Origin of the sequence: Pseudoxanthomonas sp. PXM02, assembly GCF_014851805.1 — a bacterium.
Taxonomy (GTDB): Bacteria; Pseudomonadota; Gammaproteobacteria; order Xanthomonadales; family Xanthomonadaceae; genus Pseudoxanthomonas_A.
This window is the reverse complement of sequence record NZ_JACVAK010000001.1, coordinates 1,634,302-1,749,644: the sequence shown is the minus strand read 5'-3', so window position 1 is coordinate 1,749,644 and position 115,343 is coordinate 1,634,302. Positions and strand designations below refer to the sequence as shown.

Sequence of the window (115,343 nt, the reverse complement as noted above, 5' to 3'; positions counted from 1 at the left end):
CCGGCAACGGTGAGACGCAGCGATCGCGGTCCGTAGCGCACGCGCTGCATCTCGTCGGGGCGTGGCGCATGGAACGCCCACTGGGTGCCGAACCGGTCCGTCGAGAAGTCGTCCGACAGTGCAGCGCCAGCGATGCTTGCCTTGCCACCGCGTGGAACAGGCAGCGGTCGCGACAGGTCGCTGCCGCGGGCGCGGAACCAGCCGTCGTCCGTCCATTCGATCGGCTCCAGCAGCGCCTGGCGCCCAAGCGTGCGATAGCCGTTCTCGTAGCCGTGATAGACCATCCACCAACCGCCCGCGGGGCCTTCGACCAGCGTCGCGTGCCCGCGCGACCACCAGGGCTCGGCTACATCCTGCGTGCGCACCAGCGGGTTGTGCGGGCAGTGTTCCCACGGGCCATGGATCGAACGCGAGCGCGCGGCGATCACCATGTGCCCCGTCACCGGGCCGGCAGTGCCGCCAACGGCGGTGACCAGATAGAACCAGTCGCCGCGGCGCATCAGCTTCGGGCCTTCGGGCGCGAAGTTCTCGGTGATCCAGTCGTCCGGATAACGCCAGGGTTGATAGGCGGGTTCGAGCGCGCCGTCGGTCGCCAGGCCGTCGTCGGTCAGGCGCACCTTACGGATGCCGTTGACGAACAGGTAGCGCTTGCCGTCTTCGCCCACCGCATGGCCGGGATCGATGCAGCCATCGATGTGCAGGTCGACGGGATCGCTCCACGGTCCGCGGATGTCGTCCGCCCAGATCGCATGGATCTTCCATGCGTCGCCCGGTGCCAGCGCAGGCAGGTAGATGAAGTAGCGGTCACCGTGCTTGCACAGGTCCACCGCCCACACAGTGCCGACGTTCGTGCGCAGCGCAGGTCCGAGCGGCGCCCAGTTGACCAGGTCGGTCGAATGCCAGATCACCAGGCCGGGATAGGCGTCGAACGACGAGAACGTCATGTAGTAGTCGTCGCCGTCCTTGAGGACCGTGGGGTCGGGACGATCGCCGGCGACGATGGGATTGAGGTAGGTGCCGTCGCCTAGATCGGCCTTGCGCTGGCCTTCGATGCCGGTCGCATGCGATGGCCGCTCTGGCGCGCAAGCTGTAGAAGTCGCGGCGCGTGATGACAGTGGCCAAGTGGCCAGACCGGCGAGTCCGGCCTTGAACAGGGCGCGACGCGAGGTATCTGGCATGTCGACTCCCGTCGTCGCGGTCAGCGACGCAGCGCGTAAGGGCCGAAGGTGTTGCCGATGAAGCCGCCTGCCGTCTCCACGCTCAACAGGCTGGCATCCAGTCCGGTGGCAACGGTCTTCCAGTCGCCTGATGCCAGTCGGTAGTCAGCATCCAGGCGCGGGCCGTCCAGACGGAAGCGCAGCGAGACCGGTCCCTGTTCTTCGGGCAAGTGAATGCGTGCGAGGCGATTGCCTTCCTTCGCACCGTCGCGACCACTGCGCCGGTACAGCGACACCGCCAATCCCTGCGCATCGCGTTCGATGCCGAGCACGTAGTGACCGTACTCGTTCTGCAGCAGCGCGAGCCCGGCGAGTTCGCCGACCGTCGGGTCGAAGGTTGCGAGCGTGGTTTCCAGTGTCGCCTTGTGGTGCTGCAGGCGATGGGCCACGTAGGCGGGCTGGCCGGGTGTCGTGCCGAAGGCGCCGAGCGGCATCGCGCCGGGTGTCAGCGTCAATCCTCGCTTACCGGTGGAGTACCACGGCGTCTTCGGCGGATGCAGCGTCATCCACGACAGCGGCAGCGACGTGGCCTCGAAGCGTTCGGTCCAGCTGATCGGGCCACTGGTCGGCACGGGCTGCGGACTGCGCGGCAGGTCGGGTCGCTTCACCGCCATCGGCACACGCTCGCCGCGCGGCAGGATCACGGGCCAGCCGTCCTTCCACGTCACCGGCAGCAGGAAGGTTTCGCGCCCCAGGTTGTACTGGTTGCCGCGGTACGGACGCGTGGCGAGGAACACCGCCCACCACGTCCCGTCCTTGAGTTTCACGAACTGCGCGTGCCCGGTGGACGTCACCGGGTCGGCACGCTTCGGGTCCAGGTCGCGCTGCGTCAGCGACGGGTTGGAGGGCGCGGGCTGGTACGGGCCGGTGAGCGCGCGGCTGCGCCATACCATCTGCGCATGCTGTTCGCCGGTGCCGCCCTCGGCTGCGGTCAGGTAGTACCAGCCATCGTGTTTGAAGATGTGCGGACCTTCGACATGCTCCGGCTTGCTCGCCGGATCGGCGCCGCCATCGACCAGCAGGAGGCGCTGGCCGATGCGTTCGCGCTTGCCGAAGTCGAAGCGCTGCAGCCAGATCGCGCGGTGGCCGTCGTAGCGCAGCGTTCCATCCGGGACATCGTTGTGCACGACCCACGCGCTGCCATCGTCATCGAAGAACAGCGACGGATCGATGCCGGTGACATCGAGCCAGATCGGGTCCGACCACGGCCCGGCCGGATCCTTCGCCGTGACGACGAAGTTGCCATGATCGCAGTAGAAACAGGTGTTGGCGACGTAGAAGGTGCCGTCGTGGTGCGCCAGCGTGGCAGCGAACAGGCCGCGCGTCAGTTCTTCCTTCTCGCCGTAGTTGATCTGTCCGGGGCGATGGATCGCATTGCCGATCTGCGTCCACGAGACCAGATCCGTGCTGTGGAAGACCGGCAGGCCGGGGAAGTAGCCGAACGTCGAGGTGACCAGATAGAAGTCATCGCCGACGCTGATCGCGGACGGATCCGGATAGAAGCCCGCGACGACCGGGTTGCGGTACTGCCCGGCGGAGACGGCCGGGCCGCCATCGTCGCCGGCATAACGCACCTCGCTGAAAACCGCGTCCCCCGCCCAGGCCGGGCCCATCGATAGCGCCATCACCAGCGCCATTGCGCACCGCATCAGCATCGTGTCTTCCTCAGGTCGTGGCGGCGATCGTGCGTCGCGCCCACAGCGCATGCAGGCCACGCGCGGCCAGATCTTCCGGATGGCGCTGCACGCCGACGCCGAGCGTGGTCAGCGCATGCGCGTACGACGCCAGCAACCGGTCGTTGCCGATCAGGTGCACCTGCGCCGGCCGCGGTGCGTGCGAGAACAGGCCTGACGCGCGCAGTTCGTGACCGATCAGCAGGCCGGACAGGTACGAGGGCAGTGCCGGTTCGGCGAACTGCTGGAACAGGCCCGTCGTGCGCACACCAAACAGGTGGTGCAGCAGGCCACCGCCATCGGCGCTGCGCTTCAGGCCGGCATCGAACGCGTAGCCATCGAAGCGCACGTCGCCGGCCGGCATCAGCCGGCCGAGGATGCTGTGCTGGCGCAGCAGCGCATACAGCTCGCCGGTCATCGCGGTGGCGATGCGCTGCACCTGGCCGTCGCGCACCGTGACCCACTTGCTGTGGGTTCCGGGCAGGCAGACCAGATGCGTGCCACCGGTGAGGACGTCGAGCAGCGCCGCCAGTTGCGTCTCCTCGCCGCGCATGACGTCAGGCACGCTGTCCGAATCGTTGTCGCGCAGTCCCGGCACCAGCCAGAGCGCGCGTTCGTCGAAACCCGGTGGCTGGAAGCGCTGCATGCCGAGCGCGAGTGCGTGGTTGCCAGCGGGGCAGGGCAGGTACGGCATCTCGTGCCAGCCACCGCGTCCGCCAACCATGCCGCACAGCAGGATGTCGGTGTCGTCCCAGCCCGCGATCTCGCGCGCCAGCACCTCGCCGAAGCGGCCATCGCAGGCCAGCACGCCCTGGTCGCTGCGACGCCGCTCGCGCACCTGGCCGTCGTCGGCCATGCGGTACAGGCGCAGGCTGCTGGTGCCCCAGTCGATCGCGATCATGGCAGGCGAACCCGGTCTTCGGCGCGCGCGAGCGACCGTTCGTTGCGGTGTGCGAATACGCCGCCCGACAACGGATGCGCGGCCAGTGCGTCGGCATCCAGTCCCACCCGTGCACTGGTGATGTACAGCGTGTCGTCGCGCAGCACGCAGCAGGATGGCTGCGGCGCCGGGATGTGCACGACGCGGTCGATGCGCCCGTCCGGCAGATAGCGCACCACCCGGCCGACGCCCCATTGCGCGTTCCACAGTGCGCCTTCGTTGTCGACGATGGCGCCATCGGGCTCCGCGCCGGGCGTGTCCAGATCGACGAACACCGTGATGTCGGAGACGGTCGCGCTCGCCGCGTCGTAGCGGCACTGCAGGATCTGCGGTGTCACCGAGTCGCAGAAGTACATCCGCGTGCCGTCCGTATCGAAACAGATCGAATTCGGGATGGCGGCGCGTGGCAACGCCAACTCGCGCAGTCCGTGTGCCGCGGTGTACTGATGGAAGCGGCCGATGGGATGCAGGTCGGCATGTTCGCTCTTGGTGCCGAACACGAAGCCGCCGTGACGGTCGGCGCGGCCGTCGTTGATGCGGGTCATCGGTTCGTCCGCGTCCACGTCGGCCAGCTTCGTCATCGCCAGCGTGCGTGTTCCCAACTGGGATTCGACGTCGCTCGCGTACAGGCCCTTGGCCAGGCCGAGCAGCAGACGGCCGTCCTCGCCCAGCGCGAGGCAGCCGAGCGGCGCGGGCAGCGACCACGTGTGCGTGTGGCCGCTCGCGGGATCGTGTCGCCACAGTTCGGCGGCGAGGATATCGGTCCAGTACAGGACGCGCTGGCGACCGCACCACAGGATGCCTTCGCCCAGCGTGCAACGGCTGTCGACGGCCAGGGTCGCCAGCGCCGCGCTCACGCGATCACCACTCGGCCACGCTGCCATCGGCATGCCGCCACAGCGGATTGCGCCAACGCGGCGGCTGCCGGTTCGCGGCGATCAGGCGATCCTCGTCGATCTCCACGCCCAGACCGGGCTTCGGCAACGCGGCGATGCTGCCGGTGTCGTCGCAACGGAAGTCGTCCTTGTTGACGACGTAATCCAGCAGGTCGGCGCCTTCGTTGTAATGGATGCCGATGCTCTGTTCCTGCAGCATCGCGTTGTGCGCGACGAAGTCCACCTGCAGGCAGGCGGCCAGCGCCACCGGGCCGAGCGGGCAGTGCGGCGCCAGCGCCACGTCGTGCGCTTCGGCCATCGCGGCGATCTTCACGCACTCGGTGATGCCGCCTGCATGCGACAGGTCGGGCTGCAGGATCGCCAGTCCACCGGCCGCCAGCACGGGCTTGAACTCCGCGCGCGAGTACATGCGTTCGCCGGCGGCGAGCGGGATCGAAGTCGCGTCGGACAGCGGGCGGTAGTACTCCCACTGTTCCGGCAGCACCGGCTCTTCGACGAACAGCGGCTTGAACGGTGCCAGTTCGCGCAGCAGCACGCGCGCCATCGGTGCGCTGACGCGGCCGTGGAAGTCGATGCCGAAGTCGACACGGTCGCCCATCGCCTCGCGGATCGCCGCGACCTTGGCGACGGCGGCGTCGATCGCGCGCGGGCTGTCGATCAGCTTCAGTTCTTCGGTGCCGTTGAACTTGAACGTGTCGAAGCCCTGCGCGCGGTAGCGCTGCATCTGCGCAACGATGTCGGCAGGACGGTCGCCACCGACCCAGCGATAGGTCTTCATGCGCTCGCGCACGAGTCCGCCCAGCAGCTGGTACACCGGCACGCCGAGCGCCTTGCCCTTGATGTCCCACAGCGCCTGGTCGATGCCGGCGATGGCGCTCATCAGGATTGCGCCACCACGGTAGAAACCGCCGCGATACAGCACCTGCCACAGGTCGTTGATGCGCGCGGGATCCTGGCCGACCAGATAGTCGGCCAGTTCATGCACCGCCGCCTGCACCGCATCGGCGCGCCCTTCGATGACCGGTTCGCCCCAGCCGGTGACGCCCTCGTCGGTTTCCACCTTGAGGAACAGCCAGCGCGGTGCCGCGTGGTAGGTGGTGAGGCGGACGATCTTCATGCGGCGTGGTCCAGGTAGGCCTGGCGGAAGCGCCGCGCGTGGTCGCGCGTGTGCTCGACCGCCTGGCCGGGCTTGTAAAGTTCGCCGCCGATGCCGGCGCCCTGACAGCCGGCTGAGAGGTAGCCGGATAGGGTGTCGGGCGTGACGCCACCGACGGCGAAGAGGGGAACGGGCGGCAGCACGCTGCGCAGGGCGCGCACCATCGCCGGTCCGTAGAGGGAAGCGGGAAACAGCTTGAGCGTCTGCGCGCCGGCGTCGAGCGCGTCGAAGGCCTCGGTCGCGGTAGCGAAACCGGCGGCGACGTGCAGGCCGCGATCGACGGCGTGACGGATCACCGCCGGCCGCGTATTCGGACTCACCATCAGGCGACCGCCGGCGGCGACCAGCGCATCGACGTCCGCGGTCGTCAGCACGGTGCCCGCACCGATCATCGCGCGGGCGCCGAACATGTCCACCGCCACGCGCACGCTGCGCTGCCACTCGGGCGAGTTGGTCGGAATCTCGATCGCGTCGTAGCCCTCTTCCACCAGTGCGTCCACGTGCGCCGGCACGTCGGCCGGCGTGATGCCGCGCAGGATCGCGATCAGCGGCAGGGCGAAGGGAAGGGCGGGCGCGTCCATGCAATCAGTCGTGGTAGACCTGCGAGCGACCGCCATCGATGGTGATGTCGGTGGCGTTGATGAAGCGCGCTTCGTCGCTGGCGAGGAACAGCGCGGTGTACGCGACCTCCTCGGGCGTGCCGATGCGTTGTGGCGGCAGCAGCGCGGTCTGCTTCTCGCGGGTGCCGGGTTCGCGTTCGAACCACGCCTCGATGCGCGGTACCAGGATCAGCCCGGGCGAGATGGAGTTCACCCGGATGCCATGCGCGGCGTACTCGATGCCGAGCGACCGGGTCAGTCCGATCAGCCCATGCTTCGCGACCGGATACGGGAAGCAGCCGGCGATGATCTTGTGCGCGTGCACCGATGCGATGTTGACGATGGAGCCTGCACCCTGCGCCAGCATCGCCGGCAGCACCGCGCGGCAGACATGCCACGCACCCTTGAGGTTCAGTGCAAGGCAGCGTTCCCACTCTTCGTCCGGCAACGACAGCGGATCGGCGAACACATCCGCGCCCGCGTTATTGACCAGCACGTCGATGCGGCCATGGCGTTCGCGAACCTCGCGCACGGCGGCATCGACCGCGGCCGCATCGGTGATGTCGGCGAGGTGGTGGATCACGCCGTCGTCGCCCGCGGTCGCAGGCTGGCGATCAAGGCCGATGACGGTGGCGCCTTCGTGCGCGAACAGGCGCGCGGTCGCCGCGCCGATACCGCTGGCGGCGCCGGTGACGATGGCGATCTTGCCGGAGAGGCGCGTGCTCACGGGCGCGGGTCGCCGGGCGGCGTGGACGCGACGTGGGCGGCGGCACGCGGGGTGCCGTCGAACTGCGGTGTCGCCATGGGACCCTCCTCCCGGCGTGGATCGGATGCGGGGATCTCCCGTGGCGGACCTGTGCCGGCCGTCCCCGGGGCATCCCCTCGCGGTCGGCGGGATGTCGCCGCCGGGCCGCGTTTGAAGCGTGGCATAGCCTCGCGTGGGCATCTATGTACGACAAATGAAATTTTTGTCATAGGCTATTCCGCACACGAATAGGTCACCCACGCGGAGGCTTCCATGGTCCATCCCACCACCGGCTGGTTCGGCGCCACCCGCCTGAAGACCCGCCATCTGACGCTGCTGCTGCACCTGTACGAACAGCGCTCGGTCCTGCGCGCTGCCGAAGCCGCCAACATGACCCAGCCCGCCGCGTCCAAGCTGCTGGCGGAGATGGAGAGCCTGCTCGGCGTGCCGCTGTTCGAGCGCCATGCGCGCGGCGTGGAACCCACGTGGTACGGCCAGGTCCTGATCCGCCGGGCGCGTTCGGCGCTGTCGGAAATCGGCCGCGCCCATGACGAGATCGCCGCGCTGCGCAGTGGACGGATGGGCCAGGCCGCCATCGGCACGGTGGTCAATCCGGGGACCAACCTGGTGCCGCAGGCCATCGCCGCGGTGAAGCGCGACTTCCCGGACATCCTGATCCGTGTGGAGATGGACTACAGCCGGCCGCTGGTCGCCAAGCTGCTGGATGGCCAACTCGACATCGTGGTCGGCCGCATCATGGGTCCGGAAGGTGCGGGCGAACTGGATTTCGAACCGCTGGCCGACGAGCCGCACGCGGTCATCGTGCGCGCCGGCCATCCGCTCACCCGGCGTCCGCGCATCACCCATGCCGATCTGGCCGACTACGGCTGGATCATGCCGCCGGCCGCCAGCGTGCTGCGCTCGCGACTGGATGCGGTGTTCCTGGAGCACGGCCAGCCGCCGCCGCAGAACATCGTGGAAACCGCGTCGCTGCCCGTGATCATCCATCTGCTGCGGCATAGCGACCTGCTGACCGCGCTGCCGGCCGAGTCGGTCGGCCCGTACCTGCAGACCGGGCAGATGTGCGTGCTGCCGATCGAGCTGGGCGTGCGCATGGAGTTCTTCGGCATCATCCGCCGCCGCGACCAGCTGCTGTCGCCGGGGGCCGAGCGCGTGCTGGACGCGCTGCGGGCCACGGCCCGCCGGCTGTATGCCGAGCCCGATCCCTCCCGGGCCGGCGAAGCACCCCTCGTGGGCGAAGGGGCCGGCGACTGACGCTGGCCATGTATGCGCGTTCGATATAGCTGGCGATCAATATTTCATTGGTCCGGCATGTCAGCGCCGCCTATGCTCCCGCCGCAGTCACATAACGGTGGTCCCACGGCCACCGGTTGATCGCCCGGAGCCGGCGCGACATCCGCCACGGAGGCGACCGCAACACCGACGAGCACGGCCGGGGGCCGCCATCGCCGGACGCTTCATCCGGTCACGCGATGCACAGACATCCGCGGGTCGGGACCAAAACTCAATCGCTTGTCATGTGTCCTGGGAGGGAACATCCATGTCAACGCTCCAGCGTCGCCCTACGGCGGCCGTTCGTGCCGGCCGTTCCGAAGGCCGCAAGCTGCAACCCACTGTGCTCGCGCTCGGCATCGCCCTGATGCTGGCGGCGCCCGCGTACGCCCAGGACGCCGCTGCGCCCAAGCAGGATGAAGAGAAGGCGACCGAACTCGATGCCGTCGTCGTCACCGGCATCCGCGGTTCGGTGTACCGGGCGCAGGACATCAAGCGCGACGCCGACACCTTCGTCGATTCGGTCACCGCACTCGACATCGGCGCGCTGCCCGATCGCAGCGTCACCGAGACGCTGTCGCGCATTCCCGGCGTCACCATCGACCGCTTCCTGACCGTCGGTGATCCGGAACACTTCTCCGCCGAAGGCGGTGGCGTGCAGGTGCGCGGCCTGACCCAGGTACGCTCCGAACTCAACGGCCGCGACAGCTTCTCCGCCTCGGGCGGTCGTGCGCTCAGCTTCCAGGACGTGCCTGCCGAGCTGATGGCGGGCGTGGACGTCTACAAGAACCAGAAGGCCGACATGATCGAAGGCGGCCTCGGCGGCAGCGTCGACCTGCGCACCTTCATGCCGTTCGACATCGAGGGCAGCCGGTTCGGCATGTCGTTCAGCGCCAACCGTGGCGACTTCGCCGAGAAGGTGAAGCCCGCGGGCTCGGTGCTCTTCAGCAACCGCTGGGACACCGACGCAGGCGAGTTCGGCATCCTGGTCAACCTCGCCCATTCCGAACTGGCCACGCGTACCGACGGCATGTTCGTGCGGCCGTTCTTCAACACCGCCAACTCCGACCTCAACAACGACGGCACCAACGAGAGTCTTTGGCTGCCGCGTGGTGCCGACTGGCGCACGCTGGAGTACGAACGCGAGCGCCAGGGCGCATATGTCGCGCTGCAGTGGCGCCCGAACGACGACCTCGAGTTGTTCGCCACGGCCTTCCAAAGCCGCTACGACGAGCTCTGGTACGAGGACGCGATCTTTGTCTCCAACGATCCTCTGCAGGTGCGTATCGATGCCAGCGAGCCGTACGAACTGGACGGCAACGTCTTCGTCTCCGGCCGCCTGCGCTCGAACGGCGATATCCCGATGGGCACCGACATCCGTGCCTCGCACCGCAAGTCCGACACCACCGATTACTCGTTCGGCCTGAAGTGGCTGGTCAGCGACCGCACCGAATTCTCGACCGACCTGCAGTACATCAAGGCGAACACCGAGGCACTGGATTCCACCGTGTCGCTGGGCCTCAACGTGCCGTACATCGACATCGACCTGGGCCATGGCGTGCCGCGCATCGGCGTGGACAACCAGTTCACCGCGAACCCCGCGAACTACTACTGGGGGTTCACCATGGACCACCAGGACGACAACACGGCCGACGAGATCGCGTGGCGCGCGGACCTGAAGCACAGCTTCGACAGCAACTTCTTCGATTCCTTCAAGGTCGGCGTGCGCGTCACCGACCGCGATGCCCACAGCATCGACACCGGCTACGACTGGCAGCCCGTGTTCCAGCCGTGGATGCAGTGGTGGGCGTTGCCGGGCGGCGTGCCGCTGCCGGGCCTCGACCTCAACGGCACCGTCAATTCCAGCCTCACCAACCTGATCACGTTCGACAATTTCTACCGCGGCGGCGCGTCGACGCCCGGATCGTTCTACTCGCCCGTGCTTGCGACGGCACTTGGCTTCCCGAACAGCTACCTCGACATCCATGGCGCGGCGGCTCCGTACTACACCTGCTGCTATGGCCAGATCACCCCGCGCAACCTCGCCGATCCGCAGTGGGGCAACGTGCAGAACGAGAAGACCTACGCGGCTTACGCGATGCTGAACTTCGCGATGGACGATGCGCGTATCGACGGCAACGTCGGCGTGCGCGTCGTGCGTACCGAGAACAGCGCCGATGGTTACCTGGTCTATCCGAACAACGCGTTCGCACCCTACCTGGGCAGTGGCCAGTCCGAACCGATCTCGGCGGAGAACTCCTACACCGACGTGCTGCCCAGCGCGAACCTGAAGTGGGAGCCGGCCGAGAACTGGATCGTGCGCTTCGCCGCGTCGAAAGCGGTGGCCCGTCCGGCCTTCAGCGACATGCAGGCCTACCAAGTGCTGAGCGTGGCCGTTCGTGACGGCGTCAATCCGCAACCGGGCGACGAACTGGGGCCGGAAGACCTGGAGCTCACGGGCAGCTCCACCGACAACCCGTACCTGACGCCGATGAAGGCCAACCAGTTCGACCTGTCGCTGGAGTGGTACTTCGCGCCGGACCGCGGCGGCATGGCCTGGGTGAACTTCTTCTACAAGGACATCAAGGACTACTTCCGCCAGCAGACCGAGCTGCTCGCCTATCCCGGCGTCGACGGCAACGAGTACGACTACCGCGTCTCGCGCCTGGTGAACGTCGGCAAGGCGAAGATCCAGGGCGCGGAGATCGGCTGGAACCAGTTCTTCGACTTCCTGCCTGCGCCGTTCGATGGCTTCGGCATGTCGGCCAACTACACCTACATCGACAGCTCGACCCGGATTCCGGCAGCGTCGAACGCGGTGCCGGTAGACACCGATGGCTCGCTGTTCAACGACCTGCCCGCCGACGGCCTGTCGAAGAATTCTTACAACGTCGCGGCGTTCTACGAGAAGGGTCCGTGGCAGGTGCGCCTGGCCTACAACTGGCGCAGCGAGTACCTGCTGTCGATCGGACCGAACGGCTACAACGGCGGCGATGGCGGCATCCCGTGGAAGCTGCCGGTGTACAGCGACAGCTTCGGCCAGCTGGATGGTTCGATCTTCTACCGCTTCTCCGACAACGTGCAGCTCGGCATCGAGATGAACAACCTCAACAACGCCGAGCAGCGCACGCTGATGGACCAGAACGGTGCCGGCAAGCGCATCACGTCGTGGTACGTCAACGACCGTCGCTACGCCGCGACGCTGCGCTTCACGTTCTGACGCTGTACCGAACGGAGCGGCCGGACGTTTCCCGGCCGTTCCGTCGCAGGGGGTGCGCATCCTGCCGGCGCACCGGCTGTTCCTCCCGACAGGAGATACCGTGCTCACGCTTCGCCTGATCCTCGCGCTTTCCGTTTTCCTGCTGGTGCCCGGCGCGGCGGCGAAGGATGACGTCACCGGTTACCAATGGCGCAACGTCGCGGTAGGCGGAGGCGGCTTCGTCAGCGGGCTGGTGTTCCATCCGCACGAGAAGGGCTTGTTGTATGCGCGCACCGATATCGGTGGCGCGTACCGCTGGTCGCCGGCCGAGCGGCGCTGGCAGCCGCTGATGGACTGGATGGGGCACGAGGACAGCGGCCGCTTCGGCGTGGAGAGCCTGGCGCTGGATCCGTCCGATCCCGACCGCCTCTACCTCGCGGTCGGCACCTACCTGCACGAGCGTGGACAGGACGGCGCGATCCTGCGTTCGAGCGACCGCGGTGCGACGTTCCAGCGGACCGCGCTGCCGTTCAAGTTCGGTGGCAACGAACAGGGCCGCGGCAACGGCGAACGCCTCGCCGTCGATCCCAACGATGGCCGCGTGCTGATGTTCGGCACGCGCGCCGACGGTCTATGGCGCAGTGACGACGCCGGTGCGCAGTGGCGCGAAGTGAAGGGTTTCCCTGCTGTCGCGAAATCGCGTTCGGCGTGGGCCGCAGGCTGGCGTGACCTTCGGCCGGTCGGGATCGCCTTCGTGGTGTTCGATCCGGCGAGTGGTGCGCGTGGCGCGCCCTCGAAGACGCTGTACGCCGGTGTGTCCACGAAAGAGACCAGCCTGTTCCGTTCGCGCGATGGCGGCGCGAACTGGGAAGCCGTCCCCGGCCAGCCGGTCGGTCTGCGGCCCAGCCACATGGTGCGGGACGCACGCGGACGCTGGCTGCTCAGCTACGGCGACGAGCCCGGCCCCAACAACATGGCCGATGGCGCGGTGTGGCGCTTCGATCCGGCCGGCGATCGCTGGGAAGACATCACGCCGGTACGGCGCGCGAAGACCGATGCCGGTTTCGGCTGGGGCGCGGTCGCGGTGCAGGCCGACAATCCGGACGTCATCATCGCCAGCACGTTCCGCCGCTATCAGCCGCACGACGATATCTATCGCAGTCTCGATGGCGGCCGCACGTGGACGGCGCTGTTCCCGCGTTCGCAGTTCGATCACTCGTCCGCCCCCTGGACGTCGGATGCCAAGCCGCACTGGATGGCGGACATCGAGATCGATCCGTTCGAACCGGATCGCCTGCTGTTCGTGACCGGCTACGGTGTGTGGGCGTCCACCAATGCGCGCGCCTTCGACGGCGGTGCGGACATGCAATGGCGTTTCGAGCAGGCCGGTTTCGAAGAGACCGTGCCACTGGCGCTGGCCAGCCCGCCGGAAGGCGCGCACCTGGTCAGCGGGCTGGGCGATGTGGACGGCTTCGTGCACGACTCGCTCGACGTGTCGCAGCAGCGCTTCGCCGGTGTGCGCTTCTCCAATACCGAGAGTCTTGCATTCGCCGGTCGCGCGCCGCAGCTGATGGTGCGCACGGGCTACTTCCACAACCGCCCGGAAGGCGCGGTGCGCGGTGCCTGGTCGAACGACGGCGGTCGCACGTGGACCGCGTTTGCGAGCGAGCCGCCGGACGGTGAAGGCGCCGGGCAGATCACGCTCGCCGCCGACGGCAAGCGGGCGATCTGGCGCCCGCGCAATGGCGAACACCACTGGATCACCGCGGACATGGGCGGCCGCTGGCAAGCGGTGAAAGGGTTGCCGAAGACGGCGGTGGTGGAAGCCGACCGTGTCGACGAAGGCATCTACTACGGCTTCGATGCGATCAGTGGCCGGTTGTACGTCAGCGGCAACGGCGGCGTCGCGTTCGAGGAAGTGCGTGCGCCGGTCGGCGAGATCGGCGACTGGTACCGCGCCGAGATCCGTCCGCACCCGCAGCGCGCAGGCGAAGCCTGGATTGCCGCTTCATGGCGTGGACTGCTGCATCTGGCGCCCGGCAAGCTGGAGCGCGTGCCCGGCGTGGACAACGTGATGTCGGTGGGCCTCGGCAAGCCGGCGAAGGACGGCAATGTGCCGGTGCTGTTCGTGTTCGGCGAAGTACGCGGCCAGCGTGGTCTCTACCGGTCCGACGACGGTGGGCGCCGCTGGCTCCGGATCGACCGTGATGCACTGCGGTTTGGCGGCATCATCCGCCATGTGACGGGCGATCCCCGCCTGCATGGTCGCCTCTACTTCGGTACCGAAGGACGCGGCATCTGGTACGGAGATCCGCAGTGAACCGATTCGCAACCGTTCTGATGGCTCTGCTCGCCATTCCCGCCGCGCAGGCGGTCGAACTGCCACGACTCTTTTCCGATGGCATGGTCGTGCAGCGCGACCAGCCCGTGCAGGTCTGGGGAAAGGCCACGCCCGGCGCGCGTGTCGCCGTGGAGTTCGCCGGAGCCGAAGCCGCCATTCGCGCGGACGGCGCGGGCCACTGGTCGCTGTCGCTGCCGGCGCAGACTGCCGGCGGTCCGTACGTGATGCGTATCGACGATGGTGCCGCGCCGCGCGTGTTGCGCGACGTGCTGGTCGGCGATGTGTGGCTGGCCAGCGGGCAGTCGAACATGGAGTGGCCGATCGCACAGTCGGCGGATCCCGATGCCGAGATCGCGCGCGCGACCGATCCACTGATCCGCCACTTCAAGATCCCCAAGTCCTGGGCCGGCGAGCCGCAGGAACAGTTGGCCGGTGGCGAATGGGTGGCGTCGTCACCACAGGTCGCCGGAAAGTTCTCCGCGGTCGCCCACTACTTCGCGCGCGAACTGCGCAAGATCACCGGGGTGCCGATCGGCATCATCGACAGCACCTGGGGTGGAAGCCGTATCGAAGCGTGGATGGATGCGCCGTCGCAGGGGCTCGACGAGCAGGCGCTGGCATCGCAGGCACAGAAGCTGAAGGCCGACGACGAGCGCGCGCTGGCACAGACGCGCGCCAACCTTGCGCGCTGGCCGACGTTGCCCGTCGATGATGCGGGCTGGCAGGCGCCAGGAATCGAGACCTCAGCGTGGACATCGATCCAGGTGCCTTCGTTGTGGGAGGCCGCCGGCTGGAACGGCATGGATGGCATCGCCTGGTACCGCACGACCTTCACCCTGACGGCCGATGAAGCTGCGGCTGGCGTGACCCTCGGCGTGGGACGCATCGACGACTCCGACATCACCTGGGTCAACGGCGTCCAGGTCGGCGAAACGCGCATGCAGTACAACCAGCCGCGTCGTTACGCGGTGCCGGCATCGGCGCTGCGCGAGGGCATCAACCACGTAGCCGTGCGGGTGTCGGACTTCGGCGGCGGCGGCGGCATTCACGGCGAGGCGGCCGAGGTCTTCGTCCAGCCGCAGGGCGGTATGCCGCGTGCGCTGGCGGACTGGGTGTTCCGCCCGAGTAATGTCAGCGTCGCGCTGGTCGACGACAAGAACCAGCATCCCACCCTGCTGTACAACGCGATGATCCATCCGCTGCAGCCGTACGCGCTGCGCGGCGTCATCTGGTACCAGGGCGAATCCAACGCGAACACCGTCGCGGATGCGATGAAGTATCGCGCGCAGTTCCCGGACATGATCCAGCAGTGGCGTCAGCAATGGCGGTCGCCCGACCTGCCGTTCCTGTGGGTGCAGCTGGCCAACTTCTCATCAGGCGTGGATCAGGGCGACCGGAGTCCGTGGGCGGTGCTGCGCGAATCGCAATCGGCGACGCTGTCGCTGCCGGCCACCGCGCAGGTGGTGACCATCGACATCGGCAACCCGGCCGATATCCATCCGCTCAACAAGCAGGACGTCGGCAAGCGCCTCGCGCTGGCCGCACGCCACGTGGCCTACGGCGAATCGCTGGTGTATCGCGGTCCGGTCCACACGCAGGCGCAGTTCTCGGACGGCCGCGCCAACTTGACCTTCGACGACGGCGGCAGCGCCCTCGCGGTACGTGGTGGCGGTGCGCGCGTGCACGGTTTCGCCCTGGCCGGCATCGATCGCGTCTTCCACGCGGCTGATGCCGAACTCGTCGACGGTCGCGTCGTCGTGCGCAGCGCGACGGTGAAGGCACCGGTGGCCGTGCGCTACGGCTGGTCCGACAACCCGGCCGATGCCGACTTGGTCAACACCGCGGGCCTGCCGGCCTCGCCCTTCCGCACCGATGCGTGGTGAACCCCGGATGCCTTCGATGATCCCTCTGCGTTCCTTGATCCTCTCGCTCGCCGCGCTGTGCGCGCTTGCCGCGTGCCAGCCCACCGGAAAGGAAGGCGCACCCGCCACCGCGCAGGGCGGCGCCGCGACGGATGCGGCCGGCACGAAGCCGGTCCCGCAGATCGTCAGCAAGGATGGCCGGCATGCATTGATGGTGGACGGCGCGCCATTCCTGATCCTCGGCGCGCAGGTCAACAACTCCAGCAACTGGCCGCAGGCGCTGGACGATGTCTGGCCGGCGATCGACGTGGTCAAGCCGAACACGGTGATGGTGCCGGTGGCCTGGGAGCAGGTCGAAGCGAAGGAGGGCACGTTCGACTTCTCCTTCGTCGACGTCCTGCTGAAGCAGGCGCGCGAGAAGAACGTGCGGCTGATCCTGCTGTGGTTCGCGACCTGGAAGAACAATGGCCCGAACTACGCACCCGCCTGGGTGAAGCTGGACAACGCGCGCTTCCCGCGCGTGATCACCGCCGACGGCCGCACGCTGAACTCGCTGTCGCCGCACGCGCAGGCCACGCTGGACGCCGACCGCAAGGCCTTCGTTGCCCTGATGACGCACCTGAAGGCCGCCGATCCGCAGCGCACCGTCATCATGGTGCAGCCGCAGAACGAGCCGGGCACCTACGGCAGCGTGCGCGACTTCTCGCCGTTGGCGCAGCAGGTGTTCGACGGGCCGGTGCCCGATGCCCTGCTGAAGAAGCTGGGCAAGTCGCCGGGTACGTGGCGCGCGGTGTTCGGCGCGGACGCGGACGAGTTCTTCCACGCCTGGCATATCGCGCACTACATCGACCAGGTGGCCGAGGCAGGCAAGGCGGTCTATCCGCTGCCGATGCTGGTCAATGCGGCGCTGCGTGGTCCGTTCAATCCCGGCCAGCCGGGGCAATACGCGAGCGGCGGCCCGACCGACAACGTGCTGGACGTGTACAAGGCCGCCGCACCGCACATCGATCTGCTGGCGCCGGACATCTACATGCCGGAGTACACGCACTACACCACCGTGCTGGACCGCTATTCGCGCCCGGACAATCCGCTCTTCGTCGCCGAGACCGGCAACCGCGAGGAGTATCCGCGCTACTTCTTCTCCGTGCTGGGCGAGCAGGCCATCGGCTGGTCGCCGTTCGGCATCGACTACTCGCGCTATTCCAACTGGCCGCTGGGCGCCAAGCACCTGGACGAGAAGGCGCTGGAATCGTTCGCGCTGAACTACGCCATCGTGCGGCCGGCGGCGCGCGTCATCGCGCAGGCCAGCTTCGAGGGCAAGGTGCGCGGCACCGCCGAGCAGCCGGGCCAGGCCGTGCAGACGGTGAAGATCGACGACCGCTGGAACATGGTGGTCACCTACGGCGTGCCGCAGTTCTGGTTCCAGGGCGAACCACCCGGCAACCCGGAACCCATCGGTCGTGCGCTCGTCGTGCAGCTGGGACCGGACGAGTTCCTGGTCGCCGGTGCGCATGCGCGCATCAACATCAACGCCGCCGATCCTGCGGTCGCCGCGCGGCAGATCTACGACTATGTCGATGAAGGCACCTACGTCGACGGCAAGTGGGTCTTCCGTCGCCGCTGGAACGGCGACCAGACCGACTACGGCCTCAACTTCTCCAGCGTCCCGCAATTGCTGCGGGTGAAGCTGGCGACCTACTGAACGATCACTGCAACGGGATGCCCACGCATCCCGCACGAGGAGCAAGCGATGGGTTACTTGAAGACGTTGACCGTGCCGCTGCTGGCGCTGGTCGCCGCGGGCGCCAGCGCCGCAGACAACGGGGCAGTCGAGAAGATCGCGCATGGCGTGATCGTGCGCCCCACCGATGCCGCGGCGGCTGACGTCAAGGTCGAGGCGGTCGCGCCGGGCATCCTGCGGGTAATGGCCGATCCCGATGGCGACTTCACGCGCACGCCCAGCCTGATGCGGGCGAAGACCGGTGCACCGCCCGCGGTGAAGGTCGGCGAAGCGGACGGGCAGGTGTCGGTGTCCACGCAGGGCATCTCGGCGATGGTCGATGCACGCACTGGCCGCGTCAGCTTCTTCGATGCGGCGGGCAAGCCGCTGCTCGCCGAGCACGCGCGCACCTTCACGCCGACGAAGGTCGAGGGCAAGGATTACTACAGCATCCGCCAGCGTTTCGAATCGCCTGCTGACGAAGCCTTCTACGGTACCGGCCTGCACCAGCAGGGCTGGATGAACCTCAAGGGCCGCGACGTCGAACTGCTCCAGCACAACATCGACAAGGCCATTCCCTATCTGGTCTCCACGCGCCACTACGGCATCCTGTGGGACAGCAACGCCATCACCCGCTACGGCGACCCGCGCGGCCTGCAGCCGCTGGGCGCTTCGCTCGACCTGTTCGACGCGCAGGGCAAGCCGGGTGCGCTGACGGCGCGCTACACCGTCAACGGCAAGCAGGTGGTCGAGCGCCGCGAAAGCGAAGTGAACTACCAGTACATCAAGGATCTCGCCAACTTCCCCGCCGCCGGCAAGAACATGGCGCAGGGTGGCCGCAGTGATGTGGTGTGGGAGGGTGCGATCGCCGCGCGCAGCGATGGCCGGCATACGTTCTCGCTGTACAACAGCGAATACGCCAAGCTCTACATCGACGGCAAGCTCGTGCTCGACCGCTGGCGCCAGAACTGGAACCCGTGGCACCACGAGTTCGCGCTCGACATGAAGGCCGGCCAGCGCCACACGGTGAAGCTGGTCTGGGACCGCATCGAGCCGGCTTACATCGCCCTGCTGCACCGCGATCCGTTGCCCGCTGACGAAGCGAAGGACCTGTCGATCTGGTCCGAAGCCGCGCAGGCCATCGACTACTACGTGGTCGCAGGCGACGATGCCGACCAGGTGTTGGCCGGCTATCGCGTGCTGACCGGCAAGGCCGTGCTGCTGCCGAAGTGGTCGTACGGCTTCTGGCAGAGCCGCGAGCGCTACAAGACGCAGGCCGAACTGACCGGCGCGCTGGACGAGTACCGCAAGCGCAAGCTGCCGATCGACGCGATCGTGCTCGACTGGTCGTACTGGCCGGAGAACGCCTGGGGGTCGCACGACTTCGATACGAAGAACTTCCCCGATCCGGACGGCATGGTCGAACACGTCCATGACCAGCACGCGCAGATCATGATCTCGGTGTGGCCCAAGTTCTATCCGACGACGGCCAACTACAAGGAACTCGATGCCGCCGGCCACATGTACCACCGCAACGTCGAGGTGGGCGAGCTGGACTGGATCGGCAAGGGCTATCTGAACTCCTTCTACGACCCGTACTCGAAGGAAGCGCAGGACATCTTCTGGCGCCAAGTCAACGGCAAGCTCAATAACAAGGGCTTCGATGCCTGGTGGCTGGATGCCAGCGAGCCCGACCTGCACAGCAACATCGACATCGGCGAGCGCAAGGCGCGCACCACGCCGACCGCGCTGGGTCCGTCGGTGGAGTTCTTCAACGCCTATCCGCTGGTGCACTCCGAAGGCGTCTACCGCGGCTCGCGCGAGCAGGATCCCGACAAGCGCGTCTTCATCCTGTCGCGCGCGTTCTTCGCGGGCCAGCAGCGTGCCGGTGCGGCGTTCTGGAGCGGTGACATCGTGCCGCGCTGGGACGACCTGCGCGAGCAGATCTCCGGCCTGGTCAACGCCTCGATGGCCGGCGCGCCGAACGTCAGCTTCGACATCGGTGGCTTCTCGCCGGAGAAGCGCTACGAGACCAAGGACCCGGCGCATCTGGCCGAGTGGCGCGAGCTGAGCCTGCGCTGGTTCCAGCACGGTGCGTTCGTGCCGATCTTCCGCCTGCACGGCCAGTTCCCGTACCGCGAGATCTGGGAGATCGCGCCGGAAGGCTCGCCGCACTACGACAGCTTCGTGCACTACCTGAAGCTGCGCTACACGCTGCTGCCGTACATCTACACGCTGGCCGGCGACACCTACCACCAGGACGGCACCCTGCTGCGCACGCTGGCGATGGACTTCCCGGCCGATCCGAAGGTGCGCGACATCGCCGACCAGTACCTGTTCGGCCCGGCCTTCCTGGTCGCTCCGGTCACCACGTTCAAGGCGACCACGCGCCAGGTCTACCTGCCGGCCGGCACGAGCTGGATCGACTTCGAGACCGGCAAGCGCTACGACGGCGGACAGACCATCGATGCCGCCGCACCGCTGCAGCGCATGCCGCTGTTCGTCCGCGCAGGCGCCATCGTGCCGCGCACGGTCGTCCAGCAGTACGTGGACGAGAAGCCCGATGCACCGCTGACGATCGAGGTCTACACCGGTGCCGACGGCACGTTCTCGCTGTACGAGGACAATGGCCGCAGCTACGGCTACGAGCGTGGCGAGTCCAGCCGCATTCCGCTGGCGTGGAACGACAAGGCGGGCGAACTGCGCATCGGTGCGCGCGAAGGCCGCTATCCCGGCATGGTCGCGAACCGCGAGGTGCGCGTGCGCTTCATCGACGGTCCGCGCGCCGATGCCGGCACGCTGGAGCCGGCCGCCGATGTCACCGCGCGGTACGACGGCAAGGCGCTGGTGGTGAAGAAGCGTTGATGGGCCGATGACGCTGAAACGACGCGAACTGCTGAAGGCGACGGCGGCCGGTCTGGCTGCCGTCGCGGCGCCGCATGCGGCCGGGGCGACCGCGAGCAGGTCACCGTCTTCCGCGGCCGATCTGCGGCTCTGGTACCGCCAGCCGGCACGGGTGTGGGTGGAAGCCTTGCCGGTCGGCAACGGTCGGCTGGGTGCGATGGTGTTCGGCGGCGTCGCACTGGAGCGGCTGCAACTCAACGAAGACACGCTGTACGCCGGCGGGCCGTACTTCGCGATCAATCCCCGTGCGAAGGAGAACCTGCCGCGCGTGCGCGAGGCGATCTTCGCGGGCCGCTACGCCGATGCCGAGGCGCTGGCCAATGCCACGCTGATGGCGGAGCCGCTGAAGCAGATGCCGTTCCAGCCGCTGGGCAACCTGTGGCTGCAGTTCGACCGGCTGGATGGCGTTTCCGACTACCTGCGTGAGCTGGATCTCGATGGTGCCGTCGCACGCACGTCGTTCCGCGTGGGGGCGGGCCTGCACCGGCGCGAGGTCTTCGTGTCGCCGGTCGACCAGTGTCTCGTCATGCGCTGCACCGTCGAGGGCGGCGACGCCATGATCGGTCGCATCCGGACCGCCAACGAGCATGCCACCACGACCCGCGTCGTGGATGGCGGATGGCTGGTCGCGGGACGCAACGTCGACAAGTTCGGTATCGAAGGGCGGCTGCGGTTCGCGTTCCGTGTGGAGGTCCGCCACCAGGGCGGCTGGGTCCGTGTCGAGCAGGACCAGATCGTGTTCGACGGCGTGCGCGAGCTGGAGCTCCGGCTGGTGGCCGCCACCAGCTACGTGCGCTACGACGATGTCAGCGGCGACCCGGACGCGATCACGGCGAAGCAGCTGGAGGGTGCGCGCAAGAAGGCGTTCGCCGCCTTGCAGGCCGACCACCTCGCCGAGCACCGCCGCCTGTTCCGTCGCGTGCAGCTGGACCTCGGACGCACCACCACCGCCGACCTGCCAACGGACGAGCGCATCGCGGCGTTCGCGCACGGCGATGACCCCGCACTGGTGTCGCTCTACCACGCCTATGGAAGGTACCTGCTGATCTGCAGTTCGCGCCCGGGCACCCAGCCGGCCAACCTGCAGGGCATCTGGAACGACCTGATGGACCCGCCGTGGGAGAGCAAGTACACCATCAACGTCAACACCGAGATGAACTACTGGCCAGCGGAGGCCAACGCGCTGGCGGAGTGCGTCGAGCCGCTGGCGCGCATGATCGGCGACCTGGCCGAGACCGGCGCGCGCATGGCGCGCGAAATGTATGGCGCGCCGGGCTGGGTGGCGCACCACAACACCGACCTCTGGCGGCAGACCGGCCCGATCGATGGCGCACAGTGGGGCCTGTGGCCGATGGGCGGCGCGTGGTTGCTGCAGCAGCTATGGGATCGCTGGGACTATGGTCGCGATCCTGCCGACCTGCGTCGGTTGTGGCCCTGGCTGCGTGGCGCGGCCGCATTCTTCGCGGCGACGCTGCAGCGCGATCCTGCCACCGGCGCGATGGTCACGGTGCCGTCGATCTCGCCGGAGAACGTGCATCCCTTCGGCGCCACTGTCTGCGCTGGCCCGACGATGGATGCGCAGATCCTGCGCGATCTGTTCGGCCAGTGCATCGAGGCGGCGCGCGTGCTGGACGTGGATGCCGACTTCGCCGCGCAGCTTGCGGCCCTGCGTGACCAGCTGCCGCCCAACCGCATCGGCGGAGCCGGCCAGCTGCAGGAATGGCAGCAGGACTGGGACATGCAGGCGCCGGAGATCCACCACCGCCACATCTCGCACCTGTACGGCCTGCATCCCAGCGCGCAGATCAACCTGCGCGATACGCCCGAGCTCGCGCGCGCCGCACGACGCACGCTCGAAGTCCGCGGCGACGACGCCACCGGCTGGGGCATCGCGTGGCGGCTGAACTTCTGGGCGCGCCTGTGGGACGGCGAGCACAGCCTGAAGATCCTGCGCATGCTGCTGTCGCCGCAGCGCAGCTATCCGAACCTGTTCGATGCGCATCCGCCGTTCCAGATCGACGGCAACTTCGGTGGTGCCGCAGGCATCGTGGAGATGCTGGTGCAGAGCTGGGGCGGGTCGATCTTCCTGCTGCCCGCGCTGCCGGGTGCATGGCACGAGGGTGAACTGGAAGGTGTGCGCGTGCGCAACGCGGCGCGCCTGGACCTCGCGTGGAAAGCGGGTCGGCTTGCGCAGGCGACGCTGCACTCGGACAAGGGCGGCCGCTACCAACTGGTCCATGCGGGCAGCACGCTCGATCTCGACATCGCCGCCGGCGCCTCGGTCACGGTGAGGCTGCGCCAGGGCGCATTGGTGAAGGCATGACAGTGAAGGAGTTCCGATGAGCCTGGTCGCCGGCATCGACGCAGGCACGCAGAGCCTGAAGGTGGTGGTCTACGATCCCGCCACGCGCGCCCTCGTTGCCAACGCGAGCGCGCCGCTCGATCTGATCAGCAACGACGACGGCAGTCGTGAGCAGCATCCCGCCGACTGGGTGGTCGCGATGCAGGCCTGCTTCGGTCGCATCGCGCCGGACGTGCGTGCGCGCATCGTGGCCCTCGCGGTGTCCGGACAACAACATGGCTTCGTGCCCGTGGACGCGGCCGGCGACGTGCTGGCCCCGGCCAAGCTGTGGTGCGATACCAGCACTGCGGCCGAGTGCGGCAAGATCATGGAGGCCGTGGGGGGTGTAGCACGCACCATCGCACTTGCCGGCAATCCGATCCTGGCCGGTTACACCGCGTCGAAGCTGCCGTGGACGAAGGCGCATCGCCCTGACGCCTACGCGAAGCTCGCGACCATCCTGCTGCCGCACGACTATCTCAACTTCGTGCTGACCGGGCAGCGCTTCTGCGAACACGGCGATGCCTCCGGCACCGGCTGGCTCGACGTCCGCACGCGTACCTGGTCGGCCGACCTGCTGCGTGCGACAGATGCGGAGCGCGATCTCGCCGACTGCCTGCCCCCATTCGCCCCACCCGATGCGCTGTTCGATATCGACGCCGCGACGGCTGCATCGCTGGGCCTGCCCGCAACGGTGAAGGTCGCCGTGGGCGGCGGCGACAACATGATGGCGGCCATCGGTACCGGCTGCGTGGAAGAGGGACGCCTGGCGATGAGCCTGGGCACCTCGGGCACGCTCTTCGCGTATTCGGATACGCCGGTGGTCGATCCGGCGGGCGCGTGGGCGGCGTTTTGTTCGTCGACCGGCGGCTGGCTGCCGCTGATCTGCACGATGAACTGCACGGTGGCGACCGAACAGGTGGCGAAGGCGTTCGGCTTCAGCACGCGCGACGGCGATGCCCACCTGCATGCCACGCCGCCCGGTGCGGATGGCCTGGTGATGCTGCCCTTCCTCAACGGCGAGCGCACGCCCGACCTGCCGTTGGGCAAGGGCGTGCTGGCCGGGCTGGATGCGACCAACCTCTCGCCGGCGCATCTCTATCGCGCGGCGATGGAAGGCGCGACCTACAGCCTGAAGTACGGCTTCGATGCCTTCGTCCGCGCCGGCATGCGTTTCGAGCGCATCGTGCTGACCGGCGGCGGCAGCAATAGCGCCGCGTGGCGGCAGCTCGTGGCTGACGTGTTCGGGCTGCCGGTGGATGTGCCCGTGCAGGCCGAAGGCGCGGCCTTCGGCGCCGCACTGCAGGCGCTGTGGGCATGGAACCGCTCACGCGGAGACGACGCCTCCATCGCCGAAGTCGCGCGCACGCATGTCGCCGTCGATGCCGCGCTCTCTGCCACGCCCGATCCCGCCCGCGCGCACGCCTATGCGACGGCTTACCGCCGCTTCCTCCAGTACCTCGATGCCGTCACGCCGCTGCAGCGCGGCTGACGTTCCCCCGCAACACCTCGCACAACCACAGGATCACCGTACCATGAGCACGCAGCCCTTCATCGGCGCCAAGGAATACTTCCCCGGCATCGGCCGCATCCCGTTCGAGGGCCGCGGCTCGGACAATCCGCTGGCGTTCAAGGTCTACGACGCGCGGAAGACGATCGGCGGCAAGACCATGCAGGAACACCTGCGTTACGCCGTCTGCTACTGGCATACCTTCTGCAACGCCGGCCATGACCCGTTCGGCCCGGGCACGCGCCACTTCCCGTGGGAGGCCGGTTCGCCGATGGCGACGGCGGAGGCCAAGGTCGATGCGGCGTTCGAGTTCTTCACCAAGCTCGGCGTGCCGTACTGGTGCTTCCACGATATCGACCTGGCGCCGGACGCCGACGACATCGGCCAGTACCAGAAGAACCTCGCGCACATGGTCGGCCTGGCCAAGGCGCGCCAGGACGCCACCGGCATGAAGCTGCTGTGGGGCACGGCCAACCTGTTCTCGCATCCGCGCTACATGAACGGTGCATCGACCAATCCCGACTTCGCCGTCGTCGCCCGCGCGGCGGTGCAGGTGAAGGCCGCGCTGGACGCCACCGTCGAACTCGGTGGCGAGCACTACGTGTTCTGGGGTGGTCGCGAAGGCTACGCGTCGCTGGTCAACACCGACATGAAGCGCGAGGTCGCGCATTTCGCCCGCTTCCTGACGATGGCGCGCGACTACGGGCGAAGCATCGGACTCAAGGGTAACTTCCTGATCGAGCCCAAACCAATGGAGCCGATGAAGCACCAGTACGACTTCGACAGCGCCACCGTCGCCGGCTTCCTGAAGGAGCACGGGCTGGAAAAGGACTTCAAGCTCAACATCGAGGCCAACCACGCCACGCTGTCCGGCCACACCTTCGAGCACGACCTGCAGGTCGCGTCAGACCACGGCCTGCTCGGCAGCATCGACGCCAACCGCGGCAACGCGCAGAACGGCTGGGATACCGACCAGTTCCCGACCGACCTCTACGACACCGTCGGCGCGATGCTGGTGGTGCTGCGCCAGGGCGGGCTGGAAGGCGGCCTGAACTTCGACGCCAAGGTGCGCCGTGAATCCACCGACCTGGAAGACCTGTTCATCGCTCACATCGGCGGCATGGACGCGTTCGCACGCGGGCTGGAAGTCGCGCACGCGCTGCTGACCGAGTCGCCGTGGGAACAGTGGCGCCGCGAGCGCTATGCCAGCTTCGACAGCGGCCAGGGCAAGGACTTCGAGAACGGCGCGCTGGATCTCGCCAGCCTGGCGTCGCTCGCGACGCAGCTCGGCGAGCCGAAGCAGACCAGCGGCAAGCAGGAACGCTACGAGAACCTGCTCAACCAGTACCTGCTGCGCTGAGCGCGGCAGACGGCAACGACATCATCGGATCGAGGAAGGGGATGGCAATGAACCAGGCAATGACCGGGGGCGAGAACACCCGGCTGATCGTGCTGATCAGCGTGGTGGCGACGATCGGCGGATTCCTGTTCGGCTTCGACAGCGGCGTCATCAACGGCACCGTCGACGGCCTGCAGCAGGCCTTCGGCTCCACCAAGGCGGGGCTCGGCTTCGAGGTCGCCTCGATGCTGCTGGGCTGCGCGGTGGGTGCGTTCAGCGCCGGTCGCCTGGCGGACAGCCTTGGCCGGCGCAACGTGCTGATCATCTCGGCGGTGCTGTTCCTGCTGTCGGCGATCGGCGCCGGCGCGGCGACCTCGTCGGTGGTGTTCGTTATCGCGCGCGTGATCGGCGGCTTCGCAGTCGGCGCGGCCAGCGTGATCTCGCCAGCCTACATCGCCGAAGTGGCCCCGGCGCGCTATCGCGGCCGGCTGGCGACGGTGCAGCAGATCGCCATCATCAGCGGCCTGACCGCCGCCTTCCTGTCCAACTACCTGCTCGCGGCGAAGGCCGGCGCATCCACCGAGGCGCTGTGGGGTGGACATGCGGCATGGCGCTGGATGTTCTGGATGCAGGCGGTGCCGTCGCTGCTGTTCCTCGGCTTGCTGCTGGTCATTCCGGAAAGTCCGCGCTACCTGGTGGTGAAGCGCCGCAAGGATGAAGCGCTGCGCGTGCTGACGCGGCTGTTTGGTGGCGCCGAAGCACAGTCCAAGCTCGCGGAGATCGATGCTTCGTTGTCGCAGGATCACCATCGCCCGCAGCTGTCCGACCTGAAGAACAAGGCGACCGGCAGGATCCGTCCCATCGTCTGGGTGGGCATTGGCCTGGCGACATTCCAGCAGCTGGTCGGCATCAACGTGGTGTTCTACTACGGCGCGGTGCTGTGGCAGGCGGTCGGCTTTTCCGAGAACGACGCGCTGCTGATCAACGTGCTGTCCGGTGCGCTCAGCATCGGCGCCTGCATCGTCACCGTGCTGCTGATCGACCGCATCGGCCGCAAGCCGCTGCTCTGGATCGGTTCGGCCGGCATGGCGGTGTCGCTGGCACTGGTGGTGGCGGCGTTCGCCAGCGGTTCGCTGGTCGACGGCCACCTGCAGCTGCCCGGAGGCATGGGCACGCTGGCGCTGGTGGCGGCCAACGTCTACGTGGTGTTCTTCAACATCTCGTGGGGTCCGGTGATGTGGGTGATGCTGGGCGAAATGTTCCCCAACCAGATCCGCGGATCGGCCCTCGCGGTGGCCGGTGCGGCGCAGTGGACCTCCAATTTCGCCATCACGGTGACCTTCCCGATCCTGCTGGCGGCCATCGGCCTGGCAGCCACCTACAGCATTTACCTGGTTTCGGCGATCATCTCGGTCTTCTTCGTGTTGAAGTACGTGCACGAGACCAAGGGCAAGGAACTGGAGCAGATGGAAGGATGAACGCGATGACGAACCGCAATTCCCCGCGCGCCCGTGCCGGCGTGCTGATGGCCGCCCTGGTGCTGGCCCTGGGTGCCTGCAAGGGCGATGACAAGGCCGCCGCGCCCGCTGCCGCGGCGGATGCGAATCCGTGGCCGCAGGTGGCCTGGCCGCTGGCCGAGGATCCCGCGCTGGAAAAACGCATCACCGACCTGATGGCCACGATGACGGTGGAAGAGAAGGTCGGCCAGCTGGTGCAGGGCGACATCGCCAGCATCACGCCGGACGACATCCGCAAGTACCGCCTCGGCTCGATCCTCGCCGGCGGCAATTCCGATCCCGGTGGCCGCTACGACGCATCGCCGGCCGAATGGCTGGCGCTGGCCGATGCCTTCTACGAGGCCTCGATGGACACCTCGCAGGGCGGCAAGGCGATCCCGATCATCTTCGGCATTGATGCCGTGCACGGCCAGAGCAACATCGTCGGCGCCACGCTGTTCCCGCACAACATCGGCCTGGGCGCGGCGCGCAATCCGGAGCTGCTGCGCCGGATCGGCGAGATCACCGCGCTGGAGACCCGCACCACCGGTATGGAATGGACGTTCGCGCCCACCGTCGCGGTGCCGCAGGACGATCGCTGGGGCCGCACGTACGAAGGCTATTCCGAATCGCCCGATGTGGTGGCCAGCTACTCCGTCGCCATGGTCGAAGGCCTGCAGGGCAAGGTCGGCACGCCGGCCTTCCTCGACGGCCGCCACGTGATCGCCTCGGTCAAGCATTTCCTCGGCGATGGCGGCACCACCAACGGCAAGGACCAGGGCGACACCAAGATCGGCGAAGCCGACCTGGTACGCATCCACGCGGCCGGCTACCCGCCGGCGATCGCGGCAGGCGCGCAGACGGCGATGGCCTCGTTCAACAGCGTCAACGGCGAGAAGATGCACGGCCACAAGCCGTACCTGACCGATGCACTGAAGGGCCGCATGAACTTCGGCGGCTTCGTCGTCGGCGACTGGAACGGTCACGGCCAGGTGAAGGGCTGCACCAATACCGACTGCCCGGCGACGATCAATGCCGGCCTCGACATGGCGATGGCATCGGACAGCTGGAAGGGCTTCTACGAGACCACGCTGGCGGCGGTGAAGGCCGGCACGATCAGCCAGGCACGCCTGGACGATGCCGTGCGCCGCATCCTGCGGGTGAAGTTCCGCCTGGGCCTGTTCGAGGCCGGCAAGCCGTCGTCGCGCGCGGTCGGCGGGCAGTTCGCCCTGCTCGGTTCGCCCGAGCATCGCGCCGTCGCGCGCCAGGCCGTACGCGAATCGCTGGTGCTGCTGAAGAACGCCGGTGGCGTGCTGCCGCTCGCGCCGAAGCAGCGCATCCTGGTCGCCGGTGACGGCGCCAACGACGTCGGCAAGCAGGCCGGCGGCTGGACGCTCAACTGGCAGGGCACCGGCACCACGCGCAAGGACTTCCCCAACGCCGACACGATCTACGAAGGCATCGCGCAGCAGGCGAAGGCCGCCGGCGGTGAAGCGATCCTCGCCGTCGACGGCAAGTACACGCAGAAGCCGGACGTCGCGGTGGTGGTGTTCGGCGAAAACCCGTACGCGGAATTCCAGGGCGACCTGCAGACGCTGCTGTACAAGCCGGGCGATGACGCCGACCTGGCGCTGATCAAGCGGCTGAAGGCCGAGGGCATTCCGGTGGTGGCGGTGTTCCTCAGCGGTCGTCCGCTGTGGATGAACCGCGAGATCAACGCGGCCGACGCATTCGTGGCCGCGTGGCTGCCAGGCTCTGAAGGCGCAGGCATCGCCGACGTCCTGCTGCGCAAGGCCGACGGCAGCGTGCAGCACGATTTCACCGGCAAGCTCAGTTTCAGTTGGCCGCGCACCGCCGTGCAGTACGCCAACAACGTCGGGCAGCAAGGCTACGACCCGCTGTTCGCGTTCGGCTTCGGCCTGACCTACGCCGACAAGGGCGAGCTGGCCGCGCTGCCGGAAGAGTCCGGCGTGACCGGCGACGAAGGCGCGAGCGGAGTGTTCTTCGCGCGCGGCGACGCCGGTTCCGGCATCGCGCTGCGGCTGGAAACCGCCGACGGCCAGGGCGTGACGGTCACCAAGGTGCCCGAGGCGCTGGACGCCGATCTGCTGCGCGTCACCGGTGTGGACCATCAGGCGCAGGAAGACGGGCGCCGCCTTGCCTGGTCGGGCAAGGGCGAAGCGACCGTCGCGTTGCAGTCGCACACCGCGCTCGACCTGCAGCGCGAAAGCAACGGCGACGTGATGCTGCTGACCACGCTGCGCGTGGACGAGGCGCCGGCTGGCGATGCGTGGCTGTCGGTCGGCTGCGGCAGCGGCTGCACGGCGCGCGTGGCGCTGTCGCCGGCGCTGGCCAAGCTGCCGGTCGGCCAATGGACGCGCGTCGGCGTGCCGCTGAAGTGCCTGGCCAAGGCGGGTGCGGACGTCAGCAAGCTCGACCGTCCGTGGTCGATCGGCACGGCGGGCGCGATGACGGTCTCGGTGTCGCGCGTCGCACTGGGCGCGCTGGACCAGGCGGAAGTCGCGGTCGACTGCGCGCGCTGAGCGCAGTGACGTCCCGGGCGCCCCGGCGCCCGGGACCTGCAACGACGCGGATGCATGGTGATAGGGGAAGGGGATGACACTGTCGGGACTGGATATCGGCATCGTGGTGGCCTACCTGGCCGCCATCTTCGTGCTGGCGCAATGGGTCTCGCGCGAGAAGGCGGGACACACCAAGGATGCGAAGGATTACTTCCTCGCCAGCAAGTCGCTGCCGTGGTGGGCCATCGGCGCGTCGCTGATCGCGGCCAACATCTCGGCCGAACAGATCATCGGCATGTCGGGATCCGGCTATGCCATCGGCCTGGCCATTGCCTCGTACGAATGGATGGCGGCGGCCACGCTGCTGATCGTCGGCAAGTGGTTCCTGCCGGTGTTCCTGCGCAACGGCATCTACACGATGCCGCAGTTCCTCGAACAGCGGTACGGCACGCGCATCCGCACGCTGATGGCGGTGTTCTGGCTGGGCCTGTACGTGTTCGTCAACGTCACCTCGATCCTCTGGCTGGGCGCCATCGCCGTGTCGCAGGTCACCGGCATGGAGCAGATGCTGGCGGTGGTGCTGATCGGCGTGTTCGCGCTGCTGTACCAGCTGTATGGCGGCCTGAAGGCGGTCGCGCTGACCGACATCGTGCAGGTCTCGCTGCTGGTGCTGGGCGGGCTGTTGGTCGCCGGCCTGACGCTCAACCAGCTCGGCGAAGGCGCGGGCATCGTCGCCGGCTTCCATCGTCTCTGGGATGCGCAGCCGGGCCACTTCGAGATGATCCTCGACAAGGACAACCCGTTCTACAAGGACCTGCCGGGCCTCAGCGTGCTGATCGGCGGCATGTGGATCATGAACATCAGCTACTGGGGCTTCAACCAGTACATCATCCAGCGCGCCCTCGCCGCGAAGGACATCCGCGAAGCGCAGAAGGGCGTGCTGTTCGCCGCGTTCCTCAAGCTGCTGATGCCGGTGATCGTGGTGCTGCCGGGCATCGCCGCGGTGATGCTGGCGCCGGGCCTGGACAAGCCTGACCAGGCCTATCCGACGATGATGCGGCTGCTGCCCACCGGCATCCTCGGCCTGGTGTTCGCCGCGCTGGTGGCGGCGATCGTCGCGTCGCTGGCATCGAAGATCAATTCGGTGGCGACCATCTTCACCCTCGATTTCTACGCCAAGGGCAAGCGCCAGCACAGCGAGGCGCGGCTGGTGCACGTCGGCCGCATCGCGGCCGTGGTCACCGTGGTGCTGGGCATCCTGGCGGCGAAGCCGCTGCTGGGCAGCTTCGACCAGGCCTTCCAGTACATCCAGGAATACACCGGCTTCTTCACCCCGGGCATCGTGGTGATCTTCGTGCTCGGCCTGTTCTGGAAGCGCGCCAACGAGGCCGGCGCACTGGCGGCGGCAATCGGGTCGTTCGCGCTGTCGATCGTGCTGAAGCTGGCATGGCCGGCGCTACCCTTCATCGACCGCGTCGGCCTGGTGTTCCTGCTGGCGCTCGCCCTGGCGGTCGTGGTGTCGCTGGCCACACCGCACGCGCCGGAAAAGGACATCATCCAGACCCGCGACGTGGATTACCGCACCGGCACCTCGTTCAACATCGGTGCGGTCGCGGTGCTGGCCATCCTGGCCGCGCTGTACACGCTGTTCTGGTGAATCGGGCGCGGCGGTCGGCCCCGCGCCGACCGCTGCACGGGGCGATACGCGTGCGTCATCCCGTCGCACGCGTGCGGCCCGATTGCCAATCGATTCGACGGCCACTTATCATTTCCGCGTCGGACGTCAGCCTGCCGCCGCGTCCCTGGTGACCTGCCCAAGGTCTCGTTCTGGGGAACCACCCGTGTTGCACCCCCTCTCCCACGTTGCCGGTCAGCGCGTGTCCGTGCTGGCTGCGTGTCTGTTTTTCGCTGTCCAGGCCCACGCCCAGACCTCGCCTTCCTCCGGTGCCGAACCGACCACGCTCGACGAGATCGTCGTGCGCGGCGAGAAGACCGAACGCTCGCTGCAGGACACCACCGCCAGCGTCGCGGTGTCGACCTCGGTGCGGATGGAGCAGGAGAACCTGCTCAGCCTGTTCGACATCCTCAACCGCACCGCCAACGTGTCGCAGATGTACGGCGACCGTGGCTTCACCATCCGCGGCATCGCCAGTGAAGCGGGCGCGCCCAATCCGCTGGCGACGATCTACGTCGACGGCGCGGCGCTGCCGAGCCAGGTCAGCGACGCCGGCCCCACCGACCTGTGGGACATCGCACAGGTCGAAGTGCTGCGCGGTCCGCAGTCGACCATCCAGGGCGAGAACGCGCTGGCCGGCGCGATCGTGCTGCGCACCGAGGACCCGACGATGGACTGGTCCGGCCGCGCCCGCGTGCTGCTGTCCGATCCGTCCGACCGCCGCATCGCCTTCGCCGGCGGCGGCCCGCTGGTCGCCGATGAACTGGCGTTCCGGGTGGCGGTGGAAGACCGCTCGTTCGACGGCTTCGTCTACAACCCGACCCGCGGCGTCGGCGAGGACGAACGCGAATCGACGATGACGCGCGCCAAACTGCTGTGGTCGCCCAAGGGTATCGACGGGCTGACCGCGCGCCTGACCTACACGCGCGACGACCGCAAGGGGCCGTACATGTACGCCTACGCGCGCAACGACGTGCCCAACTACTACGACGACCGCATCAACACGTCCGACTATCCGGGCAGCACCGACACGCTGGGCCAGATCGCCACGCTGGAAGTCGATTACGCGCTGTCCGACCGCTGGTCGCTGTCGGCGGTGACGGCGTGGTCGGACACCGACATGCAGCGCCAGTTCGATACCGACCTGACCGAACGGCCGGAAGCCTACGGCGTCACCGACGAGCAGTACGGCACGTTCTCGCAGGAGTTCCGCGCGCACTACCGTGGCGATCGCCTGCGCGGCCTGGTCGGCCTGTACGCCTCGCAGCGCGAGAACGACAACATCAGCATCAACCGCACCAACGTGGACACGCCGGTGTCGACCATCGCGGCGGTGCTGCAGGGCGCGGGCCTGGATCCACTGACGGCGAACTACGTGGCCGGGCTGTACGCGCAGGCGGTGCCGGTGATTCCGGTCGACTACGCCAGCGACGGCCAGTCGCGCTCGCGCAACGTGGCGTTGTTCACCGACTTCGAAGTGGACCTGACCCAGCGCCTGGCGCTGCTAGGCGGCTTCCGCTACGACCAGGAGGAATACCGCTTCGGCGCCGTCGCCACCGCGGAGTTCGCCGGCACGCTGCCCGATCCTGCCGCGTTCGGTCCGCAGCTGGCACCGGCCATCGCCGGCATCAACCAGGCCGTGCTGGGCATGGTGCAGCAGGCCAACAGCCTGACCCCGGACTCCACGCGCGATTTCGACGCCTTCCTGCCCAAGCTGGGCGTGCGCTATGCCTGGACCGATGACGTGTCGACCGCGTTCGTCATCCAGCGCGGTTACCGCTCCGGCGGCTCGGCCTTCAACATCGCGCGCGGGCAGACCTACGCCTACGAGCCGGAATACACCTGGAACGCGGAACTGTCGCTGCGCTCGCAGTGGCTGGACGACCGCCTGACACTGAATGCCAACCTCTATTACATCGACTGGGAAGACAAGCAGGTCACCGCGATGTTCGGCATCAACGACTACGACTACCACACGGTCAATGCCGGCAAGGCGCACCTGTACGGGTTCGAGGTCGAAGCCAGCCATCGCGTCGGCCCCGCGTTCGACTGGTACGCCTCGCTCGGCTACTCGCGCACGCGCTACGACGAGTTCAAGACGATACTCGGCGCGCAGATCAACGACTACACCGGATCGGAGTTCGCCTACGCGCCGCGCTGGACGTTCGCGGTCGGTGCCAACCTGCGCTTCGGCGAGTACTGGCTGGCCAACCTCAACGCGAACTACCGCAGCGACGTGACGCCGGACATCGGCAGCGATGCACGACGGCTGTCCTCGCGCGCGCTGGTCAACGGCCGCTTCGGTTACGAGAACCCCGACTGGAGCGCGTACGTGTTCGCCAGCAACCTGTTCGACAAGGGCTACACGCAGTACGCCTGGTCGGAAGACAGCCCGAACGTGATCCTCGGCGCGCCGCGCGTGGTCGGCATCGGCTTCGACTACCGCTGGTAAGCCCCGGCATGCGCCACACGGAGACCCCATGAAGAGTGTCCTCTACCTGCTGCCCGCGCTGGCCGCATCGCTGGCCTTCTACCTGGCCTGCGCGCACCAGCGCTTCGCCCCCGTGGCGATCGCCAGGAAGCGGCCGCTGCGCGTGGCCGCGTGGCTGTGCACGCTGCTGTCGGTCGTGCTGGCCTATATGCAGCTGGGTGTGTGGGCCGGTGTATTCGCGGCAGTGACGGCCCTGATGACCGGGCTGGTCGCGCTGCCCTATCTCGATGCGTGGTGGTACGCACGGCAGGAGAAGCGCCATGTGGGGTAAGTCGTTGGCGGCGGCGTTGCTGGGATTGCCACTGACCGTGGGCATCGTGGGCCTGGTGGCGCTGCACTGGCCGGGCGAACTGACGCGCATCACGCTGCCGTGGCTGCTGATGTCGTTCCCGATCTGGGTGGCGGTGATGTCGGTCGCCTTCCTGTTCAAGTCGGGCCTGCGCGCGTGGCTGTGGATGGGCGGCGCGACCCTGTTGTGCTTCGGCCTGATCCACGTTTCGAAGATGCTCGGATGGGCCGCGGAGCTGCCGGCATGAAGGCGGCCACGCTGCGTACTTACCTGTCGATACACACCTGGGTCGGGCTGGTGGCGGGCCTGGGCCTGTTCATCGCGTTCTACGCGGGCTCGATCATCGTGTTCGTGCACGAGCTGCAGGGCTGGGAACGGCCGGTCGAAGCCGCGCCCGCGCGCGAGGTCGGCCTGGCGCAGGCGCAGACGCTGGTCGACCGCGTGCTGGCGAAGCACCCGGAAGCGGACCACGCCTTCTTCGTCACCCTGCCGGGTGAACACGGCCCGCGGCCGCTGCTGTACTGGTACGACGAGAAGACCGCCGAGCAGCACAAGTTCACGCTAGAAGGCGAGGGCCTGCAGCAGGCGCCGGCGCGTGCGGGCTTCGTCGAGTTCATCTACGACCTGCATTTCACCGCCGGCCTGCCGCGCACCGCCGGCATGTACCTGTTCGGCGTGTTCTGCATCCTCTACGGGCTGGCGCTGGTCAGCGGCGTGGTGATCTACGCACCGGGCTTCCTGAAGGACCTGTTCGCGCTGCGGCTGGGGCGCAACATCAAGCGCATGTGGCAGGACGCGCACAACGTGATCGGCATGCTGTCGCTGCCGTTCCACGTGATCTTCGCGTGGAGCGGCGCGGTGCTGACCATCGGCTTCATCATGCTGGCGCCGTTCCAGTTCCTGGTCTACGAGAACAAGCTGCTCGGCATCCTGGAGACCGACTTCGACGTGGCGCCGCACGTCGAACCTGCCGGCGTCGCGAAACCGATGCTGCCGATGGCCGAGCTGGTGCGACGCGCGGAGCTGGCGTTGCCGGGACTCACCGTCGAAAGCCTCAACTACCATGAGGTCGGCGATGCCAACGCCCAGGTGACCCTGTACGGCGAGCTGCCGCAGCGCCAGCTGAACTCGATGGGCGGCGTCGCGTTGAACGCGGCCAGCGGCGAGCTGATCAAGGCGTTGCCGCCGAAGGACTATCCGCCCGGCATGGCCTTCCTGCGCGGCCTGCAGCACCTGCATTACGGCAACTTCGGCGACATGGCGGTGAAGTGGCTGTACTTCGTGCTGGGCATGGCGGGCGCCTTCCTGTTCTACAGCGGCAACCTGCTGTGGATCGAAGCGCGCCGCAAGCGTCGCGACGTGGCGCAGCCGCGCCGCACGCGGGTGATGGCGGGGCTTACGCTCGGCGTCTGCCTGGGTTGCGTGGCGGGCGTGTCGGCGGTATTCGTCGCCGCGGCGCTGCTGCCGGCGTGGGCCGCGTCGTCGGTGTACTACGCCGTGTTCTTCGCGTGCCTGGCGTGGGCGCTGCTGCGTCGTCCCGCGCACGCCGCCAACGAGCTGCTGTGGGCCTGTGCCGCGTTGACCGCCGCCATTCCGGTCGCCGGTGCGATCGCATCGGGCGAACACCTGTTCGCCGCGTTCGCGCACGGGCATTGGCACCGTTTCTTCATCGACGCGACCGCGCTGCTGATGGCGCTGGCGTTCTGGCGCATGGCGGCCGCCGTGCGCAGGCGTGCCCATGGTGGCGATCCGCACAGCGTGTGGGCGCTCTGAGATTGCGTACGCACCGATGACGCGATGCGCCGCCCGCAGGCGGCGCATCCGTGTTTCTGCGCTTACTTGGTGACGATCAGCTTGCCTTTCATCAGGGTGGAGTGGCCGGGGAAGCTGCAGAAGAAGCTGTAGTCGCCGCCGGCGGTGAGCTTCTTGCCGGGGAAGGTGATCTTCGTCTTCTGGCCGCCGCCCACCACCGAGGTATGCGCGACCACGCGCGCGTCGCCCTTGGCCACATAGGCGCCGGCGGCACCGGCCTTCATGCCGTCGCGCGCGACCGCGGCGATGTCGGCGGTCTTCGCCACCACCACGTTGTGGCCCATCGCCGTGATCGGCATCTTGCCGGTATGGGTCAGCTCGATGGTGATGGTCGGGCAGCTGGCGGAGACGGTGGCCTCCTTCAGGTCGAACTTCATCGCGTCGTCGCCCTTGAGACTGACGGTGCAGTTGCTGGCGGCCTGCGCCATGCCGGCGGCACTGAGCAGGGCGATGGTGGCGAAGGTGCGGGACAGCGTCATGGCGGAACTCCTGGCAGAGGGGATCGGATGAGGGAGAGGCACGGGCGCCATGTCATCACGGTGCGCCGGGCGGGGCCTTGATCCCAGTCAAGGCCGGGCGGGCCGCGACCGCCTACGCTCCGGCCATGCCGTCTCCAGGAATGCCGATGTCCGACCCTGCCCACGCCCCGTCCGACCACCGCCGGCACGCCATGACCGAAGCGCTGCGCGCCTGGGATCCCGAAGCCGAGGTCACCGTCGAAGCCGATACCGGGCGCCTGGTGGTACTGACCACGCTGCCCGCGGACCGCGTGGCCACGGTCCTCAAGGAGGCGGAGGAACAGGGGGGATGCGGCGGACGTGCCGCAGGGTCGTGCTGTGGACGCTGTTCGCAGGGATCGGCGCGGGCCGTGGCCGAGGCGGAACGCGCCCGCTAGCCCAGCCCGTTGATCACGGTGTGCAGCCGCTCGTCCCGGCGATGTACTGGCCGATCACGGGAAACACGAACAGGTTGAGCATGCCGATCGCGAACGCAGCGATCAGGATCGCCATGAGCAGCAGGCTGATCCCGTTGGTGCGCGCCCACCAGCCGGTGTACACGCGTGTGCGGAAGAGGACCGATGTGCCGGGCGCGGGATATTGCCCGGAACGCAGGATCCTCAGCGCGCTGCGCCCGCACAGGCCGGCGAAGACGGCCAACGCTGCCGCGCACAGCACGATGGTGACGATGATCCAGGGAACCTGTTCGCAGACCGGCAGGCTGTTGACGTGTTCGGTATAGCCGCGCGCCATGCGGGACAACGCGTAGACGGCGAGCAGGGGAAGCGCGCACTTGGCGAGCGCGATCAGGCGCTGGCGTGGCGTCGGGGTGAGGTAGGTCGTCATCGGAGTGCCGGGACCTGTTCGTCGAAGATGCCCATCGGTTATCCCATGCTCATGCATCGCAATCACGTAACCCGAACATGTACGCGCCGACCTCGGAAAACACGAACATGTCCAGCATCCCGATCAGGATACCGGTGGGCAGGATGGCGATGAGCAGCCAGGCGATCCCGTTGGCGCGCGCCCACCAGCCCGTGTACACACGGGTGCGGAACAGGACCGATGTGTCGGGCGCTGGGACCTGTCCGGAACGCAGGATCTTCAGGGCGCTGCGGCCGAGCAGATAGGCGATGCCCGTCAACGCCACTGCGCATGCCACCAGGGTGACTCTCATCCAGGGTAACTATTCGCAGACCGGCAGGCTTGCGACGTGGTCAGTGTAAAGTCGCGCTCCTCTGTAAAACGCAGACACCGCGAGCAGGATCAGCGCGTACTTGGCGAGCGCGACCAGGCGCTGGCGGGGTGTCGGGGTGAGGTAGGTCGTCATCGAGTCCCTTTTTGCGCCTGACGGAGGCCGTGCATCCAGCGTTCGAACGCATCGGTGATGGGCAGTACTTTCATGCGGCGGACAACACACGGGGCCCGCGTCACGGTAGGCATTGGAGTACGAGCTTTTCGATGTTGGGGGCCCCCTGCACGACCAGGGAGCAGGCAGCTTCCGAGTTGGCACAGTGCAGTGATTGCCCGTCCTGGTCCGGTACGAAGCCGGCAAATTTTCCCGCTGCTTCATCCAGGTTGCCGCCGATGCAGATGCCGCGCCCGGTGCAGGAGCCGCTTCGTGACGACGCGAGATATTCGATCCGGTCCGAGATTGTGTAAGCAGTGATCTGGTCGAAGACCACTTCTTCCTCGTAGTGCTCGCCGTCCAGCAGTCTCCGCTCGTTGGGGGCGCCATACGTCTTCAGCAGCCGGGCGACGGGTGCGGCAATCTCTACGCCATCGATTTGCAGCAGATCGTTGGGACAGTCCTGCGCGGCGGAAGGAGCCACCTGCGCGACGCTCAAGAGGAATGCGAAGGGGAGTGACAACATGCTGGGCTGCTCTTCGGCGCGGAGGAGTGACGATCAATTACACCACTGGTTCTCGCACGGAATCCCGTCCCGGTCGCCGTCCATCTTGGTGTTCGGGCAGTGCTGGATGAAGTATTTCGCCTCCGCGCAGGACCGCATCTGGGAGCAATGCGTGCGGCCATCGCACTGGTAGGAAGATGTGGCGGCGACAGGTGCCGGTGCTGCCGCCGGCGCGGCTTGCTGGCCCCAGGGGCGATCGAACGATGATGCCGGCGGCGAGACGCGCGCAGCGGGTTGGATGGTCTCCGGCTCCTGTGGCCCCTCGCTGACCTTGTACCGGTCGTAAGCGAACACGCCGGCGACAGCGGCGCCCATGATCAGAAGCAGCGTGGTGACCTTCATGGTTCCCCCGGAACAGTCCGATGTCATTGCCGAGCGCTCGCGCGCTGGATGGACGTTAGCGCCCGTGCTGGGCGGCGTCCACGAAGGCAGCGTACGTCGCGAGCAGGGAGGCGTCATCCCCCTTCCTGGCGCTCAGATACGGCGTGTAGAAACGGAAGCGGCGCACGAGCGTCCCGCGGTCGATGACCATGCCGAGCGGGCAGTGCTCACGCTGCCCGCCAAAGTGGCGGAATGCCCGTCCCGCCAACGAGCGCGCCGACCAGGGGTGGGACCGGTTGATCACCACCGCGCCGGCCGGCAGGGCGGGAAGGATCCGGGTTTCCACGTGGTCCTTCCACTTCGGGCTATCGGAGTAGACGAAGACCACGAAACGCCGGAAGCGCATCCAGGCAAGGCCATGCAGGATGGCCGAGTAGGCGACGTGGATCAGGCCGCGGATCGCCAGCAGCGGAAGCAGCAACAGGACGACGGGCACGAGCAGCAGGAACGCCGCGCACTTGCCGAGCCATGGGGTGGAAGCGTCCTTGCCTGTCATGCGTACCAACGGTTGAATCAGTCCTGGGCGGGAAGCGGGGCGGAGCAGGATGGCCTGTCAGTCCTCGCGTCGGGGCGCCACGCCGACAGCCGCGAGATGGTCGCCCACATCGGACAGCGTGGCAAAGCGGGGATTCGCATCGAGGTGATCGATGTCGCCGAGCGACGCCGCCAGTGTGGGCTTGTCCGTGGCCGTTACCAGTCGGTAGCTGCCGCCGCCCGCCATGAGTCCGGCGCGATGCACCGGCGCAGTGAATTCCGCAACGAGCGCGCTACCGGACCCATTCCAGAAGCGCCAGCCACCGTCCTCTACATCGATCGCTTCGCAGTGGGCGATGGCAGCTGCCATGGAGGGAAATACGAACAGGGTGTTCTCGTCGGTGGCGGCGGCAAAGATCATGAGGGTCTTATGCCTGAGCCCGTCCCGAGTATCCAGCGTGGTTGGCATGGGTGAATCGCCAGGTCCGATGGCAGGGCGCTTGAACTGACTCGGCTGACAAAGTGCTGTCGAACTGCTTCAGATGCACTCCAGCGACGCATTTTCAGCTGCGCCGCTAACAAGGCTGAGGAAATGCGCCAGGAAGTTGTCCAGCAGAACGGGCTCGGATGTCAGGAACATCCTGGCCTCGCTCGCCACCTGAGTGACGGAAAAGTCGGAGAACTCGGATTGCTGATGCGTGGAGACGTACAGTTTGCCCGGACTCCTGAAATGAAGCCTCGCATGGAATGCGCCATTGGCATATTCAGGGCCGAATTCACCAAGACGGATGTCTTTTACTCCGGCATGAATGTGGTCCCGGAAGAGCGAGAGCTCCTCGGCGAGATGTTGAAGTCCCCGCTGGCTGGCATAGACCGTATTGGAAAAGGACGACCCCTCGTTGGCGACAACAATGCGCAGCTCGATCAGATCATCGTCTGACCAGATTCTTGTAAAGGAGATGCCTTTCGTCATTGTGCGACCGCTCGTTTCATTCCGCTCTCCACAACCCGCTGGCGGATCATATGGAGGCATGGTCGCAGAAGTGACATTGCGCGTGGGCACAAGGATTGCCTGATGGCATGGCCACGGCACGGATGCCTGCCTTCTACCCCGGAGGCACGCGGGTGAGTCCCGCAACCCTCGACATCCCACTCGCAACCCTCCGAATCCCATCGGCCGCACGTCGAATGCCACGTCCCGGCATGCAGAGCCTTGCCGATGGCTTTCCGGAAGCCGGCGATGGGTTTCCGGACCTTGCGCGCAAGCCTCGGAGACTTGTCGATGACACTCGGAGAGTGAGGGGATGGCTTTCCGGATCCCGACGATGGCACTCGGAAACCCAGCCGCAAGGCTCAATGTGAGAAAGGTGGGGCTTCCGCGTCCCGTCGACGGGATTCGGCGCCTTGCGCTTGGGAATCCGCGCCTTGCGCGCAAGCCTCAGCGTCTTGCCGACGGCCGTTACGGCGCCACGAGAGGGATTCCGCCGCCCGGCGCATGCCGGCGGCCGGCCCATGGCAATCCCCGGACGGCGGCACTAGGCTGGTCGCCCCGCGGAGACCGGGACAGGAGACAGGGTGATCGGCTATCACGAGGCGGTGGCGCGGCTGCGGGACGGCGCGGGCCGGCTGGGCACGGAGCGCGTGGCGCTGCGGGATGCGGTCGGCCGTGTGCTCGCCGGTGATGTCGCCAGCCCGCTCGCCTTGCCCCCGTTCGACAACGCCGCGATGGACGGCGTGGCGTTGGTGTCGGCCGATGCCGTGATGTCCGCAGGCAGTGAATGGGATATCGCCGCGCGCATCGGGGCCGGCGACTCGCCGCCCGAGGATGGCGCGTCCGCGTGGGAGATCATGACCGGCGCCGCGCTGCCCGCGCGCGCCGACACCGTGGTGCCGGTGGAACATGTCGAACGCCTGCCGGCCGACGCGTCGTCGCGCCCGCGCATCCGGTTGCGGGAAGACGCGCAGGCCGGCGCGAACATCCGCCGCCGCGGCGAGGACGTGCAGGCAGGTCAGCGTTTGCTGTGCAGCGGCGCGTTGATCGACGCGCCCCACCTGATGCTGCTGGCCGGCGTCGGCATCGACGCCGTCGAGGTGGCACGGCGTCCGCGCATCGTCCTGCTGGCGACCGGGCGCGAAATCGTCGCGGCGGGCGAACCGCTGCCGGCCGGGGGTATCCACGATGCGACCTCGCCGTACCTCCGCGTGGTCGCTGCCGCGGCGGGTGCCGATCTGATGCGTGTCGTACGCGTCGGCGATGACGTGGCCAGCTTCGATGCCGCGCTGGACGCCGCGCTCGCCGACGGGGCCGATCTGGTGCTCAGCACAGGTGCGGTGTCGAAAGGCTGCTACGACTTCGTGCCGGCGGCGCTCGACGCGCGGGGTGCCGAACGGATGTTCCATGGCGTCGCGATGCGTCCCGGCAAGCCAGTGTTCGCCGCGCGTCTGCGCGAAGGGGCGCTGTTCGTCGGGCTGCCGGGCAATCCACTCTCGACCGCGGTGGGTTTCCGCTTCCTGGTCGAGCCGCTGCTACGCGCGTGGCTGGGCATGGCACCCGAAGCGGCGCGTTGGGTGTCACTGGCGAAGGCGTGCACGAAGCGCGCAGGCCTGCTCGCCGCCTTCCACGGCGCGGTGACCTGCGACGACGAAGGACGCTTGCAGGCCCGTGTCGCCGAGGCGCAGGCGTCGTTCCGTCTGCTGCCGTTCTCGCAGTCGTCGGTGTGGATCACGTTGCCCGCAGAAACCGACCGCGTCGATGCGGGCACGCGCGTACAGGTGCATGGCCCGGGGCATCTGCGACCGCCCGCGTGGTTCCCTGCATGACGGCGCCACTGTCTTCGTGGCGTGCCGTGCTGCTGGCCGGCGGCCGTTCCTCGCGCATGGGCACCGACAAAGCGTTGCTGCCGTGGGGCACAGGCACGTTGCTGGCGCATATGCATGCGGTGCTGCTCGCCGCGGGGGCAGAACAGGTGGTCGTCAGCGGCGACCGTCCTGACGTGGGTGGCGTGGCGGACGCGCAGCCCGATACCGGCCCGATGGGCGCGCTCGCGCAACTCGCGCCGCATCTGCAGGACGGCGCCTGGCTGGTGGTGCCGGTCGACATGCCGCTGCTGTCGGTAGCGCTGATGCATGCGCTGCTGTCGACCGATGCGGATTGCGCCTGCGTGGAAGACCACCCCTTGCCGATGGCGCTACGCCTGCAGGCCGAGGCGCGCGCGGTGATGGGCGCGGTCGGTGCTGCAACGGGGCGCGAGCGTTCGTTGCGCGCGCTGCAGCAGCGTCTGCAGGCGGTGCAACTGCCTGCGTCGCCCTGGTGGGACGTGCTGCGCAACTGCAATACGCCGGAAGACTGGGCCGCGCTACGCGCCGCCCACTGACGCGTCGTTCCGCACACGCGTCATCGGCACGTGCCGAGCTTCATGCGCGCATGCCAGGCGGCACGGCGCGCCAGGTTGTAGGCGGTATCCGCTTCGCGCGGCAGCAGGTGTTCGGCGCGCACCGGGTCGGCGCCGTGCGCCAAGGCGTATTCCACGCGTTCCAGCTCGGCGAGGTGCCGCAGGATCGGCGCGACCAGGTCGTCCAGCAAGGTCGCGCGGCAGTGCCCGAAGTCCTGCCGGATCGCGGCCAGCTGATCGCGGATGCGTCGGCTCGCGCCGCCCTTCAGATCGGGCGGCGGCTCCGAACTGATCGGCGCGGCCTTGTAGGCGTCGCCGGTCGCCTCGCTGCCCAGGTCCGCGAGGCGTTCGTGACGCGCAGGATTGAAGCGGACCTCCGGCGGCGGCCGTGCCCGGGCCGGCTGGTCACCGGTGCCGAGCGGGATCACCGCGGCCATGCCGGACACCGTGCCGTGCGCGTTCTCCAGCATGGCGTCGCCCGCCGTGCCCTTGTTGCGCCAGTGCTTGTCGAAGCGCGTCTCGCGGTAGTCGATGGGATTGGGCCGGTCGAACGGACCGCGCGCAGCGGTGCCGTCATCGCCGCCCGCCATCCCGGGCGGCCTGCGCGCCGGGGCTGCGGTGTCCGCTGCGCCGGGAGGCAGGAGCAATCGTCCATCCTTCGCGTACAGCGTCGGACGATCGCTGGCCGTGACCGTAGGAGAGGTGGCCGGTGATGACGCAGATGACGCGACAGGCAGGTGGGGGCTGGCGGATCGCGATGAGGGCGATGCTTCGGTCGACACGTCATGCGCACGCGGGATGTCGGCAGGCGTGCTGCGCGACAGGAAGCGCAGCCGCAACCGGTTCTCCGCCGGCACTGCGGGGTCGAAGACGGGTTCCTGCAACAGCACCAGCGCGAACGACGCCACGATCGCGGCGCTGACGGTGACCGCGATGGCACGGTCCCGGGTGGCGTCGTTGTCCGTCGAGCGCGTGCCGCGCATCGAACGGCGATGGGCGATGTCCGTCATGCCGACATCATCGCCGTGGAGCAGGTCGAGCGGTCGCGCCGCGGGGCCCGGGCAGCAGGCCGGGAGAGGATCAAGCGGGATCGTCTCCGCGTGGCGCATGCGGGGGTGGCGGTGGCGGCGCGTTGAAGCCTTGCGCTTCCAGGCAGGCGTCCATCAAATCCATGTCGTCCGGCGTCAACGCGGGATATGCGTCGTCGCGATCGGGTGGGGGAGGCAGGTCGAGTTCCTCTGCGCAGGCGGCCAGGGCGGCCTCGAACGCGTCGTCCGTGGCCTGTGGTGGAGCGAGGTGCGGTGGCGGCGGTGGCGGCATGCCCGGGCCCACCGGCGGGGGCGGATGCCGGGTCCACGGCGGCGACGGACAGCAGGCGGCCAGCAGGGACGCCATCGCCACCGGCAGGACGGAACGGAGCAGGGAAGCCTGGGGCACTAAGGAGTCTCGGCAGCGATGGGGGACGATAAAGTCGGCACGGCGGACGACAGCGGGACGTGAGAGGGCAAACCGGACGTCGTGGTCGCCGTGCCACGCCGGCGAGGGAGGGAGCCCGTCGCCGGCGCCCGCCTGGCATGCCTTGCCGAGGGGTGCGGCGAGGATCCGGGCGGGGACACGGGCACAGCATGCGGGGCCCGTGTCGCCTGCCTATGCCGGGCGATACGGCTGCCTGACACACCGTGCCACACGACGACACACGGACGCCAAGAATGGGGTGCACGCTGCGCGGGCGGTGGCGATAGACCCCCGGTATCCTCTAATCCCAAGAACCCTGGCCGCCCTTCATGTGGCGGCTTTTTTTGCCTGCGGCAGCCCGCATACTGCGTGCCGCTGCCGGCCAGCCGAAGCCTCGATGGATCTGCATACCTACATCCTGGTGGTCGATGACGACCCCGAACTGCGCACGCTGATCGGCGATTTCCTGCGCGAGCACGGCTACCTGGTCGATGTGGCGAGCGACGTGGCCGGCATGCGCGATGCCATCGCGCGGCGGCGCCCGGACCTGGTGGTGCTGGACGTGATGATGCCCGGCGAGGATGGACTGTCGGCCGCTCGCCGCCTGGCCAGCGAAGCCGGTCCGCCCGTCATCATGCTGAGCGCGCTGGGCACGGATACCGACCGCATCATCGGGCTGGAAGTCGGCGCCGACGACTATCTCGCCAAGCCCTGCAATCCCCGCGAGCTGCTGGCGCGCGTCCGCGCCCTGCTGCGCCGGCAGGGATCGCCGGCCGGCGACAGCGGTGCCGCGCCCGCGACGGGCGAAGGTGCGCACTATGTCTTCGAGGGGTGGAACCTGGATGTCGTGCGTCGCGAACTGCGTGATCCCGCCGGCACTTACATCCATCTTTCCGACGGCGAATTCGCGCTGCTTCGCACCTTCGTATCGCACCCGCAGCGCGTCCTCAGCCGCGACCAGCTGCTCGACCATGGCCACGGTCATGACGCGGAGGTCTACGACCGCGCCATCGACAGCCAGGTCAGTCGCCTGCGTCGCAAGCTCAACGGACGCGACGGGGCGGAAATGATCCGCACCGTGCGCAACGAGGGCTACATGCTGCTGCCGGCCGTCGTACGCCGATGACGCGCCGGCCGCTGTCGCTGTTCGCGCGCACGTTCCTGCTGCTGCTGGCCGCGCTGGTGGTGGCGCACGCGATCGGCATGGCGGTGCTGCTGTACCGGCCACCGCGGGACGGCATCGCGTTCAGCGAGCTCACCGCGTTGCTGTCGTCACGCATGCCGGCCGCCGATCCCGACCTGCGCGTGTTCGAAGCCGACACCGCGCCGGTGCCGGATGGTGAACGTTATCGCCCGTCGCCGATGGTCACGGCGCTGTTGGCCCAATGGTTGAACGTCGACGTGGCGCAGGTGCGCTTCTTCCATGTACAGGCGCCGCGTCCGTTCCTGCCTGCGTCCCGCGGTCCGGCACCGAATCCGCAGGCACCGCCGCCGGGAAGCGCCATGGCGCCGATGCCTTCCGGCATGCCACCGCCGTTCCCGCGCAACTGGCGGCCCGACACGCCGCTGCGCGGTGATTTCATTGCGGCGTACCGGCAGCAGGATGGACGCTGGCGGGTGGTGGAGAACACGCGCGACCGTGCGACCTTCATCGCGCGCCTGGTGATGCTGTTCTTCGCGGGCATGCTGGCGCTGCTGCCGCTCGCGTGGTGGTTCTCGCGCGCGCTGGCGTCGCCGATCCGCCGCTTCACGTTGGCGGCCGATCGCATGGGGCGCGATGTCCTGGCGCCGTCGCTGCCGCTCACCGGGCCCAGCGAGATCGTCAGTGCGTCCGCCGCGTTCAATGCCATGCAGGCGCGCCTGGACCGCCTGCTCAAGGAACGCAGCGAAATGGTCGCGGCCATCGCGCATGACCTGCGCACGCCGCTGGCGCGGCTGGCGTTCCGCCTGGATGCATTGCCGGCCGGCGCGCGCGACAAGGCGACGGCCGACATCGACGAGATGTCGCGGATGATCGAGGCCACGCTGGAATTCATCCACGACCAGAACCGCGCGCCGGTGCGCGAGCCGCTGGACCTGCGCCTGCTGGTGGAGAGCGTGGCGGACGATCTGCGCGACCTGGGGCGCGACGTGCGGGTGGAGGAAGGCGCGCCGGCCCCGATGGCGGGCGATCCGTGGTCCTTGCGTCGCATGATGGCCAACCTGCTGGACAACGCGCTGAAGTACGGCCACGCCGCGCGCATTTCGCTTGCGCCGGAGCGCGACGGCTATCGGCTGGTGGTGGAGGATGACGGCCCCGGCATCGATCCCGCACAGGCCGAGCGGTTATTCATGCCGTTCGTGCGCGGTGAGGCATCACGCAATCGCAGCACGGGCGGGATCGGGCTCGGCCTGGCATCGGTGAAATCCATCGTGCTGGCGCATGGCGGGCATGCATTACTCGAGAACCGTCCCGAGGGTGGCTTGCGGGTCACGGTCCATCTGCCCCGGCAGTCTGCGGTCGAGGCGGTGCAGACGTCCTGATGCGCGTGTGCGGGCGGTGGAGGCGTCAGCCGTGCAGCTTGATGGCGGTCTCCGCGACTACGCGACCCTGGTAACGCGCGCCCTTCAGTTCGTTCTCCGACGGTTGGCGCGAACCGTCGCCACCGGCGATGGTGGTGGCGCCGTACGGCGAGCCGCCGGTGATCTCGTCCAGGGTCATCTGTCCTGCGTGGCCGTAGTCCAGGCCGACGATCACCATGCCGAAATGCAGCAGGTTGGTGATGATCGAGAACAGCGTGGTTTCCTGTCCGCCGTGCTGGGTGGCGGTAGACGTGAATGCAGCGCCCACCTTGCCGTGCAGTGCGCCGCGCGCCCACAGGCCGCCGGCCTGATCCAGGAAGTTGGCCATCTGCGAACTCATGCGGCCGAACCGCGTGCCGGTGCCGACGATGATCGCGTCGTAGTCGGCCAGTTCCGCGATGGTGGCCACCGGTGCCGCCTGGTCCAGCTTGTAGTGCGAGGCACGCGCGACCTCCTCGGGCACCAGTTCCGGCACGCGCTTGATGTCGACCTTCGCGCCCGCGCCGGTGGCGCCTTCGGCCACCGCGTGCGCCATGGTTTCGATATGCCCGTAGGCGGAGTAGTACAGCACCAGGATCCTGGCCATGGAGTCGCTCCTCAGGGATGGGCGTGCGCGGGTTCGGACAGCCGCAGTTTGCGCGCCGCGCCTGTCGTGCCGGTGTGATGGCATTGGCGCGAGAACACGCGCGGCGACACGCCGATCGCGCGGCGGAAGGTGCGGGTGAAGTGGCTCTGGTCGTAGAAGCCCAGCGCGGCGGCGGTGTCGGCGATGCGCTGGTCGCCGCGGGCGAGCATCTCCTTCGCGCGCTCAAGCCGCAGCCGCATCACGTAGGCCATCGGGCTGCAGCCCATGCGCTGGCGGAACTGGCGGGCGAAGTGGAAACGGCTGACACACGCGGCCGAGGCGATCTCGGCGAGCGTGAAGTTCTTGCCCAGGTTGTGCAGGATGAAGGCATCCGCGCGCTGGAAGGCGCGTTCGTTGAGGCCCGCGGAAGGGCGCGGACCGGAAGCGTTGAACTCCTGGCAGGCATGCATGGTGGCGTCTAGTCCGGTGTGTGGCGTGCGCATGGCGCGCCGCGTGGTCCCCTTCTTCCACGATGCGCGGGCCGGAACGACATCGATACCCCAATCGGCGTAGCCATCGCCTCACCCGATCGGGGGAGGACAGGGTGCCGTCCGTCCGCACGATCGCAGGCGCACATGGCGTACGTCCGCCGCCTGCCGTCGTCCCCCGTATTGGGGCCTCGCGCCGGGCGTGGACGCGCGGTATGGTGGCGCGCACTTTTGCCTGGTCCGGTGTCCGTGGACGCTTCCGCTTCCGTCCCCCCGCCTGCATCCGACGGCACGATCCGGGTGCTGGTCGTGGACGATCATCCGTTGCTGCGCGAAGGCATCGCCGCGGTGCTCGGTACGCAGCCGGACATGCGGGTGCAGGCGGAGGCCACCGAAGGTGCCGAAGCGGTCGAGCTGTATGCGAAGTTGCGCCCGGACGTGGTGCTGATGGATCTGCAGATGCCGGGCATGGATGGCATCACCGCGATCCGCGCGATCCGCGAGCAGGATCCGATGGCCCGCATCGTGGTGCTGACCACGTACCAGGGCGATGTGCAGGCATTGCGCGCGCTGCGCGCCGGTGCGCACGGCTATCTGCTGAAGAGCATGCTGCGGCGCGAACTCGTCGACACCATCCGTGCGGTGCATGCCGGCGGTCGCCGCGTGCCCGCCGAGATCGCGGACAGCCTGGCAGCGCACGTGGGCGACGACGGCCTGAGCGGGCGCGAGATCGACGTGCTGCGACAGGTCGCCGAAGGCAATGCCAACAAGCGCGTGGCGCGCAACCTCGGCATCTCGGAAGAGACCGTCAAGGCGCACATGAAGAGCATCCTGTCCAAGCTCGGTGCGAACGACCGCACGCACGCGGTCACCATCGCGATCAAGCGCGGCATCATCCAGCTCTGACCCCTGCGCTGCGTCGCGCACGGATGTGCAATCGCGACCGGTCGTTGCAGGCGCACGCTGACGTGGTCTCCACGCCCACAGGCGCAACATCGCGATGCGCATTCCAGACGACCCCACGATTGCCGACCCGCAGCGCCGCCGCGTGGTCATCGCCGGCGCGGCTGCCACCGCACTCGCCGCACTTCCCGCGTTGCCGCTGGCGGCCGCGGGCGCCTCTCCTTCCCCCCTCCCTCACGAGGAACGACGCATGGCCACGTTCACCACCAAAGACGGCACGACGATCTGGTACAAGGACTGGGGCAAGGGGCCCGTGGTCTCCTTCAGCCACGGCTGGCCACTGAGCGCCGACGCGTGGGATCCGCAGATCTTCCACCTGGCCAGCAACGGCTTCCGTTGCATCGCCCACGACCGTCGCGGCCATGGCCGCTCCAGCCAGCCCTGGCATGGCAACGAGATGGACACCTATGCCGACGATCTCGAACAGCTGTTCGAGCACCTGGGCGTCAAGGATGTGGTGATGATCGGCCACTCGACCGGTGGCGGCGAAGTCGCGCGCTACATCGGCCGCCACGGCACCAAGCGGGTGAAGAAAGCCGTGCTGATGGGCGCGGTGCCGCCGATCATGCTGAAGACCGACGCCAATCCCGGTGGCCTGCCGATGTCGGTGTTCGACGGTTTCCGCCAGGCCTATCTCGCCGATCGCGCGCAGTTCTTCCTCGACGTCGCCACCGGGCCGTTCTTCGGCTACAACCGGCCGGGCGCGAAGGTGTCCGAAGGCAACATCCGCGCGTGGTGGACGCAGGGCATGCAGTCCGGCTTCAAGAACGCGTACGACTGCATCAAGGCGTTCTCGGAAACCGACTTCACCGAAGACCTGAAGAAGTTCGACGTGCCCACGCTGATCATCCACGGCGCCGACGACCAGATCGTGCCGATCGATGCCTCGGCGAAACTGTCGGCCAAGCTGGTGCCGAACGCCACGCTGAAGATCTATCCCGGCGGCTCGCATTCGCTGGGCGATACCAGTCGCGAACAGCTCAACACCGATCTGCTGGCGTTCGCGTCGAGCTGAGGTCGTCCCGGCGTAATCCGTCATCGGAGCAGCGCGCAGGCGTCGGCGAACGACGCCTGCGTGCCGTCGCGCCATCCGGCGGGATCATGACGCCTCCGGGCCCTCCAGGCGCTTCTTCCAGGATTCGACTTCGTTGCGTTCCAGGCGATGGTCGATCAGCTTTTTCCACGATGGCGGCAATGGCAGTTCGCTCGCGGCGCGCAGCAGATCCAGGTCGAGCGTGCGCTGGAACAGCATGTCCATCAGCAGGCTGAGCGGCCAGCGGGGATGCGGTCGCTCGATGACGGTCAGCTGGTCGCCCGCGGCGATCGCGCCCGCGTCCAGCACGCGGTAGTACCAGCCGGTGCGGCCGGTGGATTGCAGCCGGCGCGCCATCTGCGGCTGGTCGAAGCGGTCGTTGAGTTTCCAGCAGGGCTGGCGCCCCTGCGAGACCTGCAGCACGGCGCTGCCGGCCTGCACGATGTCGCCGAAGTGGATCGTGTCCTCGGTCCAGCCGAGCGTGGAGAGGTTCTCGCCGAAGGCGCCTGCGGCGTCCAGCAGCGGATGCGAAAGCTCCTGCCGCCAGGCGGCGTAGTGATCGAGCGGGTAGTGATGGAGGGCCTTGTCCACGCCGCCATGGACGCGAAGGTCCGCCTGCTCGTCGTCGACCAGTCCGAGCGCGGTGATGCGCCGGCGTCCGTCGACCGCGTGCTTGGCGATGGCGCTGGTGGTGCCCGCACGCGTGTACGGCTGGACCTTGCCCACATGCAGCGTCAGCAGTGGCGTGCTGGTTTCCATCCCGTCCTCCCTCATCGTCGTCCACCTCGGCGGGGGGCGAACGCTACCGCGTGATCCGCGCAGTGGCAAACCGGGGCAGCGTGCACGTCCGACGGCCGATCCGCGTCCCCCGGATCGGGGAGCGTCGCGCCGCGCATGGATGCGGTGGAACCGTGCCGGCCGGATACGGCGCTCGGGTAGAGTACGCGCACGCGTCGCGTACCCGGGGGGAGGGCCGATGCGCTGGAGCGATGTTCAAGGAGTGCCGGAGGGGGCAGGGTGGCGAGTGCGCGCATGAAGGCTGTCGGATGCACGGAACGCCTGCACAGGTGGATCGCCGCGGCATGCCTGCTGCTCGCCTGCCATCTTGCGCACGCGCTGGATCCGCAGCGACAGATCGGCCAGTTCCACCACACCGCATGGACGGTGAAGGAAGGCGCACCGGGACAGGTCACTGCGCTGGCGCAGACCACCGACGGTTACCTGTGGCTGGCCACGCAGGTGGGACTGTTCCGCTTCGATGGCGTGCAGTTCGAACGCTACGAGCCGCCAGGGGAACAGGCCTTCCCGGCCACCAGCATCTCCACGCTGCACGCTACCGCCGACGGTGGATTGTGGATCGGCTTCCGCTACGGCGCGGTGTCGTTCCTGCGCGAGGGCCGCCTGACCCATTACGGCGAAGCGCAAGGGCTGCCGACGAGCACGGTGTTCCGGTTCGCGCAGGGGCCCGATGGTCGTTTGTGGGCGGCGACGTTCAGCGGACTGGTCTACCTGCACGAAGGGCGCTGGTATCGCGCCGAACGCGAGTGGCGCGTACCGGGTACGCAGGCGCGCACGCTGTTCGCCGACCGCGACGGCACGCTGTGGCTGGCCACCGATGCCGGCATCGCGCGGCTGCGCAAGGGCACGCAGGCGTTCGAGACGATCGGTGCCAGGGTCGGCCGCATCAGCCAGATCGCGCAGGCGCCGGATGGTGCGTTGTGGATCGCGGAGAACGAAGGGGGCGTACGACGGCTGTCGCTCGACGGCGCGACCGCCACGCCGGTGTTGTCCGCGCCGTCGGCCGGCCTGCTGTTCGATCGCGACGGCACGCTGTGGGCCACCACGATGGGCGAGGGCGTGCGGCGGCTGTCGCGGCCGTCCGTGCAGGGATCGGCAAAGGATGCGGCGACGTTCGAGTCCTTCCGCCAGGACGACGGCCTGAGTGCCGACTACCTGCTGCCGGTGCTGGAGGACCGCGAAGGCACGATATGGGTCGGCAGCAGCCGCGGCCTGGACCGCTTCCGCCATACCAACGTCATTCCCGCGATGCTGCCCGACGGTGCGCAGGATTTCGCGATCGTGGCCGGCCCGGACGGCACGCTGCTGGCAGGCAGCCGCAACCGTCCGCTGATGGTGCTCGACGGCACGCGCGTGGGCGAACTGGATCTGCCGGCTCCGCTGACGGCTGCGCATCGCGATCGCGACGGCACCGTGTGGCTGGGTGGGCCCGGTGGGCTGTGGGCATGGCGCGACGGACGCGCGACGCCGGTGACGCCGCTGCCGGTCTCCGGCTACTCCGGCGTGCAGGCGATCGCGCACGACGCGAACGGCGTGCTGTGGGTGTCGTTGAACACGCCCGGCATCCATCGCCTGGAGCAGGGGCGCTGGCGGCAGCTGCGCGGGCGCAAGGGCCTGCCGCCCGGCTCTTCGCCGCTGGTGCTGCTGCCGGCTGCGGATGGCGCGCTGTGGATGGGCTATGCGCGCAACCAGATCGCGGTGATGCGCGGTGACGCCGTGCAGGCGATCGGGTCGGCGGACGGCCTGGACGTGGGCAATGTCACCGCGCTGCTGGAGGGGCAGGGCGGCATCTGGATCGGCGGCGAGCGCGGCCTGGCGCACTACGCCCAGGGCAAGGTGCGCACGTTGCGCGCGCCGGCGGACAGTCCGTTCCGCGGCATCACCGGCATCGTCCAGACGCGCGGCGGCGATCTGTGGTTGAACGGTGCGCTGGGCGTGGTGCACGTGAAGGGCGCCGAGGTGCCGCACCTGTTCGAAGCGGCCACGCCGCGCTACGAGCAGTTCGATTTCCTCGATGGCATGCCCGGCGTGCCCGCGCAGTTCCGCCCGATTCCCACGGCGGCGGAGGGGCGCGACGGGCGCGTGTGGTTCGCCACCACCAGCGGCGTTGTGGCGATCGATCCGGCGGCGATCCGGCGCAATCCCACGCCCCCGCCGGTGACGGTGCTGTCGCTGGCCGCCGACGAGCGCATGCATCGCGTGCACGGCGACACCCTGCGGCTGCCGCCCGGTACGCGCAACCTGCAGATCGCCTACACCGCGCTCAGCCTGTCCATTCCGGAGCGCGTGCGCTTCCGCTACAAGCTGGAGGGTTACGACGACGGCTGGCAGGACGCAGGTACGCGCCGCACCGCGTTCTACAACGATCCCGGCCCGGGGGCGTACGTGTTCCGCGTGGTGGCCGCCAACAACGACGGCGTGTGGAACGAGGTGGGCGCTTCGTTGCCCATCGTCATCGCGCCGCGCTACTACCAGACGCCGTGGTTCAGGGCGCTGTCGATCATCCTCGGCGTCTCGCTGTTGTGGATCGCCTACCTGCTGCGCCTGCGCCACCTGTCCGCGCAGATCCGCGAGCGCCTGCAGGAGCGCCATCGCGAACGCGAGCGCATCGCGCGCGAGCTGCACGACACGCTGTTGCAGAGCGTGCAGGGCCTGATCCTGCGCTTCCATGCGGTGGCCGAATCGCTGGGCAGGGATGCGCCGTCGCATGCGGCGATGGAGCGCGTGCTGCAGCGGGCCGATGATGTGATGGGCGAGGCGCGCGACCGCGTGCTGGACCTGCGTGCGCATGCGCCGGGCGAGTTGCCCGAGATGCTCGCCGACCTGGGCGAGGAATTGGTGCCCGACTACGCCGTCGATTTCCGCATGGTCGTGGACGGCGCCACGCGCGCGCTGGATCCGCTGGTGTGCGAAGAGGTGTATCGCATCGCGCGCGAAGCGGTGATCAATGCGTTCCAGCACGCGCGCGCAGGGCATGTGGTGGTCGAACTGGCCTACGAGCGGGACCTGCTGCTGGTGCGGGTGCGCGACGACGGCGTGGGCATGCCGCCCGAGGTCGTGCGGGCCGGCGGGCGCAGCGGCCACTGGGGCATGCCCGGCATGCGCGAGCGCGCCAAGCGCATCGGCGCCACGCTCGACCTGCGATCGGCCGCAGGCAAGGGCACCGACGTCGTGCTGTGCGTGCCCGGCGACATGGCGTACCGCGGCAAGCCGCGCGCGACGGGCTGGTGGCAGCGCCTGTTCGGCAAGTCGCCGCCGCCCCGCTGACGGCGCACCGTCCGCTCAGTAGTAGCCGGCGATGTTGAGGAACCAGCCCTGGTAGTCGTAGTCGAGCTGGGTCAGGTCGCCGCTGAAGTCGGTGAAGTTGTAGCCCACGCCGACCTTGAAGTGGTCGCTGATCTGCCGGTCCACGCCGATCAGCCAACCGCTGCGGTCGCCACCGTCGCGCACGCGCAGCCAGCGGTGTTCGGCCAGCGCGTCCCAGCGACGGATCAGGTGGTAGCGCATCTGCAGCGCGGCGAAGTCGGTGCGGCTGTCCAGCCACGCGCCTTCGCCGCGGCCCAGCCGGTATTCGCCCCAGCGCCCGGCAAGCTTGCCCGCCATCTGCCAGCGGTCCGCCATCTGCCAGGTGCCTTCCAGCGACAGCACGTGCGAGCGCTGGTCGTACTGGTCGGCGTCGACCTGGCCGGCGGACACGCGGTCGTACAGGTAGGTGTACTTGCCGAACGCGGCCCAGCGCGTGCTGTCGTGCGGACGCCAGGCGAAGCCGAGGCTCGCTTCGGCCAGTTTCGCGCCGGCGGCGGGATTCAGATCGTCCTGCGTATCGGCGTAGTTCGCGCGCAACGCCACACGCCAGTCTTCGTTGAGGCGGTGGAGCAGGCGGTGCGTGGTGACCCACTGCTCGCGCTGTTCCGCGCCGCTGTCGCGCCGGTACTCGAGCTTGCTCGACCAGTCGGTGCGCGCATCGGTACGCCCGCCGGTGACGCTGTAGGCGCGCCGGTCGACGCGGCCGGTGGTCGCGTCCAGCGTGCCGTCCATGACGGTGAAGCCAAGGTTCCACGACGGGGCGGGGCGGAAGTCCATGCCCAGCGTATGCACCAGGCCTTCGCTGCCGCGCTGCCGCTCCTGGATGAACTGGCTCTCGTTGTAGACGTTGACCTGCGAATTGAGCTGCCAGCGCTGGCCCAGCGTCCAGCCGGTCTGCAGGCTGCGGTCGAACAGCGCGTCGCGCGTGGTGCGGTCGGTGCTGTAGCTGTAGGCGCCGTACACGGTGTGGTCGGGACCGAAGCGGTACTCGCCATCCACCTTCGCGCCCTGGCCGCGGCTGCCGCTGCTTGCTTCCAGGCCCACGCTGGAGCGGTCGCCGAACAGGTACTTGCCGCCGAGCGTCAGCAGATCGTTACGCGCGTAGCGCCCGCCATCGTCGTCGAGCGTGTACTGGCCGACACCGTAGAGTTCCCAGGTGGCGCCGATCCGCTGCCGATAGCTCAGGGCCAGCAGGGTGGCGTCCGTGCCGACACCGGCCACCTCTTCGGAAAGCTGCCGCACTTCGCCGCCCAGGCGCCCGTCGGGCGTGATCTGCCAGTCGGCGGTCAGCTGGGTCTGTTCCAGCGTGTTCGTGCCGCGCTCGGCGTGCGTGTAGCGGCCATAGAGGCTGAAGTCCTCGGTGAGGTAGCCGAGGAATTCCGCGCCGTATTCCTCGATCGCTTCCCCGGTGTCCTGGCGGCTGATCGAGAAGCCCGCATCGATCTCGCGACGCCATGCGCCCATCGACCATTCGTTGTCGGTCCAGCCGAGTTCCTGCAGGTTGGCGCGCGCTTCGATCAACCGCGCCGTGCCCGAGCGCGCATCCGTGGCCGGATTGCGCTGCACGAAACTCAGGCCGCCGTTGTCGGAATAGAACACCGGCGCCACCGTCGCTTCCGTGCGGCTGTTCTCGATGCGCAGGTAGGTGCCGCGCCCCGCCTGCAGCGTCAGGTCGGCCGCGCGCAGCGAGTAGTCGTCGCCGCCGCGGTTCTCGTCGACATAGGTGCCGCCCACGGCGACGTGGTCGCCGAACCAGTGGCGCCCGCGCAGGCCGACGGTGGCATCGTCGCCGTCGAAACCCGCCGGCACGTATTCGTAATCGACCAGCAGCAGGTGCCGCCAGCCGTCCAGCGGCGCATCGCGCGTGAGCGTACGCACGTTCTCGCGGGTGATCTGGCTGAGCGGACGCGTCAGCAGCAGGCGGCCCTGCAGATCATCCATCTCGTAATCGACGCCGGACTGCAGGTTCACCCGCGCCTCGACGCGGCCGGTGGTGGGGTCGCGCACTTCCAGCACCACCTGTTCCGAGCCCGGCAGCACGTCGGTATGGCGCAGGTAGTACAGGCTGCCGCCGGTGCCGAGGAATTCGGTGTGGCCCATCGCGGTCTGCGCTTCGGAGCCGAACACCTTCAGCAGGCTGCGCGGATCGCCCAGCGGCGTCGCCGCGCGCGAGCGCCAGTCCAGCGCGGCGCCGTACAGCGCGCGTGGATACTGCGCGTACTCGGTGCCGTCGAAGCCGGTGAGGAAGTTGCCCCACACCGCGCGGTTCTGGTCCCACTCCGCGCGCACGTACAGCTTGCCCTGGCTGTCGACATCGCGATACGTGCGCGAGTCGTCGCCGTACACCGGGTAGTACTGGTCCGGATCGAGGCGACGGAAGATGTCGTAGGGCTGCGCATCGAAGAATCCGTCGAACAGGTTGCCCAGTTCGCTCTCGTAGGTGTCGGCCTGGGCCGTGACCAGGTACTTTCCGCGCCACTTGCCCTTCGCATAGAACGCCAGCCGGCCTTCGCTGAGGAAACCGTCGTCGCGCTGGATGTCGTCGGCCAGCGCATCGGTCGAGCCGCTGGCCTCGTTGCGCGACAGGGTCAGGTCGGCGAGCGCGGTGACGAAGACGTAGCGGCCAGTGACATCGACATCCAGCGCGGTTTCGGTCACCACCTGCCGGCCATCGGTGACTTTCACGTCGTAACGGTGCGATCCGACCGGCTGCAGGAACTCGGCGACGAACTTGCGCTCCTGGTCGATCGGGAAGACCTGACCGTCGATGGTCACCTGCATCGTGTCCGGGATCTGCTGGCCGAGGATGCGCACGCGCGAGCCGTACACCGGGATGTTGCGCAGGCGCAGGTTGCTGGTGCCGTAGATGGAGTCGCTGACCTGCAGCGACTCGGCGCCCAGCGTGTCGACCGTCTCCGTGCGCTCGCGCTGCAGCTGGTCGCGCAACACCTGCACGCCGCGGGCGTGGTCGGCGGGCGTCACCAGCTGGATCGACTGCGCGGCGGTCTCGTCGAAGCTGCCATCGGCAGCGTACGCGCGCGCGACGTATTGCAACGTGTCGCCGACCTGGGCGCGCACTTCGGCCGGCAGCACGCCGTCCCATTGCGCCTGCGTCACCGCGCCGACCGGCAGGTCGAACGTGGCGATGGGGCGCACGCGGTCGGCATCGGTGCCGCGGTAGACCGCTACCTCCAGGCGCTCGTAGAACGCCGCGTAGTTGCTGTAGCCGTGGAAGCGCACGGGCTGGGTGATGCGGCCGTCCTCGAACGGCACCATCGAGGCGGCCTGCACGTTGAGCACGGGTTCGCCGAGGGTGGGATCTTCGATCGCCCACAGCGTGCCGCCCTGCGGCAGGTCCACGACGAAGCGGCCCAGGCTGCCGGCCGGTCCCTGGAAGGCGGGATCGGCGGCGGTGGGCGTGCTGGCGGGTGGTTCGACCGGCTGTGCAAGGCCGCTGCCGACGTGCAGCAGCAGGGCGAGGCCGATCGCGGTCATCAATGGAGAGGCGCGCATGGTCAGGGCTCTCCGCATTGGCCGTCGGGACACGCAGCACTTTCGGCAGGCGCTTCCCGTGGAGGTGGCAGGGGCGCCTGCACGCCGAAGTCGAAGCGTGCCGGCACGCCGGGCGTGATGCGCAGGACGCGCGGGTTCTCGGTGGTGAAGCGGGCGCCCGGCGGTAGCGTGGCGGTGTCGACCTTCAACAGGAAGTTGCGCCCGCGCGCCCAGCGGCCGCCGCTGATGCCGGTGATGTGGAAGCGTCCGTAAGGATCGGTTTCGGTGATCAGGCCTTCGACCGACACCACGCGCACGCCGGCCAGGCCGCGTTCGCCCGGGTCCTGCGTACCGTCGCCATCGACGTCGTGGAAGACGGTGCCGATGATCAGGCTGTCTTCCAGCAGCGGATCGCCGACCACCTGCACGTCGGCGGTGGCTTCGTTGCTGATCGCGGTGCCGTCGGTGTCGCGCATCGTCGCGCGGTTGGTGTGCACACCGGGGCCGACACCGGCGCCCACGCGCAGCGCGTAGGTGACCGTGGCGCGGCCGCCGACCGGAATGTCCAGCGCGTCGATGCGGAACGGGCGCGCGATCGCGGGCGCGCCGCTGGCGTCGGCATCGGCGACCTGGATCGAGCCGGCGATCACCGCGAAGCCGGGCGGCAGGCTGTCGACCAGCGTCACCTGCACCGCATCGACCTCGCCGACGTTGTCGATGACGATCGTGTAGCGGACGATGTCGCCGACGCGCGCCGTGCGCTGGGCCGCGGTTTTGGCCACGCGCAGCACCGCGGGAATGGCTTCCACGTCGATCACCACGTCCGCTTCGGCGCAGACGGCGTTCGGCACCGAGACGTCGCAGACGCGGTAGCCGAAGCGGTCCTGTCCGCTGAAGCCTGCGGCCGCGGTGTAGGTGCACGTGCCTTGCGCACAGCTCGCTTCGCCATGGCCCGGCGCACGCACCACCGACAGCGTGGCCGGATCCAGCGGCGCATGGCTGACCGTGTCGTTGTCCAGCACGGGGATGACCGTGGTGCGGGTGCGCGTGCTGACCTGGTCGTCCACGGCGGTCACCGTATTGGGCAGGACGGTGACGGTCACCGCGGCGGTGGCGCAGTTGTCGGGCGCCGCGAGTTCGCACACCGAGTACGCGAAGCTGTCCTGGCCGCTGAAGTACTGCGCAGGTGTGTAGCGCAGGCTGCCGTCCGTCTGTACAACGACGGTGCCGTTGGCCGGTGCCTGCGGCACCGTCACCACGACGAGCGCGGGATCGGCCGCGGTGCCTGCGAAGGTGTCGTTGGCCAGCACGGCCAGCGTCACGGCTTCGCCCTGCGGTGTCTGCGCGGCGTCGTCCGCCGCCACCAGCGCGGTGGCCAGCACGATGACGGTGACGGTCGCGCTGTCGCAGTGGCTGGGCGTCAGCGCATCGCACAGCGCGTACACCAGCGTGTAGGTGCCGGCGGGCGTGCCGGCCGCGACATCCACGGTGCCATCGGCCTGCAGGCTGAGCGGTCCTGCGGTCACCGGCGCCAGCACGATGCGGTCGGGCTGCACGGGTGCGCCGTCGACCAGATCGTTGGCCAGCACGTTGACCACATCCTGCACGGCGAGGCCGCCGGGCACGGGGGGCGGTGCGTCGTCCACTGCATCGAGTGTGGGCAGTGCGACGGTGATGGTGGCGGTGGCCTGGTCGCAGTTGGTCGGGTTGAGCCGTTCGCACAGCCGGTAGACCAGCGTGTACGTGCCGCCGGGCGTCTGCGGCGCGACGGTGACGGCGCCGGTGGCGACATTGAGCTGCACGTTCGCGTGCGTGCTCGACACCTGGGCAAGCAGCACCTGGTCGAGCTGCACCGCCGTGCCGCCCAGCGTGTCGTTGGCGGCGACATTGACGATGGCGCGACCGCCCGCAGCGCCACCGACCGGCGCAGGGGCGGCGTCGTCGACCGCGTCGATCGCGGTGACCGCGACACCGATCGTCACCGTGGCCTGGTCGCAGTTGGCCGGATTCAGCACTTCGCAGATCCGGTAGGTCGCGCTGTAGCTGCCGGCCATCGTGCCGGCCACCACGTCCACGCGGCCATCGGCATGCAGGATGAGCGCGGGCGATGCGGTGACCACGGACAGCGTCACCTGGCCTGCGACGAGCGACGCGCCGGCAAGGGTGTCGTTGTCCAGCACGTTCACCACGGACACCGCGCCGGCGTCGACCGGGCCGGCCGTGTCGTTGACCGCATCGATGGCGGCGGCGGTCACCACGATGATCGCCAGCGCCTCGACGCAGTTCGCCGGTTCGGCCTGTTCGCAGGCGCGGTAGCGCAGCGAGTAGTTGCCCGCGGGCGTACCCGCGGCCACGGTCACCGCGCCGCTGGCGGGATCGAGTGCGATGCCGGCGTTCGCCGGCGGCGTTACCACCGACAGCACGACCTGGGTCGACGTCGGTGCGGCGCCGCCCAGCGTGTCGTTGGCTAGCACGTTCGCGATCGCGACGCCGCCACTGCGACCGTCGACGCTGCCGGTGTCGTTGGCGGCGGCGAGGGTGCTGGGGCCGCTGGCCACGGTCACCGTCACCAGCGCGTCGTTGCAGATCGTCGGCGCGGCGCGCACGCACACCGTGTAGTTGCCGGTGTAGACGCCGGCAGGCGTGCCGGCGCGTACGCGCAGGTCGCCGTTCGGCTCGATGCTCAGGTGGCTGTCGAACAGGCCGCCCCAGAACGCGGTGACCACGTTCGGAGGCGTGCCGTTGAGCGAGTCGTTGCGTAGCACGTTGCCCACCACGCCGCCGGCGGTGCCGCTGGCCAGGCTGAAGCTGTCGTCCTGTGCATCCACGCGCACCACCTGGACGGCCACGGTCGCGGTGTCGCAGGTGGACGGATCGCCGGCAGCGCACAGCGTGTAGCTGGCGGTGTAGAGACCGGCGGCGGCATTCGGTGCGATCGACACCACGCCTGCGGGCGAGATCGACAGCGGTGCTGTCGCGGTGCTGGTGACGGTGAACGCGGCGCTGTTGAGCGGTGCGCCGTCCAGCGTGTCGTTGCCCAGCACGTTGCCGACATTCGCGCTGCCCGGGCTGCCATCGACCGGGCCGAACGCGTCGTCCACCGCATTGAGCGCGGCGCCGGCGGTGACGGTGACCGAGACGCTGGCGGTGTCGCAGATCGTCGGCTGCGCGCTCTGGCAGACCTGGTAGCTGGCCGTGTAGGTGCCGGCGGCCGTGCCGGCCGCGACGGACACGCTGCCGTCGGCGGCGATCGTCAGCGGACCGGTATTGGTCGGCGTCAGCACCACCGCACCCGCGGCAAATGGCGCATCGTCCAGGCGGTCGTTGGTCAGTACGTTGCCGGCCACGCCACCGAGGCTGCCGTTGACCGGGCCGAGCGCATCGTCGGCGGCGACCAGCGTGGTCACCGCGACGAAGACCTGTGCGGTATCGCAGCTGGTCGGATTGAGCACCTGGCACAGGTGGTAGCTGACCGCATAGGTACCCGCCGCGGTGCCAGCCGCGACGGTAACCGTGCCGCCAGACGTGAGCGTGACCGGTCCTGCGCTGGTCGGCGTCAGCACGACCTGGCTGGCGGTGACCGCTGCGCCATTGAGAGTGTCGTTCGCCAGCACGTTCCCGCTTGCCGTGCCGCCGTTCGCGCCGTCGAGCGGACCGAACGTGTCGTCGTTGGCGGCCAGCACGCCGGCACTGACGGTGATGCTGACGGTGGCGGTATCGCACAGCGTCGGCTGCGCGACCTGGCAGAGGCGGTAGCTGCCGGTGAGCGTGCCGGACGGCGTGCCCGCGGCGATGGTCACGCGCCCATCGGAAGCGATGGTGAAGCCGGGTGCGCCAGCGGTCTGTGTCAGCGTGACCGTACCCGCCGTGGCGGCTGCCCCGTTGACGGTGTCGTTGCCCAGCACGTTGCCTGCCACGGCGCCCGGCGCCGCCGGACCCAGGGTGTCGTCGTTCGCCGACAGCGACGCCACCACGATCGTCAGCGCGGCGGTATCGCAGAGCGACGGCTGCGCGCGCTGGCAGATCTGGTAGCTGCCGGTGTAGACGCCGGCCGCGGTGCCGGCGGGGACGGACACGGTGCCGCTGGCGGCAATGGTGATCGGTGCGCCGACGGTGCTGGTGAGGATGACGTCGCTCGCGACGACGGTGGTGCCATCCAGCGTGTCGTTGCCCAGCACGTTGCCGACGTTGGCGTTGCCGGCATTGCCGTCGACCGGGCCGAAGACATCGTCCACCGCGTTGAGCACGGCGTTGACGTTGACGCGGACCGAGACCGTGGCGGTGTCGCAGATCGAGGGCTGCGTGCGCTCGCAGATCCGGTAGCTGGCGGTGTAGGTACCCGCTGCGGTGCCCGCTGCAACGGACACGTTGCCATCGGCGGCAATCGTCAGCGGTCCGTTGTTGGTCGGCGTCAGCACCACGGCGCTGGCGGCGAACGGCGTGCCGTTGAGGCGGTCGTTGCTCAGCACGTTGCCGGCCACGCCACCGAGGCTGCCGTTGACCGGCCCGAGGGTGTCGTCGTCGGCGACCAGCGTGGTTACCGTGACCGTCACCTGCGCGGTATCGCAGTGGGTCGGCACGGCCGTTTCGCACAGCCGGTAACCGGCGATGTAGGTGCCCGCTGCGGTCCCGGCCGCCACGGTCACGCTGCCGTTGGGAGCGATGGTCACCGGCCCTGCACCGGTCGGTGTCAGGACGACCTGGCCGGCGATGACCGTGCTGCCGCCGAGGGTGTCGTTCGCCAGCACGTTGCCGGCGACGGCGCCGGCGGCGGTGCCATCCACCGGTCCCAGCGCGTCGTCGTTGGCGGCCAGTGTGGGCGCGCTGACGGTGACGCTGACCGTGGCGGTATCGCAGATCGTCGGCTGCGCGATCTGGCAGGCGCGGTAGCCGCCGGTGAGCGTGCCGGAGGGCGCGCCCGGGGCCACCGTCACCTGGCCGTCGGTCCCGATGGTGAAGCCGGGTGCGCCTGCGGTCTGCGTCACCGTTGTCGTGGCCGAGGTGGCCGGTGCGCCATTGACGCGATCGTTCGCCAGTACGTTGCCGGCGGAGACGCCCGGCAATACCGGTCCCAGCGTGTCGTTGGCGGCGGCGAGCGAGGCCACCACGACCGTCAGTGTCGCGGTGTCGCAGTTGCTCGGGGTGGCGACATCGCAGATCCGGTAGCTGCCGCTGTAGGTACCGGCCGCGGTATTCGGCGCGATCGACACCACGCCGGTGGAGGAAATCGCCAACGGCGCGCTGGCGGTGCCGGTCAGCGTGATGCTGCCCGCCGTGATCGCCACGCCGTCGCGCGTGTCGTTGGCCAGCACGTTGCCCAGGTTGGCATTGCCGGCCGCGCCATCGACGGGACCGAAGGTGTCGTCCACCGCATTGAGTGCGGCGCTGGCGAGGGTGGTGACCGACACGCTGGCGCCGTCGCAGACGGTGGGCAGTGCGACCTGGCAGATCTGGTAGCTGGCGGTGTAGGTGCCGGCGGGCGTTCCGCTGGCGACGGTGACGGTGCCGTTGCTGCCGATCGTCAGCGGGCCGCTGTTGGCCGGCGTCAGCGTCACCGCGCCGGCGGCGAACGGCGTGCCATTGAGGCGGTCGTTGTCCAGCACGTTGCCGGCGACGCCGCCGAGGGTGCCGTTGACCGGGCCGAGCGTGTCGTCATCGGCGACCAGCGTGGTCACCGCGACCGTCACCTGCGCGGTGGCGCAGTTGGTGGGATTCACCGCTTCGCACGCCTGGTAGGTGGCGATGTACGCGCCGGCCGGCGTGTTCGCGGCGATGCTCGCGCGGCCGTCGGCGGCGATGGTGACCGGCCCCGTCGTGGACGGCGTCAGCACCACCTGGCTGGCGGTGACGGCGACGCCGTCCAGCGTGTCGTTGTCCAGCACGTTGCCGCTCGCGGTGCCGCCGGTGGCACCGTCGAGAGGACCGGCGCTGTCGTTGCGGGCCACCAGGGCGCCCGCGCCGACCGTGATGCTCACGGTGGCGGTATCGCAGATCGTCGGCTGTGCGATCTGGCACGCCTGGTAGCCGCCGGTGAGCGTGCCGGCGGGCGTGCCCGGTGCGATGGTCACGCTACCGTCGGTGGCGATGGTGAAGCCGGGTGCGCCGCCGGTCTGGGTGACGGTGGTGGTGACCGACGTTGCCGTCGCGCCGTTGACGAGGTCGTTCGCCAGCACGTTGCCGGCAGACGCGCCGGGTGCGGCCGGGCCGAGCGTGTCGTCATTCGCCGCCATCGACGACACCACGACGGTCAGCGTGGCGCCATCGCAGTTCGTTGGGCGGGCAATCTCGCAGATCTGGTAGCTGGCGCCGTAGACGCCGGCGGCGGTGCCTGCCGGCACGGACACGATGCCCGTGCTGCCGATGGTGATGGGCGCGCTGGCCGCGCTGTCGAGCGTCACGCTGCCTGCGACGACAGCCACGCCGTCGAGCGTGTCGTTCGCCAGCACGCTGCCCAGGTTGGTGCTGCCGGTGGCGCCGTCGACCGGACCGAAGACGTCGTCCACCGCATTGAGCACCGCGTTGACGGTGACCTGCACGGACACGCTGGCGCCGTCGCAGATCGACGGCATCGCTGCCTGGCAGATCTGGTAGCTGGCGGTATACGTGCCACTGGCCGCGCCGGCAGCGACAGAGACCGTGCCGTCACTGGCGATGGTGAGCGGGCCATTGTTGGCCGGTGTCAGCACGACCGCACCGGCGGCGAACGGGGCGCCATCCAGGCGGTCGTTACTCAGCACGTTGCCGGCCGCGCCACCGAGGCTGCCATTGACCGGACCGAGCGTGTCGTCGTCGGCGACCAGCGTGGTCACCGTGACGGTCACCTGCGCGGCATCGCAGCTCGTCGGATTGAGGACCTGGCACAGCTGGTAGCCGGCGATGTAGGTGCCGGCCGCCGTGCCGGCCGCCAGCATCACGCTGCCATCGGATCCGACGGTGACCGGCCCGGCATTGGTGGGTGTCAGCACGACCTGGCCCGCCGTGACGGGTGCGCCGTTGAAGGTGTCGTTGGCAAGCACGTTGCCGGCGACCGTGCCACCACTGGCGCCATTGGCCGGACCGAGCAGATCGTCGTTGGCGACCAGCGTGCCCGCGCTGACGGTGATGCTGATCGTCGCGGTGCCGCAGATCGTGGGCTGTGCCACCTGGCAGGCCTGGTAGCTGCCGGTGAGCGTGCCGGCCGGCGTTCCCGGCGCGATGGTCACGCTGCCATCGGATGCGACGGTGAAGCCGGGCGCACCACCGGTCTGCACCACGGTGGCGGTGGTCGAGGTGGCGGGCGCGCCATCGACGATGTCGTTCGCCAGCACGTTGCCGGCCGGACCGCCGGGCGCCGCCGGCCCCAGCGTGTCGTTGATCGCGCCCATGCTGGCGATCTGCAGCGTGACCGTGGCGTTGTCGCAGTTGTCCGGGGCCGCGGTTTCGCAGATCCGGTAGCCCGCGGTGTAGGTGCCCGGCGTGGCGTTGGCGGCCACGCTGATGGTGCCGTCCGCGGCGATGGTCACCGGCGCGGTGGCCGCGCTGATGACGGTGATGCTGCCGGGCGTGATCGCGCCGCCATCCACCGTATCGTTGGTCAGCACGTTGCCGGCGTTGGTGGTGCCGGTCGTTCCGTTGACCAGCAGCGGGCCATCGTCATTGGCCGCCAGCGCGGCCGTCACCCGCACGTTGACGGTCAGCGTGGCGACATCGCAGTTGGCGGGGTTGGCGACTTCGCAGATCTGGTAACTGGCACCGTAGAGACCGGCGGTGGTGCCGGCGGGAATGGACACCGTGCCGTCGGCCGCGATCACGACCGGCGCCGCCGCGCTGCTGACCAGGGTGACGCTGCCGGCCGCGACGACGGCGCCATCCAGCGTGTCGTTGGCCAATACGTTGCCGACGCTGGTGCTTCCCGTCGTGCCATCGACCGGACCGAAGGCATCGTCCACCGCATTGAGTGCGGCGTTGACGGTCACTGTCACCGACACGCTCGCGCCGTTGCAGACCGATGGCGAAGCGGTCTGGCAGATCTGGTAGCTGGCGGTGTACGTGCCGGCTGGCGTGCCGGCCGCGACATGCACGCTGCCGTCCGCGCCGATGGTCAACGGGCCGCTGTTGGCCGGCGTCAGCACCACCTGCGTGGACGCAGGCGGCACCCCATCGAGCTGGTCGTTGGTCAGCACATTGCCGGCCACGCCACCGGTATCGCCGTTGACCGGGCCCAGGCTGTCGTTGTTCGCGACCAGCGTGGTGACCTCGATGGTGACCTGGGCGCTGTCGCAGTTGGCCGGGTTCAGCGCTTCGCACAGCTGGTAACCCGCGACGTAGCTGCCGGCCGGCGTATTGGCGGCGATGCTGATGCTGCCGTCGCCGGCAATCGTCACCGGGCTGGTGTTGTTCGGCGTCAGCACGATCTGGCCTGCGGTGACGGCAGCGCCGTTGAGCGTGTCGTTGGCGAGCACGTTGCCGCTCACGGCGCCGCCGGTGATCCCGTTGACCGGACCCAGCGCGTCGTCGGTGGCGATGAGCGTGCCGGCCGCGACGGTGATGCTGATGCTGGCGGTGCCGCAGATCGTCGGCTGTGCCACCTGGCAGGCCTGGTAGCTGCCGGTCAGCGTGCCGGCCGGTGTTCCCGGCGCGATGGTCACGCTGCCATCGGACGCGAGGGTGAAACCGGGCGCGCCACCGGTCTGGACGACCGTCGCCGTCGTGTCGGTGGCGGGCGCGCCATCGACGAAGTCATTGGCCAGCACATTGCCGGCGACCGTGCCAGGCAGCGCGGGACCGAGGGCATCCGGCGAGGCCGTGATCGTCGCCACCACGACCGTGACGGTGGCGCTGGCGCAGTTGTCGGGTACCGCGGCTTCGCACAGCTGGTAACCGGGCGTGTAGGTGCCGGCCGGCGTGCCGGCCGCGACGGCGACCACGCCGTCGGTGCCGATCGCGACCGGCCCGGCGTTGCTGGGTGTCAACACGATCTGGCCCGCGCTGACGGCCGTGCCATTGAGTGTGTCGTTGTCCAGCACGTTGCCGACGCTCGCGTCGCCGGCGCTGCCGTTCACGCCGGTGTAGCTGTCGTTGTTGACGGCGAGGGTGGCGGGCGTCACGACCGCGAGTTGCACGGTGGCGCTGTCGCACACCGTCGGCGCGTCGGCGTAGCAAAGCGTGTACGACGCCGTGTAGTTGCCCGCGGCCGTGCCGGGCGGAACGGTGATGCTGCCGTCGGCGTTGAACACGATCTGCGCCGTGCCCACGCCGCTCAGCGTGACGGTGCCGGGCACCTGTGGGCGGGCGCCGCCGGCGCTGTCGTTGTCCAGCACGTTCGCCACCGCGACTGCGCCCGTACTGCCATTGACGGGACCGATGCTGTCGTCGTCGGCCACCAGCGCCGGCAACACGCGCACGCTGGCACTGGCGCTGTCGCAGTTGGTGGGGTTGGCGATCTCGCAGATCTCGTACGCGGTGGTGTACACGCCCGCTGCCGTGCCGGGAGACAGCGTGGCGCTGCCATCGCCCGCGATCAGCAGCGGCCCCGCGCCGGGCGCCGTCAGCGACACCAGTCCTGTTACCGAGGCGCCGTTGATGGTGTCGTTCGCCAACACGTTGAAGGCAGGCAGTGCGTTGCCGCTGGCGACGGGGGGCAGCAGGTCGTCGATGGCATCCACGGTCGCGATGGCGTTGACCGACACCGTCACCTGCGCCGTCGCGCAGTTGCCGGGATTGGCGGTTTCGCAGATCTGGTAGCCGGCGGTATACGTGCCGGTCGCGGTTCCGGCGGCGACATTGACGGCGCCGGCCGCGGTGATCGTCAGCGGTGCCGACGCCGAGGAGGTGAGCGTCACCTGCGCGGGCGTGACCACCACGCCGGCCAGCGTGTCGTTGTCGAGCACGTTGACGACGTTGTTCTGTCCGGGGGTGCCGTCGATGGGGCCGGCGGTGTCGTCGAGCGCGACCAGCGCACGCGGTGCCACCGGAACGGTGGGCGTGGTGGCGCTGTTGTCGCCGGGCGTGGGATCGGTGGTGCCCGGCGGTGGCGTGATCGTCACGGTGTTCGCGCCGATCGTGGCCGGCGTGAGCGTGGGTGCCACTGCGGTGATCAGGACCACCAGGCTGCCGCCCGCCGCGAGGTTGGTATTCAGCGACACGTTGCCGGTGCCGTTCGCCGTGCCGCAGCTCGAACCCGCACTGGCGGTGCACGTCCACGCCACCGAGGTCAGTTGCGAAGGCATCACGTCGGACAGCGTGGCGCCGAGCGCGGCCGACGGTCCCGCATTCGCCACGTCGATGCGATAGGTCACGACGTCGCCCGGGCTGGCGGGCGATGCGCTGGTGACGGTCTTCTGCACGCTCAGCGACGCGACGGCCGCCAGCGTATTGGTATCCGTGCTGCCGTTGTTGCCGGGCTCGGGATCCGTGACGCCGCCCGGCGGTGTCACCGTCACCGAGTTGCCCAGGCTGCCGGGATAAGTCTGCGCGATCGCCGGCATCGCCGCGGTCAGCGCCATGCCAGCCAGCACGCCATGGAGAAGTCGGCGAAGGGCAGGGCGTGCGGCAATCACGGCGGTGTCGTCCATGCGGTGCCTCGCGGTGAAAGAAGAAACGCGCGGGATCAGTACGCCGCGGGGTCGGCGCTGTAGGTGACGGGGACAGTGATCGTGGCCGTGCCCGATGCATCGACGTTGACGCTCAGGCTGACCGCGCCATCGCCTGCGACGCCGCCGTTGGCGGGACAACTTCCGCTGCCGCTGGCCGCGCACGTCCACGGGCCCGACAACCGCATGCCGGCCGGCAAGGTGTCGCTGACGACGACACCGCTGGCGGCATCGGGTCCGGCGTTGGACACGGTGATGACGTAGGTGCCGGTGCCGCCGGGGGTGTAGGTCGTCTGGCTGTCGCTCTTGGCGACGGAAACGTCAGAACGCAGCGCGCGCGTGTTGGTCACGCTGCAGGTGATGGCGACCGCAGTGGCGCTGGCGGCCGGCGCGGTGACGGCGAAGCTGGTGCCGGTGCCGGAACTGAGCGCGGTGCCGTCCTGGTCCACGCAGGCCCAGGTGGTGGTGTAGCGATCCAGCTGGGTGCCGGTGCCTGCGGTCTCGCCCAGCGTGTAGCTGAGTCCGGGCGTGGTGACGGCGGGCGCCGTGGTGCCGCCGTTGCCGACATTGTTCGCACTGGCTACCGGCGTGGCGCCCTGCGTGATCGCCAGCGTGAAGCGCCCCGGATCCGCGGCGGGTTGCAGTACCTTCGCCAGCGTCAGCGTGGCCGCGCACGAACGCGCGACGCCTTCCACGGTGAACACCGCATTGCCGATGCGGATGCCGAGCAGCGCCAGCAGGTTGTCGGCCAGGTCGCGCAGCAACAGGTTGAAGACCGGCTGCAGCACGGCATTGGAGACGCCGCGCAGCGTGGTCTCGACGAGGTTCAACACGGAGTTGAGGATTGGCGTCAGCAACGCCGGTGGAAGGATGGGAAGGCCGAGCAGCGTGACTTCCGGCGAACCATTCACCACATGCAGGTCGAGCGTGCTCAGCAGACTGGTGACCAGGCTGCCGGCACTGACCGTGCCGCTGCTGGACGTGCGTGTCTGCGGGAACGGTGCGGTCACGCTGAAGTTCTGCAGCGCGGGCGAGCCGGTCGCGGCGGCGCGGGCGGTCAGTTGCAGCGGAACACGCACCGACACCAGGCCGATGCCGAGCAGGTTGACGTTGAAGCGCAGGTCGAGGTTGTTGATGGTCAGCGGCGTGACGTCGGCGGGGGTCAGCACATGCGAACGGTTGAAGAACAGGCTGTCCGCCACGCTGCCGACATACAGGTTCACCAATCCGGGGCGCGCCTGGAAGCTGACCGCGCCGGCGACATAGTTGACCGCGGTGATCGTGCCCTCGGCACGTGCGACATCGGCATACAGCTGCAGCTTCAGCACGTCCGCTGTCAGCGATACGCTGGTCAACCCAAGTCCGGCCGCGTTCAACGCATTGATCACCGCCTGCAGGTTGAGCCCTTGCACGACATCGAGATTGAACTTCAGCCGGATCGCACCGGTGTGGAACGAGGTGCCCTGCGGACCGCAGGCATACACCGGCGGCTCCACGACCTGCAACCACAGCTGCACGTTCGCCACGCCCGTCAGTCCCAGCGCCGCGGTGTTGAGCGTGACCGGCGTCGGCGTGGTGAGGACGTTGCGGAAGTTGTAGAGCTGCACCGAGCCGGTAACCAGATCGAGAAGATCCAGTCGCACATCAGCCAGTGCACCGGTCGGAAGATCGATGCGCAGGATCTGCGAGAGACGGATCGATCCGGTCAGCGAGCCGACGCTGAGAGGCAGCAGGTTCAACGCGTTCGCGGCGGCGGTCTGTCCATCGGCCTGCAACACCTGCGCCATCGCCAGCCGCAGCTGGGCCAGCGTGATGTCGGTGGTGAGCACCTGCGAGGTGTCGCTGATGCCGAGGTTCGTGCCCAGTCGCGTGATCAGCGCATTGAGGTTGATGTCGGACGCGGCCAGCGCATTCCAGTCCAGCACGCTGAGGTTGACCGTCGTGCCCGGCAACAATGCCTGGAACAGCAGGTTGAGCACCGGCCCCTGCGTACTGTCCACGGACACCAGTCGCGGTCCTGCGGAAACGCAGGCACCCGTACTGCAACCGGTTTGCGCGAACGTCGATTGTCCCCAGGACATCGTCAGCATCACCAGAAGGGCAATGCACCACGCGCGCAGTTTTCCTGCCTGTTTGACCTGCCTGTGCATCCACCTACCCCTGAGTAGTCGATGTACGGAACTGTCGCTGTTACTCCTCACTGCGCCGTGCAGGTAAATCCAGTTACCAGAACAGGCACTTGCTTGACGCAGGTTGCGTTACTAATGTGATTCGAAAGACGCTGCAACGATGCGACGCAACGAATCTGCTTAGTACGACTCAACATCACGTACCACTCACGTGTTTCTCAGGGGGAAATACGTCGAGCGTTAGAGCTTGCAGACAAGTTGACGTCAGAGTTGCTTCCCCGTGAATAGCGCTTACTCCAGGGACCGAAGGGACGCTGATGACGACTATTGCCTTGCGCATCCGGCGCGCACGAACACTGGCGAGGCTCTCGCAGAGCCAGCTTGCGCACACCGTGGGCGTCAATCGGAGTGCGGTCGCCCAATGGGAACGCGAAGCCGGTACCCGGCCCAGCGTGGAGCATCTGGCAGCCGTCGCCGTGGCGACGAAGGCACCGTTCGAATGGCTGGCGACCGGGCGCGGCGATACCTGCGAGTCCCGACTGGAAGCGCCCTCGGCCACGGCGGCCGAATGTGCGATGGATGACGTGGAAGTAAGACTGCTCGAAGCCGTTCGGCATCTGCCGGCCAGGAAGCGCGTGGCGATCTGCAAGTTGCTGGAGGAGCTTGCGTCGCGTCGTTGAGCAGGTGGCGCCCTGGATGTTCTCGAACTCCGATCACGCAGCGGGGCGATGGGGTCTCCGCATCGCCCCGTCCGGGTGATCAAGGCTCAGAGGATCTCGAACACCTCGTACTCCACACCTTGAGGACATCGGCCGCCCTTGGCCACGGCAACGATGCCATTGAGCCATGTGTAGTCGGTCGCTGCGGTCTCGAAGTAGGGCGTCGTGCGCAGATAGTACTCCGATGCATCCACGTGCTCGCCGCGACGCAGGCGAGCGTCCACCGATGGCGTGGCGCGCCTGACGCCGCGATACGTCATCAGAATGCGCGCATCGTCGTCACAGACAAGCAGCAACCTGACGTCCTGCTGGAAGGTGCCGTCAGGACGCGCGAGCAGGAGATCCGAGCCGATCATTGGCGAAACGGTGCCCTTCAGCCGGTCGCCGGTGAAGTGCCCGCCGGATACGGGGAAGACGCGACGCTCACCTGCCGGCGTCTGCCCCAGTTCGATGGTGGGATGCAGCGTGATGAGCAGCGTGAACAGGTGTTTCGACATGATGGACATGATCGGGCGCTCGCAAGAGGGAGAGATGGGCGTCTGCATCAGGCCAGCGCCGCGATGAGCATCGGCAGTCGTTCGCGGATCGTCGCTTCCCATCCGTCGATGAGTTGACTGAAAGCGGGTTCCAGGTAAGGCGCCAGCACCGGGCCTTCCGCCAGTGCCGTCATTTCGTATCGGATGAGGGCGCGGCTGCTGATGGGGTCGAGAGCGTCCACTTCGACCGTCACCGTGCCGATCCTGGCGCCGGGCGTGGTGCGTGCGTAGACCGAGCGACGGCGTGCCGTATCGAACTCCACCAGTTGCCAGAGCGTGTGTTCGGGGCCGTCGCCGGTCGCGAACACCATGCCGCAGACGGTCGTGCCGTCCTGGGGATGGATGTAACGGGGGCGCCAGGCGTCAATCCAGAGTTCTTCGCCCTTCGGCGTGAACAGGTGGAAGACGATATTGGCGGGTGCAGAGATACGCAGCTCGCGCTGGGCGCGAACGTGGGCGGTGGACATGGCGGGTTCTCCAAGCGGTTCGTGAATGAATCGGCATGGACACCACTACCCCCGGCGCTACGCTCCCTTGCGGTCCTTCAGGCGGTGACTGGCGGAAGCGTCGAGCTCGAGGCCGTAGATCCCGCGCAACTGCCCGATCAGTTCGAGCGTCTGTCGCGAGAACGGCTGCTTGCCCTCCAGCGCATGCAGAAGGATGCCTTCGAGGAGTTCACTCAAGGTCATGTCCTTGTGCTCGGCCAGGCCCTTGAGGACCTTGACCAGGCGCTTTTCCAACCGCACCCCCGTCTGGACGCGCTCCACCTCGATCAAGGTGTTCTCATTGCTGGGCATGGCACGCACGGCGGTATGAAGTTCGGTCAGCATCATACCATGGTACATAAGTACCGAAGCTCATCGGTTCGGGGATCCCCGCAGACCCGCAAGCGCTTCGCGGCCGCTCCATTTCAGCGCGTAGACAGGCTTCAGTAACCAAGCCGTTGCACCCGGCTTCGAACCCGGAGTTCCGGCACTGCGCGCGACCACTGGATTCGGTCGCCTGACCCGAAGCATCAGGACGCTGGCATTTGCATGGGTTGGAAGACCATCCCGCAGAGGGGAAGTCCGTCAGAAGCACGCGCTTCTACAGGCATGCCGAATGGCTATCGGGCCTTCAGGCGATCCGTTGAGAGCTTGGCGATCTGCCAGAACAACAACGCATTGCCCGCAGCGCGTGCCGACAGCATTGCTCCATGGATGGAGGCCATGAACATCGCTGCTTCTCCAGCAGGCGGCTCCACCAGGCGCATCACGCCCTTTGCCTCGCCCTCCGTCATGGTGTGTGCGAGCCAGGTCTGCAGATCGTTGAAGTGACCTGTGACCTCCTCGGCGACCTCTGCCGGAATGCTTGGCAGCTCGGCGGCAAGCAGTGCGCAGATGCAGATCGGAGGATTCGACTCCTGAATGCAGTCGGCCCAGTAACGGCTGTAGGCGACCAGGCGCGCATAGGGATCAGGAATCGATTCCTTGAGTGACTGCAGGCCTCGCCGCATCGCCTGCCGGTGCTGGGCGACGGTCGCCTTCACCAGGTCCACCTTGGCCGGGAAGTGATGATGGATGCTGGCCTTCCTGACATCCACGAGCTCGGCAATGTCGGCATAGCTGAAGCCGTTGTACCCACCCGACGCCAGCAGCTCGTTAGTCCGCTGGATGATCTCTTGGGCCTTGGGTGAATACTGAGGCAGGGCTTCTGCGGACGACATCAACGGGTTACCTGGTCTAGATGGGGACGCTGCTTGTACAGCGCTCGCATTTGCAGCGGGATGCCTACGATGAGCGTCAGGAAGAGCGCGCCTTGGACACCCAGCAGCAGCGGGTCTTTCAAGTCTGTCACCAGCGGATCGCCGACAGGAAGCCTGCGCAGGCTTTCACTCACCGTGGGGACCATCAACAGGAACACGGTGATGCTCGTTGAAATTGTCTGGAGGTACACCCACAGCCGCTTTGCCGGCCTCCACAGCGCGATGCCGTATCCGATCAGGAGAAACACCAGGGTGATGGTCGCGACGATGGAGCTCGCCGGCTGGTGCGCGACGGGATAGACCGTGAGCACGCCCATCAGCATGAACCAGAAGTAGGCGCGCCCGGCGATGGTCTCAGGGATGATCCGTCCGTGCTTAACCAGCATGTAGATCGCAAGCGGAAGCGCGGGGAGGCTTCCCAGCGTGTGGAGCCAGCCGATCGGTGAAATGCCCATGGAAAGAAGATTGGTTAGGAGGAAACCAAAGGCTACCTACCAATAGGTAGACAAGTCAACCCGACTGAGCTGATCGCCACAAGAGGCGGCCGAAAGCAACTGACAGGCAAGAAAAAACCCCATCGGAATCATGGGGTTCTGGCGTTTCCGCGATGGTGGCTATGGGTGGACTCGAACCACCGACCCCAGCATTATGAGTGCTGTGCTCTAACCGGCTGAGCTACATAGCCGCGGGAACCGCGTATTCTTCATTTCGACCCCTTGCCTGTCAAGCTCGGGAGGCGCGCTTGTCGCCTGCGGCGGGGCGTGGCAGAGTCGGACACAGTAGATTTTCAGGAGTCCGCATCGTGATCGATCCGGACGGCTACCGACCCAATGTCGGCATCGTGTTGATGCGGCCGGATGGCCGGGTGTTCTGGGCGCGACGGGTGCGCCGGGATGGCTGGCAGTTCCCGCAAGGCGGCATGAACACGGACGAGACCCCGGTCGAGGCCATGTATCGCGAGTTGCGCGAAGAAACCGGCCTGTTGCCCGAACATGTGGAAGTTCTGGGCGTCACGCCCGGCTGGCTGCGCTACCGTCTTCCGCCGCGCGCGATTCGGCGTAACGAACGGCAGGTCTGTATCGGCCAGAAGCAGGTCTGGTTCCTGCTTCGTCTGGTCGGGGACGAGGCCCATCTGCGCCTGGATCTGACCGAGAGTCCCGAATTCGATCACTGGCGCTGGGTGGATTTCTGGTATCCGCTGGAGCACGTGGTCATCTTCAAGCGCCGGGTTTACGCCAGCGCGTTGGGACATTTGGCGGCATTTGCGCGGACAGTGGCGGGGCCGCAGGCCATTCCCCCGCAATTGCCTGACCCGCATGCGCCTGAAGCGACCCGCCGGCGCAGTCGAGACCGGCCCGCGCGTAAACGGGGTGGTACTGGCGAGCCCGCCAAGAATTGACAATGATTCTCATTATGGGTGAAATGGTGCTGGGCCATTCCGCGCCCGCCGCACCATGTCAGCCACCGTGTACGTCTGCATCTGCAACGGCATCACCGACCATCAGATCCGCGAGGCAGCCGCCGCGGGCTGCTCGACAGTGGCCGAGCTGACCATGCGGACCGGCGCCGGTGCCAACTGCGGCAGCTGCCTCGACATGGCGATGGATGTACTGCAGGCGGCCCAGCCTGCGGCGCGAGAATCGCTGTTCCCGATCCTGACGCTGTCGCACGCCGCCTGACGTCAGTCGCCGTCCGTCGGCGGCAGCTTCCCCCGCAAAATGATCACGATTCGCGTTCCGACACCTGTCGCGCGCACGGGCTAACCTTTGCCGTCCTTCCGCCCACGGAGCATGGCCATGAAAGGCGACGCCAAGGTCATCGAATACCTCAACAAGGCGCTCTACAACGAGCTGACCGCGATCAACCAGTACTTCCTGCACGCCAAGATGCTGAAGAACTGGGGCTTCAAGGAGCTCGCCGAGCACGAGTACAAAGAATCCATCGACGAGATGAAGCATGCCGACAAGTTGTCGGAGCGCATCCTGTTCCTGGATGGTCTGCCGAACTTCCAGGCACTGGGCAAGCTGCGCATCGGTGAGACGCCGCGCGAGATCCTCGAGTGCGACCTCGTTCTGGAGCAGGAAGCGCTGCCCGTGCTGCGTGATGCGATCGCGTACTGCGAGTCGGTTGCCGACTACGTCAGCCGCCAGTTGTTTGCCAACATCCTGGATTCCGAGGAAGAACACATCGACTGGCTGGAGACGCAGCTGTCGGTGATCGACCGTATCGGCGAACCGAACTACCTGCTGACCAAACTCGAAGACTGAGTGGTCGTGGTCGGCTGTGGCGGAAGCAGCGGCCGACCCAACTGTTGCGCTGCGTAACCCTGCAGCGCCATGCGCGCGCGCGCGTACTCGGCGATCACCAGCGCCACGGCCACGGCCGGGCGCTCCAGCTTGCGGGCGCGGGCCCCCAGTTCCACCCGTTTGGCGGCGGCCGACAAAGCCATGGCCCCGACGTTCGCGCTGGACGATTTGAGTGTGTGTGCGGCATCGCGCATGGCGTCCAGATCCGGCACGGCGGCGGCCTTCTCCAGCACACCGATCAGGCGCGGCGCATCTTCCAGGAAGATGGTGATGATGCGCGTGGTTTCGTCGCCGGCGATTTCGCGCAGCTCCTCCAGCATGGTCTGATCCAGCACCGGGAAACTCGGTGCAGGCGCACGGGCCGTCGCCACGGCGGGCGTCGGTGGCGCTGGTTCGGCGGGAGTAACGAGCGCGGCATTGCGCAACACGAAGTTCATGCGATCCGGCAGCCAGCGATGCAGGCAGCTCTCCAGCTGTTCGCGTGACACCGGCTTGGCGAGGTAATCGTCCATGCCGGCATCAAGGCAGCGCTGGCGATCGCCGGCCATGGCGTTGGCGGTCATCGCCACGATGGGGAGGCGCCCGCCGTCGGCGCGCTGCGCTTCCAGCTCGCGCCAGCGCCGTGTAGCCGCGTAGCCGTCCAGCACCGGCATCTGGCAGTCCATCAGAATCAGGTCGAAATGCTCAAGCTGCATGCGCTTGAGCGCGATGTCGCCATTGGCGGCGGTCTCGCAGTTGAAGCCGAGCGCGGACAGCAGCTTCTGGGCGACCAGCAGGTTGACCGGGTTGTCTTCCACCAGCAGCAGGCGTGGCTCGGTGCGCATGGCGCTGACCACCGCGGGCTCTGGTTCGGTGGCCAAGGCTTCTTCGGGTAGCACGGCAGCGGGTGTGATGGTGACATCCGCAATGTCGGCCGCCGCGGTGGGCGAAGCCTCTTCAATGGTAGGGGCGGAGACGATCACAGGTTCCGGGAAGATCTCTTCCATCGTCGCCGTAATGGCAGCGGGATCCTGTTCCGGCGCCGCGCCCGTCAATGCGGCGCGCAGGTCCGCGTCCGGTGACTGCCGCGACAGCAGGGTGCTGCGCGGATGCAGTTCGGCGGGTACCGTGTCATCACCGTAAAGCCACAGCAGGCGCAGCGTATCGGGCAAAGGGCGGCGCGTGATCGCACGATGCAGAGCGAGTGCGGTGCTGCGGATGCCGCTGATGTCGGCCAGCACGGCCAGGTAATCCTGCTGCCCCTGTTCGCCCACGAGGCGCAACCTGTCCAGGGCTTCCTGCGTGGTTTCGACGGCGACCGGTTGCATGCCCCAGTTGGTGGCCAGCAACGTCAACCGCTGCCGCAGGCGCGCATCGGGCGACACGACCAGCACGCGGCCATGGTCCAGGGCACCGTTGTCGCGCTGGCGCAGGTCGCCGATGACCTTCATCAGCGGCACCTCGAACCAGAACGTGGAGCCACGCCCGACTTCCGATACCACGTCGATGCGGCCGCCCATCAGGTCGACGATGCGCCGGCAGATCGCCAGTCCCAGACCGGTGCCGCCGTACAGGCGCGTGGTGGACGCATCCGCCTGGCTGAAGGAGTGGAAGAGGCGGTGACGCGCATCCTCTTCGATGCCGATGCCGGTATCGCGTACTTCGAACCGCAGCAGATGTTGGGCAGCGGTTTCGCCCAGTCGGCGTACCACCAGCGTGATCGAGCCGCGTTCGGTGAACTTGATCGCATTGCCGACCAGATTGGTGAGCACCTGCCGCAGTCGGACCGGGTCGCCTCGCACGGGGAGGCGTACTGCCGGATCGAGCTGCAGGCTCAGGCGCAGGCCCTTGTTCTCCGCCGGGCGATACATCAGCTGGAGCACGCCATCGAGCAGTTCGCGCAGGTTGAAGCCGGTGATTTCCAGATCCAGCTTGTTGGCCTCGAGCTTGGAGTAGTCGAGGATGTCGTCGACGATGCGCAGCAGCTGGTGCGAGGACGCCGTCGCCGTGGTCAGCATTTCGCGCTGGTCGGGCGCCAGCGGCGCGCGCGACAGCATCTCCAGCATCGGTACGATGCCGTTGAGCGGCGTGCGGATTTCATGGCTCATCGTGGCCAGGAACTCGCCCTTGGCCATGGCCGCGGACTCTGCGGCCTGCTTGGCACGCATCAATTCCTGTTCGAGGCGGTCATGGCGTTGCAGGTCGCGCTGCAGGCCGTCGCGTTCGGACTCGGCCATCGCGGCGCGTGCCTGCACGCCAGTGTGTCGACGTGCTTCCGAGCGCGAATGCCAGGCGGAAACAAGGGCGGATACCAGGGCTGCCCCGCCGCTGCCTGCGGCGACCGGTATCCAGGGGCCCGGGATGGCCTGTGTCCAGTGCAGACCTAGTGACGCCACCGACGCGGCGGCACACGCCACCGTCACCCAGGGCATCACCGGCGTGCGACCGGCCGTGGGCATCGTTACAGCACCGCGTTGTGGAAGTCGAAACCGAGTTCGCTGCCGACTGCCTGTACCAGGTTGCCCTGGATGAAGTCGACGCCGCCCATCCACATGGCGGCCGCAGCCTGCGGGTCTTCGATCTGCTGGCCGATCACCTGCAAGCCTTGGCGGTGGGCGTTGTCGATGATGCCGCGCAACTGGTCTCGCAGTACCGGATCGGCGTGGGCGCTGGCGTACTTGCTGGACACCCGTACGAAGCCCAGCGGCAGCTGCGTCAGCAGCGCGTCGGCTTCGGTGCCCGGTTCGAACTGGCTCAGGCAGAACTGCACGCCGGCCGGCATCAGCTGCTGGCAGAACTGCCGCAGCGTGACGGTGTGGATCAGCGCATCAGCCAGCCGCAGGTCGATGACCAGCGACGTACCTTCGATGCCGCGTGCCCGCAACGCATCGAGCAGCCACTGTGCGTGCGACTCACGCGCCAGCGAGCGCGGCGACTGCGAGACGAACAGGCGCAGCGACGGTCCCGCCGCCTGCCGTTCCGCCAGCACGTACAAGGCGTGTTCGAGTACCCAATGGTCGATCTGGGCGATGCCGCCCGCCAGTTCGGCCGCAGGGATGACCTGCGATGCAGGCAGCAGCGAGCCGTCGGGCTGGCGCATGCGCAGCAGTACCTGGTACTGCGCCTGGTCGCTGCCGGCGACGGCCACGATAGGCTGGTAGGCCAGTTCAAACTGACCGTCTTCCAGCGAGATGCGTGGCGCATCGTCATCGATCTCGGCCGGTACGTACTCCGCCAGGCTGTCCTGCTTCAGGCGCGCCTGCAGCACGGCGCGTTCTATCGCTTCCAGCGCACTGCCCGCATCGGCGAAGCCGAGCGACAGCGCGGTATACCCGACCGAGCCGCGGAGCTTGAGGATTTCGTTGGGGCGGGTCTGGAAATCATGGACCGCCAGGCCGTCGCGCAACTGCTGCGCCAGCGCGGCCAGCGTTGCTTCGTCGACGCTGTCGGCGAGCATCAGGAAGCTGTTGTCGTTGAGGCGTGCGACCGGGTGGGGCGACGCGGCGGCAGCCAGCTGCCGGCCGGCCTGGCTCATCAGATGTTCGAAGACCGCATAGCCGTAGCGTTCGCGCAGGCTCAGCGCGCTGTTGACCTCGACGAAAAACACGCCACCGCGCGACTGCCGCTGCAGTGAGTCGGCCAGCTGCTGCAGCACGAAGGTGCGCGTGGGCAGGCCGGTATCCGTGTTCACCGATGCCCGCGGCGCCTGCAGGGCCTGGTTCCGCTGGCGCGAGCGCTGGATACGGTTGGAAACCGCCGCGATCAGGTGACGCGGCCGGATCGGCTTGTTGAGGAAGTCGTCGGCGCCACTTTCGAGCACCTCGAACTGCCGTTCCGGATCCGGGTCACCGGTCAGGAATACGATCGGCAGGTGCAGGTACTCGGGTTGCTGCCGCAGCAGCATGGTCAGCGACATGCCGTCCTTGCCCGGCATATGCAGGTCCATCAGGACCAGGTCGGGGCGGAAGCGCCGCATCGTGTCGAGCAGTCCATCCGACTGCATCTGCACCTCGGCCTGCATGCCGGCGCCGTGCAGCACGCTCTGGGCGAACAGGGCCTGGCCGCGATCGTCCTCGACGATCAGCACGCGGTAAGGGGATTCCGGATCGACCGGCTCCGGCGGCGCCACTGGTGCGGCAGCGACAGGTGCCGCGGGCGTCGGAGCAGCAGGTGCAGGAGGGGGCGTGGGGGATTTCGGGGTCATGACAGCGTGCTCTCCGGCTCCGGGGGCGTCCACCGCGTCCTCGGGGGCGGCATCGTCCACCCAGCGGCGCCAGTAATGCGCCGGGGGTGTTTCGGCACGCAGGCGCGAGCGTGAAGGCTCATCCTGCGGGCGGGATGTGGGATCGAGCGTGGACATCAGGCTTCCCCAAGCTGAGCCCCATTATGCGATGAAGTTCACGACCGAGGCAGGGTCATGATCCCCGATGCGCTGGCGCCTGTCACGGGCCGGAGGTCGGGGGCGGCGCGTGCGCGGGTGCCGTGGGCTGCAGCAGGCGCTTCAGTCCGCGCGAGACCTTGCGCCAGACCCACCACACCGCCACGGCGAGCAGGACCGACACGCCCACCACCAGGAACAACGCAATCCAGGGGTGCGCAAAGGCCAGCGCCAGGCCGCCGACCACCACGGCATCCTCGGTCACCGAGGCGGCCCAGTTGCTGACGGGCTCGGGTGACGTGTTCATCAGGGCGCGTGAGCCGCTCTTCAACACATGGCTGGTCAGCGCCACGCCGGCGCCGGCGGCCAGCACGCCACCACTGAGTTGGCCATCCGGCGAAAGCGTGGCGGCCGCGAGGAAGGCGCCCGCCGGCACGCGCGCCAGCGTCTGCAGCAGGTCCCAGCCGGAGTCCACGCCCGGGATCTTGTCGGCGAAGAACTCGGTCAGCGCCAGCGCACCGGACGTCCCCAGCACCCACCAGGATTCGGTGGCCTGCAGGGCCGGGGGAAGGTCGAGCCAGCCGAGCGCGCCGGCCAGGCCGACGCCGAATACGGTGAGATAGACGCGGATCCCGGCCATCCATGCCAACAGGATCCCAATTACGAAAAGATGCGCTTCGGACATCCCGGCCACTCCCGTTAGACTCATGGGCTCGCGCCACTGCGGCGAGTATAGGGGTCCCGTCTGGCTGCCGGCTGAGCGCCGCCTGCCGCTTGTCCGTCATGCCTGTGTCTGCTCCTTCCCGCTTCCGGATCGTGCCGCGTGATGCCGCCGTGCGCCGCCGCGGTAGCTCGCTGCTGCTGGGCCTGGCCTGGGTGATCAGCGTGGGCGGAGTCTGGTGGGCCGCGAGCCACACGGCAGCGCCACGCCTGGCGCAGGTGGACGCGGCGAGGACGAAGGCAGAGCGGGAAGCCAGGGCCGTGCAGTCGGAGTTGAATTCCCTTCGCCAGCGCGAGTCCACGCTGGCACGCTCTGACCAGATCAGTCGCGCGGCCAATGTCGAAGTACAGGACGCGCTGGCCGAGCGCGACGAGGAAATCGCCGCGCTGCGTGCCGACATCGCGTTCTATGAGCGCCTGGTGGGGTCCACCAGCCAGCGCAAGGGCCTGACCGTGCATGTCGCCGAGTTCGCGCCCGAGGCCGGCGGTACGTGGCGGTACCAGATCATGCTGACGCAGACGATGAATCGAGGCGCGATCAGCCAGGGCCAGATGCGCTTCACCGTGGAAGGTGTGCGCGCTGGCAAGTTGGCTGCCGTGCAGTGGGACGAGTTGCACCAGCAGCGCAGTGCGCCGGCGCAGGCGTATTCCTTCCGTTATTTCCAACAGTTGGATGGCAACGTGATGCTGCCGCCCGGCTTCACGCCGCAGCGCGTGAAGGTGTCGCTGCATGGCGACGATGCCGCGGTGGAGCAGGCCCTCGACTGGAAGACCGCCACAGCCGCAGGAGGCAAGTGACATGTTCAAGACCAAGCCCATCCGTCCCGACGTGGGCGCCATCGACACCCTGATCGGGCCGCAGGTCACCATCCGTGGCGACGTGGTGTTCAGCGGCGGGCTGTACGTGGAAGGCCACATCCAGGGCAAAGTGATCGCCGAAGCCGGCGAGCGCGCCGTGCTGACGTTGGCCGAGCAGGGCAGCATCGAAGGCGAGGTGCAGGTGCCGGTGGTGGTGATCAACGGCCGCATGGTCGGCGACGTGCATGCGCTGGAGCGCATCGAGCTGGCGACCAAGGCCCGCGTACAGGGCAACCTGCATTACAAGGTCGTCGAAATGAGCGCCGGCGCGCAGCTCACCGGCCGTCTTGTACATGCGGACGCGGTATCCGCAGGCGCGCATGACGCCGCGGCCCTGCCGGAGGCCTGGGCGACTGCCGACGCCTGACGGCGCCATTCAGAGCCCGCTGGGAACGGCCGCGCTATCCTGCGGCCATGAACGCCAGGCCCCTTCCGCCGACCGTACCGCCCCCCCGGTTCCGCAAGGGGCCGATCATCGCCACCCTCGGGCTCGCGGTGGTGCTCGTGATCGGTGGCTGGGCGTTGTGGCGGGCCTTGGCGGGCAGTCCCGGCGAAGGCCCAACGCCTGCGCAGATGCGCGGCCAGCAGCAACGCATCGAATCGCTGGAACAGCAGGTCGCCACGTTGTCCCGTTCCGACCAGATCAGTCGTGACGCCAACCGCGACCTGCAGGCGGCGCTGTCCGAGCGCGACGAGGAAATCGCTGGCCTGCGCGCCGATGTCGCGTTCTACGAACGGTTCGTCGGCGCCACCGCTCAGCGCCGCGGCCTGTCCGTGCACGAACTGACCCTGCAGCCGCAGGATGAGCAGGCTTGGCATTTCACCGCCACCCTCACCCAGAACCTCAACCGCGGCGCGGTGAATGCCGGTCGCCTGCTGGTGTCGGTGGAAGGCACCGAAGCGGGCAAGTTGCGGCGCCTGGGCTGGGCCGACCTGCGGCAGCAGCCGAATGCGCCAGGCGTGCCTTACTCGTTCAAGTATTTCCAGCAGGTCGAAGGCGACCTGCTGTTGCCGCCGGGCTTCAAGCCGGTGCGCGTGATAGCCCGCGTCGTGCCGCAGAGCGGCGCTGCCGTGGAACAGTCCTTCCCGTGGACCCAGGCCGCCGCGAAGGAAGGGGCCGGCGAGGGCGCCGGTACCCGCTGAGCTTGAACTGCCTTCCTCCAGCCCCCATCCTTTCGCCATGACCACCGTCGTTTCCCTGCCCACTGCGGCGGCCGCACCCGATTACCAGTCCATCGACCGGCCGTTGAACTTCACGCCGGCCGCGGCGGCGAAGGTGCGTGAGCTGGTCCAGGAAGAAGGCAGCGACAGCCTGGCGCTGCGTGTCTATATCCAGGGCGGCGGCTGCTCGGGCTTCCAGTACGGATTCGAGTTCGACGAGAACCGCGCCGAGGACGATGTCGCCGTCGATACCGATGGCGTATCGCTGCTGGTCGATCCGCTGAGCCTGCAGTACCTGATGGGCGCGGAAGTGGACTACAGCGAGAGCCTGCAGGGCGCACAGTTCGTCATCCGCAATCCGAACGCCAAGACCACCTGCGGCTGCGGCAGCAGTTTCAGCATGTGAATCCTGGCCTGCCGCGTTCCGTGACAGGTCACGCCTCGATTTCTGCTCCGTTGTCCGGCTTCGCCTTCGCAGGCGACACGCTGGATCGCGCCGATGCGCTGCGCGATGACGCCGATGCGCTGGCGCGTCTGTGGCCTGCCGCACGCGTCCTGATCCTCGATGACGAAGGTCGCGCACTCGCGCAGACGGACGGTGCTCCGCTGGCGATCGCGGGTGCGTCGCTGGGGGGCGGTCCGGGCGCCAGTCTTTTCCTGGGTCTTCGTGACGGCGTGGCGTGGTTCGCCGCGCATGCACGCCACCACGCCGTGGAGGCGCCGGCCTGGCTCGACCTGCGGCGTGCCGCGGCGGCGTGGCCTTCGTTCGAGTCCGGCGTGTTCGCGATGGCGCGCGCGCTGCTGCATTGGCAGTCGTCCACCCGTTTCTGCAGCGTCTGCGGCGGCGACATCACGTTCCGGCGTGCCGGCTACACCGCGCACTGTACGCAGTGCGGCAAGGACCACTATCCGCGCGTCGATCCCGCGGTCATCGTGGCGGTCAGCGATGGCGAACGGTTGTTGCTGGGACGTCAGGCATCGTGGCCGCCACGACGCTATTCGGTGGTTGCGGGCTTCGTGGAGCCGGGTGAAACGCTGGAGCAGACGGTGGCGCGCGAAGTGCGGGAGGAGACGCAGGTCCGCGTGCGCGGGTGCCGTTATCTCGGCGCGCAGCCCTGGCCGTTCCCGGGAGCGTTGATGCTGGGGTTCTGCGCCGATGCGGAGCCCGATATCCCGCAGGTCGACGGCGAGCTGGAGGATGCGCGCTGGTTCTCGTTCGACGAGATCGATGCCGCACTGGCGCGCGAGGGCAACGACGACGGAGAGGGTCTGCTGTTGTCGCCGTCCATTTCGATTGCTCGCGCATTGATCGAGCACTGGCACGCCGGCATGCGCATGCGCAGCAAGGCGATACCGGCCGAGACCGGGCTTTAACGCACCCGCGCGCTAGAATCCCGGACCCGGAGGAGCCGCATGTCGATCACGCTCGTTGCCGTCGTGCTTGCACTGGTGCTTGGCCACGTCGCGCCCACGCTGGTCGCGTCGTTCCGCCAGTACGGCTGGTACACGGCGTGGCTGCACTGGCTGGGCGAGGTCGGCGGAGACCTCTGGCGCGGGCGCTACGCCATCGCGCTCGCCCTGGTGCCCGTACTGCTCGTGGTCGCGCTGCTGCAGTGGCTGCTCGATGGTCCGGTCTACGGTTTGGTCGGCTTGCTGTTCGACATCGCGGTGCTGGTCTACGCGTGGGGTCCGCGCGATCTCGACGTGGATGTCGAAGCCGTCATCGATGCGCACGACGCGCCCACGCGTCGCGCGGCGATCGCGCGACTGGGGCTGACGGGCGAAGCCGCCGCGCTGGACGGTCCGGCGCTGGTCGAAGCCGTCTTCACCAATGCGCTGCAGCGCTGGTTCGGCGTGCTGTTCTGGTTCCTCTTGCTGGGTCCGTTCGGTGCGATCCTCTACCGGTTGGCCGTGCAGGGCAGCACGTCGCAGGACCTGCCCGAGCAGAACCGAGCGGGCGCGCAGGCACTGAAGACCGCGCTGGACTGGCCGGTCGCACAGCTGATGACGCTGGCGATGGCGCTGGTCGGCAACTTCGACACGGTCTTCTCCGCCTGGCGCGATGCCGGCGGTGCGCGCTTCCGCCTGGATACCGGCTTCCTCGCCAACGCCGCACGCGCGAGCGTGCGTGGCGAACTGGCGGAAGAAGCCGAGGAGTACGCGGAAGAGGGGATGGTGCAGGCGATGCGCGATCTGCCGGAACTGCGCGATGCAATGAGCCTGGTCTGGCGCATCCTGCTGCTGTGGCTGGCGGTGCTTGCCGTATTCGTGATCGGTGGCTGGGTCAGCTGAGGCGCGCAGCCATCAGCCCGGCGCGAGCAGCGTGAACGGAAACCACGGCAGGTTCCGTGCGATCCAGTAGGCCGGCAACAGCACCAGCCAGAACCGGGGCGCCAGCAGCACGCGCATCAGCGGCGCCAATACCTGCGGGCGCCAGCCCTGCCCATGGGCGATCATCAGCGGAATGGCCGGGAGCAGCAGGACGCCCAGCGGATTCATCGCGAACGCGCGCGGCAGGTCGCCGTGGACCAGTGCGTGCAGGGCGCGTGTCAGGCCGCAGCCTACGCAGAAATAGCCGGTCAGCGCGCGGAACATGCAGCCGGGGAACGGGCTGTCCGCTGCGTTCGGATCGAAATTCAGCAGCAGCCAAATGCCAGCGGCGGCCACCAGGGCCGCCGCCGTCAATGCAACGTAGTGCAGGGGGCGCAGTGTGATCACTGCACCTGCTGCATCTGCTGCATCGCTTCCAGGTAGGTCTCCATGCCGCCGGTGGCCAGCATGACGATGTTGAGCAGCAGGCCGATGATGGCGAACGCAGTGGCTACCCAGCACCAGGTCTTGGCGTTGGCGGAGGCACGGCGGGCGCCTTCCAGGTCACCCTGGTTGAGCTTGGTGTTCACCTGCGCCGAGAACACGATGGCGACGATGCCGATCAGGCCGAGCGGACAGCACAGGCAGGTCGCCAAGACCGTGGACACGATGGACCAGGCGAGATGATTGGGGACGCTGCCTGGTGCGGCGGATGACGGGGGCATGGGAGGTACGGCGCTCATGCAGGCTTTCCTTGTACAGGGATGGAGGGGCGTGCGAGTCGGCGTGCATGCCGCTCAGGCCGACCAATAGTGCCAGACCTGTGCGAAAAATGAACCACGAAGCGGAGGGCGGTGACCGCACCTCGCGGGTGCCCGGCGGGATGCGGAACAGGGCGGCGCGACGATCTCAGGCCGCATCGCCTCGCAGCATCCGCACGCACGCTTCCAGCTGATCCGCATCCACGGAGGCACCGTCCATCGTTTCGCCCGCAACCACCTCGACATTCGCGCGGAAGCGCCGCGGCACGCGCATGCGACCCAGACGGGTATCGCGCCGGCTCCACATGCTGGCCCACATGCCCCTCAATGCCATCGGCACCACGGGCACCGGACGCCGCTCCAGGATCTTCTCCACGCCGGACTTGAAGGCAGCGATCTCGCCGTCCTTCGTCAATGCGCCCTCCGGGAAGATGCCGACGATCTCGCCTGCCGCAAGCGCGGCATCGATCTCCTCGAACGCGCGCTGCATCAACGCGGGGTCCTCTTTCGCGCCCGCGATCGGAATGGCCTTGGCAGTGCGGAAGATCCAGCTCATCACCGGGATCTGGAAGATCCTGTAGTACATGACGAATCGCACCGGCCGCGGGATCGTCGCCGAGAGGATCAGCGCGTCCATGTAGCTGACGTGGTTGCAGACGATCAGGGCGGGACCTTCGTCAGGGACGTTCTTCTCGATCCCATGCAGGCGTAGCCGGTACAGGGCGCGCACCAGCAGCCAGCTGAGGAAGCGCATCAGGAACTCGGGCACGATCGTGAAGATCCAGATCGCGACCACGGCATTGGCGATGGCCAGTGCCAGGAACATCTGCGGGCTGCTCCACCCAAGGAAGCGCTGCAGCACGAGGCCGCTGATTGCCGCCAGCACGATGAAGCCGGAATTCTGGATGTTCAGCGCCGCGAACACGCGCGCCATCTCGGACGTGCGCGTACGGCTCTGGATCAGCGCGAACAGCGGTACGACGAAGATGCCGGTGAACAGGCCGATGCCGACCAGGTCGATGATGATCCGCAGGCTGCCGGATTGATGAACGAACTGGGACAGGGTGAGTCCGCCCACCGGCGCCAGGCCGGGGCGCGCGAAGTACAGGTCAAGCAGGAAGGCGGTCATGCCGAAGGCGCCCACGGGCACCAGGCCGATTTCGACGGTGCGCCCCGACAGCTTCTCGCACAGCAGCGAACCCACGCCGGTGCCGATGGAGAACAGTGCGAGTGCCGCGACATACAGCGTGGCCGAGTCACTTGGCGCGCCGAGGTGCAACTCGGCGTAGGTGGGCAGCTGCGAGGTCAGCAGCGTGCCGAAGAACCAGAACCACGAGACGCCGAGGATGGCGTTGCGCACGGCCAGCTGCTGCTTGGCCATGCGCAGCACGACCAGCGACTCGGGGATCGGATTCCAGTTGATTTTCAGGTCCGGCGCGCCGGCATCCATGCGCGGGATCAGCCGCGACAGGACGTTGCCCAGCACCGCCAGCAGCACGATGGCGATGGCGGCCGCCTGCGGGCCGTGTGCGCCGGCCACCTGGAAAATCATGCCGCCGGCGATCATGCCGCACAGGATCGAGATCGACGTACCCATCTCGACCAAGCCGTTGCCGCCGGTCAGTTCCTCCGGCTTCAGGATCGAGGGCAGTACCGAGTACTTCACCGGGCCGAACAGCGTGGACTGCACGCCGGTGCAGAACAGCGCGACCAGCAGGACCGGCATGTTCTGCAGCAGGAAGCCGACCGCCGCCAGCGACATGATCACGATTTCCATCGTCGTCGTGATCACGATCAGCCGCTGCTTCTCCAGCTTCTCGGCGATCTGGCCAGCGATGGCCGAGAACAGGAAGTAGGGCAGGATGAAGATGGCCGGCGCGATGATCGCGTACAGCGCACGTTCGTCCGTGCTGGCGCCCAGGAAGATCAGCAGGCCGATGATCGCCTGCCGGTAGACGTTGTCGTTGAAGGCGCCCAGCGCCTGGACGGTGAAGTACGGCAGGAATCGCCGTTGTGTCAGCAGCGAGAACTGGCTGTGGCTGGACATGCGCCCTCCGTGGGTTGCGCGCAGCCTAGCAAATCGCGATGGCGATGCCAGTCGTCGCACCCGACAGTGTTCCGCCCGTGGCGTTGAAGGGGCAGGAGGGCGGGAGGATAGTGGCGCTCCCCACGTTGTCCGGTTTTCCCTCCCGATGAGTCATCTGTTCTCGCCCCTCGCCCTGGGGCCTTTGTCGCTTCCGAACCGCATCGTCATCGCACCGATGTGCCAGTACTCGTCCGAAGAAGGCCGCGCGACCGATTGGCATGCGTTCCACTGGCCCAACCTCGCGCAATCCGGGGCAGGGCTGGCGATCATCGAAGCGACGGCGATCGAGCCACGCGGACGGATCAGCTGGGCCGACCTTGGTCTGTGGGACGACACCACCGAAGCCGCGTTCGCGAAAGCGCTGGCGGCGACACGTCGCTACTCCATGATGCCGATCGGCGTGCAGCTGGCGCATGCCGGCCGCAAGGCATCCACGCAGCGGCCGTGGGACCACCACGGCGCGCAGGTCGCACCGGACGCACCGCACGGCTGGCAGACCGTGTCCGCATCTTCACAGCCCTACAGCAAAGGCCAGCATCCCCCGGTGGCGTTGGATCAGGCGGGCATCGATGCGATCATCGCCGCCTTCGCCGACAGCGCGCGTCGCGCGGTCCGACTGGGCCTGGACCTGATCGAGATCCATGCCGCGCACGGCTACCTGTTGCACCAGTTCCTGTCGCCGCTGAGCAACCAGCGCGACGATGCCTATGGCGGCTCGTTGGAGAACCGCATGCGGCTGGTGCTGCAGGTGTTCGATGCGGTCAAGGCCGTCGTGCCGGCATCGATGGCGCTCGGCATCCGCATCTCCGCCACCGATTGGGTCGAGGGCGGCTGGGATCTTGCGCAGAGCCTCGTGCTGGCGAAGGCACTGGATGCGCGCGGCTGCCATTTCATCGACGTGTCCAGTGGCGGCCTGCATCCGGGCCAGAAGATCACGCTGGCGCCGGGCTACCAGGTGCCTTTCGCCGAGGCGATCAAGCGCGAAGTGGCGATGCCGGTGATGGCCGTCGGCCTGATCACCGAGCCACAGCAGGCCGAGGACATCCTGCAGCGGGACCAGGCGGATGCGGTCGCGCTGGCGCGCGGCATCCTGTACGACCCGCGTTGGCCGTGGCACGCCGCGGCCGCACTTGGTGCGCAGGTGGCGGTCGCGCCGCAGTACCTGCGCAGTGCGCCGCGCGAGCACGCGGCGCACTTCGTAGCGACGCTGTAAGCGGTCAGGCGCCTGCGCGTTCGCGCGCGATGGCGCGCCAGCCGATGTCGGTGCGGTGGAATTCGTTCGTCCATCGCACCTTGTCGACGCCGGCATAGGCGTTGCGCTGCGCGTCGGACACCGAGTCACCGAGCGCTGCCACGCACAGGACGCGACCGCCGGCGCTGACGACGTGCCCGTCGGCATCCAGCGCGGTGCCGGCGTGGAAGACCTTGGCGGTGGCCGGCACGTCGTCGAGACCGGCGATCACGTCGCCGGTGATCGGCGTTTCCGGATACGGTGCCGCCGCCATCACCACGCCCAGTGACGGGCGCGGATCCCACTGGGCTTCCGTCGCGTGGAGCTTCGCGTCGATCGCCGCTTCGACCAGGTCCACCAGGTCCGACTGCAGGCGCAGCATCACCGGCTGTGTCTCGGGATCGCCGAAGCGCACGTTGAACTCGATGACCTTCGGCGCACCGCTGGCGTCGATCATCAGGCCGGCATACAGGAAGCCGGTGAACGGCACGCCGTCGGCGATCATGCCCTGCACGGTCGGATTGATCACTTCGCGCATCACGCGTGCGTGCACTTCGGGCGTTACCACAGGCGCAGGCGAATACGCGCCCATGCCGCCGGTGTTCGGGCCGGTGTCGCCATCGCCCACGCGCTTGTGGTCCTGGCTGGTCGCCATGGGCAGCGCGGTCGTGCCGTCGACCATCGAGATGAAACTGGCTTCCTCGCCATCGAGGAATTCCTCGATCACCACGCGCGCGCCGGCATCGCCGAAAGCATTGCCCGACAGCATGTCGCGTACGGCGTCTTCCGCTTCCTGCAGCGTCATCGCCACGATCACGCCCTTGCCGGCCGCCAGGCCATCGGCCTTGACGACGATCGGTGCGCCCTTCTCGCGGACGTAGGCGAGCGCGGCGTCCACGTCGGTGTGCACGGAATAGAACGCGGTCGGAATGCCGTGGCGGGCCAGGAAGTCCTTTGCGAACGCCTTGCTGCCTTCGAGCTGCGCAGCGGCGGCGGTGGGGCCGAAGATGCGCAGGCCGGCCTGGCGGAAGCGATCCACCACGCCGGCGACCAGCGGCACTTCCGGGCCAACCACGGTCAGGCCGATGCCTTCGGCCCGCACGAGCGAAAGCAGGCCCTCGATGTCGGTGACCTTGATCGCGACGTTGCGGCACTTCGCTTCCGTGGCGGTGCCGGCATTGCCGGGCGCCACGATCACTTCGTCCACGCGCGACGACTGCGCCAGCTTCCACGCCAGCGCGTGCTCACGACCGCCGGAACCGATGACCAGGACTTTCAAGGGGCATTCCTCATGACGAGACCGACGCATCCGCCGGCGGAGATGTGCACTCGCGTGCCGGGAGCTGTACTTCGAAGAACAGCGCGTCGTTGCGGTCGATGAAGCGGCGCACCAGGATGGCGTCGCTGTCGATCAACGGGACGATTTCCGGTAAAGCGCACAGGTCGTACAGCGCGCGCTGCTCGCTCTGTTTCAGGACGCCGAAGCCGGCGGCCTCGCGCGTCTTGACGGCGTCGCCGGCCGGGCTGCGCACGCGCAGTACCAGGCGCTTTCCGTCGACGTCCACGGACTCGGTCACCAGGTCCTCGAAGTAAGGCGCGGGCAACGTGGCTGCGATCTTCGCCTTGGCCTCCTGCAGGCGGTCCTGCGTGCCGACACAGCCGGCCAGCACTAACAGGGGGATCAACGGGACGAGCGGGGCGGCATGCTGGCGGAGGATCTTCATGGCGGTGACGAGTTCCTGTGCCGGTCGGTTCAATGAGCGAAGAAGACTTCAGCGTGGGTGGCCACCATCCCGGCGACCGCCCACGGCATCGCCGTCAGTGGCGGAAGTGCCGCACGCCGGTGAACACCATCGCGATGCCGTGTTCGTCCGCGGCCGCGATCACTTCGTTGTCGCGCATTGAACCACCGGGCTGGATCACGGCCTTGATGCCGGCGGCCGCCGCTGCGTCGATGCCATCGCGGAACGGGAAGAAGGCGTCGCTGGCCATCACCGAGCCCTCGACCACCAGGTTCGCATCGGCCGCCTTGATGCCGGCGATGCGTGCCGAGTAGACGCGGCTCATCTGGCCGGCGCCGACGCCGATGGTGCGGTGGTCCTTTGCGTAGACGATGGCGTTGGACTTGACGAACTTCGCCACCTTCCACGCGAACAGCAGGTCGGTGAACTGCGCGTCGGTCGGTGCGAGTTTCGTCACCACCTTCAGTTCGTCGCGCGTCACTACTCGGTCGTCGGCGGTCTGCAGCAGCAGGCCCGAGCCGATGCGCTTGGTATCGATGAAACCCTTCGACGCGGGTGCCAGCGGGATGCGCAGCACGCGCACGTTGGCCTTCTTGGTCGCGTAATCGAGCGCGCCCTGGTCGTAGTCCGGCGCGATCAGCACTTCGACGAACTGGCGATCCAGGATGACCTTCGCCGTGGCCGCATCCAGCGGGCGGTTGAAGGCGATGATGCCGCCGAAGGCGCTGGTCGGGTCGGTGGCGTAGGCGAGCTCATACGCATCGCCGCAGGCCACGCCAACGGCGACGCCGCACGGGTTGGCGTGCTTCACGATCACGCATGCCGGCGCATCGAACTGGCGCACGCATTCCCACGCCGCGTCACTGTCGGCGATGTTGTTGTAGCTCAGTTCCTTGCCCTGCAACTGCGTGAACGTTGCCAACGAACCGGGTGCGGGATACAGGTCGCGGTAGAACGCGGCCTGCTGGTGCGGGTTCTCGCCGTAGCGCAGGTCCGTGACCTTGATGAAGCTGCCGTTCGCCTGCGCGGAGAACGCGCTGCGTGCCGGCACGTCCGACGAGATATCGGTGATCGCGGACAGGTAGTTGCTGATCGCGGCGTCGTACTGCGCCACACGGTTGAACGCGGCGACCGACAGCGCGAAGCGCGTCTGCGCCGACAGCGCACCGTCGTTGGCGGCGAGTTCGGCCACCACGTCCGCGTACTGCGACGGATCGGTCGCGACCGCGACGCGGGCGAAGTTCTTCGCCGCCGAACGCAGCATGGCGGGGCCGCCGATGTCGATGTTCTCCACCGCGTCCGCCAGCGTGCAGTCGGCTTTCGCCGTCACGGACTCGAACGGGTACAGGTTCAGCACCAGCAGGTCGATGGCGCCGATGCCGTGCTCGGCCATCACGGCGTCGTCGGTGCCGGCGCGGCCCAGCAGGCCGCCATGCACCTTGGGATGCAGCGTCTTGACCCGGCCATCCATCATTTCCGGGAAACCGGTGACGTCGGCGACGTCGCGTACGGTCAGACCAGCGTCACGCAATGTCTTCGCGGTGCCGCCGGTGGACAGCAGTTCGACACCGTGGGCGGCCAGGGCCTGGGCCAGGTCGAGCAGACCGGTCTTGTCGGAAACGGACAACAGCGCCCGGCGGACGGGCTGGAGATCGAGGGTCATGGAGGACGGCGGGACGGAGCGGGGCGCGAATTATAACGCGGCGCACCAAACGGTCCGGCAGACTCAGGCCAGCCCGTAGTCCTTGAGCTTCTTGCGTAGCGTGGCGCGATGGATGCCGAGCAGGGCGGCCGCGCGGCTCTGGTTGCCTTCGCAGTGGTTCAGCACTTCCACGAACAGCGGGATTTCCATTTCGCGCAGCACGATCTCGTAGACGTCGTCCGCATCGCTGCCATCCAGGTCACGCAGGTAACGTCGCACCGATTGCGCGACATGTTCGCGCAGCGGTGGGCGCGACGCGGGGCGTGGCGTGTCCTGACGTGTGGAGGCAGCGTTCAATCGGATCCCCTGGGCGCTACGGATGCAGATGCCCGCCTGTGCGTACGGGTATTCGGCGGGGGGACGAGTCTAGCGCCTGATCGCGGCGCGCGCACCCGCTTTTTTGATGAATCGGCGGACTTAACGGAAGTCGAAGGAAAACGCGACGACGCTGGCGCTGGGCTCGCGGATGCGCACGGCCATCTGCGCACTCTGGCCCGGTCCGATGGCGGTGGCCGTCTCGCCTTCGGGCAGGTAATCGGTTGGTTGCAGTGCCCGCGCGCCCAGCGTGCGGCCATCGGCGTCCTTCAATGTCAGCAGGATCACCGGCCAGGCCTGCGCCCAGCGCGATTCGTTGCGGAACGTGGCCTGCGCCTGCAGGGTGCCGGGCATGTCGAGCAGGGGACGTACATCACGGCTGAGCATGGTGAATGCGGCGGGCTCACGCCACGTCGGTACATCGCAACGGAAGACACCGCACAGGGCCGTGACCACGGGACGCCAGCCCGCCTGCATCGCGAGCCGCGCGCGATCGGCGATCACGACCTGGATGCACAGCAGCAATGACAGTGCGCCGGCGATCGTCCACTGCAGGCGTGCGCGACGCGTATGCACCGGCGTGGTGCGCGCGCCGTGCAGGAAGCGCGGTCCGGTCGCCTTGCGTGCAGGAGGTGGCGCCACGACGACCGGCGCTTCGATCACCGGCGGTGACGTCACGTCCGGTGCTGGCGTCGCTGCCGCGGTCGCCTCGCTCGCGACGGTTTCGCCGGTCTGCACGCCTGCGTCGTTCTTGTCGGCGGTGTCCGCATCAGGAGCATCGGCCAGCGGCGACGGTGTTTCCGTCAACGCGGCGACGGAGGGTGTTTCCATCGCCGCATCGTCGACGGCCTGCGTTTCGACGACGTCCGCTTCGACCTTCTTTGCGGCAGTGCTTTCTGCCTCGTTGTCGACGGGCGCGGCATGCAGCAGCGTGGCCAGACTGGGTGCGGGTGTCGTCGTGTCACCGCCCGTCGCCAGCGGTTTGCCGCAGCGCGGACACTCCGTGGGCGTGGCGCCCGAGTGCGGATCGCGGGCGACGAGGAACTGGCAATGCGGGCAGGCGGTGAACATGGTCGCTATTCAACCATGCTCGCCCGCAGGCGTGTTGTGACCGGGAGTGGCCGTCGCGACGTCAGCGGCGGACGCCGTCGATGCGCATCCAGTCGCCGTCCTGCGTGGCCGAGAGGCCGTCGAACCAGGTGGCGTAGCGGACCAGCAGTTCGTCTTCCTGCCCCTTGAGGATGCCGGACAGTGCGATGCGGCCACCCGGTGCCACGCGCGCAGCGAGGATGTCGGCCAGGGCGTCCAGTGCGGAGGCCAGGATGTTCGCGACCACCACCGGATACGTCGTCACCGGTTCGTCGTCCGGCAGATACACGCTGAAGTCCGCATCCACGCCGTTGCGCTGCGCGTTGTCGGCGCTGGCCAGCAACGCCTGCGGATCGTTGTCGACGCCGACGGCCCGTGCTGCGCCCAGCTTCAGGGCCGCCAGCGCGAGGATGCCGGAGCCGCAACCGAAGTCGAGCACGCGCTGTCCCTGCAGCAGGCCTTCGCCGGCCAGCGCATCGAGCCAGCGCAGGCACAGCGCCGTGGTGGGATGCGTGCCGGATCCGAACGCCAGGCCGGGATCGAGCCGCACGATCGCGGCATCGTCGCCGGCGTCGTCCGGCACCTCGTGGTTCCACGGCACGATGAACGTGCGTACGCCGAACCGCATCGGCTTGAACTGGTCCAGCCATGCGCGCTCCCAGTCCTCATCCTCAACCTTGCGGAAGCCGACCTGGGTCCAGTCCAGCCCGGGATCGAAGGCCTCCAGTGCGGCCAGCAACGTCAACGCATCGGCATCCGCATCGAACAGCGCGGTCAGCACCAGCGCTTTCCAGAGGGGCGTCTCGCCAACGCCCGGTTCCAGGATGGCGCGCTCGTTGCCGGTGTCGGCATCGGCGTCCAGCAGGGTGACCGACAGCGCGCCCACGTCGTCCAGGGCGTTCTCGTAGCGCGGCTGCTCGGCTTCGGTGCAGCGCAGGGAGAGTTCCAGGTAGGGCATGGCGGGGGATGAAAATGAACGGGCCGGGATTGTCTCATGGGCGTTGCAAGGCGGAAGCGCACTGCGGCGACGAAAGGGCGTGGTGGCCGCGCGAACGCACGCCCATCGCGTTGAAAGGCATGGAAAGCGCCGGGATAATGGCCGTGTGCCCCGGAAGCTGCTGATACCGACGATGCTGGTGGGCCTGCTGTGCGCGCTGGCGTGGATGCCGCTGCGCCAGGCGGGCTGGCTGCCGCATGCCGCGCCGACGTCGACCGACACGGTCGCCGGGACTGACATCGCCTACGGATCGGCGCCGATGCGCGCCGTGCTGCGCCCTGTGGCGGTGCGTTCGGCTCCCGCACTGTCCCCGCTGCGGCGTGGATTCGAAGACAGCACGGACCTGTTCGCCTATTCGCGCGAACTGACGATGCTCGCCGCGTCGGGCGACGCCGACGCGATGTGGCTGTTGAGCCTGGTGCAGGACCATTGCGCCGGTTATGCCGCCGACCCCGTCGGCTATGCGCAGGACACCCGCGTGATCGCCGGCCTGGGTCTGGCCAACGGCAACGCCATGCTCGCCTCGCGCCAGCGTGTGCAGCAGCGTTGCGCGCGTTTCGCGCCGCAGGATGGCTTCTCGCTGCCCACCGTCATCAACCAGCGCCTGCAGGCGGCGCGCGCCGGTAGCCTGGCGGCCGAGGCGTCGCTGCTGGCGATGGACCAGCCGCTGCAGGACGGCGACGCGTACCGCCGCGATCTGGTGCAGCGTGTACTCGATTCGGAAGATCCGTTCGCCTACCTGGCCATCGCGCCGGCGATGGGCACGGTAGGCAGTGGCCGGCGCGACACGCTGGGCGACGTTTCAGGCAGCGACCTGAGCGAACTCGCCTGGCGCATCGCGTCGTGCCGCCTGGGCATGGACTGCAGTCCGGGCGGCTCGATGATGACCAATTACTGCGTGAACGGCGGCATCTGCTCGCAGGATCAATCGCAGGATTTCACCACCTTCGCGAGGGACGCCGGTGTCCCGCGTCAGGGTGCGGATAACGTGGACGAGATGGTGGGCACCTTGCTGGCCCGCCAGGGAGTGGACGGATGAAGTACAAGCGCACGCGGCCCGGGGTCAACCTCATGGTGTGGGGACTGGTGGTGGTGGCGTATGCCGCGGCTGCCGCGACGATCGTCATCGAGACGCGCGACCCCAGCTTCAGGGACCTGTCGCGGATCGGGCACATGACCATCCATGCGCCCGAAGATGTGCGTCGGCTGGGTGCGACCCAGGTGGCCGCCCTCTATCGCGCGCGCAGTGGCACGCCGTTCTCGACGCTGTCCCCCGGCAGCACGATCAAGGTCATCTGGCCGGACGGCTCGTCCGAAGTGGTGCGCATCACCGATCCGGCCTCGCCGCTGGGGGCCACGCCGGTGCGGGGCACGCAGCAGGCACCGGACCGGTAACGCGCCGCTTCGCCGCATCATTCGCGCAAACAGGAAGGGCCGGGATGGCGACATCCCGGCCCTTCCATTTTCCGCATCGCGGGTCCGGCTCAGACCAGCGAGATCGCCTTGTTCTTGCGTTCGGCGAGGCGCTTTTCCAGGTAGTGGATGTTCTGCCCACCGGCCTGGAAACCCTGGTCGCGCATGATGCGCTGCTGCAACGGGATGTTGGTCTTGATGCCGTCGATGACCATCTCGCTCAGCGCCACGCGCATGCGCGCGATGGCCGTGTCGCGGTCCGGCCCGTGCACGATGAGCTTGGCGATCATCGAGTCGTAGTTCGGCGGTACGCGATAGCCTTCGTAGATGTGCGTGTCGACGCGCACGCCCGGACCACCCGGCGGATGGAAGTGCTGGATCAGGCCCGGATGCGGCATGAAGGTATCCGCGTCTTCGGCGTTGATGCGGCACTCGATGGCGTGGCCGCGCAGCACGATGTCGCTCTGCTTGATGGTCAGCTTCTGGCCGGCGGCGATGCGCAGCTGCTCGCAGACCAGGTCGATGCCGGTGATGCGCTCGGTCACCGGATGCTCCACCTGGATACGGGTATTCATCTCGATGAAGTAGAAGCGGCCGTCCTCAAACAGGAATTCGAACGTACCCGCACCGCGGTAGCCGATGCGGATGCAGGCTTCCACGCAGACCTTGCCGATTTCGTTGCGCAGTTCCTCGGTGATGCCGGGTGCGGGAGCCTCTTCCACGACCTTCTGGTGGCGACGCTGCATCGAGCAGTCGCGCTCGCCCAAATGGATCGCGTTGCCCTGACCGTCGGCGAGCACCTGGATTTCCACGTGGCGCGGATTCTCCAGGAACTTCTCCATGTAGACCTCGCCGTTGCCGAAGGCCGCCTTGGCCTCCGACTTGGTGGTCTCGATGGCGGCCTTCAGCGCGCCTTCGACATGCACCACGCGCATGCCGCGACCGCCGCCGCCGCCCGCGGCCTTGATGATCACCGGGTAGCCGATTTCGCGCGCGATCTTGGTGTTGGCGACGATGTCATCGCCCAGCGGACCGCCGCTGCCGGGCACGCACGGCACGCCGGCGGCCTGCATGGCGCGGATCGCTTCCACCTTGTCGCCCATCATGCGGATGGTGTCGGCCTTGGGGCCGATGAAGATGAAGCCGGACTGCTCGACGCGCTCGGCGAAGTCGGCGTTCTCCGACAGGAAGCCGTAGCCGGGGTGGATGGCCTGCGCGTCGGTCACCTCGGCCGCGGCGATGATCGCCGGGATGTTGAGGTAGCTGTCCTTCGAGGCGGCCGGGCCGATGCAGACGGACTCGTCGGCCATGGCCACGTGCTTGAGGTTGCGGTCGACGGTGGAATGCACCGCGACCGTGCGGATGCCCAGGGTGTGGCAGGCGCGCAGGATGCGCAGCGCAATCTCACCCCGGTTGGCGATGACGACTTTGTCCAGCATGGCGCGGGCCTCAGCCGATCACGAACAGCGGCTGGTCGAACTCGATCGGCTGGCCGCTCTCGGCCAGGATCGACAGCACCGTGCCGGATACGTCGGCTTCGATGGGATTGAACATCTTCATGGCTTCGATGATCGCCAGCGTCTCGCCCGCCTTCACCGACTGGCCGACCGTGACGAACGCCGGCTTGTCCGGCGACGGCGAGGCGTAGAACGTGCCGACCATCGGCGCGCGCACCACGTGGCCGTCGGGCAGGGCGTTGCCGGCCTTGGCCGTGCCGCCGGTGGAGGCTTCGGTGGGTGAGCTCATCGGCATCGGCGCGGCCGGACGCGGTTCGGCGTAGGCCACCGGGGCGGGTGCCGCCGGCACCGCATAGCCGCCCTTGGGCGTGCGCGCCAGGCGTACGGACTCTTCGCCTTCCTTGATCTCGATTTCGGCCAGGTTCGACTCTTCCAGCAGGTCGATCAGTTTCTTGATTTTGCGGAGATCCATGGGAGCCTCGTGGTTGAACGTCGTTCCCCGCGGGGAACAGAGGAAAGTCAGGCCGGCAGCCGCTGCAGGGCGGCGTCCAGCGCGTAGCGGTAGCTGTCTGCACCGAACCCGCAGACCACGCCCACCGCCTTGTCGCTGAAGTAGCTGGTATGGCGGAACGGTTCGCGGGTATGCGGGTTGGACAGGTGGATTTCGATGAAGGGCAGGGCCACCGCCGCCAGCGCGTCGCGGATCGCGACGGAGGTGTGGGTGAAGGCGGCCGGATTGATCAGGATGAAGGCGGTGCCGTCGGTGCGGGCGGCCTGGATGCGGTCCACCAACGCGTGCTCGGCATTGGACTGGAAGGTCTCCACCTGGTGGCCGGCCGTCTGCGCCTGCGCTGCCAGGGCCAGGTCGATATCGGCCAGCGTCGCATGCCCATAGACCTCCGGCTCGCGGGTGCCGAGCAGATTGAGGTTGGGGCCATGCAGGACCAGCAGCTTCGCCATTCGGCTCTCCAGCGGAAGGGCGGCAGTCTGCGCGAAGCGGGCGATGCTGTCCAGTTCGCCGAAGTTTCCCTTGATTTAAGCGCTTGTTTGAATCCGGTGCCCGGTCACGTCGTCATGCGCTGGAGCCGCGACGCTATATAAGAGGTGTCCCGCCAGGGCTCCGGTCGCCCGGTCACCTCACGTTCCCATCCCTGGCGGGCCACTGCCCTAGGCTGGTCTGCCGCTGCCCGAGACCCCGGATGTTCACCCTACACCTCGTCTGCATGGGAAACCTGTGCCGCAGCCCGATGGCCGCCGCCCTGTTCCGTGCCCGGCTGCCGGCGGACCGCTGCGCCGTCCTGTCGGCCGGACTGGTGGCGCAGCCGGGTCGGCAGGTCGCGCCGCTGGCGGCGGTCGTGCTGCAGGCGCATGGCCTGCCGGTGCCGGTCGAAGCGCCGCGGCAGTTCGATCCAGCCACCGTCGGCGGTGACGACCTGGTGCTGGCGATGCAGCACCGCCATGTCCGCGCGCTGCGGGCGCTGGTGCCGCAGGCGCGTTCGCGGATCCAGTTGCTGGGGCGATGGATGCCGCAGCGGGAAGTCGAGGATCCGATGGGCGGCGGCGTGGAGGATTTCGAACGCGCATTCGCGCACATCGCAGCGTGCGTCGATCAGTGGTGCGTGCGCGATGGGCGGCTCTCAACGCGGATGTGAAGAGCGTGAAGAGCGTTAACGCGCACGAGCCAACTTCCTGACTGATCCGTTACGCGCGCTTCTCCATTTCATGCGCTCATCAAATTGCTGTCCGTAGTTTCGGCACTGCACCAATCCCGCCCTCCACGACATGGAGACTTCGATCGGATCGAAGCCTTGCGGAGGGCATTGTCCACAGCAATCAGGTGAAAGATGGAGAATGCACGGGTCGTTGCCGCCAGCGCGATCGCCTTGGCCGCGACGTTGTTCGCCATATTCTCGATGCGGCCCTGGGCGCGGCGCGTAGGTCTGGTGGACCGTCCCGCCGGGCGCAAGCAGCACGTCGGCCGCGTGCCGGTGATCGGCGGCATCTGCTTCTTCGTGGGCACGCTGGTCGGCCTGGGCTACCTGGGCTATGTGGACCGCTTCGTGATGAGCCTGATGATGGGCAGCGCGCTGATCGTCGCGATTGGTGTTGCCGACGACATCAGCCATCTCAGCGTGCGCACGCGCCTGCTGGTGGAAGCGGCCATCGTCGGCCTGGTGATCCTGAGCACCGGCTACTACCTGGACCACGTCGGCGGACTGATTCCGTGGCTGGACCTCCGCCTGGGGCTGCTGGGCATCCCGGTGACCATCGTGGCCGTGATCGGCCTGATGAACGCCTTCAACATGCTCGATGGCATCGATGGCCTGGCCGCGTCGACGGCGATGGTGTGCATCGCCGCGATCCTGCTGTATTCGCACGCGGGTGCGCCCGGTGTCGGCGCCATGCTGATGCTGCAGATCCTGTTCGCTTCGCTGATCCCGTACGTGTTCGTCAATCTCGGCTGGCCCGACGGTCGCAAGATCTTCATGGGGGATGCCGGCAGCACCACCATCGGCTTCCTCATCGGCTGGAGCCTGATCTATCTCAGCCACCAGAGCGTGAACCGCGTGGTGCCGGTGGAGGTGCTGTGGTGCGTGGCGCTGCCGCTGATGGACACCGCGGCGGTGATGTACCGGCGCCTGCGCCGCGGCCGCTCGCCCTTCGCGGCGGACCGCCAGCACCTGCACCACCTGCTGCTGGACCACGGCCTGTCGGCACAGGCGACGTTGTGGATCATCGTGTCGATGGGCGCGGTGCTGGCGCTGCTGGGCTATGCGCTGCGCAGCGTGCCGCAACCGCTCAGCTTCTTCGTGTTCGTCGCCGTGGTCGTGGCCTATGTCACCGGCTTCTCGCGCCTGCTGGACGTGACGGCGCGCTGGATATCGGACCCTGCGTCGCGGTCCGGTGCGCGCAAGGCGAGTCGCGAATTTCCCGATGATGCCGAACTGAACCATGCGCCGGTGTCGGTGCGCCCGCTCGGCGCACGCTCTCACGAGGTGACGAACGCCGGTCGTATAGCCGTCGCCGATGGGCTGCGCGATCCCGATGCGCCGCTGCATGCGCTGTGCCTGGTCAACGCCTCATGCGAAGGCGCGGGCGTGGCGCCGATCGCGCGCCGGCTGGCGGACGACGACCGCTTCCATGCGACGGTCTGCACCACCGAAGGACATGGTGGCGACACCGGACACCTGCTGCAGATGTTCGGCCTGGAAGCACAGGCCAGCCTGTCGAGCGAAGGTGGCGTGGATGCGCGCGGCGAACAGCAGGCGGCCATGCAGCAGTTGCTAGGCGAAACGAACCCGGACGTGGTGGTGGTGCCCGGCGACGCGCCACTGACGTTCGCGATGAGCCTGGCCGCGCACGCGTGCGACGTTCCGCTGGTCTGCGTGGATGCGGATGCGCCGGCGACGGGCGCGCAGCACTGGCCGAGCGATGCCAGTCGCCGCATCGTGCAGTCGCTGGCGGCGCTGCACGTCGCGCCGAGCGAGGCGACCGGTCGCCGGCTGAGTGGCGAAGGCGTGCCGCGCGAAAGCATCCTCGTGCAGTCCGACGTGGCCGACGACGCGCTGCGCACTGCGCTGCGCCAGATCCGCCGCGACGCCGACCTGTCGCGTTCGCTCGCCGGCGGCTTCGGCTTCCTGCGCGGCAACGCGCCGCTGCTGCTGGCCGTCAGTGCGCGCAGTGACGCGACGGAGCAGGGTCCGTTCTCCGATGCGCTGGCGATGGTCGCGCGCCGCCGTCCCGACGTGGACATCGTCTGGGTGGGCGGCGTGGGCGTGTCGCCCGGCGAAGGCGGAGATCCGCTGCACACCTTCGCCAACGTGCACCCGCTGGAAGTCGACGACTTCCTCGCCTGGGCGTACCTGCTGGAGCGCGCGTACCTGGTGCTGGTGGGAACGGGCGCGCCGCCGCCGCGCCGCCTGCTCGGCAAGCCCGTCCTGGTGGCACGGGAAGAAACGGCCGGCGCGGAAGGCGGTGCCATCGCCATCGGTACCACGCCCGTGGCGATCGCCGGTCGCGCGCTCACGCTGCTCAGCGACGACGCGGTCTACATGTCGCTGTGCGCGGCACCGGATCTCAGGACGCCGACCCGCGACGGCTGCGCGCCGGTGCTGGATGCACTGGCCGGCTTGCGTGCTTCTTCCCTCACGACGACCCCCGCCGCGCCCGCGATGGATGCGCTCGGTGCACGCGCGGCGGCCTCCTGACATCGATCGTCCCGCCCGTGCGGCAGGCGATCGTCTTCCATGACATGCAATCGAGGTGAACCATGGCCAAGCTGATCACGCGACGAGGCTCGGAACGACCCCCGCTGGTGGCGTCGTCCGCGCGCAACGACGACGTCGACATTCCCGCACTGGTCTCCACGCTCAACGCGAAGAAGCGGCTGATCCTGCTGGGCACGGCGGCGTTCGTGCTGGCCAGCGTCGCCTACCTGGCGGTGGTCACGCCCAAGTACGAAGCCAACGCGGTGGTGCAGGTGGAAAGCCGGCCGGCCATCCCGCCAGGCCTCAGCCAGACCGCGGCCACGCAGGCACCGCCGGCCCTGCCGACGCCAGGCACCACCGAAGTCCAGCTGCTGACGTCGCGCCGGGTGATCGGCGAAGCCATGCAGCGGCTCGATCTGGACGTCGGCGTGAAGCCGATGCACGCGCCGCTGGTGGGCGACTTCATCAGTCGGCGCTACCAGCAGTCCAATCCCGGCGCGCTGGCCAAGCCCTGGTTCGGCCTGTCGAAGTACGGCTGGGGCGGCGACGTCCTGGACATCGCGCGGCTGGAGGTGCCGGAGCACCTGCAAGGCGTGCCGATGGAGCTGACCGCGGCCGGTGACGGACGGTATGCGCTGGCGGCGCAAGGCAAGGTGTTGGTGCGCGGTCGCGTGGGCGAGCCGGTCAACGCGGAAGGCGTGGCCATGCAGGTGCGCCGTCTCACCGCCAATCCCGGCATGCGTTTCGAAGTGACACGTTACGACCCCGCCGCCGCGCTGGCGGCACTGAAGGAAGGCATCACCGCCACCGAGATGGGCCGCAATTCCGGTGTCATCGGCCTGGTCTATGCGCATGCCGATCCCGAGCGCGCGCGCCGCGTGCTGGACGAAGTGACCAATGCCTACGTGCGCCAGAACGTGGCGCGCACCTCGGCCGAAGCCGCCAGCCGGCTGAAGTTCGTCTCCGAACAGTTGCCGAAGGTCCGCGAGGAGCTGGCCAAGGCGCAGGCCGCGCTGACCGCCTACCAGACGCGTTCGCAGACGCTGGACGTGGAAACCCAGAACCGTGCGCTGCTCGACCAGACCATCGCCCTCGACTCGGCGATCCAGCAGCTGCGCATCAAGATGACCGAGGTGGAGAACCGCTACACCGCGGCGCACCCGACGTACCGCGCGCTGCAGGACCAGATCAACCGCTTCAGCGGCGAGCGCAACAGCCTGCAGGGTCGCATCCGCGATCTGCCCGATGCGCAGCAGGCGCTGTTCCGCCTGAACCGCGACGTGGAAGTGACCAACCAGACCTACGCCAACCTGATGGACCAGGCGCAGCAGCTGGAGATCGCCAAGGCCAGTGCGGTCGGCAACGCGCGCATCATCGATCCGGCCGCGGTCAACCTCAACAGTCCGGCGTGGCCGAAGCCGCTGCCGGTGCTGCTGGCCGGCACGCTGCTCGGCCTCGCGGTGATGGTGGCGTTCGTGCTGGCGCAGCAGATGTTCCGTCGCGGCGTCGAGGATCCCATCGACATCGAACTGCTTGGCCTGCCGGTCTATGCGTCGATCCCGCACAGCCGCAAGGGCCAGGACCTCGCGCGCCGCCGGATCGGCCAGCGCCGGGATGGCCGGCATCGCCTGCTGGCGCTGGCCGCGCCGACCGACCTGGCGATGGAAGCGTTGCGCTCCCTGCGCACCAGCCTGCATTTCGCCCGCATGCGCACGCGCAACAACCTGCTGATGATCTCCGCGCCCAGTCCGGGCGTGGGCAAGACCTTCATCTGCGCCAACCTGGCGGTGACCATCGCGCAGACCGGGCAGCGCGTGCTGCTGATCGATGCCGACATGCGCCGCGGCACGTTGCACGATGCCGTCGGCGTGCGCTGGGAAGGCGGCCTGTCCGACGTCATCGCCGGTCGCGTCCCGCTGGATGAAGCGATCCGCAAGGTCGCCGGTGCCGAGAACCTGTCCTTCATCTCGCGCGGCGCGATTCCGTCCAATCCATCGGAACTGCTTATGCACGAGAACTTCAGCGAGCTGCTGAAGCGCGTGTCCGGCGAGTACGACATCGTGCTGATCGATACGCCGCCGGTGCTGGCGGTGACCGACGCGGCGGTCATCGGCCACCACGCGGGCACCTGCCTGATGGTGGTGCGCTGGGGCCTCAACCAGCAGCGCGAGATCGCGCTGGCCAAGCAGCGCCTGGAGCAGACCGGCGTGGAAGTGAAGGGCGCCATCTTCAACGGCGTGGAGAAGCGCGGTGCAGGCGAGTACGCCTACACCTACTACGAGTACCTGCCGGCGCCGCGCGCCAGCCATGGCCGTTGAGGAGCCGTCGCCGATGCAGATCACCATGTCGCCGTACTACGGCACGCCGGACTTCACCGTGCTGGATCGCCATCCGGAGTACCACCGGGTCGATCCGGTTTCGGTCGCCGACCTGCTGCGAAACGCCTTCGTCTATCCGCCGCATTCGATCTACGAAGGCGTCAAGCTGGTGACGTTCGGTTTCTCGGCGCACCAGGACATGCGCGGAACGCCGGACTTCCACTTCAAGTTCCGCAACGCGGGCGAAGTCCCGGAAGTCGAGGAGCGGCCTCAGGACTGGATCGCCGTCTACCACCGCATGCTGTGCGATGCGATCACGCGTACCTGTGCCGACATGCGCTCGCCGTGGTTGCTGCAAAGCGGCGGCAAGGACTCCACGACGCTGGCGATCGCGCTGGCGGACGCACGGCCGGATGCCACCTGCATCACCTATCTCGGCGGGCGCGAGGAGAACGAACTGGAATCGGCGCGCCATGTCGCCACCCGGCTCGGCCTGCGCCACGAAGCACTGGTCTGCGATCCCGGTCGCGCCTACGACCGCTATTTAGCGCTCGCCGCCAACATGCCGCTGCTCACGGCGGACTTTGCCTTGCTGTCATATGCCGATCTCGCCACCGAGGTGGCGGCGCGCGGCGGTGATGGCGTGGTGGACGGCCTGGGCGCGGACAGCTACTTCGGTACGCCGGTCGATCTGCAGCAGCAGTTGACGGTGCGTCTGGCGCGCGGGCTGCGCCTGCCGTTCGATGCCACCGGCCTGCCCGGGGTGTCCGCCAGCTTCCCGCTGTGCTTCGCGCTGGGCACGCTGCAGATGACGCCGATCGAGCGTGTGTTCCCGGGTTCGCGCTTCAACGATGCCGAAGTGGATGCGCTGTTCGGTACCGACATCGCGCACCGTTCGCGCGAGCGGCTGTCGCTGTTCAAGGCAGAGATTGCGTCGGCCACCAGCGCGTGGGAATGGCGTGACATGTCGATGTCCATCGCCGGATCCGCCGGCGCGTTCGCCAAGGGCCTGTACACCGCGCATGCGGCCGGCCTGGGTGTGGCATATCCGTTCTGCGATCGCGCGCTGCGCGAGTGGATCCATCACGAGGTGCCGCGCCGGCAGAAAGTGGACCCGGACAGCGGACTCAACAAGGTGCTGATCCGTCGGCACATCGCGGCACACTTCGGCGAGCTGCCATACGTGCAGCGCAAGGGCAGCTTCCGTTTCGATGTCTGCGGGCTGGCGGCACAACGGTTCGACCAGGTCCATGCGTTCGCCATGCAGGCGCGTGACGTTCTGCCCGGTGCCGTTGCGTGGCTGGAACGCAATCGCGGCCGGCTCGACAACAAGTACCACGCGTCGAAGTTCTATCTGCTGGCCGTGGTGCTGCCGTGGCTGGTGGCGCACGCGGCGGACGCAGCGGTAGCCGCGCCGGATCCGCGCCAGGCATCGATGGCGGCCTGATGCGGCTGTCCCGGCGAAAGCTGATGGGCGCCGGTGCAGGACTGGCGTTCGCCTCGTTCTTTCCGCAGGGGCGGGCGGCGATCCTGGATGCGCGCGATTTCGGCGCGCGCGGCGATGGCCGCCACGACGACACGCGCGCCCTGCAGGCGGCCATCGACGCGCTGCCGGCGGGCGGTACGCTGGCGCTCGGCGCGGGCAACTACGTCATCGATCCGGAACGCAGTCTCCGCCTGCGCTCGCGCACGCGGCTGTCGATGGCGCGCGAGACGCGGTTGGTCGCCCGCGCGAACGCCGCGCCCCGCGCGTACGTGCTGCTGATCGAAGGCGTGCACGACGTGGAGGTCAGCGGCGGCCGTATCGTCGGTGATCGCGACCATCATCTTTCCACTGCGGGCGAATGGGGCCACGGCATCATGGTGCGCGGTGCGGAGTCGGTGCTGCTGCGCGACCTGCACATTACCCGCTGCTGGGGGGATGGCATCTCGGTCGGCGGCATCAGCGGGGCGCGCGTGACGCCCAGCCGCGACATCCGCATCGAGGACGTCACCTGCACCGGCAATCGCCGGCAGGGCCTGACGATCGGCCGGTCGCGCCATGTCCGCGTGCTGCGCTCCCACTTCATCGCCACGCGCGGCACGCTGCCGGGCTGTGGCATCGATATCGAACCGGATCCGGGCGACAGCGCCGAGGACATCGCCATCGAAGCCTGCACACTGCGCGGCAACCATGGCGCTGGCCTGCAGGTCTATGCGCGCGGTCGCCGCATCACCGTCCGTCGGTGCGACATCCGCGGCAACCGCGGGGATGGCGTGCTGATACGCGAAGGCGAGCAATGCGTGATCGAGGACAACGACATCGTCGGCAACGGCCTGCGCGGCATCGCCGTGCGTGGCGGGCGGGGCATCACCGTGGTGGACAACCGCTTCGCCGACAACGCCACGGGCTTGCGTCGGCAGCGATCGCAGGACATCAAGGGGTGGATGCACGTGGATGTGGCGAAGACCGCGCAGGACGTGCGCGTGGATCGGAGCAACCGGTTCGAGTAAGGTGGCGCGCCGCAGGGCACGTGCGAAGCGAACGCATCCGTCGCCACAAGCGGACTCAAGCGCGTACGACAAGCGACCTCATCCGCGCTGGAAAAGCGGGCTCAACCGCCATTGTCTGCGCGCAGATGCGTGACGGTCATCGCGCGAACGAGACGTGCACAGGCCAAGTGTTTGAAAGCGCTCACAAATACGCGGTGGCGTTTACCGGCGGTTGATTCGGCGTCGCTATAGTCGCCGCCGTCGCGATTTCACGCGGCGCTCACATGGCGATTTTTCCGACGGGCACGTGCCCGCAAGGGGTTGGTTTCGTGAAGAACAACGTTCTCGTGCACGACGTGCGCGAGGCTGGGATGCCTCGGCGCAATTTCCTGCGCACTTCGATGCTCGTCGCCCTGCCGGCCCTCGGCGTGGCCAGTGGCATCCCGCGCGCGTTGGGCGCCGTGATGGCCGGCAACGCGCCGGTACTGTCGGTGTCGGCGACCGCGGTCTACGAGCCGCCCGTCCGGGCACGCGGCAGCACGACGCACAACGTGCGCAACTGGGGTGCCGCGGGCGACGGCGCGCGCGACGACACCACGTCGTTCCAGGCCGCGATCGATTCGCTGCCCGCCGCTGGCGGCACGGTCGTCGTGCCGGCCGGCGACTACGTGATCGATCCGACCCGCAACGTGCGCCTGCGCAGCAACATGCACTTGGAACTCGCCGAGGGCGCCATCCTGCGCGCCAAGCGCAACGACCAGGAGCGTGCGTACGTGCTGATGGTCTACAAGGTCAGCAACGTCGAGATCTCGGGCGGCCGCATCATCGGCGACCGCGACAACCACCTCGGCACCACCGGCGAATGGGGCCACGGCATCATGGTGCGCGGCTCGACCGGCGTGACCATCCGCGATATCCACGTGTCCAAGTGCTGGGGCGATGGCATCTCCATCGGCGGCGCCATGGTGACCAACGCGCCGACCATCCCGTGCAACGACGTGGTCATCGCCAACATCGTGAGCACCGGCAACCGCCGCCAGGGCATGACCATCGGCTGCGCGACCAACGTGAAGGTGTACGACAGCGAATTCAGCGCCACCCGCGGCATCGCGCCGGAGTGCGGCATCGACGTGGAGCCCGACGCCAACGATGCGCGCATCACCTCGACCGTCCACATCGAGAACTGCCTCATCCGCGGCAACGCGGGCAACGGGCTGCTGCTCTACAAGCGCGTCAAGGGCGTGACGGTGAAGCGCTGCACGATCGAGCACAACGGTGGCCATGGCATCCTGACCATCGGCCCGGAAGGCGGCTATATCGCGCTCAACACCATCCGGCACAACTACCTGGTCGGACTGATGCTGGGCGCGAACACCTACAACTACCAGGTGAGCGGCAATACCTTCCGCAACAACAACACGCGCCTGCACGGGGTCAACACTACGGTCGTGAATCCGCTGGTCTCCATGACCGGCATCATCGAGGGCAACAAGGGTAACGGCGCGCACGTGGCGAAAGTCTCCACGGCCACCGACATCCGGGTGACCACGAACCACTTCGCGAAGTGATCGCGTGGCGCGGTCGCGCCGGGTGAAGAGTGCGTCAAGAGGCGGCCGCAAGGCCGCCTCTTCTTTCATGCGTTCATGCGTGCCTGCGCCTTGTGGTGAGTGCGTCAATGGATTCGGCGAGGTCGTTTCCTAGAATCGGGACGATGCCTCGTGCGGAGTCCACCTTGAAGTTCATCCTGTTCGCCAACACCGACTGGTACCTCTACAACTTCCGTCTTTCCACCGCGCGAGCGCTGCAGGCGCGCGGCGTGGAGGTCGTCATGGTGTCGCCGCCCGGCGACTTCGGGCCGCGATTCGCACAGCACGGCGTGCGCTGGGTGCCGCTGCGCATGCAGCGCGCCAGCCTCAATCCGCTCCGCGAGGCGGGCACGATGGCGGCCCTGGTGGCGCTGCTGCGCGAGGAGCGCCCCGACCTGCTGCACAGCTTCACCCTGAAGTGCGCCGTATACGGTGCGCTGGCGGCGCGCGCGGCGAAGGTGCCCGCGTACGTCAACGCGGTCACCGGCCTGGGATACGTGTTCGCCAGCGACCGCATGAAGGCGCGCGTGCTGCGCCCGCTGGTCTCCACGCTGATGCGGGTCGCGCTGGGCAGCGACCGCTCGCGCGTGATCCTGCAGAATCCCGACGACGCCCAGGCTTTCCATTCGCTGCGCCTCGCACCGCCGCAGCACATCCGGCTGATCCGCAGTTCCGGCGTCGACATCACCCGGTTCAATACGGAGGGCCGCGGGTCCCGCGACGACGGCAACCTGCGCGTGCTGCTCGCCGCGCGCCTGCTGAAGGAGAAAGGCGTGCACGAGTTCGCGGACGCCTCGGCGCGGCTGCGTGCGGAAGGGCGCGATGTCCAGTTCCTGCTGGCCGGCATGCCCGACGAAGGCAATCCCAGTTCGGTGACGCGCGAGCAGGTCGAGCAATGGCAGGCACAGGGACTGGTGCGGTGGCTCGGCCATGTGGACGACATGCCCGCACTGCTGCGCGAGGTGGACGTGATGGCGCTGCCCAGCTACTACCGCGAAGGGGTGCCGAAGAGCCTGATCGAGGCCGCGGCATGCAGCATCGCGCTGGTCACCACCGACCTTCCCGGCTGCCGCGAGGTGGTGACGCGCGACGGACATGACGGCCTGCACGTCGTGCCGCGCAGTGCCGAATCGCTGGCACAGGTGCTGGCGCGGCTGGACGACGACCGCACGCTGTTGCGCGTGCTGGGTGCACGGGCACGAGAGAAGGCGCTGGCCGACTTCGATGAGCGCGTGGTGATCAGCCGCACCTGCGACGTCTACGACGAGCTGCTGCCGCAGCCGCTTGCGATGGCCGCATGAGCCAGGCCTTGCCCATGCCGTGGCGCCCGGCGCTCGCTGCCCTGTCCGTACTGTCGTTGGCGACGGCCGCGGGCGCGGCGATGGTGTTCCTCACGCAGGTCCTGCTCGCGCGCCACTTCGGCCCGGCCCAGTACGGCCTGTTCGCGTCGTCGCTGGCCACCGTCAGCCTGGTCGCGCCGCTGGCGGGCTTCGGCCTGTCCCAGTTCCGGTTGAAGGCGCATGGCGCGGAAGGCTGGGCCGCCGAACGGTGGCAGCCGGCATCGGCGCGCTTCATCGTCGTCACCAGTGCGCTGGCCGTCGGTGGCGTCGTTGCGTGGGCGTTGGCCGGACCGCCCGTGGATGCCGAGACGCGCTACATGCTGCTGGTGCTGGCTCCCTTCGTCCTGGGGCTGCTGGCGGTCGAACAGACGGGCAGCAAGTTGCGCCTCGAAGAACGGCATGCCGCGCTCGCCGGCTGGCAATTGCTGGTGCCGGCGGGACGGTTGGCGATCGCGCTGCTCGCCGTGGCCGGCCTGTCGTTGTCGATCCATGCCGTGGCCTGGGGCCATGCCGCGCTCGCGGCGCTGGTCCTGGTGCTGGCACTGCCGCAGTGGCGCGCGATGCAGCGGGGCGACTGGACGCTGAAAGGGCACGGGCCGCGCAACGCCGCCCTGTCCCACGACATCGCGCGGCCGGATGCGCGCACGCTGCTCCGGCATGCATGGCCTTACGGTGTGGCGGCCGTGCTGTATCCGGTGTTCTTCCAGATCGGCACCGTGCTGCTGAAGTATCTGCACGGCGATGCCGAGGCCGGCGTGTTCGGCATCGCGCTGGCCGTGATGACGGCGATCTACCTGTTTCCGACCACGGTGTACCAGAAGTTCCTGCTCGCGCGCCTGCACCGCTGGGCAGTGCATGATCGGGCGCGCTTCCGCCAGGTGTACCGGCTGGGCTGCGTCGGCATGCTCGCCAGCGGCGTAGCGGTCGGCCTGCTGCTTGCCGCGCTGTCCGGCCACGCGGTGCAGGTGTTCGGCGACCGTTACGCGGGGCTGCAACCGCTGCTCATGCTGCTGGCGGTCTGCGTGCCGGTGCGGTTCCTGTCCACTGCGGTGGGCGCCGTGCTGCTGACCGAAGGGCAGATGCTCTACCGGGTCGGCGCGATGCTGGTGGCTGCGGTCGCGGCGATCCTGCTCAACCTGCTGCTGATCCCGTCGCACGGCGCCATGGGTGCGGCCTTCGCCACCCTGGCGGCGGAGGGCTTGCTGCTGCTTTCGATGTACCACGGCGCGCGACGCGCGACGGTCCTGCGGGGTGCGCCATGACCGCCCTGCGCACGGCATTCACCGGTTACTACGGCATGCGCAACTTCGGCGACGACCTGTTCGGCGTGGTGTGCGCGATGGCGGCGCAGTCCTACTGGCGTTCGCAGCCCAGCGTGGTCGGACCGCCGCTGCAGGATGCGCCGGCAAGCAGCACGGTGCCACGGCGCTATCCGCCGCGCTGGTACGGCAGCACCGGCGTCGTGGGCAAGGCCAGCCGCTGGCTGAGCTTCGCGCGGGGCATCCACGAGTGCGACGTGCTGGTGATGGGCGGCGGTTCCGTGATCACCGCGCGCGAGTCGTTCCGCAAGCCGATGATGCTGTCGGCCACCCGGCGCGGCGTGAAGCTCGCGGCGGTGGGCGTGTCGATCGGCCCGTTCCGCGACGACCGCTCGCGCGATTCGGTGGCGGAATTCCTGCAGCGCTTCAGCTACCTGTCCGTGCGCGATGCGCGTTCGCACCGCGAGGCGCAGGCGATGGGCGTCGGCGCCATCACCCACGCCGGCTGCGACCTCGCCGCGCTGCTGCCCTGGCTTGCGCCGCGATCGGCCCGTCCGGCACCGGAGCCGGGAAGCCCCGTACGCATCGGTGTTGCGCCATGTCACTACCGAGAGGACGGCGACTACGCGGTGCCGCAGAAGCGGCGCTGGGAGGAGCAGCTCATCGCGACGCTCGGCCGGCTCCGCTGCACACGACCGGTCACCGTGGATGTCTTCAGCCTCAACGAGCACGAGCATCATGGCGATCGTGCACTGGCGCAGTCGCTGGTCGGCCGCCTGCGCACGGAGGGCATCGATGCGCACTGGCAGGGTTATGCACGGCAGGACCCGTTGCGCACGGTCGATGCGCTGGCTGCCTGCGATGCCGTGGTCAGCGCACGCCTGCATGGCGCGATCGTCGCGTACCTGCATGGCGTGCCTTTCATGATCGTCGACTACCACCCCAAGTGCCGCGACTTCGCCGACGACATCGGGCTGGACGCTTCGCTGCGTGTTACCGCGCGGGACACGGAGAATCCGTTCGGCGCGGCATTGCCCGCCCTGCTGGCGGGCGAACGGGCGCCGCGCGTTGCACCCATGGTCTATGCGCAGCGGGCGCCGCATGTGTTCCAGTGCGCACCCTGGGCCACGTCATGAACGAGGACCGCGTGAACAGCTCCCTCCCCGCGACTGCGCCGATCAGCGTGGTCATCCCCTGTTACCGCTGCGCCGACACGATCGGCGCGTCCGTGGCGTCGATCGATACGCAGCAACGCCGGCCGGTCGAAGTGCTGCTGGTCGACGACGCCAGCGGCGACGGCACGCTGGAGGCACTGCATCGTGTGGCCGCCGCGTATCCGCCGGGCTGGGTGAAGGTGGTGACGTCGCCGGCGAACGGAGGACCGTCGCAGGCACGCAACCTCGGGTGGCAGGCCGCATCGCAGCCGTATATCGCGTTCCTGGACGCCGACGATACCTGGGCGCCGGAGAAGATCGCGCTGCAGATGCGCGAGCTGGAACGCGACCCCGGCATCGCCCTGATCGCGCACAGGATGAAGGTGGTGTCGCGCGGTGCAGCGCCGGACCCGGTACGCGCGCCGGTGCGTGCGCACACGATCAGTCGGCGCCGCCTGCTGCTCAACAATCCGTTCCCGACCGCCTCGGTCATCCTGCGCCGCGACCTGCCGTTCCGTTTCAACGAACGGTTCCGTCGCGTGGAGGATTTCCTGCTGTGGGCACAGATCGGGTTCTCCGGCTACCACTGCGTCAAGCTCGACCAGGTGCTGGCCTACTGGCACAAGCCCACGTTCGGTGCCGCCGGCCTGAGTGGCGATCTGGACGCGATGCATCGGGCTGGCAAGGAAGTGCGGCAGGAACTGCTGCGCACTGGCCTGGTCACCCGTGGCGAACACTGGGTGGCACGCGGGTTCGGCCTGATCCGCCGCAGCCGTCGTCGTGTGCTGTTGATGATGCGCCCGACAGGGGCGCGGTGAAGCGTTCGCCATGAAGACGTACACCGTTCCGCTGTCCTCTCCACTGCGCACCGCACCGCATGACGCGGCGACGCGCGGGCTCGGTGTGCTGGTGGTGCTGGCCGTCGCCGCGTTCGCCTGCTGGGTGGTGGGCAGCCGGCCGCTGCACATCGGTGAGGACACCGAGACCTACGCGGCGTTCTTCGATGCGCTGGGTGCGGGCCTGCCGGAGACGCGGCTGGAAATCGGCTTCGTCTACCTCAGCTATGCGCTGCGCCGGCTGGGTCTCGGTCTGCAGGGCTACCAGACCGCCCTGTTCGGACTGATGCTGCTGGCCGTTACGGTGGCGGTGCGCATCAACCATCGCCGGTTCCCGCCCAGCCAGGCTTATCCGACCTTGCTGTGCGCCTCGCTGATGCTGCTGTTCATCTCGCCGATGTTCGTCAACGCATCGATCAACGCGGTCCGGCAAGGACTGGCAGCGCCGCTGGTGTTCGCAGCCCTGCTGTGCTTCCAGCAACGGCGCTGGGTGGGCTTCGTCGCGCTCGGCGCGTTGGCCGCGAGCCTGCACACGTCGTCGCTGCTTTACCTGGCATGCGCGCCGGCCCTGCTGCTGAAGCCGAACGTGTTGCGCGCCGTCGCGCTGCTGGCATGCCTGGCCTACGTGGCGGGCCTGACAATGAAGATGGTCGGCGTGGCGGCACCCTCCCTGTACACGACGGTGATGGAGTACACCGCCAACGACAACTACCGCGCCGGCGTGCGCATCGACTTCGCCGCGTTCACGCTGTTCTGGTACCTGCTGATGCTGGGGGTTGCGCCGTGGGTACAGGCTGAAGCCCGTCGCGCGCTGGCGGATGCGGCGTCCGTCTATCTGGTGATGGCATTGCCGTTCTTCATGATCGGCTGGGGCTACTTCTCCAACCGCTACCTGCTGCCGGCCTGGATGGCGATGTCGCTGATCCTGGCCGCAGCCTGCTGCTACAGCAGGGTCGCGCCGCTGCGGCATCCGCTGGTGCTGGGTGCCGGCCTGCTGACTTCGTGCGGCGTGCTGTACGTGTTCGTGTCGCGCGGCATCGTCATCTGAGCGTCCCCATGGAGACCCTGTCCGCGATCGTCGTATGGTTGAGTTATCCGCCGATGCTGTCGTTATGCGTGCTGGTCGCCGCCGCGTTGCTGTGGTGGCTGCGGCGTCGCCATGTCGCGGTCGCGCTGGCGGTCGCCGGCATCGCCTGGTCGATGCTGTGGTCGATCCCGATCGCATCGGATGGGCTGCGCGGCGTGCTGGAGCAGCGCTATGCGATGCGTGACGCGTCGGCGCTGCCGAAGGCCGATGCGATCGTCGTGCTCGGCGGCGGCAGCAACTACGCATGGCTCGACCGGCCGGATATCGACCCTGATCGCCTGCACAGCAGCCGGCTCGCGGCGGGCGCGCGCGCGTGGCATGCGGGCAAGGCGCCGAAGATCATCCTCAGCGGCGGGGCCGTCGGCAGCACCACCGAAGCGCGGCGGATGGCGTCGGCGATCCAGCGGCTGGGTGTGCCCGACGAAGCGCTGGTGCTGGAAGAACGCAGCCGCGACACGCGCGACAACGCACGCTACAGCATGGCACTGGCGGATGCGCAAGGCGGACGCAAGGTGTTGCTGGTGACATCGGCGCTGCACATGCCGCGGGCAGCGCTGCAGTTCTGTCGTGCAGGCGCGGATGTCTTCGCCGTGCCGGTGCCGGAGGGCAGGCCATCGAAGGGCTTGCGTGCCCAGTACGTTCCGTCGCGCCGTGCGCTATGGCGCAGCGGCCGCGCATTCAAGGAGTTCGCGGCATTGGCGGCCGCGTGGATCGGCGCCTGACGCGGGTCGATCCCTGCATTAATGCAGGGTTTGGCTGCTTCCCCCGTTCTCTTCACGCCGCCGTTGCCACGATGAAAGAAACGCTGGCGAGGCCTGGTGCGCGCGTTCTCCGCGCACAGGTCCAAGCCGCATCACACGTGTTCCAGCGAGGTGTCTGGTGAAGATGCAAACCCCTATGCGAATCCTGTTGGCGGCAGCGGTCGCGACCGCGCTGTCCTCGTGCGCGGGCCAGCGCATGACGAAGCAGCCGACCGTGCCCAGCGGCGACGGCCAGGCACAGAGCGATGTGCAGATGGTGCCGATCACCCAGGCGCTGGTCGCCGCGCCGCGCGAAGCCGTGATGGTGCCGGCGTCGCTGGCGCAGTACAAGCCCGAGATCTACCGCATCCAGCCGGGCGACACGCTGCTCGTCACCGTCTGGGACCATCCCGAGCTGACGTCGCCCGCCGGCAGCCAGCAGCAGGCCGTCACCAACGGGCGCCTGGTGCAACCGGATGGCAGTTTCTTCTTCCCTTACGCGGGCAAGCTGGACGTCAACAACAAGACGATCGAGGAAGTGCGCAGCACGCTGGTCGGCAAGTTGAGCCAGTACCTGAAGTCGCCGCAGATCGACGTCAACGTGGTCGGCCACGGCGCCAAGGTCACGCTGCAGGGCGCGTTCGAGGACACGGCGCCACAGGAATTCACCACCGTGCCGCTAACGCTGTCGCAGGCGGTGGGCCAGGCGCGCATCAATGTCGAAGAGGCGGACCTGGCCGGCTTCGTGCTGACACGCGATGGCCAGGACTATCCGCTGGACCTGGACGCGCTGAACCGCA

93 protein-coding genes, 1 tRNA gene and 1 pseudogene (2 of these 95 only partly in view) are annotated in these 115,343 nt (G+C 68.2%); 50 read left to right on the top strand and 45 right to left on the bottom strand.

Going from position 1 to position 115,343, the window contains the following annotated elements:
- The 7 genes in view from IB225_RS08410 to IB225_RS08380 are tightly spaced (at most 20 nt apart) and all read right to left on the bottom strand, a layout consistent with a single transcriptional unit that may run on beyond the window.
- On the bottom strand, positions 1-1,178 hold the 5' portion of the coding sequence (locus IB225_RS08410) for a family 43 glycosylhydrolase (protein ID WP_192310713.1). Its footprint begins 433 nt before the window's first position; the window shows 1,178 of its 1,611 coding nt (coding positions 1-1,178); the start codon lies at positions 1,176-1,178; its stop codon lies off the left edge, out of view.
- A 20-nt stretch (positions 1,179-1,198) separates the two neighbouring features.
- The gene (locus IB225_RS08405; RefSeq protein WP_225583336.1) at positions 1,199-2,872 is read right to left on the bottom strand and encodes a glycoside hydrolase family 43 protein; all 1,674 of its coding nucleotides are present in this window, start codon (positions 2,870-2,872) and stop codon (positions 1,199-1,201) included.
- Positions 2,873-2,882: 10 nt separating this feature from the next.
- A complete protein-coding gene (locus IB225_RS08400) occupies positions 2,883-3,791 on the bottom strand; it encodes a 2-dehydro-3-deoxygalactonokinase (protein ID WP_192310712.1) in 909 nt (302 codons plus the stop codon).
- Complete coding sequence (locus IB225_RS08395; RefSeq protein ID WP_192310711.1) at positions 3,788-4,714, bottom strand: SMP-30/gluconolactonase/LRE family protein; 927 nt, start codon at positions 4,712-4,714, stop codon at positions 3,788-3,790. The genes IB225_RS08400 and IB225_RS08395 overlap by 4 nt, the downstream gene beginning before the upstream one ends.
- Positions 4,692-5,843: a galactonate dehydratase gene (dgoD, locus tag IB225_RS08390; protein ID WP_192310710.1), complete on the bottom strand. Its 1,152-nt coding sequence runs from the start codon at positions 5,841-5,843 to the stop codon at positions 4,692-4,694. The genes IB225_RS08395 and dgoD overlap by 23 nt, the downstream gene beginning before the upstream one ends.
- Positions 5,840-6,463 carry a 2-dehydro-3-deoxy-6-phosphogalactonate aldolase gene (locus tag IB225_RS08385; protein ID WP_192310709.1) on the bottom strand — a complete coding sequence of 208 codons (624 nt, stop codon included), beginning with the start codon at positions 6,461-6,463 and terminating at the stop codon, positions 5,840-5,842. The genes dgoD and IB225_RS08385 overlap by 4 nt, the downstream gene beginning before the upstream one ends.
- Positions 6,464-6,467: 4 nt before the next feature.
- On the bottom strand, positions 6,468-7,208 hold the full coding sequence (locus IB225_RS08380; protein WP_345776583.1) for an SDR family oxidoreductase: 741 nt from the start codon (positions 7,206-7,208) through the stop codon (positions 6,468-6,470).
- Positions 7,209-7,499: 291 nt separating this feature from the next.
- Between IB225_RS08380 and IB225_RS08375 the strand changes: the two genes are divergently transcribed.
- From IB225_RS08375 to IB225_RS08300, 16 genes are all read left to right on the top strand, one after another.
- Positions 7,500-8,501 (top strand): LysR family transcriptional regulator, encoded by a 1,002-nt coding sequence (locus tag IB225_RS08375; RefSeq protein WP_192310707.1) that lies wholly within the window; start codon positions 7,500-7,502, stop codon positions 8,499-8,501.
- A gap of 286 nt (positions 8,502-8,787) precedes the next feature.
- Positions 8,788-11,739: a TonB-dependent receptor gene (locus IB225_RS08370; RefSeq protein WP_225583334.1), complete on the top strand. Its 2,952-nt coding sequence runs from the start codon at positions 8,788-8,790 to the stop codon at positions 11,737-11,739.
- Between the two features lie 100 nt (positions 11,740-11,839).
- A complete protein-coding gene (locus tag IB225_RS08365) occupies positions 11,840-14,038 on the top strand; it encodes a cellulase (RefSeq protein WP_345776582.1) in 2,199 nt (732 codons plus the stop codon).
- 20 nt (positions 14,039-14,058) lie between these two features.
- Positions 14,059-15,942 (top strand): sialate O-acetylesterase, encoded by a 1,884-nt coding sequence (locus tag IB225_RS08360; protein WP_192310897.1) that lies wholly within the window; start codon positions 14,059-14,061, stop codon positions 15,940-15,942.
- Positions 15,932-17,623: a DUF5597 domain-containing protein gene (locus IB225_RS08355; protein ID WP_192310706.1), complete on the top strand. Its 1,692-nt coding sequence runs from the start codon at positions 15,932-15,934 to the stop codon at positions 17,621-17,623. The genes IB225_RS08360 and IB225_RS08355 overlap by 11 nt, the downstream gene beginning before the upstream one ends.
- A gap of 48 nt (positions 17,624-17,671) precedes the next feature.
- Positions 17,672-20,506, top strand: a complete 2,835-nt coding sequence (locus tag IB225_RS08350; RefSeq protein ID WP_192310705.1) for a TIM-barrel domain-containing protein — start codon at positions 17,672-17,674, stop codon at positions 20,504-20,506.
- Positions 20,507-20,513: 7 nt separating this feature from the next.
- Complete coding sequence (locus IB225_RS08345; RefSeq protein ID WP_192310704.1) at positions 20,514-22,868, top strand: glycoside hydrolase family 95 protein; 2,355 nt, start codon at positions 20,514-20,516, stop codon at positions 22,866-22,868.
- A gap of 16 nt (positions 22,869-22,884) precedes the next feature.
- On the top strand, positions 22,885-24,378 hold the full coding sequence (gene xylB / locus IB225_RS08340) for a xylulokinase (RefSeq protein WP_192310703.1): 1,494 nt from the start codon (positions 22,885-22,887) through the stop codon (positions 24,376-24,378).
- 43 nt (positions 24,379-24,421) lie between these two features.
- The gene (gene xylA / locus IB225_RS08335) at positions 24,422-25,756 is read left to right on the top strand and encodes a xylose isomerase (protein WP_192310702.1); all 1,335 of its coding nucleotides are present in this window, start codon (positions 24,422-24,424) and stop codon (positions 25,754-25,756) included.
- A 41-nt stretch (positions 25,757-25,797) separates the two neighbouring features.
- Entirely contained in the window at positions 25,798-27,213 is a 1,416-nt protein-coding gene (locus IB225_RS08330) for a sugar porter family MFS transporter (RefSeq protein ID WP_225583331.1), read from the top strand.
- Complete coding sequence (locus IB225_RS08325) at positions 27,210-29,774, top strand: exo 1,3/1,4-beta-D-glucan glucohydrolase (RefSeq protein ID WP_192310700.1); 2,565 nt, start codon at positions 27,210-27,212, stop codon at positions 29,772-29,774. The genes IB225_RS08330 and IB225_RS08325 overlap by 4 nt, the downstream gene beginning before the upstream one ends.
- A gap of 73 nt (positions 29,775-29,847) precedes the next feature.
- The gene (locus IB225_RS08320) at positions 29,848-31,410 is read left to right on the top strand and encodes a sodium/sugar symporter (protein ID WP_192310699.1); all 1,563 of its coding nucleotides are present in this window, start codon (positions 29,848-29,850) and stop codon (positions 31,408-31,410) included.
- 184 nt (positions 31,411-31,594) lie between these two features.
- Positions 31,595-33,880: a TonB-dependent receptor gene (locus IB225_RS08315; RefSeq protein WP_345776581.1), complete on the top strand. Its 2,286-nt coding sequence runs from the start codon at positions 31,595-31,597 to the stop codon at positions 33,878-33,880.
- Positions 33,881-33,908: 28 nt separating this feature from the next.
- Entirely contained in the window at positions 33,909-34,190 is a 282-nt protein-coding gene (locus IB225_RS08310) for a hypothetical protein (protein WP_192310698.1), read from the top strand.
- Complete coding sequence (locus IB225_RS08305; protein WP_192310697.1) at positions 34,180-34,455, top strand: hypothetical protein; 276 nt, start codon at positions 34,180-34,182, stop codon at positions 34,453-34,455. Before IB225_RS08310 ends, IB225_RS08305 begins: the two co-directional genes overlap by 11 nt.
- On the top strand, positions 34,452-35,981 hold the full coding sequence (locus IB225_RS08300; RefSeq protein WP_192310696.1) for a PepSY-associated TM helix domain-containing protein: 1,530 nt from the start codon (positions 34,452-34,454) through the stop codon (positions 35,979-35,981). The genes IB225_RS08305 and IB225_RS08300 overlap by 4 nt, the downstream gene beginning before the upstream one ends.
- Positions 35,982-36,043: 62 nt before the next feature.
- Here IB225_RS08300 and azu read toward each other — a convergent pair whose 3' ends face one another.
- Complete coding sequence (azu, locus tag IB225_RS08295; protein WP_192310695.1) at positions 36,044-36,499, bottom strand: azurin; 456 nt, start codon at positions 36,497-36,499, stop codon at positions 36,044-36,046.
- Positions 36,500-36,645: 146 nt separating this feature from the next.
- On the opposite strand from azu, the gene IB225_RS08290 reads away from it, so the two are divergent.
- The gene (locus IB225_RS08290) at positions 36,646-36,915 is read left to right on the top strand and encodes a hypothetical protein (protein WP_192310694.1); all 270 of its coding nucleotides are present in this window, start codon (positions 36,646-36,648) and stop codon (positions 36,913-36,915) included.
- 13 nt (positions 36,916-36,928) lie between these two features.
- On the opposite strand, the gene IB225_RS08285 is transcribed toward IB225_RS08290, so the two are convergent.
- The 8 genes from IB225_RS08285 to IB225_RS08250 form a co-directional block, all read right to left on the bottom strand.
- Positions 36,929-37,363 (bottom strand): hypothetical protein, encoded by a 435-nt coding sequence (locus IB225_RS08285; RefSeq protein WP_192310693.1) that lies wholly within the window; start codon positions 37,361-37,363, stop codon positions 36,929-36,931.
- A 49-nt stretch (positions 37,364-37,412) separates the two neighbouring features.
- The gene (locus IB225_RS08280; protein WP_192310692.1) at positions 37,413-37,694 is read right to left on the bottom strand and encodes a hypothetical protein; all 282 of its coding nucleotides are present in this window, start codon (positions 37,692-37,694) and stop codon (positions 37,413-37,415) included.
- Between the two features lie 9 nt (positions 37,695-37,703).
- Positions 37,704-37,847, bottom strand: coding sequence for a hypothetical protein (locus tag IB225_RS08275; RefSeq protein WP_192310691.1), 144 nt, complete (start codon positions 37,845-37,847; stop codon positions 37,704-37,706).
- A 100-nt stretch (positions 37,848-37,947) separates the two neighbouring features.
- The gene (locus IB225_RS08270) at positions 37,948-38,391 is read right to left on the bottom strand and encodes a hypothetical protein (protein ID WP_192310690.1); all 444 of its coding nucleotides are present in this window, start codon (positions 38,389-38,391) and stop codon (positions 37,948-37,950) included.
- Between the two features lie 33 nt (positions 38,392-38,424).
- Positions 38,425-38,772, bottom strand: coding sequence for an excalibur calcium-binding domain-containing protein (locus IB225_RS08265; protein ID WP_225583330.1), 348 nt, complete (start codon positions 38,770-38,772; stop codon positions 38,425-38,427).
- A gap of 55 nt (positions 38,773-38,827) precedes the next feature.
- Entirely contained in the window at positions 38,828-39,307 is a 480-nt protein-coding gene (locus tag IB225_RS08260; RefSeq protein ID WP_192310688.1) for a hypothetical protein, read from the bottom strand.
- Between the two features lie 57 nt (positions 39,308-39,364).
- Positions 39,365-39,754, bottom strand: a complete 390-nt coding sequence (locus tag IB225_RS08255) for a hypothetical protein (protein WP_192310687.1) — start codon at positions 39,752-39,754, stop codon at positions 39,365-39,367.
- Positions 39,755-39,823: 69 nt separating this feature from the next.
- Complete coding sequence (locus tag IB225_RS08250) at positions 39,824-40,258, bottom strand: hypothetical protein (RefSeq protein ID WP_192310686.1); 435 nt, start codon at positions 40,256-40,258, stop codon at positions 39,824-39,826.
- A gap of 602 nt (positions 40,259-40,860) precedes the next feature.
- Between IB225_RS08250 and IB225_RS20625 the strand changes: the two genes are divergently transcribed.
- Both IB225_RS20625 and IB225_RS08240 read left to right on the top strand, forming a co-directional pair.
- Positions 40,861-42,105 (top strand): molybdopterin molybdotransferase MoeA, encoded by a 1,245-nt coding sequence (locus IB225_RS20625; protein ID WP_192310685.1) that lies wholly within the window; start codon positions 40,861-40,863, stop codon positions 42,103-42,105.
- The gene (locus IB225_RS08240) at positions 42,102-42,659 is read left to right on the top strand and encodes a molybdenum cofactor guanylyltransferase (protein WP_192310684.1); all 558 of its coding nucleotides are present in this window, start codon (positions 42,102-42,104) and stop codon (positions 42,657-42,659) included. Before IB225_RS20625 ends, IB225_RS08240 begins: the two co-directional genes overlap by 4 nt.
- A 20-nt stretch (positions 42,660-42,679) precedes the next feature.
- On the opposite strand, the gene IB225_RS08235 is transcribed toward IB225_RS08240, so the two are convergent.
- Both IB225_RS08235 and IB225_RS08230 read right to left on the bottom strand, forming a co-directional pair.
- Entirely contained in the window at positions 42,680-43,687 is a 1,008-nt protein-coding gene (locus IB225_RS08235; protein WP_192310683.1) for a hypothetical protein, read from the bottom strand.
- 70 nt (positions 43,688-43,757) lie between these two features.
- On the bottom strand, positions 43,758-44,114 hold the full coding sequence (locus IB225_RS08230; RefSeq protein ID WP_192310682.1) for a hypothetical protein: 357 nt from the start codon (positions 44,112-44,114) through the stop codon (positions 43,758-43,760).
- A 415-nt stretch (positions 44,115-44,529) separates the two neighbouring features.
- Here IB225_RS08230 and IB225_RS08225 point away from each other — a divergent pair, with 415 nt between their 5' ends.
- A complete protein-coding gene (locus IB225_RS08225; RefSeq protein WP_192310681.1) occupies positions 44,530-45,258 on the top strand; it encodes a response regulator transcription factor in 729 nt (242 codons plus the stop codon).
- Complete coding sequence (locus IB225_RS08220) at positions 45,255-46,655, top strand: ATP-binding protein (RefSeq protein ID WP_192310680.1); 1,401 nt, start codon at positions 45,255-45,257, stop codon at positions 46,653-46,655. Before IB225_RS08225 ends, IB225_RS08220 begins: the two co-directional genes overlap by 4 nt.
- 25 nt (positions 46,656-46,680) lie before the next feature.
- Here IB225_RS08220 and wrbA read toward each other — a convergent pair whose 3' ends face one another.
- Both wrbA and IB225_RS08210 read right to left on the bottom strand, forming a co-directional pair.
- Entirely contained in the window at positions 46,681-47,280 is a 600-nt protein-coding gene (gene wrbA / locus IB225_RS08215; RefSeq protein ID WP_192310679.1) for an NAD(P)H:quinone oxidoreductase, read from the bottom strand.
- A gap of 11 nt (positions 47,281-47,291) precedes the next feature.
- Complete coding sequence (locus IB225_RS08210) at positions 47,292-47,762, bottom strand: helix-turn-helix transcriptional regulator (protein ID WP_192310678.1); 471 nt, start codon at positions 47,760-47,762, stop codon at positions 47,292-47,294.
- Positions 47,763-48,047: 285 nt separating this feature from the next.
- Between IB225_RS08210 and IB225_RS08205 the strand changes: the two genes are divergently transcribed.
- Positions 48,048-48,653 carry a response regulator transcription factor gene (locus IB225_RS08205; RefSeq protein WP_345776597.1) on the top strand — a complete coding sequence of 202 codons (606 nt, stop codon included), beginning with the start codon at positions 48,048-48,050 and terminating at the stop codon, positions 48,651-48,653.
- 247 nt (positions 48,654-48,900) lie between these two features.
- Complete coding sequence (locus IB225_RS08200; RefSeq protein ID WP_192310895.1) at positions 48,901-49,725, top strand: alpha/beta hydrolase; 825 nt, start codon at positions 48,901-48,903, stop codon at positions 49,723-49,725.
- An 84-nt stretch (positions 49,726-49,809) separates the two neighbouring features.
- Here the strand turns inward: IB225_RS08200 and IB225_RS08195 are convergent, their stop codons facing one another.
- Complete coding sequence (locus IB225_RS08195) at positions 49,810-50,502, bottom strand: MOSC domain-containing protein (RefSeq protein ID WP_192310676.1); 693 nt, start codon at positions 50,500-50,502, stop codon at positions 49,810-49,812.
- A gap of 273 nt (positions 50,503-50,775) precedes the next feature.
- Between IB225_RS08195 and IB225_RS08190 the strand changes: the two genes are divergently transcribed.
- On the top strand, positions 50,776-53,808 hold the full coding sequence (locus IB225_RS08190) for a sensor histidine kinase (protein WP_192310675.1): 3,033 nt from the start codon (positions 50,776-50,778) through the stop codon (positions 53,806-53,808).
- A 15-nt stretch (positions 53,809-53,823) separates the two neighbouring features.
- Here the strand turns inward: IB225_RS08190 and IB225_RS08185 are convergent, their stop codons facing one another.
- Genes IB225_RS08185 through IB225_RS08175 form a run of 3 tightly spaced genes read right to left on the bottom strand, consistent with a single transcriptional unit; the run spans position 53,824 to position 69,916 of the window.
- A complete protein-coding gene (locus IB225_RS08185) occupies positions 53,824-57,360 on the bottom strand; it encodes a hypothetical protein (RefSeq protein WP_192310674.1) in 3,537 nt (1,178 codons plus the stop codon).
- 2 nt (positions 57,361-57,362) lie between these two features.
- Positions 57,363-67,892 carry an Ig-like domain-containing protein gene (locus IB225_RS08180; RefSeq protein ID WP_192310673.1) on the bottom strand — a complete coding sequence of 3,510 codons (10,530 nt, stop codon included), beginning with the start codon at positions 67,890-67,892 and terminating at the stop codon, positions 57,363-57,365.
- Between the two features lie 35 nt (positions 67,893-67,927).
- Positions 67,928-69,916, bottom strand: coding sequence for a DUF11 domain-containing protein (locus IB225_RS08175; protein ID WP_192310672.1), 1,989 nt, complete (start codon positions 69,914-69,916; stop codon positions 67,928-67,930).
- Positions 69,917-70,356: 440 nt separating this feature from the next.
- Here IB225_RS08175 and IB225_RS08170 point away from each other — a divergent pair, with 440 nt between their 5' ends.
- Positions 70,357-70,719, top strand: a complete 363-nt coding sequence (locus IB225_RS08170) for a helix-turn-helix domain-containing protein (RefSeq protein WP_192310671.1) — start codon at positions 70,357-70,359, stop codon at positions 70,717-70,719.
- 86 nt (positions 70,720-70,805) lie between these two features.
- On the opposite strand, the gene IB225_RS08165 is transcribed toward IB225_RS08170, so the two are convergent.
- From IB225_RS08165 to IB225_RS08140, 6 genes are all read right to left on the bottom strand, one after another.
- Positions 70,806-71,264 (bottom strand): DUF3237 domain-containing protein, encoded by a 459-nt coding sequence (locus IB225_RS08165; protein WP_192310670.1) that lies wholly within the window; start codon positions 71,262-71,264, stop codon positions 70,806-70,808.
- A gap of 38 nt (positions 71,265-71,302) precedes the next feature.
- Positions 71,303-71,761, bottom strand: a complete 459-nt coding sequence (locus IB225_RS08160; RefSeq protein WP_192310669.1) for an SRPBCC family protein — start codon at positions 71,759-71,761, stop codon at positions 71,303-71,305.
- Positions 71,762-71,818: 57 nt separating this feature from the next.
- Complete coding sequence (locus tag IB225_RS08155; RefSeq protein ID WP_225583327.1) at positions 71,819-72,124, bottom strand: hypothetical protein; 306 nt, start codon at positions 72,122-72,124, stop codon at positions 71,819-71,821.
- Positions 72,125-72,399: 275 nt separating this feature from the next.
- Positions 72,400-72,999, bottom strand: coding sequence for a TetR/AcrR family transcriptional regulator (locus tag IB225_RS08150; RefSeq protein ID WP_192310668.1), 600 nt, complete (start codon positions 72,997-72,999; stop codon positions 72,400-72,402).
- Complete coding sequence (locus IB225_RS08145) at positions 72,999-73,493, bottom strand: hypothetical protein (RefSeq protein WP_192310667.1); 495 nt, start codon at positions 73,491-73,493, stop codon at positions 72,999-73,001. Before IB225_RS08145 ends, IB225_RS08150 begins: the two co-directional genes overlap by 1 nt.
- Before the next feature lie 153 nt (positions 73,494-73,646).
- Positions 73,647-73,723: transfer RNA gene (locus IB225_RS08140), tRNA-Met, on the bottom strand.
- A 117-nt stretch (positions 73,724-73,840) separates the two neighbouring features.
- Between IB225_RS08140 and IB225_RS08135 the strand changes: the two are divergent.
- The 3 genes and pseudogenes from IB225_RS08135 to bfr form a co-directional block, all read left to right on the top strand.
- Positions 73,841-74,320 (top strand): annotated as a pseudogene (locus IB225_RS08135) (RNA pyrophosphohydrolase); the annotation flags it as partial.
- A 184-nt stretch (positions 74,321-74,504) separates the two neighbouring features.
- On the top strand, positions 74,505-74,717 hold the full coding sequence (locus IB225_RS08130) for a (2Fe-2S)-binding protein (protein WP_192310893.1): 213 nt from the start codon (positions 74,505-74,507) through the stop codon (positions 74,715-74,717).
- Between the two features lie 117 nt (positions 74,718-74,834).
- On the top strand, positions 74,835-75,305 hold the full coding sequence (gene bfr, locus IB225_RS08125) for a bacterioferritin (RefSeq protein ID WP_192310665.1): 471 nt from the start codon (positions 74,835-74,837) through the stop codon (positions 75,303-75,305).
- Here bfr and IB225_RS08120 read toward each other — a convergent pair.
- The 3 genes from IB225_RS08120 to IB225_RS08110 form a co-directional block, all read right to left on the bottom strand.
- Positions 75,278-77,755 (bottom strand): ATP-binding protein, encoded by a 2,478-nt coding sequence (locus IB225_RS08120; protein WP_192310892.1) that lies wholly within the window; start codon positions 77,753-77,755, stop codon positions 75,278-75,280. The genes bfr and IB225_RS08120 overlap by 28 nt on opposite strands.
- 29 nt (positions 77,756-77,784) lie before the next feature.
- Complete coding sequence (locus IB225_RS08115; RefSeq protein WP_192310664.1) at positions 77,785-79,683, bottom strand: EAL domain-containing response regulator; 1,899 nt, start codon at positions 79,681-79,683, stop codon at positions 77,785-77,787.
- A gap of 82 nt (positions 79,684-79,765) precedes the next feature.
- On the bottom strand, positions 79,766-80,386 hold the full coding sequence (locus IB225_RS08110; RefSeq protein WP_192310663.1) for a DUF4126 domain-containing protein: 621 nt from the start codon (positions 80,384-80,386) through the stop codon (positions 79,766-79,768).
- A gap of 104 nt (positions 80,387-80,490) precedes the next feature.
- Here IB225_RS08110 and IB225_RS08105 point away from each other — a divergent pair, with 104 nt between their 5' ends.
- The 6 genes from IB225_RS08105 to IB225_RS08080 are packed head-to-tail and all read left to right on the top strand — an operon-like array spanning position 80,491 to position 84,732.
- Positions 80,491-81,219 carry a DUF6776 family protein gene (locus IB225_RS08105; protein ID WP_345776580.1) on the top strand — a complete coding sequence of 243 codons (729 nt, stop codon included), beginning with the start codon at positions 80,491-80,493 and terminating at the stop codon, positions 81,217-81,219.
- A 1-nt stretch (position 81,220) separates the two neighbouring features.
- Positions 81,221-81,646: a polymer-forming cytoskeletal protein gene (locus IB225_RS08100; protein WP_192310661.1), complete on the top strand. Its 426-nt coding sequence runs from the start codon at positions 81,221-81,223 to the stop codon at positions 81,644-81,646.
- Between the two features lie 47 nt (positions 81,647-81,693).
- A complete protein-coding gene (locus IB225_RS08095; protein WP_225583325.1) occupies positions 81,694-82,422 on the top strand; it encodes a DUF6776 family protein in 729 nt (242 codons plus the stop codon).
- A gap of 37 nt (positions 82,423-82,459) precedes the next feature.
- Complete coding sequence (gene erpA, locus IB225_RS08090) at positions 82,460-82,846, top strand: iron-sulfur cluster insertion protein ErpA (protein WP_192310660.1); 387 nt, start codon at positions 82,460-82,462, stop codon at positions 82,844-82,846.
- 50 nt (positions 82,847-82,896) lie between these two features.
- Positions 82,897-83,814 (top strand): NAD(+) diphosphatase, encoded by a 918-nt coding sequence (gene nudC, locus IB225_RS08085; protein ID WP_225583324.1) that lies wholly within the window; start codon positions 82,897-82,899, stop codon positions 83,812-83,814.
- A gap of 39 nt (positions 83,815-83,853) precedes the next feature.
- Positions 83,854-84,732 carry a hypothetical protein gene (locus IB225_RS08080; RefSeq protein ID WP_192310658.1) on the top strand — a complete coding sequence of 293 codons (879 nt, stop codon included), beginning with the start codon at positions 83,854-83,856 and terminating at the stop codon, positions 84,730-84,732.
- 12 nt (positions 84,733-84,744) lie between these two features.
- On the opposite strand, the gene IB225_RS08075 is transcribed toward IB225_RS08080, so the two are convergent.
- From IB225_RS08075 to IB225_RS08065, 3 genes are all read right to left on the bottom strand, one after another.
- On the bottom strand, positions 84,745-85,155 hold the full coding sequence (locus IB225_RS08075; protein WP_192310890.1) for a DUF2752 domain-containing protein: 411 nt from the start codon (positions 85,153-85,155) through the stop codon (positions 84,745-84,747).
- Positions 85,155-85,493, bottom strand: coding sequence for a CD225/dispanin family protein (locus tag IB225_RS08070; protein WP_192310657.1), 339 nt, complete (start codon positions 85,491-85,493; stop codon positions 85,155-85,157). The genes IB225_RS08075 and IB225_RS08070 overlap by 1 nt, the downstream gene beginning before the upstream one ends.
- Positions 85,494-85,659: 166 nt before the next feature.
- Positions 85,660-87,558: an MFS transporter gene (locus IB225_RS08065; RefSeq protein ID WP_192310656.1), complete on the bottom strand. Its 1,899-nt coding sequence runs from the start codon at positions 87,556-87,558 to the stop codon at positions 85,660-85,662.
- Between the two features lie 145 nt (positions 87,559-87,703).
- Between IB225_RS08065 and IB225_RS08060 the strand changes: the two genes are divergently transcribed.
- The gene (locus IB225_RS08060; RefSeq protein WP_192310655.1) at positions 87,704-88,810 is read left to right on the top strand and encodes an NADH:flavin oxidoreductase/NADH oxidase; all 1,107 of its coding nucleotides are present in this window, start codon (positions 87,704-87,706) and stop codon (positions 88,808-88,810) included.
- A 4-nt stretch (positions 88,811-88,814) separates the two neighbouring features.
- Here the strand turns inward: IB225_RS08060 and purD are convergent, their stop codons facing one another.
- From purD to prmA, 6 genes are all read right to left on the bottom strand, one after another.
- Positions 88,815-90,107, bottom strand: a complete 1,293-nt coding sequence (gene purD, locus IB225_RS08055) for a phosphoribosylamine--glycine ligase (RefSeq protein WP_192310654.1) — start codon at positions 90,105-90,107, stop codon at positions 88,815-88,817.
- A 10-nt stretch (positions 90,108-90,117) separates the two neighbouring features.
- Entirely contained in the window at positions 90,118-90,552 is a 435-nt protein-coding gene (locus IB225_RS08050) for a hypothetical protein (protein WP_192310653.1), read from the bottom strand.
- 94 nt (positions 90,553-90,646) lie between these two features.
- Positions 90,647-92,233, bottom strand: a complete 1,587-nt coding sequence (gene purH, locus IB225_RS08045; protein ID WP_192310652.1) for a bifunctional phosphoribosylaminoimidazolecarboxamide formyltransferase/IMP cyclohydrolase — start codon at positions 92,231-92,233, stop codon at positions 90,647-90,649.
- A gap of 63 nt (positions 92,234-92,296) precedes the next feature.
- On the bottom strand, positions 92,297-92,569 hold the full coding sequence (fis, locus tag IB225_RS08040; RefSeq protein WP_192310651.1) for a DNA-binding transcriptional regulator Fis: 273 nt from the start codon (positions 92,567-92,569) through the stop codon (positions 92,297-92,299).
- Positions 92,570-92,689: 120 nt separating this feature from the next.
- Positions 92,690-93,658, bottom strand: a complete 969-nt coding sequence (locus tag IB225_RS08035) for a DUF3426 domain-containing protein (protein WP_192310650.1) — start codon at positions 93,656-93,658, stop codon at positions 92,690-92,692.
- A 61-nt stretch (positions 93,659-93,719) separates the two neighbouring features.
- Positions 93,720-94,634, bottom strand: coding sequence for a 50S ribosomal protein L11 methyltransferase (prmA, locus tag IB225_RS08030; RefSeq protein WP_192310649.1), 915 nt, complete (start codon positions 94,632-94,634; stop codon positions 93,720-93,722).
- A 145-nt stretch (positions 94,635-94,779) separates the two neighbouring features.
- On the opposite strand from prmA, the gene IB225_RS08025 reads away from it, so the two are divergent.
- Positions 94,780-95,712 (top strand): hypothetical protein, encoded by a 933-nt coding sequence (locus IB225_RS08025; RefSeq protein ID WP_345776579.1) that lies wholly within the window; start codon positions 94,780-94,782, stop codon positions 95,710-95,712.
- The gene (locus tag IB225_RS08020; protein WP_192310648.1) at positions 95,709-96,068 is read left to right on the top strand and encodes a hypothetical protein; all 360 of its coding nucleotides are present in this window, start codon (positions 95,709-95,711) and stop codon (positions 96,066-96,068) included. Before IB225_RS08025 ends, IB225_RS08020 begins: the two co-directional genes overlap by 4 nt.
- Positions 96,069-96,157: 89 nt before the next feature.
- On the opposite strand, the gene accC is transcribed toward IB225_RS08020, so the two are convergent.
- From accC to aroQ, 3 genes are read right to left on the bottom strand one after another with little or no spacing between them, the layout of a single operon-like run.
- A complete protein-coding gene (gene accC, locus IB225_RS08015) occupies positions 96,158-97,525 on the bottom strand; it encodes an acetyl-CoA carboxylase biotin carboxylase subunit (RefSeq protein ID WP_192310647.1) in 1,368 nt (455 codons plus the stop codon).
- A 10-nt stretch (positions 97,526-97,535) separates the two neighbouring features.
- Complete coding sequence (gene accB / locus IB225_RS08010) at positions 97,536-98,015, bottom strand: acetyl-CoA carboxylase biotin carboxyl carrier protein (protein WP_192310646.1); 480 nt, start codon at positions 98,013-98,015, stop codon at positions 97,536-97,538.
- Positions 98,016-98,062: 47 nt separating this feature from the next.
- On the bottom strand, positions 98,063-98,503 hold the full coding sequence (gene aroQ / locus IB225_RS08005) for a type II 3-dehydroquinate dehydratase (RefSeq protein WP_192310645.1): 441 nt from the start codon (positions 98,501-98,503) through the stop codon (positions 98,063-98,065).
- 239 nt (positions 98,504-98,742) lie between these two features.
- On the opposite strand from aroQ, the gene IB225_RS08000 reads away from it, so the two are divergent.
- The 13 genes from IB225_RS08000 to IB225_RS07940 form a co-directional block, all read left to right on the top strand.
- Positions 98,743-99,195: a low molecular weight phosphotyrosine protein phosphatase gene (locus tag IB225_RS08000; RefSeq protein WP_192310644.1), complete on the top strand. Its 453-nt coding sequence runs from the start codon at positions 98,743-98,745 to the stop codon at positions 99,193-99,195.
- 192 nt (positions 99,196-99,387) lie between these two features.
- Positions 99,388-101,751 carry a UDP-N-acetylglucosamine 2-epimerase gene (locus IB225_RS07995; RefSeq protein ID WP_192310643.1) on the top strand — a complete coding sequence of 788 codons (2,364 nt, stop codon included), beginning with the start codon at positions 99,388-99,390 and terminating at the stop codon, positions 101,749-101,751.
- Between the two features lie 62 nt (positions 101,752-101,813).
- Positions 101,814-104,069 carry a polysaccharide biosynthesis tyrosine autokinase gene (locus IB225_RS07990; protein ID WP_192310642.1) on the top strand — a complete coding sequence of 752 codons (2,256 nt, stop codon included), beginning with the start codon at positions 101,814-101,816 and terminating at the stop codon, positions 104,067-104,069.
- A gap of 13 nt (positions 104,070-104,082) precedes the next feature.
- The gene (locus tag IB225_RS07985) at positions 104,083-105,516 is read left to right on the top strand and encodes an asparagine synthase-related protein (protein ID WP_192310641.1); all 1,434 of its coding nucleotides are present in this window, start codon (positions 104,083-104,085) and stop codon (positions 105,514-105,516) included.
- Positions 105,516-106,562 carry a right-handed parallel beta-helix repeat-containing protein gene (locus tag IB225_RS07980; protein WP_192310640.1) on the top strand — a complete coding sequence of 349 codons (1,047 nt, stop codon included), beginning with the start codon at positions 105,516-105,518 and terminating at the stop codon, positions 106,560-106,562. The genes IB225_RS07985 and IB225_RS07980 overlap by 1 nt, the downstream gene beginning before the upstream one ends.
- 308 nt (positions 106,563-106,870) lie before the next feature.
- Positions 106,871-108,109, top strand: a complete 1,239-nt coding sequence (locus IB225_RS07975; RefSeq protein ID WP_192310639.1) for a right-handed parallel beta-helix repeat-containing protein — start codon at positions 106,871-106,873, stop codon at positions 108,107-108,109.
- A gap of 164 nt (positions 108,110-108,273) precedes the next feature.
- Positions 108,274-109,428: a glycosyltransferase family 4 protein gene (locus tag IB225_RS07970; protein ID WP_192310638.1), complete on the top strand. Its 1,155-nt coding sequence runs from the start codon at positions 108,274-108,276 to the stop codon at positions 109,426-109,428.
- A complete protein-coding gene (locus IB225_RS07965) occupies positions 109,425-110,729 on the top strand; it encodes a polysaccharide biosynthesis C-terminal domain-containing protein (RefSeq protein WP_192310637.1) in 1,305 nt (434 codons plus the stop codon). Before IB225_RS07970 ends, IB225_RS07965 begins: the two co-directional genes overlap by 4 nt.
- Positions 110,726-111,862, top strand: coding sequence for a polysaccharide pyruvyl transferase family protein (locus IB225_RS07960; RefSeq protein ID WP_192310636.1), 1,137 nt, complete (start codon positions 110,726-110,728; stop codon positions 111,860-111,862). The genes IB225_RS07965 and IB225_RS07960 overlap by 4 nt, the downstream gene beginning before the upstream one ends.
- 11 nt (positions 111,863-111,873) lie before the next feature.
- Positions 111,874-112,698, top strand: a complete 825-nt coding sequence (locus IB225_RS07955) for a glycosyltransferase family 2 protein (RefSeq protein ID WP_192310635.1) — start codon at positions 111,874-111,876, stop codon at positions 112,696-112,698.
- Between the two features lie 10 nt (positions 112,699-112,708).
- The gene (locus IB225_RS07950; protein ID WP_192310634.1) at positions 112,709-113,764 is read left to right on the top strand and encodes an EpsG family protein; all 1,056 of its coding nucleotides are present in this window, start codon (positions 112,709-112,711) and stop codon (positions 113,762-113,764) included.
- A gap of 8 nt (positions 113,765-113,772) precedes the next feature.
- Positions 113,773-114,525 carry a YdcF family protein gene (locus IB225_RS07945; RefSeq protein WP_192310633.1) on the top strand — a complete coding sequence of 251 codons (753 nt, stop codon included), beginning with the start codon at positions 113,773-113,775 and terminating at the stop codon, positions 114,523-114,525.
- A 175-nt stretch (positions 114,526-114,700) separates the two neighbouring features.
- A protein-coding gene (locus IB225_RS07940; protein WP_192310632.1) for a polysaccharide biosynthesis/export family protein crosses the window boundary here: on the top strand, positions 114,701-115,343 show its 5' portion. 437 nt of this gene lie beyond the right edge of the window; the window shows 643 of its 1,080 coding nt (coding positions 1-643); it begins with the start codon at positions 114,701-114,703; the stop codon falls past the right edge of the window.

Excerpts from the sequence above, each read along its gene's own strand:
- IB225_RS08405 (WP_225583336.1), bottom strand. The coding sequence starts at position 2,872 with ATGCTGATGCGGTGCGCAATGGCGCTGGTGATGGCGCTATCGATGGGC.
- IB225_RS08400 (WP_192310712.1), bottom strand. The coding sequence starts at position 3,791 with ATGATCGCGATCGACTGGGGCACCAGCAGCCTGCGCCTGTACCGCATG.
- IB225_RS08395 (WP_192310711.1), bottom strand. The coding sequence starts at position 4,714 with ATGGCAGCGTGGCCGAGTGGTGATCGCGTGAGCGCGGCGCTGGCGACC.
- dgoD (WP_192310710.1), bottom strand. The coding sequence starts at position 5,843 with ATGAAGATCGTCCGCCTCACCACCTACCACGCGGCACCGCGCTGGCTG.
- IB225_RS08385 (WP_192310709.1), bottom strand. The coding sequence starts at position 6,463 with ATGGACGCGCCCGCCCTTCCCTTCGCCCTGCCGCTGATCGCGATCCTG.
- IB225_RS08375 (WP_192310707.1), top strand. The coding sequence starts at position 7,500 with ATGGTCCATCCCACCACCGGCTGGTTCGGCGCCACCCGCCTGAAGACC.
- IB225_RS08370 (WP_225583334.1), top strand. The coding sequence starts at position 8,788 with ATGTCAACGCTCCAGCGTCGCCCTACGGCGGCCGTTCGTGCCGGCCGT.
- IB225_RS08360 (WP_192310897.1), top strand. The coding sequence starts at position 14,059 with ATGGCTCTGCTCGCCATTCCCGCCGCGCAGGCGGTCGAACTGCCACGA.
- IB225_RS08355 (WP_192310706.1), top strand. The coding sequence starts at position 15,932 with ATGCGTGGTGAACCCCGGATGCCTTCGATGATCCCTCTGCGTTCCTTG.
- IB225_RS08350 (WP_192310705.1), top strand. The coding sequence starts at position 17,672 with ATGGGTTACTTGAAGACGTTGACCGTGCCGCTGCTGGCGCTGGTCGCC.
- IB225_RS08345 (WP_192310704.1), top strand. The coding sequence starts at position 20,514 with ATGACGCTGAAACGACGCGAACTGCTGAAGGCGACGGCGGCCGGTCTG.
- xylB (WP_192310703.1), top strand. The coding sequence starts at position 22,885 with ATGAGCCTGGTCGCCGGCATCGACGCAGGCACGCAGAGCCTGAAGGTG.
- xylA (WP_192310702.1), top strand. The coding sequence starts at position 24,422 with ATGAGCACGCAGCCCTTCATCGGCGCCAAGGAATACTTCCCCGGCATC.
- IB225_RS08330 (WP_225583331.1), top strand. The coding sequence starts at position 25,798 with ATGGCAATGAACCAGGCAATGACCGGGGGCGAGAACACCCGGCTGATC.
- IB225_RS08325 (WP_192310700.1), top strand. The coding sequence starts at position 27,210 with ATGAACGCGATGACGAACCGCAATTCCCCGCGCGCCCGTGCCGGCGTG.
- IB225_RS08320 (WP_192310699.1), top strand. The coding sequence starts at position 29,848 with ATGACACTGTCGGGACTGGATATCGGCATCGTGGTGGCCTACCTGGCC.
- IB225_RS08310 (WP_192310698.1), top strand. The coding sequence starts at position 33,909 with ATGAAGAGTGTCCTCTACCTGCTGCCCGCGCTGGCCGCATCGCTGGCC.
- IB225_RS08305 (WP_192310697.1), top strand. The coding sequence starts at position 34,180 with ATGTGGGGTAAGTCGTTGGCGGCGGCGTTGCTGGGATTGCCACTGACC.
- IB225_RS08300 (WP_192310696.1), top strand. The coding sequence starts at position 34,452 with ATGAAGGCGGCCACGCTGCGTACTTACCTGTCGATACACACCTGGGTC.
- azu (WP_192310695.1), bottom strand. The coding sequence starts at position 36,499 with ATGACGCTGTCCCGCACCTTCGCCACCATCGCCCTGCTCAGTGCCGCC.
- IB225_RS08290 (WP_192310694.1), top strand. The coding sequence starts at position 36,646 with ATGTCCGACCCTGCCCACGCCCCGTCCGACCACCGCCGGCACGCCATG.
- IB225_RS08285 (WP_192310693.1), bottom strand. The coding sequence starts at position 37,363 with ATGACGACCTACCTCACCCCGACGCCACGCCAGCGCCTGATCGCGCTC.
- IB225_RS08280 (WP_192310692.1), bottom strand. The coding sequence starts at position 37,694 with ATGAGAGTCACCCTGGTGGCATGCGCAGTGGCGTTGACGGGCATCGCC.
- IB225_RS08275 (WP_192310691.1), bottom strand. The coding sequence starts at position 37,847 with ATGACGACCTACCTCACCCCGACACCCCGCCAGCGCCTGGTCGCGCTC.
- IB225_RS08270 (WP_192310690.1), bottom strand. The coding sequence starts at position 38,391 with ATGTTGTCACTCCCCTTCGCATTCCTCTTGAGCGTCGCGCAGGTGGCT.
- IB225_RS08265 (WP_225583330.1), bottom strand. The coding sequence starts at position 38,772 with ATGAAGGTCACCACGCTGCTTCTGATCATGGGCGCCGCTGTCGCCGGC.
- IB225_RS08260 (WP_192310688.1), bottom strand. The coding sequence starts at position 39,307 with ATGACAGGCAAGGACGCTTCCACCCCATGGCTCGGCAAGTGCGCGGCG.
- IB225_RS08255 (WP_192310687.1), bottom strand. The coding sequence starts at position 39,754 with ATGCCAACCACGCTGGATACTCGGGACGGGCTCAGGCATAAGACCCTC.
- IB225_RS08250 (WP_192310686.1), bottom strand. The coding sequence starts at position 40,258 with ATGACGAAAGGCATCTCCTTTACAAGAATCTGGTCAGACGATGATCTG.
- IB225_RS08240 (WP_192310684.1), top strand. The coding sequence starts at position 42,102 with ATGACGGCGCCACTGTCTTCGTGGCGTGCCGTGCTGCTGGCCGGCGGC.
- IB225_RS08235 (WP_192310683.1), bottom strand. The coding sequence starts at position 43,687 with ATGACGGACATCGCCCATCGCCGTTCGATGCGCGGCACGCGCTCGACG.
- IB225_RS08225 (WP_192310681.1), top strand. The coding sequence starts at position 44,530 with ATGGATCTGCATACCTACATCCTGGTGGTCGATGACGACCCCGAACTG.
- IB225_RS08220 (WP_192310680.1), top strand. The coding sequence starts at position 45,255 with ATGACGCGCCGGCCGCTGTCGCTGTTCGCGCGCACGTTCCTGCTGCTG.
- wrbA (WP_192310679.1), bottom strand. The coding sequence starts at position 47,280 with ATGGCCAGGATCCTGGTGCTGTACTACTCCGCCTACGGGCATATCGAA.
- IB225_RS08210 (WP_192310678.1), bottom strand. The coding sequence starts at position 47,762 with ATGCGCACGCCACACACCGGACTAGACGCCACCATGCATGCCTGCCAG.
- IB225_RS08200 (WP_192310895.1), top strand. The coding sequence starts at position 48,901 with ATGGCCACGTTCACCACCAAAGACGGCACGACGATCTGGTACAAGGAC.
- IB225_RS08195 (WP_192310676.1), bottom strand. The coding sequence starts at position 50,502 with ATGGAAACCAGCACGCCACTGCTGACGCTGCATGTGGGCAAGGTCCAG.
- IB225_RS08190 (WP_192310675.1), top strand. The coding sequence starts at position 50,776 with ATGAAGGCTGTCGGATGCACGGAACGCCTGCACAGGTGGATCGCCGCG.
- IB225_RS08185 (WP_192310674.1), bottom strand. The coding sequence starts at position 57,360 with ATGCGCGCCTCTCCATTGATGACCGCGATCGGCCTCGCCCTGCTGCTG.
- IB225_RS08180 (WP_192310673.1), bottom strand. The coding sequence starts at position 67,892 with ATGGACGACACCGCCGTGATTGCCGCACGCCCTGCCCTTCGCCGACTT.
- IB225_RS08170 (WP_192310671.1), top strand. The coding sequence starts at position 70,357 with ATGACGACTATTGCCTTGCGCATCCGGCGCGCACGAACACTGGCGAGG.
- IB225_RS08165 (WP_192310670.1), bottom strand. The coding sequence starts at position 71,264 with ATGTCCATCATGTCGAAACACCTGTTCACGCTGCTCATCACGCTGCAT.
- IB225_RS08160 (WP_192310669.1), bottom strand. The coding sequence starts at position 71,761 with ATGTCCACCGCCCACGTTCGCGCCCAGCGCGAGCTGCGTATCTCTGCA.
- IB225_RS08155 (WP_225583327.1), bottom strand. The coding sequence starts at position 72,124 with ATGCTGACCGAACTTCATACCGCCGTGCGTGCCATGCCCAGCAATGAG.
- IB225_RS08150 (WP_192310668.1), bottom strand. The coding sequence starts at position 72,999 with ATGTCGTCCGCAGAAGCCCTGCCTCAGTATTCACCCAAGGCCCAAGAG.
- IB225_RS08145 (WP_192310667.1), bottom strand. The coding sequence starts at position 73,493 with ATGGGCATTTCACCGATCGGCTGGCTCCACACGCTGGGAAGCCTCCCC.
- bfr (WP_192310665.1), top strand. The coding sequence starts at position 74,835 with ATGAAAGGCGACGCCAAGGTCATCGAATACCTCAACAAGGCGCTCTAC.
- IB225_RS08120 (WP_192310892.1), bottom strand. The coding sequence starts at position 77,755 with ATGCCCTGGGTGACGGTGGCGTGTGCCGCCGCGTCGGTGGCGTCACTA.
- IB225_RS08115 (WP_192310664.1), bottom strand. The coding sequence starts at position 79,683 with ATGTCCACGCTCGATCCCACATCCCGCCCGCAGGATGAGCCTTCACGC.
- IB225_RS08110 (WP_192310663.1), bottom strand. The coding sequence starts at position 80,386 with ATGTCCGAAGCGCATCTTTTCGTAATTGGGATCCTGTTGGCATGGATG.
- IB225_RS08100 (WP_192310661.1), top strand. The coding sequence starts at position 81,221 with ATGTTCAAGACCAAGCCCATCCGTCCCGACGTGGGCGCCATCGACACC.
- IB225_RS08095 (WP_225583325.1), top strand. The coding sequence starts at position 81,694 with ATGAACGCCAGGCCCCTTCCGCCGACCGTACCGCCCCCCCGGTTCCGC.
- erpA (WP_192310660.1), top strand. The coding sequence starts at position 82,460 with ATGACCACCGTCGTTTCCCTGCCCACTGCGGCGGCCGCACCCGATTAC.
- IB225_RS08080 (WP_192310658.1), top strand. The coding sequence starts at position 83,854 with ATGTCGATCACGCTCGTTGCCGTCGTGCTTGCACTGGTGCTTGGCCAC.
- IB225_RS08070 (WP_192310657.1), bottom strand. The coding sequence starts at position 85,493 with ATGAGCGCCGTACCTCCCATGCCCCCGTCATCCGCCGCACCAGGCAGC.
- IB225_RS08065 (WP_192310656.1), bottom strand. The coding sequence starts at position 87,558 with ATGTCCAGCCACAGCCAGTTCTCGCTGCTGACACAACGGCGATTCCTG.
- IB225_RS08060 (WP_192310655.1), top strand. The coding sequence starts at position 87,704 with ATGAGTCATCTGTTCTCGCCCCTCGCCCTGGGGCCTTTGTCGCTTCCG.
- IB225_RS08050 (WP_192310653.1), bottom strand. The coding sequence starts at position 90,552 with ATGAAGATCCTCCGCCAGCATGCCGCCCCGCTCGTCCCGTTGATCCCC.
- purH (WP_192310652.1), bottom strand. The coding sequence starts at position 92,233 with ATGACCCTCGATCTCCAGCCCGTCCGCCGGGCGCTGTTGTCCGTTTCC.
- IB225_RS08035 (WP_192310650.1), bottom strand. The coding sequence starts at position 93,658 with ATGTTCACCGCCTGCCCGCATTGCCAGTTCCTCGTCGCCCGCGATCCG.
- prmA (WP_192310649.1), bottom strand. The coding sequence starts at position 94,634 with ATGCCCTACCTGGAACTCTCCCTGCGCTGCACCGAAGCCGAGCAGCCG.
- IB225_RS08020 (WP_192310648.1), top strand. The coding sequence starts at position 95,709 with ATGAAGTACAAGCGCACGCGGCCCGGGGTCAACCTCATGGTGTGGGGA.
- accC (WP_192310647.1), bottom strand. The coding sequence starts at position 97,525 with ATGCTGGACAAAGTCGTCATCGCCAACCGGGGTGAGATTGCGCTGCGC.
- accB (WP_192310646.1), bottom strand. The coding sequence starts at position 98,015 with ATGGATCTCCGCAAAATCAAGAAACTGATCGACCTGCTGGAAGAGTCG.
- aroQ (WP_192310645.1), bottom strand. The coding sequence starts at position 98,503 with ATGGCGAAGCTGCTGGTCCTGCATGGCCCCAACCTCAATCTGCTCGGC.
- IB225_RS08000 (WP_192310644.1), top strand. The coding sequence starts at position 98,743 with ATGTTCACCCTACACCTCGTCTGCATGGGAAACCTGTGCCGCAGCCCG.
- IB225_RS07995 (WP_192310643.1), top strand. The coding sequence starts at position 99,388 with ATGGAGAATGCACGGGTCGTTGCCGCCAGCGCGATCGCCTTGGCCGCG.
- IB225_RS07990 (WP_192310642.1), top strand. The coding sequence starts at position 101,814 with ATGGCCAAGCTGATCACGCGACGAGGCTCGGAACGACCCCCGCTGGTG.
- IB225_RS07985 (WP_192310641.1), top strand. The coding sequence starts at position 104,083 with ATGCAGATCACCATGTCGCCGTACTACGGCACGCCGGACTTCACCGTG.
- IB225_RS07980 (WP_192310640.1), top strand. The coding sequence starts at position 105,516 with ATGCGGCTGTCCCGGCGAAAGCTGATGGGCGCCGGTGCAGGACTGGCG.
- IB225_RS07965 (WP_192310637.1), top strand. The coding sequence starts at position 109,425 with ATGAGCCAGGCCTTGCCCATGCCGTGGCGCCCGGCGCTCGCTGCCCTG.
- IB225_RS07960 (WP_192310636.1), top strand. The coding sequence starts at position 110,726 with ATGACCGCCCTGCGCACGGCATTCACCGGTTACTACGGCATGCGCAAC.
- IB225_RS07950 (WP_192310634.1), top strand. The coding sequence starts at position 112,709 with ATGAAGACGTACACCGTTCCGCTGTCCTCTCCACTGCGCACCGCACCG.
- IB225_RS07945 (WP_192310633.1), top strand. The coding sequence starts at position 113,773 with ATGGAGACCCTGTCCGCGATCGTCGTATGGTTGAGTTATCCGCCGATG.